The organism is Marinobacter xiaoshiensis, from assembly GCF_031631795.1.
Taxonomy (GTDB): Bacteria; Pseudomonadota; Gammaproteobacteria; order Pseudomonadales; family Oleiphilaceae; genus Marinobacter; species Marinobacter xiaoshiensis.
In genome coordinates this window covers 575,476-690,818 of record NZ_JAVMBO010000003.1, presented here as the reverse complement: position 1 = coordinate 690,818, position 115,343 = coordinate 575,476, and the positions used below count along the sequence as shown (strand labels likewise).

Annotated in this window: 88 protein-coding genes (2 of these 88 only partly in view); 17 read left to right on the top strand and 71 right to left on the bottom strand. The window is 53.2% G+C overall.

The window, feature by feature from the left end; all coding sequences use genetic code 11:
* From RKA07_RS03030 to RKA07_RS03020, 3 genes are all read right to left on the bottom strand, one after another.
* Positions 1–2,198 carry the 5' end (the start) of a putative Ig domain-containing protein gene (locus RKA07_RS03030; protein WP_310965518.1) on the bottom strand. It extends 5,587 nt beyond the left edge of the window, so 2,198 of the gene's 7,785 nt are visible here — the first part of the coding sequence; its start codon is at positions 2,196–2,198; its stop codon lies beyond the left edge, outside the window.
* A gap of 83 nt (positions 2,199–2,281) precedes the next feature.
* Positions 2,282–2,992, bottom strand: a complete 711-nt coding sequence (locus RKA07_RS03025; protein ID WP_310965517.1) for a PEP-CTERM sorting domain-containing protein — start codon at positions 2,990–2,992, stop codon at positions 2,282–2,284.
* Positions 2,993–3,306: 314 nt separating this feature from the next.
* The gene (locus RKA07_RS03020; RefSeq protein WP_310965516.1) at positions 3,307–4,881 is read right to left on the bottom strand and encodes a hypothetical protein; all 1,575 of its coding nucleotides are present in this window, start codon (positions 4,879–4,881) and stop codon (positions 3,307–3,309) included.
* A gap of 841 nt (positions 4,882–5,722) precedes the next feature.
* Between RKA07_RS03020 and RKA07_RS03015 the strand changes: the two genes are divergently transcribed.
* The 3 genes from RKA07_RS03015 (at position 5,723) to RKA07_RS03005 (ending at position 9,241) form a co-directional block, all read left to right on the top strand.
* Positions 5,723–6,589: a BrxR family transcriptional regulator gene (locus RKA07_RS03015; RefSeq protein ID WP_310965515.1), complete on the top strand. Its 867-nt coding sequence runs from the start codon at positions 5,723–5,725 to the stop codon at positions 6,587–6,589.
* A 224-nt stretch (positions 6,590–6,813) separates the two neighbouring features.
* Complete coding sequence (locus RKA07_RS03010; RefSeq protein ID WP_310965514.1) at positions 6,814–7,038, top strand: hypothetical protein; 225 nt, start codon at positions 6,814–6,816, stop codon at positions 7,036–7,038.
* 1,120 nt (positions 7,039–8,158) lie between these two features.
* Positions 8,159–9,241, top strand: coding sequence for an IS630 family transposase (locus RKA07_RS03005; protein WP_208006341.1), 1,083 nt, complete (start codon positions 8,159–8,161; stop codon positions 9,239–9,241).
* Positions 9,242–9,540: 299 nt separating this feature from the next.
* On the opposite strand, the gene RKA07_RS03000 is transcribed toward RKA07_RS03005, so the two are convergent.
* The 16 genes from RKA07_RS03000 to RKA07_RS02925 all read right to left on the bottom strand — a co-directional run bounded on the left by RKA07_RS03000 (position 9,541) and on the right by RKA07_RS02925 (position 27,937).
* A complete protein-coding gene (locus RKA07_RS03000; protein ID WP_208006342.1) occupies positions 9,541–10,734 on the bottom strand; it encodes an MFS transporter in 1,194 nt (397 codons plus the stop codon).
* A 120-nt stretch (positions 10,735–10,854) separates the two neighbouring features.
* Complete coding sequence (locus RKA07_RS02995; RefSeq protein WP_208006343.1) at positions 10,855–11,844, bottom strand: aldo/keto reductase; 990 nt, start codon at positions 11,842–11,844, stop codon at positions 10,855–10,857.
* Between the two features lie 45 nt (positions 11,845–11,889).
* Positions 11,890–13,020 carry an alkene reductase gene (locus RKA07_RS02990; RefSeq protein WP_208006344.1) on the bottom strand — a complete coding sequence of 377 codons (1,131 nt, stop codon included), beginning with the start codon at positions 13,018–13,020 and terminating at the stop codon, positions 11,890–11,892.
* A gap of 139 nt (positions 13,021–13,159) precedes the next feature.
* On the bottom strand, positions 13,160–13,837 hold the full coding sequence (locus tag RKA07_RS02985; RefSeq protein WP_208006345.1) for a type 1 glutamine amidotransferase domain-containing protein: 678 nt from the start codon (positions 13,835–13,837) through the stop codon (positions 13,160–13,162).
* Positions 13,838–13,846: 9 nt separating this feature from the next.
* Entirely contained in the window at positions 13,847–14,443 is a 597-nt protein-coding gene (locus RKA07_RS02980) for an SDR family oxidoreductase (RefSeq protein ID WP_208006346.1), read from the bottom strand.
* 176 nt (positions 14,444–14,619) lie between these two features.
* Positions 14,620–15,654, bottom strand: coding sequence for an NADPH-dependent curcumin/dihydrocurcumin reductase (gene curA / locus RKA07_RS02975; RefSeq protein ID WP_208006347.1), 1,035 nt, complete (start codon positions 15,652–15,654; stop codon positions 14,620–14,622).
* A gap of 12 nt (positions 15,655–15,666) precedes the next feature.
* Positions 15,667–16,824 carry an iron-containing alcohol dehydrogenase gene (locus tag RKA07_RS02970; protein ID WP_208006348.1) on the bottom strand — a complete coding sequence of 386 codons (1,158 nt, stop codon included), beginning with the start codon at positions 16,822–16,824 and terminating at the stop codon, positions 15,667–15,669.
* Between the two features lies 1 nt (position 16,825).
* A complete protein-coding gene (locus tag RKA07_RS02965; protein WP_208006349.1) occupies positions 16,826–17,242 on the bottom strand; it encodes an organic hydroperoxide resistance protein in 417 nt (138 codons plus the stop codon).
* A gap of 84 nt (positions 17,243–17,326) precedes the next feature.
* Positions 17,327–18,718: an NAD-dependent succinate-semialdehyde dehydrogenase gene (locus RKA07_RS02960; protein WP_208006350.1), complete on the bottom strand. Its 1,392-nt coding sequence runs from the start codon at positions 18,716–18,718 to the stop codon at positions 17,327–17,329.
* A gap of 219 nt (positions 18,719–18,937) precedes the next feature.
* Complete coding sequence (locus RKA07_RS02955) at positions 18,938–20,065, bottom strand: XdhC family protein (protein ID WP_208006351.1); 1,128 nt, start codon at positions 20,063–20,065, stop codon at positions 18,938–18,940.
* Between the two features lie 21 nt (positions 20,066–20,086).
* Positions 20,087–21,313 (bottom strand): c-type cytochrome, encoded by a 1,227-nt coding sequence (locus tag RKA07_RS02950; protein WP_208006352.1) that lies wholly within the window; start codon positions 21,311–21,313, stop codon positions 20,087–20,089.
* A gap of 10 nt (positions 21,314–21,323) precedes the next feature.
* Entirely contained in the window at positions 21,324–23,522 is a 2,199-nt protein-coding gene (locus tag RKA07_RS02945) for a xanthine dehydrogenase family protein molybdopterin-binding subunit (RefSeq protein ID WP_100639308.1), read from the bottom strand.
* The gene (locus RKA07_RS02940) at positions 23,519–23,989 is read right to left on the bottom strand and encodes a (2Fe-2S)-binding protein (RefSeq protein WP_310965511.1); all 471 of its coding nucleotides are present in this window, start codon (positions 23,987–23,989) and stop codon (positions 23,519–23,521) included. Before RKA07_RS02940 ends, RKA07_RS02945 begins: the two co-directional genes overlap by 4 nt.
* A 237-nt stretch (positions 23,990–24,226) precedes the next feature.
* Positions 24,227–24,982 carry an RIO1 family regulatory kinase/ATPase domain-containing protein gene (locus RKA07_RS02935; protein ID WP_208006353.1) on the bottom strand — a complete coding sequence of 252 codons (756 nt, stop codon included), beginning with the start codon at positions 24,980–24,982 and terminating at the stop codon, positions 24,227–24,229.
* Positions 24,983–25,211: 229 nt separating this feature from the next.
* The gene (locus tag RKA07_RS02930; protein WP_208006354.1) at positions 25,212–26,378 is read right to left on the bottom strand and encodes an alkene reductase; all 1,167 of its coding nucleotides are present in this window, start codon (positions 26,376–26,378) and stop codon (positions 25,212–25,214) included.
* 56 nt (positions 26,379–26,434) lie between these two features.
* Positions 26,435–27,937 carry an aldehyde dehydrogenase family protein gene (locus tag RKA07_RS02925; RefSeq protein ID WP_208006355.1) on the bottom strand — a complete coding sequence of 501 codons (1,503 nt, stop codon included), beginning with the start codon at positions 27,935–27,937 and terminating at the stop codon, positions 26,435–26,437.
* Positions 27,938–28,096: 159 nt separating this feature from the next.
* On the opposite strand from RKA07_RS02925, the gene RKA07_RS02920 reads away from it, so the two are divergent.
* Positions 28,097–29,008 (top strand): LysR family transcriptional regulator, encoded by a 912-nt coding sequence (locus RKA07_RS02920; protein WP_100638809.1) that lies wholly within the window; start codon positions 28,097–28,099, stop codon positions 29,006–29,008.
* Between the two features lie 13 nt (positions 29,009–29,021).
* Here RKA07_RS02920 and RKA07_RS02915 read toward each other — a convergent pair whose 3' ends face one another.
* Both RKA07_RS02915 and RKA07_RS02910 read right to left on the bottom strand, forming a co-directional pair.
* Positions 29,022–30,035 (bottom strand): zinc-dependent alcohol dehydrogenase family protein, encoded by a 1,014-nt coding sequence (locus tag RKA07_RS02915; RefSeq protein ID WP_100638810.1) that lies wholly within the window; start codon positions 30,033–30,035, stop codon positions 29,022–29,024.
* Between the two features lie 68 nt (positions 30,036–30,103).
* Entirely contained in the window at positions 30,104–30,700 is a 597-nt protein-coding gene (locus RKA07_RS02910) for a TetR/AcrR family transcriptional regulator (RefSeq protein ID WP_100638811.1), read from the bottom strand.
* A gap of 252 nt (positions 30,701–30,952) precedes the next feature.
* Between RKA07_RS02910 and RKA07_RS02905 the strand changes: the two genes are divergently transcribed.
* Positions 30,953–31,579 carry a glutathione S-transferase family protein gene (locus RKA07_RS02905; RefSeq protein ID WP_100638812.1) on the top strand — a complete coding sequence of 209 codons (627 nt, stop codon included), beginning with the start codon at positions 30,953–30,955 and terminating at the stop codon, positions 31,577–31,579.
* A 131-nt stretch (positions 31,580–31,710) separates the two neighbouring features.
* Here RKA07_RS02905 and RKA07_RS02900 read toward each other — a convergent pair whose 3' ends face one another.
* The 4 genes from RKA07_RS02900 to trxA all read right to left on the bottom strand — a co-directional run bounded on the left by RKA07_RS02900 (position 31,711) and on the right by trxA (position 37,587).
* Positions 31,711–34,872, bottom strand: a complete 3,162-nt coding sequence (locus RKA07_RS02900) for an efflux RND transporter permease subunit (RefSeq protein ID WP_100639309.1) — start codon at positions 34,870–34,872, stop codon at positions 31,711–31,713.
* 10 nt (positions 34,873–34,882) lie between these two features.
* Entirely contained in the window at positions 34,883–36,034 is a 1,152-nt protein-coding gene (locus RKA07_RS02895) for an efflux RND transporter periplasmic adaptor subunit (protein WP_310965509.1), read from the bottom strand.
* Between the two features lie 239 nt (positions 36,035–36,273).
* A complete protein-coding gene (locus RKA07_RS02890; RefSeq protein ID WP_310965508.1) occupies positions 36,274–37,200 on the bottom strand; it encodes a LysR family transcriptional regulator in 927 nt (308 codons plus the stop codon).
* A 63-nt stretch (positions 37,201–37,263) separates the two neighbouring features.
* Positions 37,264–37,587: a thioredoxin TrxA gene (gene trxA, locus RKA07_RS02885; RefSeq protein WP_310965507.1), complete on the bottom strand. Its 324-nt coding sequence runs from the start codon at positions 37,585–37,587 to the stop codon at positions 37,264–37,266.
* A gap of 421 nt (positions 37,588–38,008) precedes the next feature.
* Between trxA and RKA07_RS02880 the strand changes: the two genes are divergently transcribed.
* Positions 38,009–38,185 carry a hypothetical protein gene (locus RKA07_RS02880; protein ID WP_310965506.1) on the top strand — a complete coding sequence of 59 codons (177 nt, stop codon included), beginning with the start codon at positions 38,009–38,011 and terminating at the stop codon, positions 38,183–38,185.
* A gap of 292 nt (positions 38,186–38,477) precedes the next feature.
* Here RKA07_RS02880 and RKA07_RS02875 read toward each other — a convergent pair whose 3' ends face one another.
* Genes RKA07_RS02875 through RKA07_RS02865 form a run of 3 tightly spaced genes read right to left on the bottom strand, consistent with a single transcriptional unit; the run spans position 38,478 to position 42,988 of the window.
* Positions 38,478–40,088 (bottom strand): Tn7-like element transposition protein TnsE, encoded by a 1,611-nt coding sequence (locus RKA07_RS02875; RefSeq protein WP_310965505.1) that lies wholly within the window; start codon positions 40,086–40,088, stop codon positions 38,478–38,480.
* Positions 40,042–41,580 (bottom strand): TnsD family Tn7-like transposition protein, encoded by a 1,539-nt coding sequence (locus RKA07_RS02870; protein ID WP_310965504.1) that lies wholly within the window; start codon positions 41,578–41,580, stop codon positions 40,042–40,044. The genes RKA07_RS02875 and RKA07_RS02870 overlap by 47 nt, the downstream gene beginning before the upstream one ends.
* A 13-nt stretch (positions 41,581–41,593) precedes the next feature.
* Entirely contained in the window at positions 41,594–42,988 is a 1,395-nt protein-coding gene (locus tag RKA07_RS02865; RefSeq protein ID WP_310965502.1) for an AAA family ATPase, read from the bottom strand.
* 75 nt (positions 42,989–43,063) lie between these two features.
* On the opposite strand from RKA07_RS02865, the gene RKA07_RS02860 reads away from it, so the two are divergent.
* Positions 43,064–43,237 (top strand): hypothetical protein, encoded by a 174-nt coding sequence (locus RKA07_RS02860; RefSeq protein WP_310965501.1) that lies wholly within the window; start codon positions 43,064–43,066, stop codon positions 43,235–43,237.
* An 8-nt stretch (positions 43,238–43,245) separates the two neighbouring features.
* Here RKA07_RS02860 and RKA07_RS02855 read toward each other — a convergent pair whose 3' ends face one another.
* From RKA07_RS02855 to RKA07_RS02755, 21 genes are all read right to left on the bottom strand, one after another.
* On the bottom strand, positions 43,246–45,318 hold the full coding sequence (locus RKA07_RS02855) for a TnsB C-terminal domain-containing protein (RefSeq protein ID WP_310965499.1): 2,073 nt from the start codon (positions 45,316–45,318) through the stop codon (positions 43,246–43,248).
* Entirely contained in the window at positions 45,302–46,123 is an 822-nt protein-coding gene (locus RKA07_RS02850) for a TnsA endonuclease N-terminal domain-containing protein (RefSeq protein ID WP_248231521.1), read from the bottom strand. Before RKA07_RS02850 ends, RKA07_RS02855 begins: the two co-directional genes overlap by 17 nt.
* 139 nt (positions 46,124–46,262) lie before the next feature.
* Entirely contained in the window at positions 46,263–48,095 is a 1,833-nt protein-coding gene (gene glmS, locus RKA07_RS02845) for a glutamine--fructose-6-phosphate transaminase (isomerizing) (protein ID WP_200201639.1), read from the bottom strand.
* Positions 48,096–48,151: 56 nt separating this feature from the next.
* The gene (gene glmU / locus RKA07_RS02840; RefSeq protein ID WP_200370878.1) at positions 48,152–49,516 is read right to left on the bottom strand and encodes a bifunctional UDP-N-acetylglucosamine diphosphorylase/glucosamine-1-phosphate N-acetyltransferase GlmU; all 1,365 of its coding nucleotides are present in this window, start codon (positions 49,514–49,516) and stop codon (positions 48,152–48,154) included.
* A 119-nt stretch (positions 49,517–49,635) separates the two neighbouring features.
* A complete protein-coding gene (locus RKA07_RS02835) occupies positions 49,636–50,058 on the bottom strand; it encodes a F0F1 ATP synthase subunit epsilon (RefSeq protein ID WP_100687617.1) in 423 nt (140 codons plus the stop codon).
* Positions 50,059–50,094: 36 nt separating this feature from the next.
* Positions 50,095–51,489: a F0F1 ATP synthase subunit beta gene (atpD, locus tag RKA07_RS02830; protein WP_200370876.1), complete on the bottom strand. Its 1,395-nt coding sequence runs from the start codon at positions 51,487–51,489 to the stop codon at positions 50,095–50,097.
* A gap of 53 nt (positions 51,490–51,542) precedes the next feature.
* Positions 51,543–52,403 (bottom strand): F0F1 ATP synthase subunit gamma, encoded by an 861-nt coding sequence (gene atpG / locus RKA07_RS02825; RefSeq protein WP_200201636.1) that lies wholly within the window; start codon positions 52,401–52,403, stop codon positions 51,543–51,545.
* A gap of 67 nt (positions 52,404–52,470) precedes the next feature.
* A complete protein-coding gene (atpA, locus tag RKA07_RS02820; protein ID WP_200201635.1) occupies positions 52,471–54,015 on the bottom strand; it encodes a F0F1 ATP synthase subunit alpha in 1,545 nt (514 codons plus the stop codon).
* Positions 54,016–54,043: 28 nt separating this feature from the next.
* Positions 54,044–54,580, bottom strand: a complete 537-nt coding sequence (locus tag RKA07_RS02815; RefSeq protein WP_200201634.1) for a F0F1 ATP synthase subunit delta — start codon at positions 54,578–54,580, stop codon at positions 54,044–54,046.
* An 11-nt stretch (positions 54,581–54,591) separates the two neighbouring features.
* Positions 54,592–55,062, bottom strand: a complete 471-nt coding sequence (locus RKA07_RS02810) for a F0F1 ATP synthase subunit B (RefSeq protein ID WP_200201633.1) — start codon at positions 55,060–55,062, stop codon at positions 54,592–54,594.
* A gap of 95 nt (positions 55,063–55,157) precedes the next feature.
* On the bottom strand, positions 55,158–55,385 hold the full coding sequence (atpE, locus tag RKA07_RS02805; RefSeq protein WP_200201632.1) for a F0F1 ATP synthase subunit C: 228 nt from the start codon (positions 55,383–55,385) through the stop codon (positions 55,158–55,160).
* Between the two features lie 53 nt (positions 55,386–55,438).
* Entirely contained in the window at positions 55,439–56,290 is an 852-nt protein-coding gene (gene atpB / locus RKA07_RS02800) for a F0F1 ATP synthase subunit A (RefSeq protein WP_310965495.1), read from the bottom strand.
* Between the two features lie 15 nt (positions 56,291–56,305).
* Positions 56,306–56,698, bottom strand: coding sequence for an ATP synthase subunit I (locus RKA07_RS02795; protein ID WP_310965494.1), 393 nt, complete (start codon positions 56,696–56,698; stop codon positions 56,306–56,308).
* Positions 56,699–56,901: 203 nt separating this feature from the next.
* Positions 56,902–57,777 carry a ParB/RepB/Spo0J family partition protein gene (locus RKA07_RS02790; RefSeq protein WP_310965549.1) on the bottom strand — a complete coding sequence of 292 codons (876 nt, stop codon included), beginning with the start codon at positions 57,775–57,777 and terminating at the stop codon, positions 56,902–56,904.
* 65 nt (positions 57,778–57,842) lie between these two features.
* Positions 57,843–58,637: a ParA family protein gene (locus tag RKA07_RS02785; RefSeq protein WP_200201629.1), complete on the bottom strand. Its 795-nt coding sequence runs from the start codon at positions 58,635–58,637 to the stop codon at positions 57,843–57,845.
* Positions 58,638–58,701: 64 nt separating this feature from the next.
* Positions 58,702–59,343 carry a 16S rRNA (guanine(527)-N(7))-methyltransferase RsmG gene (gene rsmG, locus RKA07_RS02780; RefSeq protein ID WP_200201628.1) on the bottom strand — a complete coding sequence of 214 codons (642 nt, stop codon included), beginning with the start codon at positions 59,341–59,343 and terminating at the stop codon, positions 58,702–58,704.
* An 8-nt stretch (positions 59,344–59,351) separates the two neighbouring features.
* Positions 59,352–61,238 (bottom strand): tRNA uridine-5-carboxymethylaminomethyl(34) synthesis enzyme MnmG, encoded by a 1,887-nt coding sequence (gene mnmG, locus RKA07_RS02775; RefSeq protein ID WP_200370873.1) that lies wholly within the window; start codon positions 61,236–61,238, stop codon positions 59,352–59,354.
* Positions 61,239–61,582: 344 nt separating this feature from the next.
* Complete coding sequence (locus tag RKA07_RS02770; RefSeq protein WP_310965493.1) at positions 61,583–62,863, bottom strand: MFS transporter; 1,281 nt, start codon at positions 62,861–62,863, stop codon at positions 61,583–61,585.
* A 38-nt stretch (positions 62,864–62,901) separates the two neighbouring features.
* Positions 62,902–66,015 (bottom strand): efflux RND transporter permease subunit, encoded by a 3,114-nt coding sequence (locus RKA07_RS02765; protein ID WP_310965492.1) that lies wholly within the window; start codon positions 66,013–66,015, stop codon positions 62,902–62,904.
* A gap of 3 nt (positions 66,016–66,018) precedes the next feature.
* Complete coding sequence (locus RKA07_RS02760) at positions 66,019–67,113, bottom strand: efflux RND transporter periplasmic adaptor subunit (protein ID WP_200201624.1); 1,095 nt, start codon at positions 67,111–67,113, stop codon at positions 66,019–66,021.
* A gap of 37 nt (positions 67,114–67,150) precedes the next feature.
* Positions 67,151–67,735, bottom strand: coding sequence for a DUF3833 domain-containing protein (locus RKA07_RS02755; protein WP_200201623.1), 585 nt, complete (start codon positions 67,733–67,735; stop codon positions 67,151–67,153).
* A 255-nt stretch (positions 67,736–67,990) separates the two neighbouring features.
* On the opposite strand from RKA07_RS02755, the gene RKA07_RS02750 reads away from it, so the two are divergent.
* Positions 67,991–69,811, top strand: coding sequence for an acyl-CoA dehydrogenase C-terminal domain-containing protein (locus RKA07_RS02750; RefSeq protein ID WP_200370868.1), 1,821 nt, complete (start codon positions 67,991–67,993; stop codon positions 69,809–69,811).
* 65 nt (positions 69,812–69,876) lie between these two features.
* Here the strand turns inward: RKA07_RS02750 and RKA07_RS02745 are convergent, their stop codons facing one another.
* From RKA07_RS02745 to clrA, 9 genes are all read right to left on the bottom strand, one after another.
* Positions 69,877–70,635, bottom strand: coding sequence for a substrate-binding periplasmic protein (locus tag RKA07_RS02745; protein WP_310965491.1), 759 nt, complete (start codon positions 70,633–70,635; stop codon positions 69,877–69,879).
* Positions 70,636–70,896: 261 nt separating this feature from the next.
* A complete protein-coding gene (locus RKA07_RS02740) occupies positions 70,897–71,952 on the bottom strand; it encodes a cytochrome-c peroxidase (RefSeq protein WP_310965490.1) in 1,056 nt (351 codons plus the stop codon).
* Positions 71,953–72,094: 142 nt separating this feature from the next.
* Positions 72,095–74,203 carry a TonB-dependent receptor domain-containing protein gene (locus RKA07_RS02735; protein ID WP_200201620.1) on the bottom strand — a complete coding sequence of 703 codons (2,109 nt, stop codon included), beginning with the start codon at positions 74,201–74,203 and terminating at the stop codon, positions 72,095–72,097.
* An 89-nt stretch (positions 74,204–74,292) separates the two neighbouring features.
* Positions 74,293–76,164, bottom strand: a complete 1,872-nt coding sequence (locus RKA07_RS02730) for a WD40/YVTN/BNR-like repeat-containing protein (RefSeq protein WP_310965489.1) — start codon at positions 76,162–76,164, stop codon at positions 74,293–74,295.
* Positions 76,165–76,189: 25 nt separating this feature from the next.
* The gene (locus RKA07_RS02725) at positions 76,190–77,281 is read right to left on the bottom strand and encodes a P-loop NTPase (RefSeq protein ID WP_310965488.1); all 1,092 of its coding nucleotides are present in this window, start codon (positions 77,279–77,281) and stop codon (positions 76,190–76,192) included.
* A gap of 10 nt (positions 77,282–77,291) precedes the next feature.
* Complete coding sequence (locus tag RKA07_RS02720; RefSeq protein WP_200370848.1) at positions 77,292–78,122, bottom strand: ethylbenzene dehydrogenase-related protein; 831 nt, start codon at positions 78,120–78,122, stop codon at positions 77,292–77,294.
* 30 nt (positions 78,123–78,152) lie between these two features.
* Positions 78,153–78,896 (bottom strand): molecular chaperone TorD family protein, encoded by a 744-nt coding sequence (locus RKA07_RS02715; protein ID WP_200201616.1) that lies wholly within the window; start codon positions 78,894–78,896, stop codon positions 78,153–78,155.
* Positions 78,897–78,912: 16 nt separating this feature from the next.
* Positions 78,913–79,893, bottom strand: coding sequence for a chlorate reductase subunit beta (gene clrB, locus RKA07_RS02710; protein ID WP_200201615.1), 981 nt, complete (start codon positions 79,891–79,893; stop codon positions 78,913–78,915).
* Between the two features lie 12 nt (positions 79,894–79,905).
* The gene (clrA, locus tag RKA07_RS02705) at positions 79,906–82,680 is read right to left on the bottom strand and encodes a chlorate reductase subunit alpha (RefSeq protein ID WP_435404605.1); all 2,775 of its coding nucleotides are present in this window, start codon (positions 82,678–82,680) and stop codon (positions 79,906–79,908) included.
* 390 nt (positions 82,681–83,070) lie between these two features.
* Here clrA and RKA07_RS02700 point away from each other — a divergent pair, with 390 nt between their 5' ends.
* The gene (locus RKA07_RS02700; protein ID WP_200370841.1) at positions 83,071–83,388 is read left to right on the top strand and encodes a c-type cytochrome; all 318 of its coding nucleotides are present in this window, start codon (positions 83,071–83,073) and stop codon (positions 83,386–83,388) included.
* A 108-nt stretch (positions 83,389–83,496) separates the two neighbouring features.
* Here the strand turns inward: RKA07_RS02700 and RKA07_RS02695 are convergent, their stop codons facing one another.
* Positions 83,497–83,700 (bottom strand): YgaP family membrane protein, encoded by a 204-nt coding sequence (locus tag RKA07_RS02695; RefSeq protein ID WP_310965486.1) that lies wholly within the window; start codon positions 83,698–83,700, stop codon positions 83,497–83,499.
* Between the two features lie 117 nt (positions 83,701–83,817).
* On the opposite strand from RKA07_RS02695, the gene RKA07_RS02690 reads away from it, so the two are divergent.
* The gene (locus RKA07_RS02690; RefSeq protein ID WP_200201612.1) at positions 83,818–84,276 is read left to right on the top strand and encodes a YchJ family protein; all 459 of its coding nucleotides are present in this window, start codon (positions 83,818–83,820) and stop codon (positions 84,274–84,276) included.
* A gap of 9 nt (positions 84,277–84,285) precedes the next feature.
* Here the strand turns inward: RKA07_RS02690 and RKA07_RS02685 are convergent, their stop codons facing one another.
* From RKA07_RS02685 to rpmH, 6 genes are all read right to left on the bottom strand, one after another.
* The gene (locus RKA07_RS02685; protein ID WP_310965485.1) at positions 84,286–86,748 is read right to left on the bottom strand and encodes a YCF48-related protein; all 2,463 of its coding nucleotides are present in this window, start codon (positions 86,746–86,748) and stop codon (positions 84,286–84,288) included.
* Between the two features lie 182 nt (positions 86,749–86,930).
* Positions 86,931–88,319: a tRNA uridine-5-carboxymethylaminomethyl(34) synthesis GTPase MnmE gene (gene mnmE / locus RKA07_RS02680; RefSeq protein ID WP_227715149.1), complete on the bottom strand. Its 1,389-nt coding sequence runs from the start codon at positions 88,317–88,319 to the stop codon at positions 86,931–86,933.
* 93 nt (positions 88,320–88,412) lie between these two features.
* Complete coding sequence (gene yidC / locus RKA07_RS02675; protein ID WP_310965484.1) at positions 88,413–90,134, bottom strand: membrane protein insertase YidC; 1,722 nt, start codon at positions 90,132–90,134, stop codon at positions 88,413–88,415.
* 4 nt (positions 90,135–90,138) lie between these two features.
* A complete protein-coding gene (gene yidD / locus RKA07_RS02670; protein ID WP_200201609.1) occupies positions 90,139–90,432 on the bottom strand; it encodes a membrane protein insertion efficiency factor YidD in 294 nt (97 codons plus the stop codon).
* Positions 90,432–90,839: a ribonuclease P protein component gene (rnpA, locus tag RKA07_RS02665; protein WP_200201608.1), complete on the bottom strand. Its 408-nt coding sequence runs from the start codon at positions 90,837–90,839 to the stop codon at positions 90,432–90,434. The genes yidD and rnpA overlap by 1 nt, the downstream gene beginning before the upstream one ends.
* A gap of 15 nt (positions 90,840–90,854) precedes the next feature.
* Complete coding sequence (rpmH, locus tag RKA07_RS02660; RefSeq protein ID WP_008172542.1) at positions 90,855–90,989, bottom strand: 50S ribosomal protein L34; 135 nt, start codon at positions 90,987–90,989, stop codon at positions 90,855–90,857.
* A 680-nt stretch (positions 90,990–91,669) separates the two neighbouring features.
* On the opposite strand from rpmH, the gene dnaA reads away from it, so the two are divergent.
* The 5 genes from dnaA (at position 91,670) to gyrB (ending at position 99,347) form a co-directional block, all read left to right on the top strand.
* Positions 91,670–93,136 carry a chromosomal replication initiator protein DnaA gene (gene dnaA, locus RKA07_RS02655; protein WP_200201607.1) on the top strand — a complete coding sequence of 489 codons (1,467 nt, stop codon included), beginning with the start codon at positions 91,670–91,672 and terminating at the stop codon, positions 93,134–93,136.
* A 74-nt stretch (positions 93,137–93,210) separates the two neighbouring features.
* The gene (gene dnaN, locus RKA07_RS02650) at positions 93,211–94,314 is read left to right on the top strand and encodes a DNA polymerase III subunit beta (protein ID WP_200201606.1); all 1,104 of its coding nucleotides are present in this window, start codon (positions 93,211–93,213) and stop codon (positions 94,312–94,314) included.
* Positions 94,315–94,324: 10 nt separating this feature from the next.
* Positions 94,325–95,596 (top strand): ABC1 kinase family protein, encoded by a 1,272-nt coding sequence (locus RKA07_RS02645; protein ID WP_200370829.1) that lies wholly within the window; start codon positions 94,325–94,327, stop codon positions 95,594–95,596.
* A gap of 124 nt (positions 95,597–95,720) precedes the next feature.
* Positions 95,721–96,854: a DNA replication/repair protein RecF gene (gene recF, locus RKA07_RS02640; protein ID WP_200370827.1), complete on the top strand. Its 1,134-nt coding sequence runs from the start codon at positions 95,721–95,723 to the stop codon at positions 96,852–96,854.
* 78 nt (positions 96,855–96,932) lie between these two features.
* Positions 96,933–99,347 carry a DNA topoisomerase (ATP-hydrolyzing) subunit B gene (gene gyrB / locus RKA07_RS02635; protein WP_200201603.1) on the top strand — a complete coding sequence of 805 codons (2,415 nt, stop codon included), beginning with the start codon at positions 96,933–96,935 and terminating at the stop codon, positions 99,345–99,347.
* Between the two features lie 110 nt (positions 99,348–99,457).
* Here the strand turns inward: gyrB and RKA07_RS02630 are convergent, their stop codons facing one another.
* The 3 genes from RKA07_RS02630 to RKA07_RS02620 all read right to left on the bottom strand — a co-directional run bounded on the left by RKA07_RS02630 (position 99,458) and on the right by RKA07_RS02620 (position 103,407).
* On the bottom strand, positions 99,458–100,192 hold the full coding sequence (locus RKA07_RS02630; RefSeq protein ID WP_310965480.1) for a VC0807 family protein: 735 nt from the start codon (positions 100,190–100,192) through the stop codon (positions 99,458–99,460).
* Between the two features lie 107 nt (positions 100,193–100,299).
* Positions 100,300–101,577: a 4-aminobutyrate--2-oxoglutarate transaminase gene (gene gabT / locus RKA07_RS02625; RefSeq protein ID WP_310965478.1), complete on the bottom strand. Its 1,278-nt coding sequence runs from the start codon at positions 101,575–101,577 to the stop codon at positions 100,300–100,302.
* A gap of 93 nt (positions 101,578–101,670) precedes the next feature.
* Complete coding sequence (locus tag RKA07_RS02620; protein WP_310965548.1) at positions 101,671–103,407, bottom strand: ABC transporter transmembrane domain-containing protein; 1,737 nt, start codon at positions 103,405–103,407, stop codon at positions 101,671–101,673.
* A gap of 108 nt (positions 103,408–103,515) precedes the next feature.
* On the opposite strand from RKA07_RS02620, the gene RKA07_RS02615 reads away from it, so the two are divergent.
* Positions 103,516–105,318 carry an ABCB family ABC transporter ATP-binding protein/permease gene (locus RKA07_RS02615; protein WP_310965477.1) on the top strand — a complete coding sequence of 601 codons (1,803 nt, stop codon included), beginning with the start codon at positions 103,516–103,518 and terminating at the stop codon, positions 105,316–105,318.
* 185 nt (positions 105,319–105,503) lie between these two features.
* Here the strand turns inward: RKA07_RS02615 and recD are convergent, their stop codons facing one another.
* Genes recD through recC form a run of 3 tightly spaced genes read right to left on the bottom strand, consistent with a single transcriptional unit; the run spans position 105,504 to position 115,023 of the window.
* The gene (gene recD, locus RKA07_RS02610; RefSeq protein ID WP_200370818.1) at positions 105,504–107,750 is read right to left on the bottom strand and encodes an exodeoxyribonuclease V subunit alpha; all 2,247 of its coding nucleotides are present in this window, start codon (positions 107,748–107,750) and stop codon (positions 105,504–105,506) included.
* The gene (gene recB / locus RKA07_RS02605; RefSeq protein WP_310965476.1) at positions 107,747–111,478 is read right to left on the bottom strand and encodes an exodeoxyribonuclease V subunit beta; all 3,732 of its coding nucleotides are present in this window, start codon (positions 111,476–111,478) and stop codon (positions 107,747–107,749) included. The genes recD and recB overlap by 4 nt, the downstream gene beginning before the upstream one ends.
* The gene (gene recC, locus RKA07_RS02600; protein ID WP_310965475.1) at positions 111,475–115,023 is read right to left on the bottom strand and encodes an exodeoxyribonuclease V subunit gamma; all 3,549 of its coding nucleotides are present in this window, start codon (positions 115,021–115,023) and stop codon (positions 111,475–111,477) included. The genes recB and recC overlap by 4 nt, the downstream gene beginning before the upstream one ends.
* A gap of 160 nt (positions 115,024–115,183) precedes the next feature.
* Here recC and RKA07_RS02595 point away from each other — a divergent pair, with 160 nt between their 5' ends.
* A protein-coding gene (locus RKA07_RS02595; protein ID WP_310965474.1) for a VRR-NUC domain-containing protein crosses the window boundary here: on the top strand, positions 115,184–115,343 show its start. 1,535 nt of this gene lie beyond the right edge of the window; the window shows 160 of its 1,695 coding nt (coding positions 1–160); it begins with the start codon at positions 115,184–115,186; the stop codon falls past the right edge of the window.

Sequence of the window (115,343 nt, the reverse complement as noted above, 5' to 3'; positions counted from 1 at the left end):
GAATCGATAATGGGCGGGTTCCCGCTAACAACAACCTCAACCTGGAAGGTCTGCGTATCTGACTGGCCAGCGGCGTCTTCCACCTTGACTTCAACTGCGCTTACGCCAATTTGACCCGATGTCGGTGTCCAGCTTAACTGGCCGCTATTCGCATCAACTGACATGCCCGACGGACCACTAATCAGCGCATAGCTGAGCGAATCACCGGCATCAGGATCATGAGCTTCAATCAGGTAGTTGTATTCAACCCCGGTGGCTGCATTAGCGATCGGTGTCGAGATGATTGTTGGAGCACGATTAACGGCAGTAACTTCAATGCTGAACGACTGTTCGTCTGATAGTCCTGAAGGATCTTCCACAGTTACAGACACAGGATTCTGGCCGGCCTGACTGTCTGCCGGTGTCCAGCTTATAACGCCCGTCGCCGAATCAATGAGCATTCCTGCAGGGGCGGTACCAAGAACATAAATCAGCGTATCGGTCGGATCCGGATCAGCTGCTTTTACGGCGTACTCATACGCTTGGCCAACACGGGCAAAACCCACGGGCGAAGAGGTGATCCTGGGAGCTTCATTGACTTTTGTTACCTGGACAGTCCACAGCTGCGTGGCCCTCAGGCCCAGTGGGTCTTCTACGCCGATGACGATTTGTTGATTGCCCACATCATCGCGACCAGGCGTCCATTCCACGAGACCTGTATTGCTATCAATCTGCACACCCACAGGCGCAGAATCGAGGTGATAACTCAGTGCATCTCCATCCGGATCCGAGGCCAGGATCTGATAAATATAGCCTACGCCCTGTGTAGCACTTTCAGACGGGGTACTGGAAATGACAGGAGCATGGTTCACTGGCTCGGGACGATCACGCATGTGCCGAGGAACTGCCGATACCACGCCAGACTCACAGACAGCGGCGCCAGCAGCATCCATTTCGGCAATGCGGTAGTAGTAGGTGTTGTTGTTCTGCACACCGGTATCAAGATAGGTTGAATAGCGGCTGGTGGTCGTCACCAGTTCTTCGAAAGGACCATCGGCAGCATCCGAACGCTGGACAGAGTAATGATGGGCGCCGGTATCCGACCACATGACCTGAACACGACCGGTCTTCGCCCGAGTGCGAACATCGCTGACGCACTCCCGGACGGTGACGCGATCACTGCCCGACACACCTGAAAGCCTCGGTGCGTAAGTTTCAAAATCGTAGGCACCCAGCACATGCCCGGTCACCGTCATATTGAACAGACGGGATTCCCCTGACGGAACATCCTCACAACCTTCAGCTGAAGCGCATTCGTAAGAAACCGCAATGCCGGATGTATCACCACGAGCCTGCAGCTCAAGATTAACGCGAGAGGTCACGGTGCCGACTGAACTGAGAATGGCATCAACCATGGCCGCATGGCTCTGAACGCCATTGACCAGCACACCACCCGTTGCGGTGACAATATCAGTTGCCTGGTTGCTCGAATCGATTCCCTGTCCCGAACCACGGGTGTTCACCGCGGCGACAGACACTCCGTTCACCTCAAGAGCGGATATGACCTCCTCCGCGCTGACGGTAGATGTGTGGGAATGGACATCCCCAAACCACACTATGATCTTCGCTGCACCATCACGCCATCCGGTGTCAGCGCCTGTTGAATAACCTCGGTCGGTAGAGCCCTCACCATCGGTGATGCCACCCGACGTTGCTACCTGATGGAGAGCAAAGAAATTCGCTTCTGCAGCGTCTCCGCCACCCCGGGCGTACCACTGATTGATCGCTGCCTGAACATCGTCTTTGTTTTCAGTAACCGGCTGGAGAAGCTGATAAGCACGGTCGGCCGCATTACCAGCAGACCCGAATTCTCGAGGATCACCCAGATATCGCCCAACCCCAAAGGCAACGTCTACCCCTTCGAATCGTTGGTCCCCTCCTGCAATCGCATCCAGAATTGCCCGTGCGTTATCCTTAACGGCTTTAACGGCTCCCCCCATACTGCCCGTGTTGTCAGCCAGGAAAACCACATCCACACGGTTAGCGGCAGGCCCGGATTCACTTAGTGTGATAGAGCGCTGCACCGTAACACTTTGCCCCTGCGCGATAGAGACGTTTATGGCATCAGGTGATAGCAATGCGGCATGTAGCAAGCCCATAGGAGCTGCCAGCAACATTGCAAATACAGCAAACGATCGGAAAGAAGTCAGGGTGAGCATTATTAACGTCCTTGTCATCAGGCGAATGCCAGCCAGGCGCAAAGGCGTCACCCGGCGGATTGCATTATCTTCTTGGTGTCATCTCAGGCAGGTGTGTAACGCAAGCGTCGTGTCGATACGGCTATCAGGCCCAGCGCCATCAATACCAGGGAACCAGGCTCAGGAACTGTAACAGGTACGTCTGCCCTGAAGATCTCCAGGGAACTCCAGAAGTACACCGATGCGGTGTCGTCGAAGCCCGGGCCAGTCTGGGGATCTACATGTTCAAGATAAAAGCCGGAGGTTGCCAGCATGTCGCTCAGCGTCAGTGTGATGAGTGCCGTTTCACCTTGTGCGAGGTCAAAGTTCCAGCCTAGAGCAAGAGACACATCATCCGGGCGGTCAGATGGCAGGTGGTTAGTGTTGTCCAGAGCGCCCGCAATCACGTTGTCATAGATAGTGCCAAACGCATAACCCGGCTCGTCAATCTGCCAGCTCTGACCACTAGCAACGGCCCCGTGAGCTAAGCCATATTCGTTAAGGTAGGTATTCAGGTGGGCATCAAAATCCAGATCCAGGAACCCGATCCATGAGTGATTTCCCGCGCCAGACAGCTCAAAGGACAAAGAACCCAGACCGGTCGAAGGGTCCAGGAAGCCATCTCCCGGCATCGCATCACCCAAGTATGCCTCGGAGACTACGCCATCAATATTGAATGCCCAATCTGTGAAATTGATAACAGCAGCATGGGCGGATAATGCAGGTACTAGAAGGCTGGCAGAAAGCACAGTCCTGGCAAGCAAATTTGAAAACATAGTCTGTTAACATTCCTTGTTCGTAGAAAAGTTAAATCCTGTTAACTCTACGCACATATTATTACATAATCTTACATAAGGGAATAAGAGCCGCTCTTTTACACACCGCCTTCTTCGAAACTCCACCAGAGGCCAAGCTTTAGTCGCCGAAGTGTGGTCTCATAATAAAGTTGGTAACAAAATACCCCTCTAACGCCCATTTTAATGGCCATTTTTCCTCACATAAAAAATAAAGTTGGTAACTGAACGATGCCATATTCATTTCCAACCTATTTCTCATGGTAATAAAGATGGTAACTTTAACGTGAAGGCCGTCAGGGCATACACTTCAAGCGGTGGGGTAACGAATGCAGGTATTCCTCCGTCAAATCTACCGTCCTGAGCCGATGGCTATAACAAATAGTGCACTCGTTGATCGGCTCAGGCAAATGATGCCGTTTGCAGCTCAAACAAAACAAAGCTGCCGTGAAACCGGCAGCAGCGATTGCGTTAGCATCATTCACCGAATATTCAAGCGGCTGTATAGCGATATCTCTGCGCGCTCTCCATTCTTGTTCCGCTTTTTTATTCTCCTCCTGCCCTGGGAACACATCACCGAGCAATGACTGCAGCGTCGCTTTTCCCTTATCTGCTCGAACCGCATTGATCCGGATCTTTCTTTGATCTTTTCTATGAGCCGCCCAGATGTCAGCCGCGGAAGCCAGAATACGAAATGTCTTGGCCCGTTTTTCCTCAGCAAGAACTCCCCGTTTACACAGTTCCTTTAGGTAAGACAGAACCACTGCATAGGGTGATCGGATGGCTCGATTTTCTGCGTGCGTCAGAAACCACACCCCACGCAGCTCATAGCTTTTGTCCTGGTTGTATGGTTTCTTAAGGTGCGACTGTTTGAGCTGACTCAACTTCAACGCCCATTCGCGAACACCCACGGCTTTTTCAGCATAGGCCAGAGCTTGGGCTACAGAGATGATTTGCCCCGGCTCGTTACTCAAAATCAGCGACTCAAACACCGCACTTTGCCACAACCGCCGATCTTCCTTGAACATCCAGTCCTGATGCACAGTGATATTCATGAACGCTGGCCACTTCCCCAGATCAAAGCGCAATCGCTGTGCAATGAGTTCTAGCTGGGGCTTTGCCCGCTTAGTTAGCCGGTCAGCCATAGTAAGCCAGCCCATAGACTCCATCTGTTCCAGATTTGTCAGCGCTTTCTCGAAGGGCTTTCGGGCTTCAGCTTTCTTCTTGAGTAGGTCCCGGCGGCGTTTCTCCTTCCGCTGTGCAGCGCGCTCCTTTTTGCGTTCAGCTGCCTCTTCCTGTTCACGCTTCCGCTTCAGGCGTTTGATTTCTTCTGGCACCCTGGCTTCCAGTGCCTTCCGTGTGGCCTGAACCTTCGGAAGCTCATCAATCAAAGAACATCGGTGCCACCAACGGGGCGCCAATTTTAGCACCTCAGTCTCGAGCGCCACCGGACCCAAAACGGTTTCTTCAGACAACAAGCTCAAGTCGATTTCCAACACGTTGTCGAGCATTTGACTTTTATCTGCGTCAACTGCGTGAGTGACGAGAATCTCAACATGCACCTCTGCATTGTTCCTTAGAAGCGCTGTCACATCCGGGATCAGGCCATTCTCCAGTCGTTTTTCAGAGACGACCGATACAAAGTGAACCTCTCTGGATTTAAAGTGCAATGTTTCGGTGAGCGTTTCATCGAACACCAAAGGAAGAGAGAGCAACACATCACGTTCAGGCAACCACACTCGACCAGCATCGATCAGGATCTGCTTGGCCATCTTGTGTAGGGCGGTTTCATATCCACCCGGACACTCCGCCCCGCGGTGATGAGCAAAATAGAATCGACCTGCGACACTGCACTTGGCAACTAATGACACTTTGCACTCTGGGCAGTAGCAGCCACATTTTAGCCCTCGATTCACGTTACTCGGACGGTACAAGCGGCCTTCTTTTTCACCGAAAGGTACCCGGAGCTTACTCAGGGACGAGCGATTGCTGGTTTCTAAACTCACGCGACAGACTGATTCCGCAATAATTGGATTTTCTCAGCTAAGTTTCTTCCTACTGGAACACTAGCTGAAACATGGGAATCTCTTCCGTGAGATCCCCATATCCTTCAAGCTGGCATTGAGCGCCAATGTGTTATGACGCTTTCCCAGCGTCCAAAGCGAAAACGACGGTAGTTGCTGACTCGTACAGTTTTCGGTTTAGCCATTTGCTCTCCTCCTGAAAAATAGTGACGAGGAGGGATTCCTTGAAAAGATCGATGCTACCGTCTAAGCTTCAACAGACTTTCGATGAGAGCTTTGTTGCAGGTAGGGCTCAGAACCTCCTCACATAAGGCCGACACCGCAGTTTGTGGCGAACTGGGTGTCCATCAATCCAAGCAGGCATTGATGTGGCGTCAGTGCCTACTTTTCCCGCCTAACCCCCTTGAACGGCTTACCGTCCTGTTTGACGTCCATTATCCGACCCGTATCGGTATCTCGTTTTGCCCAGTTCCCTGAGGGCGTACGAAACTGTGAACGGTCTCGAACAGCTCCCTGTCTGCGGTTATCTCCATACGGTCTGTTAGTTGCCATTACAAAATACCTCTGTTTGCGGTTTACAAAAGTACACGCTCAGCTAGTGTACTTTTTGAACATACATGATCAAAATGATTAGGTCAACAGATCATTTTTACCGTATAGTCTGAAAATGTAAAAAAAGGAGTTCGCAATGTCTAAAGCCGTTAAATCTCGCCTTGAGCACATAGACTTCGTGTTGCTGTTTCGCGGCTCCATCTCCCGGCAAGACTTGATGGAGGCTTTTGGGATAAGCGAGGCTGCTGCAACCAGAGACTTTCGTCAGTACAACGAAACTTGCCCTGGTAATATGAAGATGAACAACGTCAGCAAACGCTGGGAAATTGACATCGATTCTTTCAATCCCTGCTTTGAGCATCGGGTTCAATCGGTGCTATCGAAACTCAGAGGGCCAAAATATAGCGAGTTGCTGAATCTTAATTTCGTAACAGGTGCGCCAAGGCTCTCACTGCCCAACGTTGACGTTTTAGCCTCGGTTACTCGTGCAATTGCCAATCGAAAAGCAATTCGAGCGCATTACATGCATGCCTCAGGGAGCAGCAAATATATTGAACTCGTTCCCCACTCACTTGTGGACAATGGAATTCGTTGGCATTTACGTGCTTACGATCGTTCGCGAAAAGTGTTTTGGGATTTTGTGTTAGGGCGTTTTCATGATGCAGCGGTGCTGACTGGAACCATTGATGATCAGGAATCAATCAGTGCTGATCATCAATGGAACCGAATAGTTAAACTGGAACTGGCACCACATCCGAACCCTGAGAACTTAAAGAATCCGAAGGCAATTGAACTTGAATACGGCATGGAAAACGGCTTTATCGTTCAAGAGGTTCGTGCGGCTATAGCGGGATACTGGCTCCGTTTATGGAACGTTGACTGCTCTGAAAACCAATCCAATCGAGGCGGGCAATACCAGCTTTACTTAAGAAACCCCCCTGCTCTGTACGATGTAGAAAGTGCACAGATCGCTCCCGGATACGACGCTGAGTCCGCTCATTGAGATGAAATCATTTTGGACTAAAATGAGCCTGCTGCCATTTGGATCTAATAATCGGCATTTTGTTTTTCTGTCCAAGACCGACCCGTAAAACCCCATACCTGTGCAAGTTCTCAGAGGAGATATATCAGGCCGACAAAAGCGATCTTTCTCGATAGAGAATTGCTACGCTAATGCTATAGGAACACAATATTGGCGCTAGGTTGATTGGCACCGTGGGGGGCTGCATGAGCATAAAACGCATGACTGAAGAAGAACTTCTCGCGGATCTCGATGCCAACTCGGCCCATGCTGACGAATTAGCTAAGCCGTTGCCCAAAGAGCTTACTCCCTTGGAAAAGCTCAAAGGCTCTGTCAAACGATACGAAGGGCCGTTTGATGAGATGTGGTATGGAGAGGATTACAAAGGTGACGGGTCAAAAGACAAAGCTCAATCAGACCCAGAAACGTAGTCAATGTTTCAAAGCGCAGATGTTACGTTCTAAACACGCCACTGAGCGCTTTGAACGAACGCTAGTGGGCATATCACGTACCGGCTAACCGCTTTTGTAATATCGATGTGCAGAAAAAGGTGTCACGATACAACCACTTGGGACTATCCCGGTTCACACACGAACTAAGCGCACGGATAGGTTTGTTTCTACCCCGAGACTGTAAACCAAATTATGTAACTGCCCACGACTGAGTAATCTTTTCAAAAGGATACCATCATGGGTACACAAGTGGATCAAGAAAAACTTAAAGCCATGGCCGCCGATGGCTCTGATTGACTGTTTCCTCAATTCTTAGCCATTTTATCGGTCATGATCTCCGCATAAATCAACAGACCAAAAAGGTAGTATGCTTCAGGCTCTGGCGCGTGGTAAGCCTAATCAGACGGCGTTGGATAATGTCAACCCGTTCCCCAGCACTCGAAAAGCGCTGCCAGAGCTCAACTGCCTTCTTTCTCCAGTGCAGATTTTTCATGCTTGATCCTGGTAACATACCCGCTAATGGTTAATGTAGACACCACAACACGTGCCCCCTTTTATTCGCGGAAACAGCAATAGCTCCAACCCTCTTTTGACCTGCCCCCATTTGGCTTATCAATTTCCAAGCTAGAAATTGGGCTGTGCTTCGTGATCCTGAACCCAGGCCATAGGCTGCAGGAAAGATCATCAATCGATTTTAGAGAGCTCTCTCTGGCTGGACATGCATATCTATCGGCTGACAGAGAACGGTTCGATATTAAAAAGCCTGTGCCGTTCAATAGCCCGCCTAAGAACCAGAAAATCACCAGCATCGTTTCCGATGGACTGACCAGAACGCTCTCAGGATACTATACTGATTGGTACCGCACTGGAAAGCGACTAGAGCATATTGGGGGTCTGGAGGAAGTGACCTGATCATGAGCCGAGAAAATCTAGGTTTAAAATGTCTCGGGAACCAGCAGTGCTTCTCATAAGGCTAATTTGCACTTGAGCTGCTCGTCGACATGAGTATACGGGTACTATCTAGTGTTTCGTCCGGTTAATTCGCTGGCGCATGTTTGTTATAATAGGAATCGTCAAACAGCAATAAAAGGTTCCCATTGTGCCCAAACCCGCAGCGCCATTTAATCTGACTGTAAACGATCAATTGGAACTCGAAAGTTGGTGCCGAACCAATACGCTGAGCCAGCATCTGGCGCAACGCGCCAGGATACTTTTGTTACTGAATGAAGGTCAGACCCCAAAAGGAATCTCAGAGTCTCTTCAGGTTAGCACCCAAACGGTCTTCAAGTGGCGCAAACGCTACAGTGATCGAGGTCTTGAGGGGCTTCATGATGCGCCGCGACCTGGCCAGCCTCGAAAACTCGACGGTAAAACCGTCAAGAAAATTTTAGACGACACAGTCCATAAAGTTCCGAAAGAGGCCACACACTGGAGTATCAGTCTCATGGCAGAGCATGCCGGGGTAACGCGCTGGCAAGTGCACCAGATCTGGAAAGCAGCCGATTTGAAGCCGCACCGGCTCAGAACGTTCAAGATCAGCAACGATCCCCACTTCGCTGAAAAAGTGTGCGATGTTGTCGGGCTTTATATGAATCCTCCGGACAATGCACTGGTTCTGTCTGTTGACGAAAAAACCCAGATTCAGGCTCTTGACCGAACCCAGCCGAAATTACAGCTTCGCCCGGGACAAGTTGAGCGACAGACACATGATTACAAACGTCATGGCACAACCAGCCTGTACGCTGCATTCAATACGCTGACGGGTCAGGTGATCGGACGAATCACTCAGCGTCACCGAGCCAAGGAGTTTTTAGACTTCTTGCGACAGATCGACCGGGAAACTCCGAAGGGTCTGGATCTGCACTTGATCTTGGATAACAGCTCGACTCACAAGACGCCGGAAGTCAAAGCTTGGCTGGCCGAGCACCCTCGGTTCAAGCTGCACTTCACGCCCACGAGCGCTTCCTGGCTGAATGCGGTCGAGGGTTGGTTTGGCCAACTGGAACGACGAGCCCTATACCGCGGTATTTTCACCAGCGTCGGCGAATTAAAGTCTGCGATTAAAAAGTTCATCAAGGTTCACAACGAAAAACTGGCAAAGCCGTTCCGTTGGCATAAAAGCGCAGAATCGATTATGACGTCAGTGGCTCGGGCAAAGCTGAGTTTAATTGATAATAAATGAGCGAATTAACCGAACGTTACACTAGCGACAACGACAGTAAACTGGTTGCAACTAATCTGTTGAGCGTATTTTCTGCCATAAGGGAAAGGTGCCGACCAGCGGATAAGCTGAGTCCATTCCTTCGCCCATCTGCTCTCTGGTTACGGCAGAAGGGGGGGGGTAAGCTACGATAAAGTTATTAGTTTCGTTTTACTCAAAGTTCCCATGATTTCCAATCACGTTTATTGTGAAGGAATAGGCGTCAGATGCGCTTGGCTGCGTAGAGAAAAATCTCGATGACTTTGACTCCGAAAACAAGACTAAGAATGATAACGACCACTAGCCAAGCAGTGAGTCGAGCTTCCTGAACCCCGGTTTACAATTATCCGATGTCCCTCATATATCCCCAGAGCCAGAATCGTAAAACCGGCCGCGACCACGCTCAGATACTCGCTCCCAAACGCTTGAGATACATGCTTTCCAATAGACGCAGAAAGCGAAACCCCCAGATATATAGCTGAAGTATTCAGCCCCAGAACGATGGATGCGCTAGAGGGCGCCGCTTTCACTAACTGGTGCTGCAGTGGCACCAGACAGCTCCACGCAATCGCCCCCCAAACGGCAAGCGGCAAAACCGATATGAACGGAGAATAGGTAAGCACTGGAAACAGTAAGAAGTTGAGGCTCAAAACCGTGAGCCCGCCAACAATAATTGGCCTCGCACCCCATCGGTCGGTCAGCCTGCCCGCGGTAAAGGTTCCAATAGTAGCCGCAACGCCCCAAGCCGCCATTAAAAGCGCCAATGTCTCACCCCTTCCATTAGTAGCGGGCATAAGAATTACACTGGCATAGGTGTGAACGATGTAGGATCCGATCATTAAAAACAGTGTCGTTCCCAACACGCCGAATATCGCCGGTTTCGTCACAGAGGCCAACAAATCCCTGGATCTCTTCTTTGTATCCGGTCTTGGGATGGCCTCTAGTAAAGTACCAACCCCAATAGCCGCTGCACCGGCTAGTGCAGCGACAAGCCACATACCCAGCCGCCAGTCACCAAAACTCGTAGAGAGAGCAATTCCCACCGGCGCTCCAATTGCGGTTGACGCACTCAAGCCGGCTGTAATGATAGCCAATGAACGCCCCCAATGTTCCTGCGCGACTATCGCGGTCGCCGCTGCTCCGGCAATTGGCATAAACAGTGCCCCGCCCAAGCCTCCCAGCGCACGACCGGCAATCGCCACTTCCAGATTTGGCGCCAGCGCTGAAACCACATGGCCTGCGGCAAGAATGCTCATGCCCACCACCAGTATTGGCTTATAAGACAAGTTCACCATCAGAGTTGCTGCGATCGGTATCACCAGAGCATAAGCTACGGCGAACGCAGCGATCATACTCGCCGCGTCACCAACACTGATATTAAAACTGGCTGCCATCTCCGGCAGAAGGCCTGCCATAACGAAACTGGCCGTGCCAATGGAAAACATTCCTAAAGCCAGGATGAGTAATCTATTCATTGGTTCTTCAAACGCCTGTTACAAGATATCACTCCGCATTGCAGAGCCATTCGGTTAACGAGAAAGCCAGTTCAGTCTGCCGTGGCCTCTTCATGGCTGGTTTTGTTAGGTTTAGGACCATTAAATATCGACGTGCCGCATCCCTTCAATCGTATAACGCTCACCGCTTACCGCGCCTTTCGGAGCAAGGTTATCAAGGGCAGAAATGTCTTCCGCAGTCAAAGACAATGACCCCGCACCTATATTTTCATCGATATATCGCTCGGTACGTGTTCCAGGAATAGGGATGACATGATCGCCCTGCGCCAGAACCCACGCCAAAGCCAACTGTGCCGGTGTACAGCCTTTTGAATCCGCAAATCTGGTCAGTGCATCAACCACAGACAGATTCTTCTGCAAATTGTCTCCCTGGAACCGTGGTTGAGAGGTCCGCCTAAAATCGTCGACAGCCATGTCGTCAACCGATCTAATCTTACCCGTCAAAAACCCCCGACCAAGCGGGCTGTATGGAACAAAAGCTACACCGAGCTCCTTACAGGTCTGCAACATTCCGTCTTCTGGATCGCGCGTCCACAGGGAGTATTCCGATTGCACTGCAGCAATAGGGTGAATAGCATGGGCGCGGCGCAAAGTCTCAGGGGACACCTCGCTCAACCCCAAGCCCCGTACTTTGCCTTGCTTGACGAGTTCAGCCATCGAACCCACCGTATCTTCGACGGGTACACCCGGATTTAGACGGTGAGCATAGTAGAGATCGATTGTTTCTATACCCAGCCGCGTTAGCGAAGCCTCACAGGCGCTGGCCATGTAGGTCGCGGTATTGTCAATTCGGCGATCCGCAAGTGGGCCATCGCGCTTAATGCCGAACTTGGTCGCCAGAGTGATCTGCTCTCGGTGTCGGGCGAGAAAGCTGCTGAGAAGATTCTCATTACGGCCAAGGCCGTAGGTATCTGCAGTATCAAAAAACGTTACGCCTTTTTCGAATGCATACTCCAGCGTCGCGAGCGATTGCGCCCTATCAGCGGGCCCATAGAATTCAGACATTCCCATGCAGCCGAGGCCAATAGCAGAGACAGAGCCCAGTCCGGCGCCTAAATTACGAGATTTCATCGTCGTTCCCCTCTTTTTTCTTCCAGAAACCAGTCATAAATGCTTTCAACCAGGAGTATTCACTTCCAGGAAAGGGTAATCGATATATCCTTCGACTCCTCCGCCATAAGCCGTTGCGCTGTCAAGCGAATTGAGAGGCGCGTCTCGCTCAAGTCGAGTTACAAGATCAGGGTTGGCAATATAGGGGCGCCCAAAAGCAATCAGATCAGCGGTATTACTACGCCGCGCTGATAGAGCCAGGTTGCGGTCATAGCCATTGTTGGCCATGTACAACCCTTTGAAGCGCTGCCGCAAAACATTCAGGTCAAACCCGCCTTCAACGGTTCGCGACCCGCCTGTCACTCCTTCCACAACGTGAAGATAAGCCAGGTCAACATCATTCAGTTGGTCGACAAGCGCCGTGAAGACCGGCTCAGGGTTGCTGTCACTAAGGCCGTTGGCGGTACTGACCGGAGATATCCGCAGCCCCGTACGCCCTCCATCGCAGATTGCTGCAACAGCTTTGGTAACCTCAAGTGTCAGCCGAATACGATTCTCGACCGACCCACCATAGGCATCAGTGCGCTGATTGGCCCCATCCCTCATAAACTGATCAAGCAGGTAACCATTTGCGGCGTGAATTTCAACGCCATCAAATCCTGCGTCCAGAGCGTTGCGGGCAGCCTGCTCATAATCCGCCACAATTCCCGGCAGCTCGTCCATACGTAGTGCTCTTGGCGTCAGTGCCGGTTTCTTTCCCTCTGCCGTGAACGCTTCGACATTGGGGCGAACAGCAGATGGAGCAACTGGTAGCACGCCGCCAAGTTGCACGTCCGGGTGAGAAACCCTACCAACATGCCAAAGCTGAGCGAATATGCGTCCGCCTTTATCGTGAACAGCCGTTGTTACAGGGCGCCAGCTTTCGATCTGTTCAGTGGTCCAAAGGCCTGGGGTAAAGGCGTAACCCACTGCCTGCGGTGAAATGTTCAACGCCTCACTGATGATCAGTCCTGCCGATGCGCGCTGCGTGTAATACTCTTGCATCATCGATGTGGCGATACTTTCAGGCGAGCGCGCCCGCGTTAGCGGTGCCATAACAACGCGGTTTGTCAGAGCATAAGGCCCTATTTCAACCGGAGAAAAGAGGTCAGTTTCAGGAACGTTAGTCGTATTGACGCGCGAGTTACGAGTTTTCACATGTTTTCTCCCAAACAAGAATCGTATTTCATGCCAGCTGCATGACAGCTCAAGCACTCACGCCCCTCAGAATTACGACCTGTTCGGAAGAGAGAGAGGCTTCACAGCGGAGCTAGATTAATTCGGTCATCGTTTTCCGTTATTTCAGCAACGCAAGTAGCTCCTCTGCGGCGGCAGCTGATGAAGCCGGGTTCTGACCGGTGACGAGCTTGCCGTCCCGCAGCACAAAGCTGGCCCAATCAGCGCCTTTCTCATAAATGCCACCATTGGCTTTAAGCATATCCTCGACCAGGAAGGGCACAACGTTGACCAGGCCAACAACCTCTTCTTCTGTATTGGTGAAGCCTGTCACTCGTCGCCCTGAGACTAAGGGCTTACCATCTGTGCCTTGAGTGTGGCGGAATACGGCGGGGGCGTGGCAGACGGCCCCAACAGGCAAGTCAGCGGCGGCAAAGGCTTCGATCAGGCGTTTGCTGTCTGCATCCTCGGCGAGGTCCCACAAAGGGCCATGGCCACCAGGATAGAAGATTGCATCGAACCCGTCTTCTGTCATCTCGGAAAGTTTCACCGTAGTCGCAAGATGCTTTTGCGTCTCAACATCGCCCTTGAAACGACGGGTGTCGTCGGTTTGCGCTTCCAGACTATCGCTGGACGGATCAATGGGTGGTTGCCCACCCTTAGGCGTGGCCAGAGTAATATCCGCTCCGGCATCCTTGAAGACGTAATAGGGCGCGGCAAACTCCTCCAGCCAAAAGCCGGTCTTCCTGCCGCTATCGCCCATCTCATCGTGCGATGTCAGTACCATTAAAATTTTCATGTACTTTCCTTAAATTGACTGCATGGTTAGCGCTTTGTTATTCCACTTTTCATCATCCACTGCCTCGGCCAAAACTGCGGCGACATCGCCTCTCGCAGCGATTCCATCAACATCAACCGTGTCGCCAAAGCGCATGTTTCGGGTCCCATTTTCATCGGTCAACCGCACCGGTCGCACTATGGCATAGCTCAGGTCGGAGGCTTTCAGGTATTCGTCAGCGTCATGCTTGGCCTGTAGATAATGTGCGAGCTTGCTCTCAGGATCGGGATTGTCTGCGCCAACACTACTGAGCATGACGAAACGGGAGACCTTCGCTTTCGCCGCAATATCAACGAGACGCTGCGCCCCATCGCGGTCGACCTTGTCGGTCATATCGGCACCCGTGTGGCTGCCGGAACCTGCTGCAAAGATGACAGCGTCACAACCCTCACAGACATCCTCTTGCAAGTCGGTCAAATCGCCATAGCGTAGCTCAACATCAGAAGACAGTGTGGACGTGTCGGAACTTTCACGAACCAACGCAATCGGATAATGGCCACGAGATTTAAGCTCACCAATCAAGCGAAGCCCGGTTTTTCCGGTAGCTCCAGCGACAAGAACTTTCATTGTCTACTCCATTTGTTATGAGTTGAGGCCTAATGGCTTACCGCCGCGGCCAGAGTCTCGACGCTAACCTTCCAGGCCGGAAAATCGCAGGCATGGTTCCGCGTCAACGACACCGTAATGAATCAGCTACGAAAGCTGCTACGTCGGCACCATCAGAACGTACATTCGTTTTACTGTTAGTTTTGGCCAACCCGGATCACTCGCTTGCCAAAGTTCTCGCCGTTGAGCAGACCGAAGAAAGCTTCTGGGGCATTTTCCAGACCATCAATGACCTCTTCGCGATACTTGATTTTTCCACCTTCAACCCAAGTACCCATCTGCTTGGCGAAATCCGGGTAAAGGTGACCGAAACTGTCAAAGATGATAAAACCCTGCACCTTGATCTTGTTGCGCAGGATCTGCCCCATCAGCCAATTCATTCGATCCGGCCCACTGGGCAGTTCGGTGGCGTTATATTGCGATACCAGTCCACACACCGGCACACGCGCATGTGGGTTCAACAGCTGGATCACCGCATCAAGAACCTTGCCGCCCACATTTTCGAAATAGACATCAATGCCGTCAGGGTTGGCCTTGGTAAGCTGATCAGCAAAGTCTTCTGCCTTGTGATCAATGCATGCGTCGAAACCCAGCTCGTCAACCGCATAGGCGCATTTTTCTGGTCCGCCTGCGATGCCAACAACACGACAGCCCAGCAGTTTGCCGATTTGGCCCACGGTTGCGCCGACCGGACCAGTCGCAGCTGCCACCACAATGGTCTCGCCGGGTTTGGGCTCACCGATCTGTGTCAAGCCAGCCCAAGCGGTAAAACCGGGCATGCCCAGGATGCCGAGTGCCCAGGATGGATGCTCAGGCGAAGCACCAAGATTAGTAACCCCATCGCCATCTGACAGAGCGTAGTCCTGCCAGCCATTTTGGCTGAGTACCCAGTCACCCACTGCAAAGCCATCAAGCTTCGAAGTAACCACTTTGGCAACCGTGCCGCCAACCATCACATCACCAACCTCAACCGGTGCAGCATAAGAAGGCGCATCACTCATTCTGCCGCGCATATACGGGTCGAGTGACAAGTACTCGGTACGCAAAAGCATCTGATTGTCACCGACAGAAGGAATCGCCTCCTCTTCTAGCCTTAGAGTGTCCAGAGTCGGCTCGCCCTTAGGGCGCTCCGCCAACACGAGCTTGCGGTTTGCGGTGTCTGCTTGCTTCATGTTCGACTCCTCCTACAAAGCAGCTTCAAGAATGCGACGAGCATCATCGGGGCCGATAGCTTTATGTTCCCCAAGTGCAGTCATTCCGTGTTCCTTTAAGGCACTAACGATGTGATTAATTCCGTCAGCATCAACGTCATAGTCGCCTAACCGAGTCTTGATACCCATCTGTTCGAAGAAACCGCGCGTTGCTTCGATTACCGCGTCAATTCGTTCATCATCGGATCCTTCGCGGATATCCCAGACATTGTTGGCATACTGAAGAAGCTTCTCACGCTTAGGCTCGCGCTGATCATTCAACAATGAGGGCAGCACAACGGCTAGGGTACGGGCGTGATCGGTGTCCTTCAGTGCAGTAATCTCATGCCCGATCATATGAGTGGCCCAGTCTTGAGGTACACCTGCGCCAATAAGCCCATTCAAAGCCATTGTCGCGGTCCACATCAAATTGGAACGAATGTCGTAATCTTCGGGTGTCTCAAGCGCCTTGGGGCCAAGTTCGATCAATGTGCGCAGAAGGGTTTCGGCAAAACCATCCTGAACCGACGCGGCAGCTGGATAGGTTAGATATTGTTCGATCGTATGAACGAAGGCGTCCACTACACCGTTGGCAATCTGACGCGGTGGCAAGGTATAGGTCACCTCTGGATCTAACACCGAGAACACCGGGTAACAATGAATGCTGCTAAACGGCAGTTTTGCTTCTTTTTCAGGGTTGGTAATCACCCCGCCAGAGTTCATCTCAGACCCAGTGGCAGGTAGCGTCAACACAGAGCCAAACGGCACTGCTTGGGTAATGACTGATCCACGTGAGGTGAGAATATCCCAGGCATCACCATCATACTTTGCCGCCGCCGCAATAAATTTGGTGGCGTCGATGACCGACCCGCCGCCAACGGCAAGCAGGAAAGTGACGGCATTTTCGCGAATCATCTCAACTGCTTTTAGCGTTGTAGCATAGCGTGGGTTAGGTTCAATGCCTCCAAACTCAAGCATTGCCCGGCCAGTAAGAGCTTCGCGCACCTGGTCCAGCACACCCGTGCGTTCGGCACTGCCACCGCCATAGAGAATCAAAACTTTCGCATCAGCGGGAACCTGATCCTTCAGTTCTGCAATGCTGCCTTTGCCAAACAAAATTCGGGTAGGGTTGTGAAAGTTGAAATTTTTCATATCAGTTTCCTTCAGTTTCAATATGTAAGCGGACATCAATATTTCCGCGGGTAGCATTGGAGTAGGGGCAAAGCTGATGTGTCGCCTCGACCAGGCGTTGAGCGTCCTCGCGGGCCATGCCCGGCAAGTGAGCAGTGATGTCGAGGTCAAGCCCGTATCCGCCATCGGATCGTTGGCCGATACCCACTTCGATTGAAGTTTTTGCCCCCTTGGCATTCAGCTTGAGCTGTTTTGCGGTGATCTCCATCGCACTGTCGAAACAGGCGGCATAACCAAGTGCAAACAGTTGTTCAGGGTTTACGCCATCTTCATCGCTATCGGGCCGAACCATTTGGACCGAAAAGCTGCCGTCGTTCAGGGTTGAAGTTCCTGAGCGTCCGCCCGTTGCCGTCGCAGCGGTTTTGTAGAAAATCTTCATGATCTATCACTCCTTATTCGACCGGTCGACTATCGAATGGTTAAAAGCAAAATACCTCGAGGGCATCGTTTAACACGTCACCACCTAGAATGGCGCGTCAATATCAACTACTGCGATGAGCTTGTGATTGACGAACTCCCTGATTCCCAAGCCGATCAGTTCTCGGCCGTACCCCGACCGCCCGATACCACCGAAAGGCAAGTCTGCCTTGGCCATGGTCGGGTGATTGACAAAGACCATGCCGGTGGAAATCTGCTTCGCAACATCGGCACCATGCTTTGGATCGGCAGTAAACACAGACCCGCCAAGCCCGAATGGTGAGTCATTGGCAATGCGCACGGCATCCGCCTCATCCTTCGCGCGAAACAGCATTGAGACGGGGCCGAAGAACTCCCAATACCGAGCAGGGTTATCTTCTGAAATATTGGTCAGAATGGTCGGCTGAACGAATGCACCCGAACCGGGAACCTTTGGTCCAACTTCGGTTGCCGTGGCTCCGTAGGAAACCGCTTGGCGTATCTTGTTTTTAATCTCGTTTGCAGCTGCCTCAGAAGACAGGGGCGCTAACGTTGTGGTTGGGTCCGTCGGATCCCCTACCCTAAGTTTCGCAACGCCAGCGGTGTAACCCTCAAGAAATTCATCATAAACGTCATCAACGACGATCATTCGCTTGGAGGACACACAGACCTGGCCGCCATTCCAGTGCCGCCCAACGATCGCCCAGTTGATGGTTTTCTCCATATCCGCATCGGCCAACACCACAAACGCATCTGCACCGCCAAGTTCAAGCGTCGATTTCTTCAGTGCTTTACCGGCCTGCGCGGCAACTACCGAACCTGCGCCTTCCGATCCGGTCAGCGCGACGCCATGAACACGTGGGTCGTTAATGATGGTTTCGATCTGCGAGCGTGTTGCATACAGGTTTTTGAACGCCCCTTGGGGCAAACCAGCCTCCAGCATCAATTTTTCGAATGCGGCAGCAGCTTGTGGAACATTTGAAGCATGCTTGAGCAACATGGTATTGCCTGCGGACAATTGTGGCGCGGCGATACGGGCCACCTGGTAAAACGGAAAGTTCCACGGCTCAATTGCCAGCAATACCCCCAGCGGCTCTGCGGACAAAACGGCATCACCTTCATCAGGATTGGCTACGGGCAGCTTTTCAGGTGCCAGCAGGGCTTCTGCATTATTGGCATAATAGTCAAAAATATCCGCTGACAGGGCGATTTCGGCTTTAGCTTCAGAGACAAGCTTGCCCATTTCAGTCGTTAACAAATTTGCAAAGAAATCGACGTCACGACGCAATATGGTTGCAGCGGAGTGCATTACACGGGCACGTTCCGCAAACCCGATTTCCTTCCACAATAAAAATGCCGCATGAGCATTTTCAATCGCTTGATGGACTTCAGTATCGGTCGCGTCCGGGTATGTTTCCAAGAGCTCGCCGGTGTAAGGGTTTCGTGTTTCATAAGCCATAATTAAGGCCTTTCTCGTGGGACGTGGTTAGGTTGTAAAACTCGAGGTTACTCATAATTTGCCTACTCCTAGACCGGTCGTCTAGAGGCAGGGCAAATAAAAAAATGGAATCTACTTGCTTATCACGCTAATTTTTAGCTTAACGATGAATAGACCAGTCGTCTACAGTTTTTTTGGAATAACCATGTTTTTTTAAGAGTAACACCCTCCAAAAGGCCGCTACTCCGCCTCATGAATTCTCGCGGCTCTGTATTTCAACATGCCACCGTTTCGACCGTTTACCACCGCACTGATCTCTGAGAGGATCGCCATAGCAACGCTCTCTGAGGTGTCTCCCCCAAGATCAAGACCAACAGGGTAATAGAGCTTTTCACGAGCCTGAGCAGTTTGTGCATCATCACCAATGTCAGCCAACAGTCGCTCTGTTCGGTACCGAGGCCCCAACTGCCCAACATAGCAAGCACCGCTCCTCAGGGCTTTGTTCAACCACCGTGTATCCTGAGTCACGCTATGGGTCATCACGACAACAGCGGCGCCATCTAGCAAGGAACTCGTGGACAGCGGCTCGTCAACATTCATCACCCGAACATCATCAGCTTCAGGGAAGCGGTGTGCCATCGCGAAGTTTGCCCTTCCGTCTATAACGGTGACATGCCAGCCTAGAGTTTTCGCCAACCGGACCAGTGGTTGAGCATCATGCCCCGCGCCAAACAGCACAAGCTTTTGAGGTGGCGATACAACTTCCAGGAACACCTCAACCTCAGCCGCTTGGTCGCTGTATTGATTCAGCGCAGATTTCCCGCTTGCCATTACCTCACGTAAATCGTCGGCAAGCACTTGCTCCAATGAGCTATCCACCAAACTGCCGTCTAAACCTCCTTCAGGGGGAACTATCAGACGGTCTCCGACAACAAAGGCGGACTCGTCATCCGCCGAGATTACGGTAGCGATCGCTGCCTTTCGTTTTTCTTCATGAACCATTTTCAGGGTTCGGACAAGTGGAGACGCAGCGGCAGGCAAAATTCTCTCAAACAGCAGAAATATCTTGCCATCGCAACCGAGACTAAAGTGATAAGAGGATTCGCTTTCTTCACCATCTTCAGCCGTACTATAGCTGCGAACCACCGGGCCATCGGAGGTCAGCCACCAAGCCTTTTTGATGACATCCTGCTCCAGGCAGCCTCCACTGACCGTTCCTTCAGATTGTCCAAGCGCGGAAATCAACATTCTGGCCCCGGGGCGGCGATAGGCCGAGCCTTCGACTTTAACAACCGTTGCGAGGACAAATCCCTCGCCCAGGCGCTCCTGCTCGTCGATCGTCTTTATCAACGACACTAATCCCGACATACCTCAACACCCCGTTCACCTTCAGTGCAATGACAACGACCGACGCTCGCCGACCTGCTCCGGCTCTATTGCAGTATCAAGCCTGCCAAAATGGCTCAGTACAAACGTCGCCAAGGCCGCCAGCTCCTGGTCATTATAGATAGCGCCGAAATCGGGCATTCTATGATTCACCGGCAACGACGATGCAGGGTTCCCCTCCAGCAATATGCCTAGCAGATTAGAAGCACGAGGGTCGCTTACTGTCTTCAGACCCGACAGTGTAGCTGTGGGGCTCTGATTACCTCGCCCATCCCACTGGTGGCAACTAACACAGGCATCGGCGAAGATTTTACTGCCCAGATCTTCATTCAACGGTGCTCCCGCTAGTTTCGGCTTCACGGCGGGCCTCGGTACCCCAACAGCTTTGGGGTCGGTTGCTTTTAGATAAGTAGCTATGGCCCTGAGATCACTCTCACTCAGGTGTCTCAGGCTATATTCAACCACCTCGGCCATTGGTCCCCCAGCTACGCCATGACCTTCTGCATACCCCTCCCTGAAATAGGATACCAACTGATCTTCTGACCACTGGCCAATTCCGTGCGAATCACTTGAGGTAATGTTATAGGCTCGCCAGCCCCCAATATCGGCACCAGCAAACAGCTCGCTGGACTGCGTCGCCTGAAAAATATTTCTCGGGGTATGACATTCGCCGCAATGCCCGGGCCCATTCACCAGGTAGGCACCGCGATTCCAGGCCTCGCTTTGATCAAGGTCAGGCTGGAAGCGCTTGTCATCCAAGAAGACAAAATTCCAAAGGTACATTCCCCAGCGCTGATTGAAAGGAAAGCCAATATCGTTCTCCCTCGCTGGTTGGTGCACCGGTTCCAGACTGAACAAATACGCCTTGATTGCAAGAATATCTTCCCTTGGCATTTTGGTGTACGAGGTATATGGGAAAGCGGGGTAGTAATGCTCACCCTCTCGGCTTATCCCCTCCTGCAACGCCCTGACGAACTCGTCATCTGTCCAGTCTCCAATACCCGTTTCAGCATCTGGCGTAATGTTCGGGGTGTAGAGCGTCCCGAACGGCAATTCAAAAGCAAGCCCTCCGGCGAACGGCTTTTCACCCGGAGCCGTGTGGCAAGCCACACAATCCGCAGCGGTTGCCAGGTATTCGCCTTCGGCGACTAACGCCTTGTCGCTGCTAACTGCCATAACATCAACACACACCAGAAGGTACGCGAGCAGGCCAAAAATAATCTTTCTCACAACGCCCTCCTTATGCAATAAAATAGCCCGAACGAACAAGCGGTAGACGGCGAACCCGATCTCCGAATGTCGCGTTGACCGCGTTAAGCAAAGCAGGCCCTATTAGCGCGGTACCAGCTTCTCCCACCCCTCCCGGCGCTTCAGCGCTGGGTACTATATGCACTTCTACAGGCGGTGCCTCGCTGATGCGCAACTGGCGGTATGCATGGAAGTTTTCTTGCTGCACCTGACCGCCTTTAATATCAATTTCATTAAACAGCGCTGCTGACAACCCAAACAAGGTGCCGCCCTCCATTTGTGCTTTCACCGAGGTCGGATTCGTCACCAGTCCGCAATCAACGACGGTGACCAAACGCTCGATTCTGACGCCCTTTTCTCCAATGGCGGATAGCTCAACCATCGTAACCACAATGCTGCCGAACACTTCCCCGACAGCCAGCCCTCGACCGCGACCACGGGGCACCGGGCTATCCCACGCAACCTTGCTGGCCAGCAGATCCAATGCCGTCAGCACCCTGGGCTTGTGGGCCAACAAGGTTTTTCGGTAGCTCAGTGGATCTTTTCCGGCGTTATGAGCTAACTCATCAACAAAACACTCAATGGCAAAAGTGCTGCGCAGAACACCAACACCTCGCCACCAGGAAACGGGCACCACTTCAGGCTCTTCACGAATGAAGTGGACCTTCAGGCTGTCCAGTTTGTAGATGGGGTCAACGGCCACTTCTACGGCGTCAGGGTCGACACCGCTGGCCGGGAGGCTCCCCACATAACGGGCAAATATAGATCCCCCTGCAATGCGGTGCTGCCAACCAACCGGAAACCCTTCGCCGTTAACAGCAGCGGTCATCCGATCGGCATACTGTGGGCGGTAGAGGTCGTGGGTCATGTCCTCTTCCCGGCTCCAGGTCAGCTTGACTGGATAGCTAACTTTGCTCGCGATCCGCACCGCCTGGGTAATAAAGTCAAAATCCAGGCGCCGCCCAAAAGCTCCCCCGATCCATTGGTTATGCACTTTGACTTGCTCGGGTTTCAAGCCTGTTACTGCTGCTGCGGTTTGCTGCGCAAATCCAGGCACTTGCGTTCCTACCCAGAGATCGCATCCGTCATCCCGCACATGCACCACACAACTCATTGGCTCTAACGGTGAGCGGGACAGAAAAGGCTGTTCATAAACGGCCTCAAACTTCGAGCTCGCCGCTTGAAGCGATGCGTCTATAGCCCCTTTCTCAGTGGCAACTACACCATCCCGCTGAATTGCATCCTGAAGTTTCTGATCGACCACAGCGGAGTCGATCTTGCTGTTGGCTCCATAGTCCCATTCAATATTCAATGCCTTGAGGCCCTGAAAGCAGGCCCAGGTGTTGGTCGCTGTTACCGCAACCACATCCTCGAGGATCACAATATCTCTCACTCCAGGCACACGTCGGGCGGCTTTGTCATCGACCTGCCGCACCTTCCCACCATAAACGGGACAGGCCCGTGCCGACGTTATCAACATGCCCGGCATATCCAGATCGATGGTGAATTTTGCCTGACCATTCACTTTGGTCGGTGTATCCAGACGTGTGGCCGGGGTGCCGATCAGATGAAAATCTTCCGGTCGCTTCAAGATCACATCGTCGGGTAAAGCGTAGGTCGCGGCGAGATCAACCAGGTCGCCATAGCTGATTTTCTGCCCAGTCGGGCCAAAAACCTTGCCGTCCCGTGCATGACACAGGTTGGAATCCGTTTCCCAAACCGAGGCTGCTGCTCGAACCAACAGCATTCGAGCAGTAGCACCGGCCCGTCGCAACGGTTCCCATGTGTAACGCGTTGACGTAGAACCACCGGTCGCCTGGAACTGAAGCAAAGCGTCGGTGTACAGTTCCGCGTTGGGTGGAGCTTCCTGTATGTCTATCTGATCCAGACCGACTTCCAGCTCTTCTGCCACCATCATGGCAATGCCCGTCTGGATGCCTTGCCCCATCTCGGCCTTGGGCGAAATCAACGCGACGCGACCGTCATGCCCAACACGGACAAAAGCGCCGAATCCATCGGCCAAAGAATCCCCGAGCGAAGCCTTTCCCTGTGCAACCGCCTCTGCCGCGGCACTTTTAGGCGCCATTGGCGGTAACCAGGCGCCAACCACCAACCCGCCCAAAGCTGCACTAATACCTTTCAGAAAACGTCTCCGGGAAGCCATCTCAAGTTTCACCTGCTGATCCTTCATGGCTGCCATACTCCCACGCTTTCACTCACATCTTTGATTGCTTCCCGAATACGCGTATACGTTGCACATCGGCAGAGGTTGCCTGCCATCGCAAGATCGATCGCATGATCATTGATTGATGTCTGGTCGTTCAGCAAAGCCAAAGCCGACATGATCTGGCCTGACTGGCAATACCCGCACTGCGCCACCTCATGGTCCAACCAAGCGCACTGCACCTTTCGAGCCAAGGGCTTTTCAGAAATACCTTCAATCGTTGTTATTTCTTGCCCTGCAACACTTTGAACCGGCAACACACAAGAGCGGACAGGTTTCCCGTCCATATGAACCGTGCACGCGCCACACTGGGCGATACCACATCCGAACTTAGTGCCAGTGAGCTTCAAAATATCCCGTATTACCCAGAGCAGCGGCATGTCCCCGGGCACATCCACCTGATGCGTTGTACCATTTACATTCAATGTCAACATTGTGGCCGTCTCCTCGCCCGTATTCCCTTCACTGGCACGCTCTCCTTTCTAACGTTGAACTCATCCGGCCTGGCAGTCCGGAGCAAAAATTGAATATCGAGCATTCCGCGAAATACTCGAGCTAAATAGCGATATCGTTAAACTGTTGTCATGCTAACAGAAATTAGACCGGTCGTATATTAGAGAACGGTACGTTCACAGTACGTTCGATGTTGTCGTCGCCAAGAGCAGACAGACCTATAGCAATGACAAGAGCATCAGCAAGCCAAAGAACAACGCGAGAATACCGATAATCGGGCTAAAGCTCTGAATCTCTTGTTGCTGGCTGAAAAGGCTTCGCTTGAGGGCCTTATAGAAGCGCTTAGGTGTGTAAAGGTTTTTCTTGTAATGCGTTCGATAGTAATTCCGCAATCCTCCCGGCATTCTCTTGCGGTCAAACCGATACCAAAGCTTTAACACACCGAGCAGGTCTTTTTTACGAGCCCAATTCTTTGACATTATCGGGAGGTGCTTGAGCAAAACAGCTGAGCCAAAATCAATAATCTTCGGCTCCCCTGACGGAGTCATCAAAATGTTGCCGGAATTACCAAGATCAAGGTGGACCATTCCAGTTTGATGAAGTTGCTGCACTGCAGCGTAAAGCTTTACAAAAAATTCCTTTGGAATCTCGCCGTTTTCCTGGAGCTCCTTCAATGAAAAACCTTTGAGGTACTGATAACAAACTCCACCACCACCGTTGGCGTTCCAACGTACCTGATTTGGCGTAAATACTAACTCCTCAGCCTTTTTGAGCATTTTATATTCATGACGGGCCAACAATCGAAAACAATAACTGAGCGGGAAAAACAACAAGGGATAGGTTTTCATAATCCTTTTCTCACCGCACTGGTCTACGGTGACTACGGTAGCCGGCTTGTGCCAGCGCTTTGAGCCAGAAGTACCGTGAGCATGCACATCCAGACAATCCAATGAGTTGCCTTTATCAAAGCTCATTGCTTGATCCTTACCAATCATTTTATATCACCCCGTCATCTCGATGACTCCGAGCAGAAATTATTGCGAGGAATTGAGAGCCTGAATAATTCTGTAGCGATATTCGCGATATCACTATGAATGATGGGGTCCAGCGAAAAGACCAAAGTTATCGCGCAGCCGGGATAATGTTCCCGAAATACTAAAAGTGAGCCCCCTATCAAGGAGGCTCCTCTCATCCAGCAGCTCCTTAGCCTGTCACCCTCTCTGGTGTTCTGGGCTCCGAGGCAGCCTGCGAGTCGTAGGTGGGATAATCGATATATCCCTTGTCAGTTCCACCGTACATGGTTGTGGGATCAACCTCGTTCCAGGGCAGCCCTTGCCGTATCCGATACGGCAAATCCGGGTTGGCAATAAACGGCTTTCCAAAAGCGAAAAGGTCGCCGTATCCTGCATCAAGCATACGAAGTGCTTTTTCCGGAGTGTAGCGGCCCGCATAAATCAAAATGCCACTAAAGGATTCCCTGAGTGCACTGCAGAAGCTTTCCGGCAGTCTTGGCGCATCATCCCAATCGGCCTCAGCAATTGAAATGTAGGCAACACCCATCCGATCCAACACCCTTGCGGCCTCCAGATAGGTTTCGTGAGGGTCCGATTCAACCAGCCCAAGATAGACGCGCTCCTCTTCCGTGCTCTCAAACAAGGGAGCAAATCTCACTCCCAGGCGCTCGGCCCCCACCTCCTCTGAGATTGCGGCCACAACTTCCTCCAGGAAACGCAACCGGTTCCGCAAACTGCCGCCGTATTGATCGGTCCGGTGGTTGGTATGCTCTGAAATGAACTGATTCACCAGGTAGCCATTCGCGCTGTGTATTTCTACGCCATCAAACCCGGCATCAATGGCATTACGAGCGGCGCGAGCGTATAGCTTTACAAGCTGCTGAACTTCCTCGGTTGTAAGTGCTCGAGGCTCATCGGGATCAGCTAGCGCACCTTCCCCGGGCGCTGTTTCTACGAACACTTTCACACCTTCAGCACGAATGGCGGAGGGCGCCACCGGCGCCTGCCCGTCTGGCTGAAGAGAACGGTGAGAAACTCGCCCTACATGCCACAACTGACAAAAGATCTTGCCACCTTCCCGATGAACCGCATCGGTTACTTTTCTCCAACCTTCAATCTGTTCTGCCGTGAAAATTCCTGGCGTCCACGCGTAACCCTGACCTCTAGGCTCTATCTGCGTGCCTTCTGTGACCATAAAGCCAGCTGAAGCCCGCTGCGCATAGTAGTCAGCCATCAGTTCGTTCGGAATATTTCCTGGCTGAGAGCTTCTTGAGCGCGTGAGAGGTGGCAGGACAATACGGTTTTTCAGTTCAAGCGAACCCAGACTCAAGGGCTCAAAAAGAGGACTTACATTCATAACGCTATTTCCTTTAAATAAAGTTTTCATACCGGAGCAAGCAGTGCTCCGTTGCATTAAAAGAGGCCCGGACCGGACTCATTCAGGCTGATAATGATATTTTTCTTCTCGGTGTAACTATCCAGCACCATTTTGTGGGTCTCCCGACCAATACCGGATTTTTTGTATCCACCAAAAGGCGCATGTGCAGGCAGTTCGTGATAGGTATTCACCCATACCCGTCCTGTTTTGATAGCGCGAGCAATGTTGAGAGCGCGATTGATATCCTGCGTCCAAACTGCGCCTGCCAAGCCGTACTCAGACTCATTGGCCAGCTCAATCACCTCGTCATCATCTTCGAACGACATAACCACCAAGACAGGACCGAAAATTTCCTCTTGTGCCACCCGCATTTTGTTGCTGGCATCAACGATAATCGTCGGAGAGATAAAGCAACCACGTTCCAGATTCGCACCAACCAGTCGCTCCCCCCCAGTAACAATCCGTGCGCCTTCCTGGGTAGCCAGATCGATATAGCCGAGGATCCTTTCCATCTGTTGCTGGCTGACCTGGCTTCCCATTTGGGTGTTAAGATCCAATGGATCTCCAACTTTTATCCCCTCAAACCGCTCCTTAAGCGCATTAACAAATTCGTCGAAGATAGACCGATGGACGAACAGTCGAGCGCCGGACTCACACACTTCCCCCTGATTGAGAAGAATCGATGTGACAGCCCCTTCCAAAGCCTTCTCGATATTTGCATCAGGAAACACAATGTTGGCTGATTTCCCACCCAGCTCTAAAGTCGCCGGTATCAGCTTTTCAGCCGCGGCCTTAGCTACGCGGTATCCAACCGCTGTAGACCCGGTAAAGGCCAACTTATCAACCCCCGGATGATCAAGCAGTGCTTGCCCGGCTTCCGGGCCGTTGCCAGTTACGATGTTGACGGTTCCTTGGGGTAAAACTTCGTTAAGGATTTCCCCCAAAGTAAGCAGAGTAATTGAGGTCATCTCTGATGGCTTAATAACAATCGTGTTGCCAGCTGCCAGGGCCGGAGCCAACTTCCACGCAGCCATCAAAAGAGGGAAATTCCAAGGAATAACCTGTCCAACAACGCCAACAGGCTCGCTCAACACTATACTCAGAGTCTGGTTATCAAGTTGTGCGGCCTCGTCGCTATGAGAACGAATAACACCTGCGAAATAACGAAAATGGTCAACGGCCAGCGGAATATCGATTTGACTGGATTCCCGCAACGGCTTGCCATTATCCAGAGTTTCCAAGTACGCAAACTCTTGTGCTCGAGCCTCAAGTAAATCAGCTATCGAGAGCAACGCGCGCTGACGCTCCACAGGGGAAGTGCCGCTCCAGCGGGGAAAAGCCTCACGTGCGGCCTTTACTGCCAAATCCACGTCTTCACTATTTGCTAACTGCAGATTAGAGAGAACTGCTCCTGTTGCTGGGCTAACCGTTTGGACCGTCCTGCCAGACCGGCTTTCCACCCATTGACCGCCAATCAGCATGCTATAGTTCGGCTTGATAAATTCCTGAACGTTTTCTTTCGTTAAACTATGACTCATTCTCTGCTCCTACCTTTGTCGAAACATCGTTGTGGACACAATCCATAGCAAACCCGCATTCGAGCTCGCGCGTTCACCTGGTATCGAGTCATGACAAAAGCGATCTTACGGTGGCATACTTACAAGCAGAAACAGTAATTATTGGTTACAACTACAAATATGAATGGTATTAGTCGGATCGACTTAAAACAGCTAAGGGTTTTTAAAGCACTCTTAAAAGAGCGAAACGTGACACGTGCCGCCGCCCAGATGGGCCTCACCCAGCAAGCTGTAAGTGCTCAACTGAGCAAGCTTAGGGATACGTTTCAAGATCACTTGTTCCTGCGCTCCGCACAGGGCCTCATTCCCACGCCGCTGGCTGAACAGCTTGAGCCAAGAGTGAATGCAGTGTTCGAGAGTCTTGCGGCACTATCACCACCCGACAGGTTTGACCCTGCCGAAGTGCATACGACCTTTGTGATATCTGCGACGGATTATGCTGTAGCGGTTATATTGCCAAGATTGATGGCGAAGGTAAGAGCCCAAGCTCCGGGGTTAAAACTGATCATCAGGGACTTTGAAAGCGATCGACTGTATCCGCTTCTGACATCGGGAGACCTCGATCTTGCATTAACTTTTCCTGCGTTCGTCCCCGATGGTTGTCAAACGAAATGGTTGTTCTCCGAACACCACATCTGCGTAACAAGGAGTGATTCTCCGATGCAAAGCCGGCAATTCACCATTGGTGACATTGCCGATTTGCCCCAGATTATTGTCTCCCCGACAAGAGCAAACCTGATCGGTTCAGCGGATGACTGGTTTGCAAGCAAGGGCTACAGCCGAAACATTGTTATGTCGGTACCGAGCTTCGCCGCTGCGCCGGCCTGTATCGCCTCAACTGACTGCATAGCTTTCTTGCCCTCACGCATTCTTCCGAACCCACTTGTTCGTCCGATCCAGCTTGATGATTCACCGCCCTGCTTCGATGTCATTGCCGCATGGCACCCTCGCTCAAGCCAGGACCCGCTGCACAAGTGGATACTTTCACTTCTCCAACAGGAATTCCCGGCGCAACAGAGCGCTAACCAATAGGGGCGCCCGACGGTTACCACTCAACAACGATTTTGCCAAAGTGACTGCCGCTTTCCTGGAATTTGAACGCGTCTGACAAACGTTCCAGAGGGTAGCTGCAGTCGATCACGGGGCGAAGATTATTCTGTTCCAGTGCTGCAACGTATTCCTGCTGCTGGCGGCGACTGCCAACCACCAACCCTTGCAGGCGAGCCTGCTTCGCCATCAACAACGAAGTGGGCACCTCGCCACCGCGCCCTGTCAATACGCCAATCAATGCTACATTTCCACCGACGCGAACAGCCTGCAATGACTGCCCAAGCGTTCCGGGCCCACCAACCTCAACAACATGATCAACACCCCGCCCTTTGGTTAATGCGAGCACCTCGGCACCCCAATTCGGACTTGTCCGATAGTTAATAACATCGGTTGCACCAAGGGCCCGAGCCCGTTCAAGCTTCTTGTCAGAAGACGAGGTAATAATGACTCGCGCCCCCATGGCTCTGGCAATCTGCAAGGCCGCAATGGATACGCCCCCGGTGCCGAGCAACAGCACGCTATCCCCTGCCTTGATTCCGCCCTCAACCACTAACGCCCGCCACGCTGTGAGGCCCGCTGTGGTGATCGTTGCCGCTTCGGAATGCCCCCAGCACGCAGGTGCATGGGTAAAATAGTGTGCTGGCCGCACCACATACTCAGTTGCGTAGCCGTCTATTCCATCACCTGGAGTTCCCCGGAAATTGCCTACATCATCAAATGCCCGACCGTCCTGCCATTGAGGGAAAAACCCAGACACAACGCTTTCGCCAACAGCGAATTCAGTCACGCCTTCACCAACAGCCTCGACCACTCCCGCACCGTCGGACATCAGAATCCGCCCATCGGCGGTTGGGATACTGCCATTAGCGACCAGTAAATCGTGGAAATTCAGGGAGGTTGCATGTATTGCCACACGTATTTGTCCCGGTCCGGGTTGGCCAGGGTCGGGCAGATCACTCAGCTCCAATTGATTCAGCCCACCCGGGGCCCGAAGAATAACCGCTCTCATAAGGATTCCTCTATTTTCATAAATAGACCGGTCGTCTATAGTTAGATTAAATTTTTTCCGGCTAGCTCTTAATTCAACCCCAGCAACCCTTGTGTTGCCTCAAACGCAGACTCCAAGGGCTCACGGTTGCGTGTGATTTTCGCTCGCAGGCTTGCACCCAACCATAATTGATAGAGAGTTGACGCTGTCGTTTTTGCATCCAGGTGAGCAGGTAACGAGCCATCAGCAATGCCGTCCTCAACTGCCCGGGCAAGTCTTGCGATAACTCGGTCCGTTCCCTGTTGCAACACAATGCGCATGGTTTCGGATAAGTCGCTAACTTCGGCTGCAAGTTTTACTGCCAAACACTTACCTTTCGGGTCGCAGGCCGACTGAGTTTCCAGCCAAACTTTCCAATAACCGATCAATCGCTCTGCTCCGGACAAGCCCGGGCGCGAGAGTAGTGCCTCAAGAGAGACTTGGTAGTCCGAAAAATAGCTCTTGAGTAACTCCTCACCAAAGGCTTCTTTGGACCCAAAATAATGATAAAAAGACCCTTTGGGCACACCAGCAGTCTGCAGAATTTCACTCAATCCGACAGCACTGAACCCTTTGCCACTGATAATACACTGGCCGGTTTCCAGGATATGACTACGTACATCGTGAACATTAGCTTTTGATTCCATAAACAGATTCTAAGCCGGACTAGACCAATTGTCTAGACGAGAGACTCTGGTTGTGCGCGGAGACCTATGGAAAACAAACACTCGACCAGCTGCTTTTATTACGCTTGGCTGCCATATCGCAAGACGGCGATGCATTATGATTAGACCGGTCGTATATGATGTGAGATAGTAATAATCTCACGTTTGAGTGGGTAGCCACCCGGCAAAACCGCCTCTTCACTCATCTCGCACAAATCTTCCGGAGTTATACATATGATCCTCGTTCATCACTTAAACGATTCGCGCTCACAGCGTATTCTCTGGTTGCTCGAAGAACTGGGCCTTGAGTACGACATTAAACGCTATGAGCGTGATTCGGTTACACATCTGGCGCCACCAGAGCTGTTGCGCATTCACCCACTGGGTAAGTCGCCGGTCATTGAAGACGGCAGTTTCATCATCCATGAATCCGGGGCAATTATTGATTATCTCATCAGAAAGTATGCTGGAGACCTCCTGCACCCTACTCCTGAAAGCCGGGCGTATGAGCAATATGTGCAGTGGCTTCACTACGCTGAGGGATCGGCAATGCTTCCTCTGCTGTTAAAGGTTTATGTTGATCCTCTGGGAGATGGAGGTGCAGCTCTGCAGCCGCGCATAAACAGTGAACTCAATAATCATTTGGGTTTTGTAGAGGCTTCGCTGGAGGGTAAAACCTTTCTGCTAGACGAACTGTTCAGTGCCGCAGATATCCAGATGAGCTTTGTTGGGGAGATTGCAGGCTCGTTTGGCCTATTACACCAACGTCCTAACCTGACAGCTTGGATCAAGCGGCTCCAAGCCCGCCCAGCATACCAATCTGCCTTAACAAGAGGTGGCACCTACCGTTTAGCCGACTAGTATAAAACCTGTAGGCTCGATTGAGGTGTTTAGTGTGAATGGCAGATCCATTAAACACCTCAATCAACGCCTTCCTCGTTATTCAGGATAACCCTGCAGTCAGCCTTACCGACATTATTCCCAGTGCTTTATTAATTCACCGTCTCCGGATAGTCATCCACGGCAGGGACCTTCGCTCGCTGAATAACGGCATAAAATACCGGCGTAAAGAGCAGCCCGAAAACCGTCACACCAATCATTCCGGAAAACACTGCAATACCCATGGCGTGACGCATCTCTGCTCCGGCGCCCGTGCTCAAAACAAGTGGAACCACACCGGCAGTGAAGGCAATTGACGTCATCAAAATGGGCCGTAACCGCAAACGACACGCCTCCACAATTGCCTCATAATGCCTTTTCCCCTGAAGATTCAGATCTCTAGCAAACTCCACCATAAGTATTGCGTTTTTACTTGCCAAACCAACAAGAACGATCAGGCCAACCTGCGTAAAGATATTATTGTCACCCGACACCAACCAAACTCCAGCAAGTGCAGAGAGCAACGTCATCGGCACAATCAAAATGATGGCGAAAGGCAATCTCAAACTTTCGTACTGGGCTGCCAACACGATGAATACCAAAAGAATCACCAGCGGGAATACGTACACCATCGTGTTACCTGCCAATACTTGCTGATACGTCACGTCCGTCCACTCGAACGCTATACCCTCAGGCAGGCTTCGCGCCAACACATCCTCAATGGCAGTCTGCGCTTGGTCAGAACTATATCCGGGGGCAGGTGAACCGTTTAATTCAGCCGTCGGATAGCCATTGTAGCGCATTACCCGATCAGGCCCTGTCGTGGCGTTTACAGTCATAACAGCAGACAACGGAATCATCTGCCCCTGCCGATTACGCACCTTCAAGTTCAATATATGCTCGGGGTCTAAACGTTTCTCGGCTTCTGCCTGGGCAATAACCTGATAGGTACTGCCGAACAAGTTCACATCATTCACATAGACCGATCCAAGATAGACCTGCAGCGTATCGAACAATGACTCAACCGGAATCCCCAGCAGCATCGCTTGCTCACGATCAACCTCAAGATCAAACTGAGGCACTTGCACTCTAAAACTTGAATACAATCCCATCAGCGCAGGGTGCTTCCGCGCCTCATTCAAACTACTTTCAAGCGCGGCGAATAACGCTTCAAAGCCCTTATTCGCTCTATCTTCAATCTGCAGTTTGAAGCCACCCGTGGTGCCGAGACCGAGAATGGGTGGTGGCGGGAAAACAGCGACGAAGCCCTCATCAATGCCCGCAAAAGCCGCATTCAGTTTCCCGGCAATTGCGCCGGCACTCAGTTTAGCCGTTTGACGCTCACTGAAGGCATCCAGCGGCAAGAAGACTATTCCGCTATTCGAGCTGTTGGTGAAACCGTTGATGGACAAACCCGGGAACGCGATGGTGTTAGCGACACCCTCAGTTTCCAAAGCAATCCTTTCCATCTCGCTCACTACCGCGGTAGTGCGATTCAGACTCGAGGCGTCCGGTAGTTGTGCTACCGCAACCAGATACTGCTTGTCTTGCTGAGGAATGAATCCGCCCGGCACAATGTTGAACAAATGACCGGATACCGCCGTCAACCCCACATAAAGCACGCCCACCAACACCGTGTATCGGATCAACTTTTTGATCAAAGCTTCATAAGCCTGCCCGGTTCGCTCAAAGAAACGGTTAAACGGTACGAAGATAAAACGCCCGAACAACCAGTTAATCCCCTTGGTCAGACGGTCCGGAGCGTCTTCATGGGACTTAAGCAGAAGCGCGGATAACGCCGGTGACAATGTGAGCGAATTAAGCGCAGAGATAACAGTCGAAATAGTAATCGTCAGAGCAAACTGCTTGTAGAACTGCCCCGACAGCCCGGTAATAAACGCTGTCGGAATGAACACCGCGCAGAGCACCAAGCCTATGGCGATAATCGGGCCTGTCACCTCGGTCATCGCCACCTTTGTGGCCTCCTTCGGCGACAGTCCTTTGGCAATGTTCCGCTCAACGTTTTCGACCACGACAATCGCATCATCCACGACGATGCCTATCGCCAGGACCAACCCAAACAGCGACAAGGTATTGATGGAAACACCAAACCACTGCATGACCGCAAAGGTACCCACTAACGACACCGGCACGGTCACCAGAGGAATGATGGATGCCCTCCAGGATTGGAGGAAAAGCACCACCACAACCACAACCAGAAGAATCGCTTCCATTAATGTGGTAATGACCGCGTCAATCGAGCCCCTGACAAACACGGTCGGGTCGTACGCTATCTCATAGGCAATGCCCTTGGGAAACGTCTTAGACAAACGCTCCATGGTTGCGCGCACACTGTCAGACAGCTCAATAGCGTTCGAGCCCGGACGCTGGAAGATAGGCATTGCAACCGCTGGCCTACCATCAAGCATCGCCTGAAGTGCGTAAGTGTTCTGGCCGAGCTCAACCCGGGCAACATCCGACAAGCGGCTAATGGCACCGTTGTCACCCACCTTCAGCACAATATCCCGGAATTCTTCCAAAGACGTCAGCCGCCCCCGAATATTCAGCAGCAACTGAAACTGGCTATCATCCGGCGCCGGTTCGGCGCCCAGTTGCCCCGCAGCTACCTGTCGGTTCTGCGCACGCACGGCCGCCACTACATCAGGTGCCGTTAAGCCGCGTGCTGCCAATTCATCAGGGCGCAGCCAAAGCCGCACCGCGTACTCTCCGCCGCCGAACACCCTTACGTCACCTACTCCGTCTAGCCGGGCAATCTGATCCTTTAGGTTCAACTCTGTAAAGTTCGCCAGGTAGGTTGTGTCACGATCGTCGTCGGGCGAATAAATGTGAACCACCATCGAAAGGTTCGGTGATGACTTTTCCGTCACCACACCTAGCCGCTGTACCTCCTCCGGCAAACGGGGCAGCGTGCTGCTAACGCGGTTCTGGACTTGTACTTGCGCCTTATCCAAATCGGTACCGAGCGCAAACGTTACTGTCAGCGTCATACGGCCATCCGCGGTTGCCTGTGAAGACATGTACAGCATGTTTTCCACGCCATTAATCTCTTCTTCCAGGGGCGAGGCTACGGTTTCAGAAATAACTTTAGGGTTTGCGCCTGGATAATTGGTCGTAACAACTACGGTTGGCGGAACCACCTCCGGGTATTCGCTGATGGGTAGCAGGAAAAGAGACAGCCCGCCGCCGATCAAAATGATCAACGACAGCATGCTTGCGAATATCGGGCGATCAATAAAAAAGTGGGGAAATTTCATAATGATGACCTCACGATCCAACGCTTGAGTGCTGTGCTGTAGCCTGCAACTGAGCCTCGTCCAGCAATACCGGGGTGATGGTCATATCAGGGCCCACTTTGGCGACACCGTTTGCAACCAAGGTATCCCCTGGCGAAAGCCCTTGTTCTATCACCCGAAGAGCGCCCAAACGCTCGCCTGTTTTCACCGGCGTGTACCGTGTTTCGCCGCTGTCGCTCACGGTCAGCACGAAACGACTGTTCAGATCGGTCGCTACTGCACGATCAGGAACAACAATTTTCTGCTCTGCCTCAGCTATAGAGACCTGAAGCCGCGCAAAAGCACCCGGCACAAGCGCCTCTCCAGAGCCTGCTATCAACGCCCTGAGACGAATCGTTCCGGTATCTATATTGATTGAGTTGTCTACAAAATCGATCTGGCCGACGTGCGGGAAGCTACCCTCCCCTGTCAATTGAAGCCGAACAACAGAACCCAGCGCGCGTTCCCGAACACTAAAAAACCGGTACCACGTACGCTCATCCATATCGAAATACGCATACCTGTCCTGATTCGATGTGATACTTGTGAGAACACTCTGGTTGGCAGAAACCGTATTGCCGGCCGTAATATTGGCGCGTGAGACAACCCCATCTATGGGCGACCGGATGATGGTATAGCTGAAATTTAACTCAGCTTCCCTGAGCTGCGCCCGTATGGATGAAACGATTGCTCGTGCCTGCTGACGCTCGGACTCTCTGACCTCCGCCAGCTCCTCCGAGATGGCTTTGCGAACCAGCAAGCGAGATGCCCGCCGTGATTCGTTTTCGGCCTGACCAAGCGCAGCCTTTGCGCGCGCGAGTTCAGACTGGAGCTGGCTTACCCTAGCTTCCAGCTGACGACCATCCAATTGAAAAAGTACATCGCCTTTAGCGACCTCCTCTCCCTCAACAAAAAGAACTCGATCAATAACGCCGAAAATGCGGGGGCGTAAGATCACGTTTTCTGTGGCCTCAATACGGGTGGTGTACGTTTTTTGAGGTTTAACCAACGTCTGAACAGCAGTGACAACTTCGACGGAAGGTGGCTGTGGTTCACCCAGCGTATCTTGGCTTGAGCTGGCACTCTCACAGCCAGACAGAATAAAACCCGCTAAAACCAGCACCGTAGATAGCCTTAAATTCATTGACTCATTCCTTTTGTCTTTACTTTCGATAGGCGAGGCTATGGGACCAACCGAACTAACGATGACGCGTCAGCCTGTGGCGACCCAATAATGTGCGGGGATTATGTTGAGAGGGAGGGGGAAGTAATAATTACTAGCCGATATTCAAGTTATCACCTTGAGTGATAATTGCTTCGTTAGAAGGGAGAGGCCTCATCAACCGGCCATGAAGTACGGCCAGTTGATAGACGCCGAGGACATCAGCACTTCGGGGATGCCATGATTTCGTGCCAACGCTGTTGAAGGAGCCGCTCGATGTGCCCCCTCATCCAAATCACGCCAGGATCACGATCATGACGTGCGTGCCAAATCAGATAGAGGCTTGTGGGATCGACCTCAAATGGCAACTCACCCATCCATAAGCCGTTTACAAAGCCACAATCCTGGCTGATGAGTTCAGGCACGGCTGCAATCAGATTCGCTTCCCTGAGGACCTGGGGAACGATTGAAAAGTGGTTGACCGTTGTAGCAATCCGTCTACTCAGACCTTTCTGGTCGAGATAGCTGTCTACGAAGCCGTGCGCATCCCCAGACATGGTCACCAAAAGGTGGCGCGCTTCGAGAAACTCCTCCATAGTGATTTTTTTCCCCGCGAGCGGGTGATCTTCACGCATAGCCAGTACATAGCCTCCCTGGAATAGCCAGGTACTGCGAAGACTGTGATCATGCTGGTTCAGCATACCGACGGCAAGATCAACATTGGCTTCACGCAAATTCTCATGGGTGCCGTCGGGGGTATATGGGACGGCATGAACATCAACGCCCGGCGCTTCTTCCTCCAGCAACTTGATTAGCGGGCGCCAGATCATCTCGACAATCATGTCCGTTACCGCCAGACGAAATTTTCTTTTCGACGTGCCGGGGTCAAACTGAGTGGCGCTAACGGCGTTCGTTAATGCAAACATAGGCCCACCGACTTGATCCCAGAGGCTCAATGCATATGATGTGGGCTCAATATTTCTACCTTTACGCACAAAAACCGGGTCGTTCCAGATATGGCGCATTCTGGAAATCGCATTTGACACAGCAGGCTGGGTCATGGCCAGCCGCTCGGCTGCCCGGGTAACCGAGCGCTCTGTCATTATGGCATCAAAAATGTAGAGCAGTTGGAGCTCTTGAGTTTTCATCAAAACATACCTGAGTAGATGTGCTACCGCTCGCTAGCCGGTTGGGGCTCGCTTCTATCACCGTTACAGATGGCCTTTCACGAACGTGCGAAGCTGACTCAGACTGCTCGCCCCTGTTTGCTGGGCAATAACACCACCATCTTGAAAGAGTGCCAACGTCGGAATGCCCCGGATTCCCAGTTTCGCGGTAATTTCCGGGCTATCATCAACGTTTACTTTGGCAACGGTCAACTGCCCATCAAACTCGTCAGCAATTTCTTCAAGAAGTGGGGCGACGGTTTTACAGGGGCCACACCAAGGTGCCCAGAAATCAACCAATACCGCCTGATCGCTCTTTAAGACGGCTTCGTCAAAACTAGCGTCAGTTACATGAATGATATCAGTCATCTTAAATCCTCCAGTAATGTCATAACATCGCTCTACTATGTGACCAACTTACCGGGGAAACCAATTTCACGAACGTATAAGTTGTATTCGCCTGCATGATACCGGCGCAATTTCTAATGAACGATCGCTTCAATCAATACTTCGAATGAGGGCGGAGAGTGCATTGTCAATAAAGGCTTCCGAACCAACGAGAAGGTTATCGCCAGCCCTGCGATATAGTCCTTGTCTGTTTGGGTCGGGGGGAAGCTGTCGTTATCAGTAGAGATTGCACGCACCTGACATAACCTCAGGTGATATATCGCATACTGATTCCGAATTATTCACTCAGACTCCCCAACCGCATACTTCCCTCCATCTGGTCTCGAGTCATTTATGACATCGGGATGAACATTTATTCATGTAAAGATCGGAGAAGAGAATCATGCGCAAGACTGCCCTGCTCACTATTGCATCCCTTGTGGCAATCACAGCCCTGCCTGTACAGGCATCTCTGGCAGACCGGAAATCAGACGAGGCAAGAGTAGAGCCAGCCGAACCGGCTCCATACAGCGGCCAAACTGTGATTCGAGGTGAAATACACACTGAAAGGCATCGTTAAATAAGAAGCGTTTGATTTTTTGCGAGGCACCAAGGACGGTGCGTTTTAAAAGCCCCGCCAACTTGTCATGTTCAGTTCCTACAGAACAAAGATCAATCAATGAAGGGGTTCAGATTCGGGCACTGGCTGGAGCTTTGCCCATCCAGTGATCAGGGGACCTAGCACAAAGAGAACACTGGCGGCGCTGACCGCACCGGTGGCTTCTCCATAACCCGCGACAATCAAAAACACTACAGAAATGAGCGGTATCCCCCCTCCCGAAAAACCCTCTTAAAATGGGGGGTATTACCCCTCATGCCATCGCCGCAAGTACCCTATCTACCCAATGTTGCAGTGAATCAGGCTCTAAAAGTCCTTTGTTTTCTGAAGACGTTCTGGGATGCGGAATTCGCTTGTGACGGTCAGGAAATACCAACTTTAGGTGAGAGGTTGGCCAATTCAATGATTTTTTTAATAAATACTGCTCTAAGGTAATTATCTCAGCCTGCCAATCGAAACGCGGAGAAGGTTGCTTTAAAAGCAACGTCGACAGACGGTTTTTATTATCCGATGTATCAACCTCCAAGAGAGCATAGCTCTGGCCATGTTTAGTCAATAGGTGAAATGCTATGCACCGTGGATTACCATCCTCCAGCAAGTGTTTCGAGTAACCTGCAAGTGCTGGCAGTTTTCTGATACCCCCAGACACCTGTCGACACCCCTTTGTTCTGAGCAGTTCAACCATGGCAGAAAACGCCTCAAATTTACGAGCGTACAGATGCGTGTCATCACTTTGGTCGTCAATGGCATCAAACTCGGCAGCCGGTAACTGACCCCGGATTGTCGGCTCGTCTGTACTGACGTCTGTTTGGTCGTCACCTGTCTCGCTCTCTGTTTCCTCACTTTTTTCCGCACCAGAACGACGACGGCCATTATAGGCTTTGCGAGTCGTCATAACCGGCTGGGAGAATGAAAGTTTGACCGGTGGAACATCAAGAATGTATTCCTCCGAATCCAGCGAAGGCAGCTCATCGTCATCAATCAGTGGCTCAGTTACAGGCGCTGAGGCTCCCTGAGCAGCCGCGCCCTTACTTGCCTGCTGTTCTGCAAACCTGGGATCAAAAAACTCAACCGTTGTAGAACTCTGAACGGTCAAGTTCTCAACACTGTCGATCTCATAAACAAAGAATGTCCGCGATTCCTTTTGAAACTGCCCCCGCATCGTGAGCTCCACGTTTGCCAATGCCGGAGGATCAAATCGAAACTTCCAACGTCTATGGCCATTTGACTCTTCACCCTCTTTTAATTGGTTTTGGGCGATGCTGCTGAAGGAATTTCGAGTTTCTTCATCCAGCAGGATCCAGGCCAACACTCTGCGCTGTTCGTGATCCCCTCGCGCTTTCAACGGGAGTGTGCTGGTAGGCAGGATATGAATTTCTGTTGTGTCTGGCTCATCGCCCGACTGGATATCGAATTCTTCGCTCAATCCATTGGGAAGCATCGCGAGTCGGGTCATGTAGGCGCTGTGAAAAAAGAGCACACGGGCCAGCTCTATTTGGGGCAAGAAAAACTCGATACCTTCGGATTCAAAACTGAAACACCACTGATCCTGATCTTCCTGCTCACTGACGTTCTTGATCGGACATTCACTTATTCTGCGATGCGACCACGTAGTTGCATCGTCTACATGTGCCGTTGCTGGATACCCGGCTGGCTTGAAATGCTCCGTCGCATTCAAAACCCGTCGCCTGGCCAGCACCGTCAGCTGCGAAATAGCGAAATTCTTTTTGTGCTGGCCTGGGTCCAGACTGATATTGATACGCCAGTCTGAGCCACCCACACGTCGATACATTAAACCGATTTCTTTAATCCGACTGTTATCCCTGATTCTCTTGATACGCAGTGGAGCTTTTTTCGAGGCCATTTAGATAGTCCCGTGCTTCATTGGTAAGTCGTTCTTCACTGAGTCCGGCGCAACGCAACAATCGCCAACGTGGCGGGTGGTCAAAATTCTGCTGGATTTCGTACCACGCGTTCTGCAACCGACGCACCTGATATTGAGCAACGCTCTCAGAATAACGCAACAGAAGCCGCCTGGTTCGCGGTAACAGGTGGAGTCTCTTTTCCAGGGTAGAGCTCTTCCCCAACCGTTGCAGGAGGTAGGTTCGGGACTGCCGGGGCCCAGACGTACCTGCTCGTATAAACCGGAGTACTTCTCGCAATTTTACCAAGTAATGCTGATCCCGCTGTTCCCAGTCGACTCGCGGCTTTCTGCTTACTGTTCTTGCTCGTCGTTGGTCACGATTTACCTGTTTCAGCCAAAGTAGTTCGGATCGGTACAGCCTTGCATAGAGCGCCGGCTTGGCAGCCCTCGCTGCTTTCGGTGGCCACTCCTCCAGTGCTTTCAACCACTCCTGCTGATCTTCTGTTAAATCAGGTGTGGCTTCAACATTTGCTCTTGCAGGTATCGCCACCGCTGATTGCACAGGTAAATTCCTAACACAGTCAATAACATCACCAATACGCCAGTACTCCGGCAACAGCGCTTCGTGAACAATGATGTGCTGGAGGTAACTAAAAGATTTCCTGTGTTTTCGGAATATGGCCTGCAGCCACAAATTGCCTGCTTGACCTTCTATTCCCAATCCATACCGTCTAAAAAATTTTGACGACCATTTAACTGACACGGCCTCAAGGATAGCGCTATGGTCAATTTGGGAATGCCCGCGGATAAAGCCATACTGTCGAGCCAGGCAACGGTAATGAGCTGTCCACTGCTCAAAGCTCGGAGAAATAGTCGGCCTTTGCAACAGTAGCTGTCGGATTTGATCCAGAATCCTCACTGATTCGTCACAAACTGGCTTTTGGGGAAACAACGGGCATGCGTCAGGCGACGCTGCATGGTAACGGTGGCGATCTTTCAGAGGTCTGATAAAAGCAGTATTCAGCAACGCTCCATGCCTTTCACAGCACTCCACCCCGGCCACTTGCCAATCACGTTGCCAGAAATATTCGCCAACAGAGTGTTTTTGCTCTTTGAGACACCCTGGGCAGTACCGAATGTGGCCCGGCGCCTTCACAATTGAAGCTGCCACGCCCATCGCGAGGTGGACTGCACCCTGAGATTCGCCAGATATCCATTTCAGACAACGTTTGCGGCGCTCTTCGGGGATGAACGGGGCATACAAGGGGAACAGGGTGTGCCGGTACGCTATGGTTTCCAGGTCATAGCCCTGTGGCAACCAGCGCACAACCTTTTCCAGCTGATTGGGTAGATCCAAAGTTGCTATAACTTTGCGGTTGCCATAGATTTCGTCCAACAACTGCTTGGGGCTAAGAATCCCATGCCGAATACCTGCCCTGGCTAATGTGCTATATAGCAATTCTTCGGGGTAGGGATTCGGAAAATTCAGCATACGGACTTATCGCCTACTCGCCAGAAGTTAGCCACCGATCAGTCTTAAACACCAAGCCGGATTGCTGAACAGCCTCCAACATCTGCTCCTCGTTGGCGGCCTGAGAGTGCATAAACCGAAGATCATCTGAGTCGAGTGTATGCCAGTCTTTTGCCTTGATCGATTTGGGCTTCCGTTGCTTTTTCGCCTGTGACGACTGCTCTGAAAACTGATACCAGCTCAGGATGAGGGGCATCAGATCTTTTATTTGTAATTCAGGGTGTTGCTCAAACGCTCTCTCAATCAGGGGTTCCAATAAATCCGACTCGTAGCCCATATCAACCAGCATATTGTGCAGCCTGATTGCCTGGTCGTTGCCACCGTAACGAACTGATTTTCGAATATGGCCTTTGCTGGATTCCAATAGATTACTGAGCTCCAGGATCTTCTTATCAATATCAGGAATCGTGAGATCAGAATAGCGGGCAATTTTGCTGGGGTCGCCGGATCGCAACGCTTCCATCATTGGATGAATTGGTTTTAGCTCGTCTTGATAGACCGCTTTCAGAATGTTGGCTGTAATCCGTTCCGTACCCGTCACCACCGCACGTATTTGTGAAAGCACAAACAACTTGATCACAACGTCCATGATGCCTTGAGAAAGATCAAACCACAGATCTCTTATTTCGTCGTCGATCTCCTCACTGGCCTTAGTCAGCCACTGGTATTTCCAGAGCTTGCTCGTGAACGCGCCCCATTCGGTACGCAGTATATTTCCGCCAACTGCTGGCTTTCCCAGTGGCTCCCATAATATAGAGCCAAACCCGGCGCCACGACGTGCAGAGCGCAGGTCCATTTCAAATATTGGTCTGGCTTTTGGTGTGCCGACCATTACAACCGGGATAGAGATTTCATTCACCAAGGTCACGAAAAAATTTAACATTTTTTCAGCACCACCTGATGCCCGAATACTCAAATGTTGAATCTCATCAATCACCAACAGCCCGATAGCGTGGGTATTTGCCAAATGCGACATCACGGCAATCAGTGTTTCTACACCATGACGCTTTTCAGCGTAGCGCTTGACGTAGTTTGTGGCTAAAACGGAATCAATTTCCCGGAAAAAATTGTGGCACAGGCTCTTGAGGGAGCCATCGTGCGGGCAGTCAATTTTCAAAAATACGATTTGTGTGAAGTTATGCTCTGGGTGGTGTATCAACTGCGGGTAGGTTGCTAAAATTCGATTAAGTGAACTGGTCTTTCCAGAACCAGAACACCCGATAAACGCCAGGCTTTTCGCTGTCGATTCAACATGGTCAAACCGGAATGCTGACAAATTTCCCTGCATGATGCGCTCGTACCCATTCTGGATGTGGGTCGAGAGATCTCCGGTGGCCAGGTTTCTTCCAACATAACCCTGACGCAGCATGATCGAGATCTTGGATTCCAGTTCTACGTGTCGCGCTAACGGCTGAAAGAAGCCATCCAGAAGATGAGAGATAATATGTATTCTGGTCTCGCCATCGAGATAGATGTCAGCCGGTCGGAGTTCTATGCTTCCGCCAAGCCCGTCTCTAAGCTGCTTGCGCTCAAGGATAGGTGGCAACGCCTCGATGAACGGGTTTCCCTGGTAGCTCGGAACGCCCGTTTCCTGGTAAACAGCACTCACCATGCCTGAGGGTAGGGTCATTCGTCGTCTCCAAACAGCTCGTCGATAAAGTCAGGGAAAGCGCCGTCATCCGGCTTACCCTGTAGGTAGGTTACCTCAGACTTTGGTTTGGTCTTGTCAGGCTGCCGTGCTTTCGTTTGTTCGATCCTCTGAGCATCCCGCTCCTGCTTTCGACTGTCGCGTATACCCCTGACTGTCTCTGCTTTGGATTGTTTAAAGACCGTAGGACGTGAACGTTCAGCGTCCTTGATTGTTTGGCTGATCAGATTTTCAAGGTTTCGCTTGCTTGTAGTTTCAGCAACCTTTGCGGTGCTGGCAGCTTGCCGCTGCTGTTCCTGACTGGCCCACAGTTCCCACATCGACTTATCTCGATACTGGCGCGAACGATCTGTCAGAGAGCACACCCAGTATTCCGAGCTGCCGTCTTCGGGGAAAAGATAGATATTGTCAGCGACTGCTGGATCATAGGCGGCATATAAGTTGGTTACCCTGCGTTCTCCGTTGCGATGCAGCCAACCGGATGCCAATAACTCCTTGGATGTGTAGTAAGCACCAAAACAGCTCACACCCAAATCGGACAAATAGGCCTTTTGCCTCGGCAGCAAAGCAATTCGTAGAGCTTCTTCAGAAGCAGTCCTCAATCGCCCAGTCCGATTTTGTATTCCCCAATTCCAAATGTTGAGGGGTGTTAATGCCATATCATTGGGCATATCCGCATCACGATCATACTTCGGCAGCACTGCGTACTGATTCCGGTGCAGAATGGAGGCCAACATGATCCGGGTAAAGTCATCCAGGGTCAGCGTTGCATCCAAACGATAGTCTTTACCGCCACGTTTTCGGACTCTGGTACCGGTAACTACACCCGGTGCAAACGGTTTAAATTCGGCTTGCAACGTGCGGAAATAACGTTCGACTATCCCTTTTGCATCACCACGGTATGGCGGCGTATTTTCGATCCGGACGCCGAAAGCCTTTTCCAGTGACTCTATTTGATGGCCAAGCAACTCCCCACGATCTGCCAGGATTGCATCGGGTATCCCGACGGTGGGCCACTGGTCAGCAATAATCTCCAGTCCGTATCGACCACACAGCTGGGTCTTGTCAGACATGGAGGTCGTCAGCGCACTCATCGCCGTCACATAGGATGGGTTTTCCAGCCCCACATAAAAACCAGCCACCATACGGCTGAATACATCGACCACCACGTATAACGTCGGGCGGCCAATCACACTTTGGCGGTCTGCGGATAGCAGGTAAATATCGGCAATCGTCGCGTCGATCTCATACCGAGACCCTGGTCCAAGAACACCCGCTGTGGCGGTACCTGTCAGAGGGCGAATGTCTTTCTGGTAGGAAATTCTGTTGGCTCGCAAGCGAATCCGATCCGCTTTTTTGTACTCGCGTTCGTAGAAGTACCGAAGTTGAACAACCGTTGGATAATCTTCTTGACGCACTTCGGGATTTGCCGTCTCGAACATATCTGTAAATCGTCTGTGGACGTAGGGCATCGTGTGCCCCTTATCGTTAACGTAGTGTCGATCAATCACGATTCGGAACATCCGCTCAATGGCCGAATCAACGGTTGTTCCGGTCCCCGGGGAGGTTTTTCGAGGGCGACCCAGTTTCTTGCTGGAATTTTTCTTCTGGCCTTTAGCGCCGGACTTGCTGTAATCAGGGAGCAGAGCGTTGGGTATCGATCCTCGCTGCCAGTACTGTCGCAGATGCCTATAAAGCGTTTTTCTCGGCGTGCTGGTTTGCTCACTTCGGGTTTGAACCAACGGACCTCTGCCATTGCGATAATAGATGTCCTCGTTGACAAGCAATGGCGCAATCAGTTGGTATCTGTTGTCGCGTATTTTCTGCGCTTTTGTCCCTTGCTGAACTACAATAGACGCGAGATACGAAAAAGGATCTTCTACCCGCTTGAGAGATTCATCAAACGCCCACTGTTCAATGTTGGCTAACGTAACCATTTCTGGAAAGGCTTTGGCTGAATCGATGTTGATCCAAGTGAAAAAGCTGCCAGAGATTGTCAGCACCCGGTATCGTTCTTCACCTACCTGAGCCACATCATTGATTCGCAGCATGACTTGCCCTCAATAATGCTATGTCTTCAACAACCTGAAGATCTGCAGCCACCAATTGACTCCAGGGAATTGAAATATCGAACGTCAATGCCCTTAAAGCCATCAAGGCTCGCAGTCGCGAAAGAGTAGCGCCCGGCTCCAGAGAATAGGACTGATCAACTAACATCGCTATTTCTGGGAGTTTGGTATTGGGATGAGCACCTAGGAAGTTCAGATATACAGGGAGACCATTGAAGAGTGAATCCAGACTGTCAATTTGTACTCTGGCGGCATAGAGCGTTTCCAGGTTCTTCACCACGGTTCCCGGGATCTGCTTTTCCGTTACCAGGCACCAAGAGATGCCTTTCTGCTGCCAGTACCGGCGCTCAAGCTCCAGCTTCTCGATGGTTCTTGAATCTTTTAGATCGGATGAGCTTTTAACCTGAATGGCCATTCGCCGTGCCCCGGAGGAGGCCGAGAAATCAACAACGAAATCGGTGGACATGACTTGTGTATATCCACCGATTTCCGGGTGCCGTATGTTGGCTTCTTCAGCTAGGCGGAGTGTGTCTTCTACGTGGAGGGGAAATTGCTCCCGGATGTCACTGACCGTTGAGTTCCATTCAAGCAACAAGAAAGTCGCCAGCTCCAGGTCAGAGAGAAAGTGATGGGTACGTTGAGTCAGATGGCCCATTACTCGATGTGAACGGCCTTGGGAGGGTAAATCTCTGACAGTGAGCCAGGGGCGGTAGTCCTTACCACTTCCCTTGCCTCGCCCTTCTTTGATCCACTTCTTGGCACGGTTGTCGAGCTTATAGTCGGTCATTCCCTAGATTCCTGAGAAGAATGACCCGACTTTGCCACAACGCTCGGTAGTTACCAACTTTATTACGAAGTTACCGACTTTATTATTAAGTTACCAACTATATTATGATCCCACACGAAGAAGGCCGTGTGCTGCAGATTTATTCCACCGTCACGCTCTTTGCGAGGTTTCTGGGCTGGTCCACATCTGTGCCTTTAAGCACGGCAACGTGATACGACAGCAACTGTAACGGCACGGTATACACAATCGGTGCGGTGATTTCGTGTACTTCCGGAAGCTGAATCACGTGGATATTATCTTCCGGCTTTATGTTCGCCGCACGATCCGCAAACACGAATAGCTCGCCGCCTCTGGCACGCACTTCTTCCAGGTTCGATTTCAGCTTCTCGGCCATGTGATTGTTGGGGGCAACCGTGACTACGGGCATTTCGCTGTCCACCAGTGCCAGAGGACCATGCTTTAGCTCGCCTGCGGGATAGGCTTCTGCATGAATATACGAAATCTCTTTCAGCTTCAGCGCGCCTTCCATCGCCACCGGGTACTGAGAACCACGGCCCAGGAACAGGGCATGGTTTTTGTCCATGAAGCGCATGGACATTTCAGCGATTTCACCATCCAGCGCCAGCACGTCGTTCACCTGGCCCGGCACCAAATGTAGCGCTTTGACGATCTCGGCTTCCCGCTCTTCACTCAGACCATTTTTACGCGCCAGTGCCAAAGTAAATAACAGCAGGGCCGTTAGCTGGGTAGTAAAGGCTTTGGTGGAGGCAACGCCAATTTCGGGGCCGGCCTGGGTCATGATAACCAGGTCTGATTCCCGCACCAGGGTGCTGCCCGGTACGTTGCAGATCGCCAGGGCGGCGCGAAAACCGGCCTTTTTTGCCTGGCGCAGTGCGGCCAGCGTATCGGCGGTTTCACCAGACTGTGAGATACACAAAAACAGGGTGTCTTTCTGGATTACGTGGTTGCGATAGCGAAACTCGGAGGCTACTTCCACGGAGCAAGGCACACCTGCCAGATCTTCAATCCAGTAGCGAGCCACCATGCCAGCGTGGTAGCTGGTACCACAGGCAATGATCTGTACATGGCGAACGTCCTGCAGCAGGTTGCCAGCTTCGGTCCCCAGAGCCTGTTCCAGTACCTTGGTGGCGGTGACTCGTCCTTCCATGGTGGCCTTGATGACTCTTGGCTGCTCATGAATCTCTTTGAGCATGTAGTGGCGATACTCACCTTTGTCGGCGGAGTCTGCACTGTGCTCAAAACGGTTGGTGGCGCGCTCAACAAGTGCACCGCTGCGGTCGTGAATTTCAATACGGTCGCGACGGATATCCGCAAGGTCGCCTTCTTCCAGAAAAATGAAGCGGTCGGTTACGGGGAGCAGCGCAAGCTGGTCAGACGCAATGAAGTTTTCACCGATCCCCACGCCGACAACCAGCGGGCTACCTTCACGGCAAACCACCATGTGGTCAGGCTCATCGGCATGCACCACTGCCAGCGCATAGGCACCGCGCAGGCGGGTTACAGAGATCTTCACCGCCTCGTACAGTTTGCCCAGTTCGCGGTAGTTCTTTTCTATCAAGTGCACAACAACTTCTGTGTCCGTCTCAGACGTAAACTTGAAGCCGTCGGCCTTCAGTTCCTCGCGCAGTTCCTGGTAGTTCTCGATGATACCGTTGTGCACGATTGCGAGGCGGTCGCCAGACATGTGTGGGTGAGCATTAAGCTGTGATGGCTCTCCGTGGGTTGCCCAACGGGTGTGAGCAATACCCAGATAACCTGTGAGTGGGTTGGCTTCAATGGCAGCCGCAAGCGAGGCTACCTTGCCCACTTCCCGAGCGCGCTGAACGGCACTCTTGCCATCCAGAACGGCCATACCGGCAGAATCATATCCCCGGTATTCCAAGCGGCGCAGGCCCTCAAGAAGAATGCCCTGAACGTCCCGTTCCGAAACTGCACCTACAATGCCACACATGCTGTCTGTCCTGTTCGTGATAAAAAATCGTGGTAATTACCGGGAGAAAATTACGGTCAGTGTTTTTCCGGTTTTTGCCAGCCGGAGATGTTGCGCTGGCGACCCCGGGCTACGGCCAGTTGCTGCTCAGGCACATCCTTGGTAATCGTAGAGCCAGCACCAACTGTGGCACCTGCAGCAATCGTAACCGGCGCCACAAGCGCGCTGTTGGAGCCTACAAACACACCGTCGCCCAACACGGTTTTGTACTTGTTCACGCCATCATAGTTGCAGGTAATAGTGCCTGCACCTACGTTTACGTTAGCGCCCAGCGTAGCATCACCCACGTAACTCAGGTGGTTAATTTTGCTGCCCTCGCCAACGATGGTGTTTTTTGTTTCAACAAAATTCCCTACCTTGCTGTTAGCTGCCAGTTGCGTGCCTGGCCGCAGGCGAGCAAAGGGCCCAACGTTGGCATTGGGGCCCACATTGCTTTGCTCAATGACGCTGTTGGCATGTATATGGACGCCATCGGCGATGTTGCTATCGGTGATGACACAACCGGGACCGATGGATACATGGCTGCCCAGTGTCACCTTGCCATTAAAGACCACGTTCACATCGATCAGAATGTCGTTGCCGATGGTGAGTTCACCGCGCACATCCACTCGCGATGGGTCAGCCAGGGTGGCGCCTTCAGTCATCAGGCGCTCTGCTTCCCGGCTTTGATACCAGCGCTCAAGCTCGGCCAGTTGCAGGCGATTGTTCACGCCCTGTACTTCAAACGGGTTGCCCGGCTGAGCCACGTTTACCGTCATGCCAGCCTGAACCGCCATGGCGATAATATCAGTGAGATAATATTCGCCCTGGGCGTTGCTGCTTGATAGCTGGGGAAGCCAGGCTTTCAAGTGGCGCGCACTTACGGCAAGAATGCCTGTGTTGACTTCATTAACAGCCAGCTGTTCCGGGCTGGCGTCTTTTTGTTCAACGATGGCGGTAACCTGCCCCGCTTGGTCGCGCAAAATACGGCCATAGCCCTGGGGGTTGTCCAGAGTCACCGTTAACAACCCAAGGGTGGTTTCGTCCAGACCCTGCACCAAACCCTGCAGGGTTTGTGCTGTGGTCAGAGGCACATCACCATAAAGCACCAGAACCCTGGCATCGTCAGGCAGCTCAGGCAGTGTTTGAGCGACAGCGTGGCCTGTTCCCAGCTGCTGTTCCTGCATCACCCAGCTTACGCTGTAAGCCTTTGAAGCCTCTCGTACCTGATCAGCCCCGTGGCCAATCACGCCATGTACTTTTTCGGCGCCCAATGTCTGGGCAGTCTCGATCACGTGATGGAGCATCGACCGCCCTGCCACTTTATGCAGTACCTTCGGCAGCGATGATTTCATCCTTGATCCCTGGCCGGCAGCCAGGATAACAACGTGCAACGGTGACATGGGGCAACAACTCCCTTACGTGGTCGGGGTTCTATATCAATGGTAGTTCACACAACAAAAAAGCCGCACCTCGGAATGGAAGGATGCGGCTTCTTCGATGCAAGCTCTCGCAATCTGTTCTATCGAACGTTTTTGCGCAGCTTTTGCAGGGTGCGTAGCTGAGCAGCCGCTTCGGCTAACTCTGCAGCCGCACGATAGTACTCAAACTCACCCGTCTTGTTCGCCAATGCTGCTTCGGCGTCTTTTTGAGCCTGCACTGCGGCAGCCTCATCAACGTCTTTCGCCCGCACCGCTGTATCGGCCATCAATGTTACAAGATTTGGCTGCACTTCCAGGTATCCCCCGGAAACGTAGAGGATTTCCTCTTCGCCACCTTGTTTGATGATCCGGACTGCCCCCGGCTTAAGCGCGGACAGCAACGGAGCATGGCCAAACTGAATGCCCAACTCACCCTCGGTGCCGGTAGCGATAAGCATCTCTACCAGACCGGAGTAAATCTTCTTCTCAGCGCTTACGACGTCACAATGTACAGTCATAGCCATATCTCTAAGCCTCTTGGGTCAGAAATTGAAAGAGGATTACTTAGCTTCTTTCGCTTTCATGGCCTTCGCTTTTTCGATGGCTTCGTCCATGCCGCCAACCATGTAGAACGCCTGCTCAGGCATATCATCATAGTCACCGGCAAGGATGCCTTCAAAGCTGCTGATGGTCTCTTTCAGAGACACGTACTTGCCAGGTGAACCGGTAAATACTTCAGCAACGTGGAACGGCTGAGACAGGAAACGCTCAATCTTACGAGCACGGGAAACGATCTGCTTGTCTTCTTCAGACAGTTCGTCCATGCCCAGAATGGCGATGATGTCTTTCAGTTCCTTGTAGCGCTGCAGTACGTTCTGCACACCACGGGCAACCGTGTAATGCTGCTCACCAATGATCAGCGGATCCAGCTGACGGGAGGTGGAGTCCAGCGGATCGATCGCAGGGTAGATACCCTTGGAAGCGATGTCACGGCTCAGTACCACAGTCGCATCAAGGTGCGAGAAAGTGGTAGCTGGTGACGGGTCAGTCAAGTCATCCGCCGGTACGTATACCGCCTGAATGGACGTGATAGAACCAGTCTTGGTGGAGGTAATACGCTCCTGCAACTCACCCATTTCCTGGGCCAGAGTCGGCTGATAACCTACCGCTGAGGGCATACGACCCAGCAGTGCCGATACTTCGGTACCGGCCAGGGTGTAACGGTAGATGTTGTCGATAAACAACAGTACGTCACGACCTTCGTCACGGAACTTCTCAGCCATGGTGAGACCGGTCAGGGCAACACGCAAACGGTTTCCTGGGGGCTCGTTCATCTGGCCGTAGACCATCGCTACTTTATCAAGAACGTTAGAGTCCTTCATTTCGTAGTAGAAGTCGTTACCTTCACGAGTCCGCTCACCAACACCTGCGAATACGGAGAGTCCGGAGTGCTCTTTCGCGATGTTGTTGATCAGTTCCATCATGTTAACAGTCTTGCCCACACCGGCGCCGCCGAACAGGCCAACTTTACCACCCTTGGCGAACGGGCAGATCAGGTCGATAACCTTGATGCCTGTTTCCAGCAGGTCGGCAGAAGCTGACTGATCTGCATAGCTGGGTGCTTTGCGGTGGATAGCCCAACGCTCTTCTTCACCGATAGGGCCGGCTTCGTCGATAGGACGACCCAAAACGTCCATGATGCGACCCAGAGTCTGGGTGCCCACAGGTACCGAAATCGGCTTGTGTGTGTTTTCTGCTTTCAGGCCACGCTTCAGGCCTTCAGTGCTGCCCATCGCGATGGTGCGAACAACGCCGTCGCCCAGCTGCTGCTGAACTTCCAGTGTAGTTTCGCCACCTTCAAGCAGCAGTGCGTCGTAAATGCCTGGAACGGCGTCACGTGGGAATTCCACGTCGATAACCGCGCCAATGATCTGAACGATGTGTCCGCTACTCATGCTCGGTTCCTCGTTATCTTCATAGTCAATAATACCAGTAGGATTGTGGCGAATCAGACCGATGCTGCGCCGCTCACAATTTCCGAAATCTCTTGCGTAATGGCTGCCTGACGAGCTTTGTTGTATACCAACTGCAGGTCTTTGATAATGTCACCGGCGTTATCGGTAGCACTCTTCATGGCAATCATTCGGGAGGCCTGTTCGCAAGCCAGGTTCTCTACCACGCCCTGATACACTTGGGACTCAATATAGCGTGGCAGTAGCCCGTCGAGAATCGGACGTGCATCCGGCTCGTAAATGTAATCCCACTGGGTACCGATATCTTCTTCGATGCCTTCCGGCAGCGGCAGTAGCTGCTCTGATTTCGGCAGTTGCGTCATGGTGTTGACGAATTCGTTGCTCACCAGATACAGGCGGTCAATCTTGCCCTCACTGAAAGCATCGAGCATCACCTTGACGTTACCGATCAGAACTTCCGCGCTGGGATCGTCACCGATGTGTGTCAGTGCCGCGACCACGTTGCCACCGTAGCTGCGGAAAAATGAAGCGCCTTTCTGCCCGATAGCGCAGAGGTCAATCGCAACATTCTTGTCTTTCCATTCACGCATTTCGCGCACGAGCAATTTGAACGCATTGGAGTTCAAACCACCGCACAATCCGCGGTCGGAGGAGATAACGATGTAGCCTACACGTTTCACCTCACGCTCAATCATGAACGGATGACGGTAATCCTTATTGGACTTGGCAATGTGTCCAATTACCTGGCGCATCTTCTCCGCATAAGGCCGCGTAGCCCGCATGCGTTCCTGAGCTTTACGCATTTTACTCGCCGCAACCATTTCCATGGCGCTGGTGATTTTTTGCGTGCTCTTGATGCTGCCGATCTGGTTACGTATTTCTTTTCCGATGGCCATAGATCACTGCCCTTTCAAGTTAGACACTCATTTGGACCTGCAAGCCCGCCGCAGCGGGCCAGCGGTGTTACCAGGTTTGAGTGGTCTTGAATTTCTCCAGCGCAGCTTTAAGACCTGCGGCAACGTCATCGTTGTAGTTGCCTTCGGCACCGATCTTCTCAAGCAGTTCTTTTTGCTCTGAACGCAACCAATCCAACAACTGGGCTTCAAACTGAACAACTTTGGCGACGTCTACGTCATCAAGGAAGCCTTCGTTAGCTGCGAACAGAACACTACCCATTTCAGCCACAGTCATTGGGCTGTACTGGTTCTGCTTCATCAGTTCAGTAACACGCTGACCGTGCTCGAGCTGCTTACGTGTCGCGTCATCCAGATCCGAAGCAAACTGCGCAAACGCTGCCAGCTCGCGATACTGAGCCAGCGCCAGACGGATGTTACCGCCCAGTTTCTTCATGATCTTGGTCTGAGCTGCACCACCTACCCGAGATACCGAAATACCAGCGTTCATCGCCGGACGGATGCCGGAGTTGAACAGGTTGGTCTCAAGGAAGATCTGACCGTCGGTAATGGAGATTACGTTGGTCGGTACGAAAGCCGAAACGTCACCAGCCTGGGTTTCGATGATTGGCAGTGCGGTCAAAGAACCGGTCTTGCCTTTCACTTCACCGTTAGTGAACTTTTCAACGTAGTCCGCGTTTACGCGGGATGCACGCTCCAGAAGACGGGAGTGCAGATAGAAAACGTCACCAGGATAAGCTTCACGACCTGGTGGACGACGCAGCAGAAGGGAGATCTGGCGGTAAGCAACAGCCTGCTTTGACAGGTCATCGTATACAATCAGGGCATCTTCACCGCGGTCACGGAAGTATTCACCCATGGTGGTACCGGAGTACGGTGCCAGGAACTGCATCGCGGCCGGGTCTGCGGCGCCAGCGGCAATCACAATGGTGTGATCCATCGCACCATGCTCTTCAAGCTTGCGCACAACCGCAGCAATCGAAGACTGCTTCTGGCCAATGGCAACATAGATACACTTGATGCCGGAGTTCTTCTGGTTGATGATCGCGTCGATGGCGACAGCTGTCTTACCAATCTGACGGTCACCAATGATCAGCTCACGCTGGCCGCGGCCAACCGGAACCATGGTATCGATCGCTTTCATACCAGTCTGGATCGGCTGATCAACAGACTGACGCTCGATAACACCCGGTGCTACCTTCTCAACGGGATCGGTCAGGGTAGTACCCAGCTCGCCTTTGCCGTCGATCGGGTTACCCAGACCGTCAACAACGCGACCAAGCAATTCCGGACCAACAGGCACTTCAAGAATACGGCCGGTACAACGAACTTTCTGGCCTTCAGCCAGACCTTCATAGTCGCCCAGTACTACGGCACCGACAGAGTCGCGCTCAAGGTTCAGCGCCATGCCGTATGTGCCGTTAGCAAATTCGATCATTTCGCCGGACATTACGTCGGCAAGGCCGTGGATCAGCACAATACCATCTGCAACAGACAGGATAGTGCCTTCGTTTTTTGCTTCAGAAGAGATATCGAGCTTTTCGATTCTCTTTTTAATGATGTCACTGATCTCGGATGGATTCAGTTGCTGCATGCCTTTGTCCTCAAACCTTTTGCTGAAATCAGGAGCCCAGAGCTTTAGCCATTTTGGCCAGCTTGCCACGGACTGAAGCGTCAATAACCAAATCGCCGGTATTTACCACCACGCCGCCAATCAACGAACGATCAACAGCGGTTTCCAGGGCGACTTTACGCTCCAGTTTCCTGGACAATGCTTCTGCCAGCTTTTGCTGCTCTTCCGGAGTCATTTCAAACGCAGTACTTACCTTCATGTTTACCGTGCGCTCAAGTTCTGCGCGGTAGAAGGTGAACAGGGTTGAAATTTCCGGCAGCAACGCCAGGCGCTTGTTTTCAGCAAGAATCAACAGGAAGTTTCTGAGCGCTTCGGGCATCTGTTCTTCAGCAGTATCGAAAAACAGCTCTGCCTTGCGTTGCTCAGACAGGCCAGGATTGGCCAGAATTTTCTTCACAGCGCCGTCCGCTGCCAGCATACCAACAAGAGCAAGAGCCTGATCCCAAGATCCAACGGCGTCTCGCTCTTTCGCGGCTTCAAAAACGGCTTTTGCGTAGGGCCGGGCTAACGTAGTCAGTTCTGCCATGGGACCCTCGCTTAGAGTTGTGCTGCCAGCTTGTCCAGCATCTCGCTGTGAGCTTTGGCATCGACAGAGGTTTCCAGAATCTTCTCGGCACCGGCAATGGCAAGCAATGCCACTTCAGTTCTTAGTGCGTCGCGAGCCTGAACACGCTCCTGTTGAATTTCCGCTCGGGCTTGCTCTATGAGCTTTTCGCCTTCTTTGCGGGCATCGTCTTTGGACGCTTCCACAATCTGAGCGGCACGCTTGTTGGCCTGATCAATCAGAACGGAAGCTTCTTCTTTGGCTTGCTGCATTTGCTGGGCGGCTTTTTCCTGAGCTAGCTCAAGATCCAGTGAAGCCCGGTCAGCAGCGGAAAGACCATCAGCAATCTTCTTCTGGCGCGCTTGCATAGCAGCCGTAATCGGCGGCCAAACATATTTCACGCAGAACCAGACGAAAATAGCGAAGGCAATCGATTGCCCTATCAACGTAAGGTTTATATTCACGGCAATATACCTCTTGCTATTCGTTGCGTGCTGGAGACCAAAATACCGGGCGCCGAGCTCTGATTACCAGAACAGCGCCCGCATTATTGGGCTGATTAGCCAGCAACAACGAAGATCAGGTACATCGCGATACCAACACCGATCATTGGAACGGCGTCCAGCAGACCAGCCATGATGAAGGTTTTAACCTGCAGCTGGTTAGCCATTTCTGGCTGACGGGCTGTAGCTTCAAGCAGTTTGCCGCCCAGAATACCGAAGCCAATACCGGTGGCCAGTGCGCCCATACCGATGATGATCGCTGCTGCAATATATACCATTTCCATTGAGAACTCCTCAGTTTTTCAGATAGTTAAGGGTTTGCTTTTTAACGGGTAAATCAGTGATCTTCGTGCGCCGCTGCAAGATAAACTATTGTCAGCATTGTGAAAATAAATGCCTGCAGCGGAATTACCAGAATATGGAAAATTGCCCAGGGCAGGTTCAGTGTCCACTGTGCCCAGAACGGCAACAGTGCGATCAGGATAAACACTACTTCGCCAGCATACATGTTACCGAACAGACGCAGTGCCAGACTGATGGGCTTCACTACCAGAACCAGAACTTCCAATACCAGGTTTACAGGAATCAGAGCCCAGTGATTAAAAGGCTGCATGCTCAGCTCTTTGGCGAAACCGGTAATACCTTTCACTTTCAGGCTGTAGAAGATGATTAGCAGGAAAACGCCTATGGAAATACCAAAGGTGGCGTTGGGATCGGTTGTCGGGACAATCTTGAAGTACTCAAGACCCATAGCCGAAGCCAGCATGGGCACGTAGTCTACCGGGATGAACTTGAGCATGTTCATCAGCAAAATCCACACAAAAATGGTCAGCGCCAGTGGTGCAATCATCGGGTTACGGGCATGGAAGCCATCGCGCACCAGGTTTTCGATAAATTCTACAGTGACTTCCACCAGATTCTGCAAAGCGCCCGGCACACCTGTAGTGACACGCGTTGCGACATAGCGGAAAAGTCCCAGAAACAGGAGACCCATTGCAATGGACCAGCCCAAAGTGTCCACATGGACAGCCATGAACCCCATATCGGAGGCTTCCTGCGCGGTGCGGGCGAAGGTCCATGCGGACTCGCTCATCAAGCTGCCGTCAAATCGCTCATAGCCAGCCTCAAGCTTGCCATAGGTCAGATTCTGGAGGTGGTGCTTTATATACTCTACTGGGGTATCAGCCATTCTGCTCTCGTCCAGTCATCGCCGTGGTTGAGGCCGTATCAGCCAGCGCAATGCGCCGCCTGCCAGGACCATCACAGCAAAAGTGAATAACAGAGCCGGTACATGTACCGGCTCCATTAAAGTGAAAACGGCCGCGAAAAAAACTGCGGTAAGGGCGATTTTAGTGGATTCCGCCCGGAACAAATTCCCCACCATCAGGTGCGCATTACGGGCGCCCTGGTAACGATAAACCCGGTGTACAAACCAGGCATTTGGCACTATAAATATAAGACCGCCGATAAACGCGGAATAACTGGCCAAAGGACTGTGAAGCCACCACAACAGGCTGAAAATGCTCAACCCGGTAAACTCAATGATCAGCCAACGGGCCAAAGGAACCTGGGTGATTCGAGATTGCCGAGGTTTCATATCACCGCCATAATTCCAATCGCGCGAAATTATATGTTTTAAGCACTTGTTGTTCAACCAGACTCTGCACTAAACCTGGCTGTTTTTTCGTCATATCGGGATTGTGAACCGCCATTTATCACACAGCTAGTGGGTAGCCGCCTTTGCGGTCACGACATCTGGTGGTTGCTGGACTTCGGCCTGAATGTCGAATTTATTTTCAATTAGCGGATATGGCCCAGAATACCGTCCAACTCATCCAGCGAACTGTACTCAATAACCAATTTGCCTTTGCCGCGCTGACCATGGGCAATGGATACTTTTGCCCCCAGGCGCTCAGCAAGATCATCTTGCAGGGCACGTATATTGGGATCAATGGCGCCCGACTTTGTGGGTTTCCCAGCAACGGTTTCCTGCTGCATCCGGCGGACAAGGGCTTCTGTCTGGCGTACTGACAAGGATTTGGCGACAACCTGCTTCGCCACCTGCATCTGCTGCTCCGGCGTGAGCGTCAGCATGGCTCGGCCATGGCCCATCTCCAGATCGCCATGCTCCAGCATCAAGCGCACATCTTCGGTTAGCCCAATCAGTCGCAGAAGATTGGTGATGGTGGAGCGGGATTTACCCACAGCTTCCGCCACCTGGGCCTGAGTCAGGCCGAACTCGTCCTGCAAACGCTGGAGCGCGAAGGCCTCTTCTATAGGATTGAGGTTTTCACGCTGAATGTTCTCGATGAGCGCCATGGCAATGGCGGCTTCGTCGGGAACATCCCGGATGATGGCAGGGATGCTGTCGAGCTCCGCCATTTGGGTAGCCCGCCAGCGGCGCTCACCGGCAATCAGCTCGTAGCGGCCTTCCGCAATGGGACGAATAACAACGGGCTGCATCACCCCTTGCTGGCGAATGGAGTCTGCCAGCTCCTGCAGAGCGGCTGGGTCCATGTCACGGCGTGGCTGAAAACGGCCGCGCTGGATCAGATCGATAGGAACCTGCCGCAACTCACCGTCATGGTTTTTCAGTTCCTGATCCAGGTTCACCCTGGAGCCGGCCAGCAGGGCTCCCAGCCCGCGCTCGCCCAATCCTCGTTTCTTCGCCGCCATGGTGTCAGTCATTCTTCCCGTTGATAGTCGTTGTGCTTCTTTATTAAGAGAGACCAGCCACTATGTTACACCGCAACCGGAGCCGATGTCTTTTTCACCCCGTGGCGACGCACCATTTCACCGGCCAGCGCCAGGTAAGCAATCGCACCCTTGGAGGTTTTGTCATACTTTAATGCGGGCATGCCATAGCTGGGCGCCTCCGCAAGACGCACGTTACGGGGAATTACCGCACGGTACACCTTGTCTCCGAAATACTCTGTAAGCTGGCCAGACACATCCAGCGTGAGACTATTCCGGGGGTCGTACATGGTCCTGAGGATGCCCTCGATCTCCAGATTCGGGTTAACCGTCTCCTTGATCTGCTCCACGGTATTCATCAGTGCAGCCAGACCTTCCAGAGCGTAGTACTCACACTGCATGGGAATAAGTACTGAATCAGCGGCAGACAGAGCGTTCACCGTTAACAGGCTGAGTGAGGGCGGGCAATCGATCAGAATGTAATCGTAGTTGTCTCGAACGCCATTGATGGCAAGCCTGAGCCGATGCTCCCGGCCAATCTCGTTCATCAGCTCAACTTCAGCGGCGGTCAGATCGCCATTGGACGGCATGATGTCATAGCCGGAGGCCTCTGCAGGAATAATCACCTCGGCAGCGGTCGCACGCTTGGTAAGCAAGTCGTAACCCGATAGTTCCAGGGAGCTTTTGTCAACACCACTGCCCATGGTGGCGTTGCCCTGGGGGTCCATATCCACCAGCAGAACCCGGCGCCTGGTGGCGGCCAGTGAGGCTGCAAGATTGACGCAGGTAGTGGTTTTGCCCACACCACCTTTTTGATTGGTCACTGCAATCACGCGCGCCATGTCTCGCCTCCTTGTTAATGAATACCGCTGCCGAATACTGTTGCGAGTACTGGGTTTTTTCTGGTTAGAGTTGCTCTGACCGACCCAGGACCAGCAGGTGTCTCTCGCCGCCAGCGCCGGGAACGCCAAGAGTATGCGTGGATGATACCTGCCAACCCGCTGGAAGGGCAGCCACCTCATCATCCGGATACTGGCCTTTCATGGCAAGGAAGCTGCCATTGTGCGCCAGCAGGTCGCCACACCAGGCCACCAGGTTATCCAAGGCGGTAAACGCACGGCTGCTGATCTGGCTATATGGCTGCTCCGGCTTGCAGTCTTCGGCACGGCCATGGATAACATCCACGTTTTTGAGGCCCAGCTCCAGTACACACTGATTCAGAAAGCGGGTTTTCTTGCCGTTGCTGTCCAGCAGGGTGAAGCGCGTTTCCGGCATCACAATAGCCAACGGAATTCCCGGCAGGCCACCGCCGGCACCCACATCGAGAAGATGTTCCGTGGTTACCCAAGGCAGAATACTGAGGCTGTCGAGCAACTGGCGGGAAACCATCTCCCCCTCGTTGCGCACAGCCGTGAGGTTGTATGCCTTGTTCCACTTGTTAAGCAGAGCAAGAAATGCCAACAGCTGTTGTTGCTTGTGGTCATCGAGGGAGAGCTGCATGTGCCCCAGCCCTTCCCGGAGTTGGCGCTGCCAGAGAGTTTGAGTCATGGCAGCATTCAGGCGCTCTGCTTGCGCAATAACTCGCGCTTTTTCAGGTTTACCAGAATCTGCGAGATCGCAGCCGGCGTTACACCCTGGATTCGCGATGCCTGGGCAACGGTTTCCGGTCGAACCTCTTTCAGTTTCTGCTTGATCTCATTCGACAGCCCGCCGATGACATCGTAATCAAGGTCGATAGGCAGCGCCGTGTTCTCATTCCGGCGTAAACGCTCGATTTCATCGGTCTGGCGCGAAATGTAGCCTTCGTACTTGATCTCGATTTCCACCTGTTCCGCCACAACCGGGTCTTCCGATTGCGCGGCCCCAATCTCCGCTACGTGGCTGTAGGCAATTTCCGGGCGGCGAAGCAACTCAGCCAGGGTGTGGTCCCGGGTCATGGGTTGCTTGAGAAAGTTATTGGCACGTTCACCCGCTTCAGTTGCAGGGTGTATCCTGGTGGTCTCCAGACGCTTGCGCTCTGTCGCAATGGCCTCAAACTTGGCATTGAATTTTTGCCAACGCTCGTCGTTCACCAGGCCCAGCTTGCGGCCAGTTTCGGTGAGACGCAGATCAGCATTGTCTTCACGGAGGATAAGCCGGTATTCCGCGCGGCTGGTGAACATGCGGTAAGGCTCTTTGGTCCCCATGGTGATCAGGTCGTCCACCAGCACCCCGAGATAGGCTTCATCGCGGCGCGGATACCATTCGCTCTTTTCCTGCGCCCGCAGGGCGGCGTTGATACCCGCCAGCAAACCCTGGGCACCGGCTTCTTCATAGCCGGTGGTACCGTTGATCTGGCCAGCGAAATAGAGGCCCTGGATAAACTTGGTTTCCAGAGTGTGGCGCAGATCCTGGGGGTTCAGATAGTCGTATTCAATGGCATAACCGGGTCGCGTGATATGGGCGTTTTCGAAACCCGGAATGGAACGCACTGCCGCCAGCTGAATATCAAATGGCAAGCTGGTGGATATGCCATTCGGGTATAGTTCGTTGGTGGTCAGGCCTTCTGGCTCTACAAAAATCTGATGCGAGTCCTTGTCGGCAAAGCGGTTAACCTTGTCTTCAATCGACGGGCAATAGCGCGGCCCGACACCTTCAATGTTGCCGGCAAACATGGGCGAGCGATCAAAGCCGCTGCGAATAATATCGTGGGTCTGCTCGGTGGTGCGGGTAACGTAGCAGCACACCTGCTCAGGATGCTGGTCCCGGTTGCCAATAAACGACATCACTGGTGCTGGGTTGTCGCCCCACTGCTCCTGCATAACCGAAAAATCAACACTGCGAGCATCAATACGCGGTGGTGTGCCGGTTTTCAGGCGGCCCACGTTAAACGGCAATTCCCGCAACCGCTGAGCCAGCGCGTTGGCTGGAGCATCGCCGGCACGGCCGCCGGAATGCTGCTGCATGCCAATGTGGATAACGCCGCCGAGAAAGGTGCCGGTTGTCAGCACAACGGTTTTGGCGTTAAACCGGATGCCTGTCTGGGTCACCACGCCGGTTACCTGATCGTTTTCCACAATCAGGTCATCTGCAGCCTGCTGAAACAAGGTGAGGTTTGGCTCGCTTTCGAGAACCTGGCGAATGGCTGCCTTATACAGAACCCGGTCAGCCTGAGCACGGGTAGCCCGTACAGCCGGGCCTTTGCGGCTATTGAGTACCCGGAACTGTATGCCCGCCAGATCCGTGGCCTGTGCCATAGCGCCGCCAAGGGCATCAATTTCCTTCACCAGATGGCTTTTGCCAATGCCACCGATGGCCGGGTTACAGGACATCTGCCCGAGTGTTTCAATGTTGTGGGTCAGCAGCAGGGTTTGCGAGCCCATGCGCGCGGCCGCAAGCGCAGCTTCGGTACCGGCATGGCCACCACCAATGACAATTACATCGAAACGGGTCGGAAAATCCACAGCTCACCTCGGAAATCGGGGGATAAAAACAGGGCCAGGAGTATAACGTTTCACCCGGAAAAATGCAGTCAGAATGTGCAAATTTTAACCAGAAGCACCTACAGATGGCAGCCAACACCCGAAAAATAACTGTTCAGCTACCCTTCCAATGAAGTGGAAAACCGAAATCATCAGGTTTTCATAGGCTTGGGCAGCTCTCCTCAAATAGTTTTCAATAAAGTTATCCACAAATCTGTTGCTTATCAAGAGCCTTGTATTGACAAGCAACCCGTTGTTTTAAAAGGTATTAATAAAAACTATCCAAAGCTTGTCCGCAGCTTATCCAATTAATTATCCACAGGCTCTTATCCTGTCCGCCGTCTCAACCGCCACACCGCGATAAGCACCAGCCCATTAGCCGATGACAACAGCAAGAAGAAGCCCGGAATGCTTACATCCAGAACCCCGAGAACAAGGATACCTGTGAGCGCGCTCGCAACCATGAACAGCGCATTGATTACATTGAGAGCCGCAATGATTTGCGCCCGTTTATTTTGAGGGGTTTCATGCTGGATAAATGCGTAAAGGGGCACAATGAACAACCCGCCACAAACCCCGATGCCCACCAGATCGAGCAATACCCGGATGTAAGCCGGGTCGGTCACCAGAGTCCACCAGGTAGAAGGCTCCGGGCTTGCCGGTACTGCAAAGAACAGATCTATCCCTAACAGAGTCAGGCCAAGTGCGCCCCAGGGAACAGGGGCAAGAGTGATGCGATGTCGCGTAAGGCGCTCACACATCATCGATCCGATCGATATGCCCACAATAAACATGGATAGCAGAAGTGTGACCACAGTTTCATCACCCCGCAGATTACTCAGGGCAAAATTGGGAAACTGGGTGAGATAGGCTGCACCAAGAAACCAGAACCAGGAAATGGCGAGAATCGCCCAGAGTACCGGCTTGCGCTCGGCGGCCACACTCATGAGGTTCCAGGTTTCCAAAACAGGGCGGAAGCGAACTGCCTGCCCGTTGCTGACAACTCCGGTGTCTGGCACTTGTCTTGCGGCAATATAGCCCAGAACCGCCATCACCAGTACGCTTGTGGCCGTCAGCTTTGCGGCCCCCTCAAGCCCCATAAGCAAACCGGCTGCTATGGTGCCGAGCAAAATCGCCACGAAGGTGCCCATGCTCACAAGGCCATTGCCGCCCACCAGTTCATCATCCCCAAGCACCTGGGGCAAAATGGCGTACTTCACCGGCCCGAAAAACGTAGATTGGGCCCCCATCAGGAACAGCAACACCAGGAGCCCTTCGTACCAACCAATCCAGAGTGCCAGGGTGGCCAGTACCATAATGGCTATCTCAGCCAGTTTTACCTTGCGGATTATGGCGGCTTTTTCATAGCTATCCGCCATCTGCCCGGCAATGCCGGAAAACAGAAAGAACGGCAAAATAAACAGAAACGCAGCCAGATTGATTACCGTGTTCACAGATAGCCCCATCAAGCCCGTGGTCTTGTAGGCAATCAGCAACAGGAGTGCGTTTTTATAGAGGTTGTCGTTAAACGCCCCGGAAAACTGAGTGAGGTAAAACGGCAAAAATCGACGCTGTCCCAGTAGGCGGAACTGGCTGGATATGGCCATGAAAACATCCGGATTGTAGGGTCATGCCAGCCCGCTCATTAATCGATCGAACTGGCTTGGGATAAAGATGCCTGACGCTCCAGCTCATGTTCAATCGCATTGGCGGATTTCGCAAAGCCGGCCAGCAGATTGTATAGCACCGGAATGATAAACAACGTAAGCGTGGTCGCAAAAATCAGCCCACCCAGAATCACCATACCAATTGCTGCACGGCTTTCTGCGCCTGCGCCCGTGGCAACCACCAGAGGCACTGCACCGAAGACTGTGGATATAGTGGTCATCAATACCGGGCGGAAGCGCAAGGATGCTCCCGCCAGAATTGCCTCTTTAACCGCGTAGCCTTCATCTCGCAGCTGGTTGGCAAACTCCACAATCAATATGCCGTTCTTCGACATCAGCCCCAGCAGCATAATGATCCCGATCTGGCTATATATGTTCAGGCTGATGCCGCTCCACCACAATGCCAGCAGCGCGCCGGTTACTGCCAATGGCACAGGGAGCATGATGATCAGCGGATGAATCCAGCTTTCAAACTGGGCCGCCAGCACGAGGAACACGATAATGAAGGCCAAACCAAAGGTGACATAAATCGCTGAAGAGGATTCCTGAAACTCCCGGCTCAACCCCTGGTAGCTCAACCTGGCCTCTGAAGGCAGGCTGTCTACCGCCAAGGTGTTCAGATAGGTCAGTGCGGAGCCAAGATCGTAGCCATCTGCCAGAGATCCGCTGATAACCACGGCAGGCAGGCGATCTATGCGCCGAAGATCGGGGTTAGCCCCTTTCTCGGTGATTGAAACCAGTGCCTGCAGTGGAATCAGGTCGCCACCTTCTCTGGGGCGCAAGAATATCTGGCCCAGATCCGATGGGGTGGCACGGCTGGCATCATCTGCCTGCATTATGACATCGTACTCGCGGCCACGTTCCAGATAGGTGGTTACCTTCCGTGACGCCAACATGGTTTGCAGTGTAAGGCCCACATCTTCAATGGTAATGTCCAGATCTGCTGCTCGTTCGCGATCAATGGCAACACTGAGCTCCGGCCGGGTGAGTTCAAAATCGGTTTGCAGGTTCAACAGGTTGGGGTTTTCCTTGGCCCGCTCTACCAGTTCGTCACTCCAGGCTTGTACGGATTCATAGTCCGGCCCGGCAACCACGAACTCTACCGGTTGGCTAAAGCCACGCTGCCCCAGCCCTGGCGGATTAATGGCCACCATGCGAATACCGGAAATATCATCAAACTTTTTTCGAATCTCGCTGGTAACCTGCTGCTGCTTGACCTCCCGCTCGTCCCAAGGGGCCAACCCCATAATAATAAACGCGCTGTCTTCCCGCTCGCGGAAGCCGACAATGGACAACATGCGGCTGGCCGGTCCATCTTCCAGAAAAGGCATCAGCTTTTCTTCTGCCTGCTTTACATAGTGATCGGTGTACTGAACGGTAGCACCCCGAGGCGCATTGGCGGGCATAATAATCGTGCCCCTGTCCTCAATAGGTGCCAGTTCCTGAGGCAGTTTCGGAAATATCACAACTGCCACAACCAAACCCACCAGACCAATGCCCAGCACCAGGCCCGCTTGATTGAGTGAAAACTTCAGCAGCCGCTCATATCCACTGGTGAGTCCGTTAAGCACCTTCTCGATGATGGCCCAAAAACCACGCCCTTCCCCACTTTCCGGGCTGGGCTTTAACCATTTGGAGCAAAGCATGGGTGCCAGAGTCAGTGCCACCAAACTGGACACAACAACTGCCGCCGCAAGAGTGAAACCAAACTCCGCAAACAGCCGGCCTATGTTGCCGCCCATAAACGAAATGGGTACAAACACGGCAACCAGAGTCAGTGTGGTGGCAATTACCGCAAAGGCTACTTGCCTGGCACCGCGATAGGCCGCCAGCAGTGGTGGCTCGCCTTTATCAATTCGGCGCTGGATGTTTTCAAGCATTACTATGGCGTCGTCCACCACCAGGCCAATGGCGAGTATAACTGCCAGCAAGGTGAGCACGTTGATGGAGAAGCCCAAAAAGCCGAGGCCGATAAAGGCACCGATTACCGCTACCGGAATAGTTACTGCCGGAATCAGCGTAGCGCGCCAGGAGCGCAGGAACAGGAATATCACCAGGATGACCAACGACACGGCAATCGCCAGGGTGATCATTACCTCGCGAATGGAGGCGCGAATAAAAACAGATTCGTCGTAGCTTTCAGTGATGCTTATTTCCGGTGGCAGGGTTTCCCGTATTTTATCCAGCTCGCCCCGGACAGCATCTGATACTGCCACGGTATTGGCCTTGGACTGACGAATAATACCCATGCCAATGGCTGTTTGGCCGTTGGCCCGCAAGCGCCCGATATCGGATTCTACACCCATAACCACATCGGCGACCTCTCCGAGGCGCAGCAGTTGATTGCCATCTCGCCGAACCACTAATTCGCGGAATTCTTCAACCGTCGCCAGCCTGCCTTCAGCCCGCACGGTAAAGTTACGTGTGGAGGAATCTACCGAACCGGCGGGTAGTTCTACGTTGTTAGCGCGCAAGGCACGCTCTACCTCGGCCACAGTGATATCGCGAGCCGCCAGGCGTTCCCGGTCGAGCCACACGCGAATGGCATAACGGCGCTCACCACCAATTCGCACATCGGCAACGCCATCGACCACGGCCAACCGGTCTGCCAGAACCCGGTCGGCGTAATCACTCATCTGGGCTGAATCCCAAACATCGCTGCGCAGGGTCACCCACATCATGGGTCGGGCATCGGAATCCGCTTTGCGCACCACGGGTGGATCTGCTTCATCCGGCAACTGGTTGTTTACTCGCGAAATTGCATCGCGCACATCGTTGGCGGCAATGTCCACATCCCGGCTGGGGGAAAACTCAATAGTGGTATAAGACCCACCCTGGCGGGTGGACGACTGGATAGAACGAATTCCTTCTATACCGCTGATGGCACCTTCGATGATCTGAGTAATCTGGGTATCAACCACCTCAGCGGCCGCACCCGTATAGTTGGTCGAAACGGATACCACGGGTGGGTCAATGTCGGGGTATTCACGCACGGGCAGGCCAAACAAAGCGGCCAAACCAAACACGACAATCAACAGGCTGAGAACCGTGGCAAATACCGGGCGTTTGATGGAAATATCTGAAAGAATCACCGCTTACGACCCCACAGCACTGGTAAACCGGTTGTCTGGAATCGCGTTTTCATCATCTGTCACCCGGATGCGCTCACCACTGCTCAGACGGTCCTGGCCGGTCACCACTACCTGATCTTCTGCTGTCAGTCCTTTCGCAATTTCCACGCGCCCGGGCATGCGTGAGCCAACCGTTACGGGCACACGCCGTGCAATACCGTCTTCTGCCACAAATACATATTGTTCAGCACCACGAACCATCACCGCCTGCTCCGGAATAACCAGAGCCTGGCGTTCACGCAAGGTCAGGCTAACGGACATGAACTGGCCAGGGCGCAATCGCCCCTCAGTGTTATCAATCAGGGCCCGAACCGGCAAGGAGCGGCTAAGCTCGTCAATGCGGGAACCCAATTCAACGAGTTCGCCAATAAATGCCTGATCAGGGTAAGCCGGGGAGCTGCCCTGCACCTTCTGGCCCGGATTGATCTGGCCAAGAAAGCGCTCGGGAATGGAGAAATTCAGCTCCATGGGGGATGTAGCGTCCAAAGTGGTTATTGTGGTGCCTGCGGTAATATAAGCGCCGATACTGATATCGCTCAGGCCCGCCACGCCGGAGAACGGCGCTTCAATGCGATGGTTTTCAAGCCGAACCTGGGCCGCAGTGCGCTGAGCTTCGGACACCTCTACAGCGGTTCTCAGCTCATCTACGAAAGATTGGGAGATACTGTTGTTGTCACGCAGGCTTCTGGCGCGTTCGTACTGACGCCGGGCATCTGCCAACTGCGCTTCAATCACACCCAGATCTGCCCTTGCCTGCCGATCATCAAGCCGCAACAACAGGTCGCCCTGTTTTACCGGGCGACCGGATTTCAGGTTGATACCTACCACGCGGCCGCTGGTTTCTGTGGTCAGCTTAACGGCACTTACGGCTTTCAGGCTGCCAACTGCCCTGACCTGATCCTGCACCGTGTCGATTATGGGAAGTACTGTATTTACTGCACTGGGGGGGCGCTCAGAATCATCCTGGGCTTGAGACGAGTCATCCAGGCCCTGATAAATAAACGCAGCACCCAGTGCCAATACGACCAGCAGCAAACCGATCAGCCATTGTTTCAACATAGAGTCTCTCAGCAGACAGACCGGCCACTGCCGGGCATTATTTTTTCTGTATCACAAGCACAAGTTCACCGACATCAACCCCCCATTTGCTCATGGTGGTCTGGTTAATCAATGTGTCGGGCGTTACCAGATACATCCAGTCGTCCATTCGTACATCCAGGGTTCCATCGCCATAGGCTATCCGAAGCACGTAATTCATGTTTATGCTGTTACCGCTCCAGCGCATGGTTCCGGGCTCCGTCACATCGCCCGCTTCGGCATGAAAGCTGTCGCCGGTTGCCGATGGTGTTAACGTCCAGATCCTGGTTTGCACTTCGCCATCATCAAAACGGAATTCTTCATCCAGGGTACCCACACCAGATTGGTCCCAGGATGCGGAGATATCCGCATCGAACGTGCGAATCACTTCACCGGACATGTCCTTGACCACGCCACGGGCGCTTAGTTCACCGTTAAAGAAATCTTCAGGAACGAGCTTGGGCTCACGTTCTGAATAATCCGTCAGCGCCGGACCAGAGCAGCCCCCCAAAAGCGCCAAAATGGCGGTTAACACGAGTATAGAGCGCCGCCCGATTTTGGGTATCACAGAACACAGGTTTTGCACTTTTTTTACACTCTTCATAAACCTCTCCAACGGGTATTTCCATTCAGTCTTGCGATCAGGATTAACGCCTCATTGCCTGATACCTGAAATACGCCCCGGGAGAGCTCTTCGATCAGCGGATGGCCTGTGGAAAAATCAAGGACTGTCTTTGCTGACACCGCCATGAGCGCTTTTCGTCAATGGAATCCCCCACACTATGCCGTAAAACTGCACGCAACCTGGCGGTGAATAATCCCCGCTCGTAGATTTTCAGACCAGTACAGAGGATTGATTATGCCGGTATACAAGGCGCCTTTGCGTGACATGAAGTTTCTGCTGAATGAAGTGTTTGATTACCCAAAGCACTACGCCACATTGGCCAGCGGAGAGAACGCAACTCCGGATATCGTGGACGCTATCCTCGCCGAATGCGCTCGCTTCAGTGAGGAGCAGCTAAGCCCCCTATACCAGCCAGGTGATGAAGAAGGCTGTACGCTGAAAGATGGCGAGGTAACCACCCCGAAAGGCTACAAAGAAGCTTACGATCAATATGTGATGGGTGGCTGGCAGGGGCTTTCTGCCCCGGAGGAATACGGCGGCCAAGGTCTGCCCGCTTCCATGGGCCTGCTGAAGCAGGAAATGATGGGTACAGCGAACTGGTCGTTCTCCATGTATCCGGGCTTGTCCATGGGTGCCATGAACACCATCTATTTGCACGGTTCTGACGACCAGAAAGCCACCTACCTGCTGCCTATGACAGAAGGCCGCTGGGCCGGCACCATGTGCCTCACCGAACCCCAGTGCGGGACGGACCTGGGCCAGGTAAAAACCAAAGCCGAGCCGCAGGCTGATGGTACTTACAAAGTAACGGGTACCAAAATCTTTATCTCCTCCGGTGATCACGATCTTACCGAGAACATTATCCATATTGTTCTGGCTCGTCTGCCGGGCGCACCCAAGGGCACCCGTGGCATCAGCCTGTTTATCGTGCCGAAGTTTGTACCCACAGCCGAAGGTGGCGCAGGTGAGCGCAACGCCGTAGTTTGTGGCAGCCTCGAGAAGAAAATGGGCATAAAGGCCTCTGCTACCTGCGTTATGAACTTTGATGGCGCAACCGGCTACCTGATCGGTCCTGAGAACGAAGGCCTGGAGTGCATGTTCACTTTTATGAACACGGCTCGTATCGGTACCGCCATTCAAGGTGTCGGGCCCGCTGAGTTGTCATACCAATGGGCTCTGGACTACGCCAAAGAGCGCCGCTCCATGCGTGCGCTTTCCGGTAAGAAAGACCCCGAACATGTCGCTGACAGCCTGATTCACCACGCCGATGTTCGCCGCATGCTACTGACCCAGAAAGCTATCGCTGAAGGTGGCCGCGCCATGCTCTATGACGCCGCCCGCCTGGCCGATCATATGGTTGAAGGCTACGCCGCCGGTGATGATGAAAAGGCAGCAAAATACGATGACAAACTGGGCTTTCTGACCCCGATTCTTAAAGGTTTCCTGACGGAACTTGGGAACGAGGCAGCAAACCTTGGTATGCAGGTATTTGGTGGCCACGGTTACATTCGTGAACACGGCATGGAACAGATTGCCCGGGATACCCGGATTGCCACCTTGTATGAAGGCACCACCGGTATTCAGGCACTGGATCTGCTGGGCCGTAAGGTACTGCTAACCACCAAAGGCGGCGCAGTTCGTGAATTCACCGCCCGGATTGCAAACTTTGCCCGTAAGCATTTGACCGACAGCCGTGTGCGCCCATTTGCAGTGGAGCTGCTGAAGCTTACGGCACAATGGAATTTGCTTACCGTGCGGATCATGCTTGCCGCGCGAAAGGATCGCGATGTGGTTAGCTCTGCATCCTACGACTTTCTTATGTACAGCGGTTACGTATCCATGGCTTACATGTGGGCACGACAGGCGGTAGCAGCGGTAGATCGCCTGGATAACGGCGGCGATGACTCTGAGGCTTTCTATGCCACCAAACTGGCAACTGCAGAATTCTATTACGAGCGACTGCTTCCCAGATCCCAGGCTCACGCAAGTAGCATGCTGAGCCCCAGCAAAAACCTGATGCAGATAGGTGCGGAAGATATGGCCTTCACCGGATAGATCAACCGGTGATACTTTATCCCGGGTAGGAACCTACCCGGGTTTTTTTGCATAACTTTCTGTGCTTAAAGTCCGTACTTGGTCTCTATAGCCTCGTACATGCCATTGCTCCTGATCTTTCTGAGACCTTCCTGCAGTTTTTGCATGATTTTTTCAGAAGTATCCAGGTTCATGGCCAGGTACAATTCAGTCTCGTTAAACGAAAAGACCGGTTCAAGCCCTTCTACATCCTGCTGGGATGCGAAGTAAGGACCAGCCAGCCGGTCAGCAATCCACAGATCTACCTGACCGAGCTCAAGACGTTTCGGGTTGATGTCGTCACTCTCCATAGCAGACACCTTGTAACCGCGATCCAGCAAATACGTGGTCATGACGTCATTGCGGTATCCCGCATAAAGCATGCCTTTGGTATCTTCCAGCTTATCAATCTTCAGGTTAGTCCCGCTGCCGGCGAAGATTGTCCAAAGGTTTTTGGTCAGTGGGCCTACCCACTTAAACAGGTTCTCACGCTCTTCAGTGAAGGTTGTGCAGAAAATACCATGATTCTGCTTATCCAGGGCTCGATTGTAGCCATAATCCCAGTTACGTAATTTGATCACGTAATCCAGATCGGTGTTTTGCAGAATGGCTTTCACCATTTCAGTGCAAATACCGTCGATACTATTTCCATTGTGCTCAAAAGCCCGCCCGGAGGAACTCATGTTATAAGGCGGAAAGTTCTCCGTATAAAGAAACAGCTTATCCGATGCATAACCCTGCCCCGACGCCATGCTTCCTATCATTGCCACCATTAGTAGCACTATGTGACGAACGCTCTTCCTCACAGAAACTCTCCTTTTATCTTCAATAGGTTCGACCCAAGCACTACCTTGCAACGGGCTCAAACGAGTACTCAAGCCTGAGTACTGCTAGCTTACCGCAATGATAATGACTATTTCAGAAGTAAAATGTGTGTTTTCGTAAAACCCACATGAGTTAAAGGCGGCCAAAAAACACCCGCAGCCTTCAGGAAAGGACGTTAAATACCTGTGGCTCTGTTACCCCGAAAATCACATGAGGGAGTAACAGGGCCAAGGACTTGCAGATTACTGAGCCAGCACCATTGATTCTGGTTTCGGGGTGCTGTCTGTGCTTGGCGGCAACTCCGGGTAGCGCACTTCCGGTATTTTGCCGGTCAGGGTTTTCAGGAAAGCGGTGATAGATTTTACTTCATCATCATTCAGCTCTGCTCCCAACTGAGCGGTACCCATAACTGCAACCGCCTCTTCCAGGCTCCAAACGGCGCCTGAGTGAAAATAAGGGGCTGTGAGCTCAATATTTCGCAAGGGTGAAGCACGGAATACGTACTCATCCGAGGCCGTCTCGGTAACCGCAAACCGGCCTTTGTCACCGGTGGGCAGAATATCGGCACCAGGCTTGGTTACCAGGCCAAACGGATAGTATTCCTGGCCGCCAAGGTTAACGCCCGCATGGCAGGCCACACAGCCCTTATCCATGAACAGTGCCAAACCTTCTTGCTCCTGCTCGTTCAAGGCTGTTTTATCGCCGCGCAGGAACTTGTCAAAATCGGCATCTGGCGTAATCAGCGTGGCTTCATACGCTTCGATCGCAATCGCCATGTTGTTAAAGGTTACCGGATCATCCTCACCGGGAAAGGCTTGACCAAACTTCTCAACATAGGCTGGCATGCTGGTCAATGTCTTCACAACGCGCTCTGGCGTGCTGCTCATCTCAACGCCCGCCTGAACCGGCCCTTTAGCCTGCTCCGCGAGGTCCGCCGCGCGGCCATCCCAGAACTGGGCGGCGTTGAAGACAGCATTAAAGACTGTAGGCGAGTTGCGTGGCCCTTTCTGCCAACCGTGGCCAATAGAGACAGGAAGGTAATCGTGTCCACCCATACCCACGTTGTGGCAGGTATTGCAGCTGATCAGATGGCTTGCGGACAGACGGGGCTCAAAAAACAACATCTTGCCAAGCTCAACTTTCGCTTCCGTCAGTTCGTTGCCATCGATAACCGGTGGGTACTGGGGTATCGCCGAAAACATGTCCCGCGCACGCTCCTGCAAGTCGGCAGCCATGGCTGCTCCTGCGGTAAGGCCAAGGCTGACAGCGATAGCAAGCTTCAGTGTTTGCCGTTTCATCTTTCTGCTCTCTCATTAACAGGATTTACTGTTACCAAGCTAGCAGAAGGTTAATTTTTGTAAATAATTTGAAAGCTGCCGGCACAATTACCGGCAGCAAAATTGACGACCGTCAAATTCTCATATCGGCGATTGATGTGTCTCAGAATGAGTAGGTTGCAGACACCCACAAACGCCGACCTTCTTCCGAGTTGGCGTAGAGGTTTCCGTATTGGGCGCCGTTGTCATAGGCCTGATACTCGATAAAGTCTTCATCCAGAAGGTTATATATGGTGGCACTGAAACCCAGGTTTTCTGAAGCCTGATACTGGCCACCCAGGTGCACAAGGGTAACGGATTTGAAATCACCCAGGTCTGCATACGAAGCAGCCCCTCTGATCCTGTCCCGCGCACGGTAACGCTCGCTTTCGTACTGGGCCTTCACAAAGGCTGACCAGCGAACGGAAGGCACCCAGCGCAAGGAAATATTCGCCATATGCTCCGGTGTATCAGTAAGCGGCTCGCCTTTATTCTCTCCGGATTTTTGCTCGCTGTCGGTGTATGTGTAGTTTGCACCCAGACGCCAATCCTGCGCGAACGGCACTGAGCCATGCAGCTCCACGCCCTGGGTAATGGCTTCATCAATGTTCAGGTCCTGGCCAAACACATCCGCCAGAGGCCAGTTACCCCTATCAACACAGCCGGGTCGGTTTGGATCTTGTGCATAACTGCAGTTCAGCAGGTCGGGGCCTTCTGCAATTTTGTCAGTGAACTCGTTGTAGAACACCGTTGCACCCACCCGGTAGCCCGCCGGCTTTTCGTAGATCACTGCCAGTTCCGTTGATGTTGATTTCTCGGGTTTCAAATCCGGGTTCCCGAACAGTGGGATGGTGCCCTGCCCGGTAAAACCGATAACGCCGGGGGCCAACTGCTCAAGGCCTGGTGTTTTGTAACCTCGGCTTACGCCACCTTTAACCGTTAGCTCGGGTGTAGAGTTCCACACAAGATAGGCTCGTGGGCTGAACTGGCCACCAAACGAATCATGGTGGTCATACCGGCCACCCAGAGTCAGGGCGAGATCCTCGGCCAGGAACCACTCGTCTTCTACGAACAGGGCTTGGGTTTTCTGCTTGAATTCGTCCGTTGCGACGCCATCGATCATCCGTGCATCAAGCCACTGACCGCCGACTGTCACCACGTGATTGGCTAATGGCATTACCAACTTACTGTCGATTACACGGTTTTCCGTTTTCAGTTCCCGGTCAGACCCCGGCGTCTTCCCGGGCACACCTTCGGGAATAACCCGGCCGATGGTTTCCGTCACATTTCTCATGATGCTGGTTTCCAGCGTGCCGATATCGAACCGACCAGTGTGGCCCACAGCAAACTGGTCACGATCGAACTCCAGCTCCGGTTTGTAACCTTTTACGCCCAAGGTACCCAATTGCCCTTCTGAGTTATCGTAATCCTGTTTGCTGCTTTCGATATCCAACCAAAGGTCATTCGACTCTCCGGGCGTTACAGTAAAGCGACCACCAACCGTATACTGTTCAGACTCAACCGGGCTCGGCCCTCGGGTGCTGACTTCAATCGGATCGCCGTTCAAGTCCAGATATTCCAGTTTGGACTCATCCCTCTCAAACCAGCGACCACGCAGCTGAAAGCCAATCAGGTCGTCCACCAGCGGTCCATTGGTATAGGCGCTATAGGCTCGGCTGTTACCAAAATCACTGTCCTGGTTGAGTGTCGTTTCTGCTGTGAGGGTAGATGCCCATTCCGGGCCAACTTTGCGGGTGATGATGTTGATAACACCACCCATGGCGTCAGATCCGTAAAGGGTCGACATGGGACCACGTACAACTTCAATGCGTTCAATTGCGGAAGGGGGCGGCAGGAAGCTTGTTGCGGTCTGGCCAAAACCATTAGGGGTTACGCTGCCAGCGGTGTTCTGCCTGCGACCATCAATCAGAATCAAGGTGTATTCTGAGGGCATGCCACGCATGCGTATATCGAAACCGCCAGTTTTACCGGCAGAGCCACTGACATCCAGGCCTTCCACGTCATCCAGAATATCCGTAAGACTGAACGCTTGTTTGCTACGGATCTCTTCACCGGAAATAACAGTAATACTGGCAGGCGCAGCAGACTGGCTTTGTTCAAAGCCGGAGGCGGTTACCACCAGCTCATTCAGCTCCGCAGGTTGCGCTTGTGCCGCCGTATTGAAAACAAGCGCGCTGCAGGCCGCACCCATGGCTATCCGATAAAACAACATACCATTCCTCCTTTTGACGATGTCATAAAGGTGAGAATGATATTACTTCTCATTTACAAATAGCAATAATACTTATGTGAATAAATCCCTTAATGCCCCGTTTTTCCGTTGCGGCACAACACAGTTCCCCGATCACCTACTGCATAAACTGCTCCACTGCGGGTAGCACAAACCGCCCGTAAACCGGCATCGCTGCCACTTACCTCTGTTACCCACTGATCACGATCGAGTCGCAGGACACAGCCCCGGGTACCCACAGCGAAAGCCCCTGCGGCATCTGAACCGGATATCGCCAGCAGGTCTTCCCGCAGGCGCGTAGCCATTTGCTGCCAACGCTGGCCATTGAAATGTGCCAGGGTGCCCGACAGCCCAACGGCGTAGATATTGCTCAAGCTGTCGCCCCAGATTCCATAAAGGAAATTCTCGGTGCCCACATTGAACTCACTCCAGTCTTTGCCGTTGTGTCTCAACACCAGCCCGAAGTCGCCGGGGGCCAGCATGTGCTCGTCATCCATGGCCCATAGACTGTACAGGGCAGACTGAGTGCCACTGGGCATCCGCTGCCAGCGCAAGCCGTCGAAATGCAGAATCAGACCTTCATCGCCCACGGCATAAAGAGATTCAGGGCTGCTGCCCCACATGCCAAGAATGGTGAGATCCAGATTCAGATCATAGTGCAATGCCCACTGCTGGCCATCGAAGCGATAGATACGCCCCAGTTGTCCGGCGGCAAACAGCCCTGCCCCGGTATCCCACAAACAATGCACCGCCAATTCGCTGGGGGCCGGTAACAACTCCCAGCTGCCACCTCGCAGGCGTATCACTGTGCCGGCTTCGCCACAGGCATAACAGGTGCCGTCCGGGCCTTCGGTAATGCCCCAGAGTTGGTTTTCGGTGGGCACAACCATGGTTTGCCAGGGGCTGGCCGCGGCGGCCATGGGCGGCGGTGCCAGTGCCTGGGTGAAATCTTCGGCAGCCGTCATGATGGTGCCGAAATCACCGACCACCAGTGCCTCGCCTGTAGACAGCAGGATAATATCCATCAGATCGTGATGGCTGTTGCTCTCCAGCTTGTCGAGGCGCAAATCCTTGAAGTAGTACAAATGACCCTGGTCGCCAACAATCAGCACACCGCCTTTATAGGCTTTGAGCGATCTCAGGCGCGGCATGGGCTCATCAAATTTGAGAGCCTGAAACTGGCCGTTCTGATAACGCACCAGTTCTCCACGAAAGCCGCCCTGATTAACAAAATACCGACCACCGCCTAACAGCAAGCTACCATCGTCCATTACCAGCAAGGCATGAAATCCGGAACCCAAGGGGCAATCGAGTTTTGTCCACAACCCTTCGCTGTCACGGTGGAGCACAGTGCCTTCGCCACCAGCGGCGTAAACGGTGTTATTGGGTCCACAGGCGACTGCCCGCAGATTAACCTGGGTTGGACTCTGCTCGGACTGCCAGTTGGCACCGTCAAAATGCAGAATTACGCCATCGTCACCCACGGCCCAAGCCATGCCCTGATCGTTACCGTCGATGGCAAACAGGGGCGTGTTTTCTTTACAGGCAGCAAATCGGCCACCCTTTTCATCTATCACCCCACCCCGCAGCAGCTGCCATTGTGCGCCATCGAAGTGCAACAGAGCGCCCATCCAGCCCACGGCATAAAGATTATTAGCCGCAGGCCCCCAAATACCGTGCAACGGCAGGCGCGTTGGCACTGCCATGTGCTGCCATTGCGCGCCGCCGGCATCGGCGCTGCTGGTATAGCGCAATACCATGCCTTCATCGCCCACAACAAACAGCTCGCCATTGCCGGTCCAGCCCGACCAGAGCACGTCGCCATCGCCGGCACCGACTTCCGGTACCCGGTGCCAGGGAGCGCGGCCGGGTTGACTGGCATTATCTGTGCCTAAAAGCTGGCGAAAAAAACGACGGCGTTCCGGCGCGCGAGTGTCAGTCATGGCAATTCTCTCGAATATGAGTGGGTCAGGAAGGCTCGTTACTGTTACCCAGCAAGGATTCCAGTTGTTGGCGCAGGGCGTCTCGTTGTTCTGGTGGAACGGCTCCCAGCGCCTGCTCAAGTTCGTCGCTTTCCAGGCTGGCCTGTGCAAGCCCATGCAGGGATTGCTTTGCGGCGTCAGCAAAACCCGCCTTGGCGTGTGCTACACAAGCGTCGACGGCCGGTGCGAATGCTTGTGCTTCCGGGCCTTCAGGTTCTGAAAGCACAATTGGTATTCCGGTATCAGAGCCACTGGACAATGCCAGCGACAAGGGGATTTGTGCCACAGATGCCACATCGGCTGCTGCCAGAGCATCCGCCAGATGAGAGCGGGGGAATACATGAAAATGCCCACTGCAGTGGGGGCAGGTTACGCCCGCCATATTTTCCACCACGCCAATCATTGGCATGCCACGCTCCTGGCAAAAACGCACGGCTTTGAGGCTGTCCATCAACGCCACTTCCTGGGGTGTCGTGGCCAGTAATGCGGCTACATCATGGCCTTCAAGCATATCTGCCAGGGTAATCAGTTCGTTGCCTGTGCCCGGCGGCATGTCGATTACCAGAAAATCCAGCGGTCCCCAATCGAATGAGCCAATCAGGTGGTGCATGAAGTCGTGCTTGTAAGCATCCCGCCAGACAATGGGGGTGTCGTCCCTTTCCATCATAAAGGCCAAAGAACCAACCTTTACCGGGTGCTCCAGACCAAAAAACTCAAAATCCTTTGGTGGCAAACCCTGTTTGCCCAGGCGCACGCGCTGGCCCACAAAACCGAAAAACCGGCTTTGGTTGGGGCCATGGATGTCGGCATCCGCCACTCCTACCCGGTATCCTTGAGCTGCAAGCCCTGCAGCTACGTTGGCCGACACGGTGCTTTTACCCACGCCGCCTTTGTTGGCCATGACCATAATGATCTGGCCAATCTGCGCAAGGCGTGATTCAATCAGACGTTTTTCGTGCTGCCCCTTGTCCAGCTTGCACTGCTCTTCTTCTGGGCAGAACTGGCAGGCATGGCCACGGCCGCAATCTTCCGGTACCAGAGCCAGTGGGTCACGACCGGGAAAATGGGAAACCGCCATCTAAGGCTCCTTAGTTCTTGGTACTGCCATTCAGGCTTGTGTCCAGCAGGATCCAGGTGTGGGTTACGCGTTTGTTGCCATCGCGTTCGCTGTCGTTACCCTGCCATACAGCAAAGCCCATAGGTATGGTTTCACGATCAAAATCCACATCGTACTCGCCATCAGATTTGAACGGCCGCGACATCACCACTTGCCACTCCCTCTTTTGCGGAACGTCGCTGGTCACGTAGGCGCTGGCGCCTTTCACGCTCTGTTGGGGCAAGGTGGTGGTGCTGCCATAGCCACCCGCGGCCAGATTCTCCACTTTGTCCGTATCGGCGCGCCAATACCAGATGTTTACAGGGTTCTCGTGATCAGTCCCCATCATGTATGAGGTATCCACATCCTTCAGTGCAAACTGCACCGCCACACCATCACTAAATGTGTCTACGGTGGTGGCTCGGTCTTCGCTGGCATCTTTCCAATGCAGGCGAATGTATAAACGCTCATCCGAACGGGCTATCTGGAAATACACATGCTTGCCACGTGTGGAGCCTTCGTCGAAACGCAGGCCAACCGACTGATGTACCGGGGGTGCCGGTAACAGGTTGGTTCGATACTTTGGTAAGCGATCCCAAATCAGGTCGTCCGGGTCGTTTTGGGTGCGCAAGTAAATGCCATCAGGAATGCGAGAAACTTTCACCGTATCCCAGGCTTTTACCTCACTCACGTTCGGGTTCCTATCGGTGTGATCAGCCAGTAGGTTGCTGCTTGCCAGGATGCAGGCCGCCAGGGTTAGCGTGCCGGTTAGCCGGCCAATACTCTTTGCCAGGCGACCGTTTTCGATGTTTTTCGATGTCATGGCATGGTTCCTCATGCTAATCGGTTGGGTTCAGTCCCACATGGGCTGGCTGGTGGTTTCGGGGCCTGCTTTTCGTGCCCCTTCTTCGGGGCATGGCCCTACCTGATTTTCCAGCGCCAGCTGTTGGGTGCGGGTCCAGTCCGGGAGCACCTTCACCAAATGAGCCAGATTGGCATCCAGACCGTGCTGATTTTCATGGGCGTATTTTGCGCGAATGGTTTGCAGGAGGGGCCTGAGGTATCGCACCAGAAAATCCCGTTGAGCACGACGGTAAGGCGCAGCATCCCGCTGGTTTTCCAGTGCCTGAACCTCCAGATGGCACAGCAGTGCGCAGAACTCCAGCATCGCTATAAGGTGATCAGGCTGATCTTTGTGACCTTCGTCGTCCACTGCCGCTGTTAGCCCAAAGTGGGTATAAAATGCCTGAACATTCAGTAGATAGGCGCCAGGTGTCAGACCGCCTACCAGGCTGTCGTAGGCACTGGCCACCAATGGCACTCTGGGTTTACCCCGCTTACCGTGCACAAACGTGGCCATGTAACCCACTTGCAGATCTTGCGAAGTCGGGCTTGATTCAAACCTGGGCCAGGGTTCGCCACCCAGCGTTTGCCAGGCTTCGTTGAGCGCCTCTTGCAGGCGTCCATCGGTGAGAGCTTCCCAGGTTTCTTCCATGGGATAGCTCAGGGCCACGGCGGCAAGCCGATAGATAGCCCCGCGCGCCTCGGCGAACTCCCGTTCATGCTGCCGGACAGCGGGCGCTGCTAATTGCGTCATTGCATGCCTCCCGGCGTCAGCTCAGTTTGAACATTTCAGCGTGTTTGTAGCCAATCAGGATATCCATGAGTTCGCTGTCTTCCCCATCGGCTTTGGCCTGACGCGCATCTTGCAGCGTGTCCAGAACCTCTCCAGTGCGAGGCCCAAACAGGCTTTCCAGATACGACAGGGGTATACGGGACTCATCCAGTTGCTCGCCATTTTCGCCAAACTTGGGCGGCGACAGAGGGGGCACGTAAAACACGTTGGGCTCAGTGCCCCACTCCGCGTGCAGCGGCAAGGCCACTTTGTATTTCTCCACCAGCTTGTGAATCGGGCCGTCTTCATCGTCGCGATAACCTATCCAGCGGATGCGCCCTACACACTGTTGTGCACAGGCGGTGGGCAGGCCTTTTTCAATCCGCGGGTAACAGAAAATGCACTTCTCGGATTTGGAAATCTCCTCGTTGAAGTAGATCTTCTTGTACGGGCAGGCATTTACACAGTAGCGATAGCCACGGCAGCGTTCCTGATCCACCAGCACAATGCCGTCTTCCTGGCGCTTGTAGATGGCGTTGCGGGTACAGGCCGCCAGGCACGCCGGGTTGGCGCAGTGGTTGCACAGGCGCGGCAGGTAGAAATAGTAACTGTTGGGGTAATCACCCAAACCTTCGTCTTCGTCCCAGTTGGCACCCCAGGTAGGCTTCACGTTGGGGCGCAGCCAGGGGTCAGTGCCGGTCATCAGGGCGTCTTCGTAGTTGTACTCCCACGGAATACCATAGTCTTCCTGGCTGGGCTGGCGGCCCAGACGCAACGCGCCGTCGGCATCAAAACCGCCGCCCATGTTTTCGTAATCCCGCGGGTAGCCTTTACCCGGCTGGGATTCCACGTTGTTCCAGTACATGAACTCACGGCCGTTGCGGTTGGTCCACATAAGTTTGCAGGCTGCGGTGCAGGTCTGGCAGCCGATGCATTTGTTCAGATCCAGGACCATGCTGAGTTGGCGTTTAACAGTCATGATTATCTCCTCTTAAACGGCTCGTGGGTCGGTGATGTCTTCGTGCTTTGCCAGCTCAATGTCGTAGCAGCTCTCATGGATATGCTGGTTAGCGTTCCATTTGGCGTAAATAAACTGCAGATGACCCCAGCCGCCCGCCAATTCCAGCGGCTGCAGGAACACGGCATTGGACATGTTCATGTTCTTGCGCTGGATGTACTGATGCGGTTCCCAGCCGTGCTCCATCATGATGGAGTTCACCGGAATGCTCGGGTAGAACTTGGCCTGGGCGTAAAAGTCGCCGTTGGCATTGAACAGCCGCACCGTGTCGCCGTCCTTGATGCCCCGCTGCTCAGCCAGCTGCGGATTGATGTAGATGTTCGGTTCGCCCCGCTGCAAACGCAGAAGGTACTTGTTACTGCGCCAGTTGGAGTGAATACCCCAGCGGGCGTGAGGCGAATAGAATTCCAATGGGTAGTTGGACGCCTTGGGCCCCGCATGCAAACGCGCAGTGGGTACAGTGGAGTTCAACTTCTTGAACCAGGGGTGGTCACAGAAAAAGGTGATACGACCGGTCAGGGTTTCATAGGGCTTCTTGCCATCGGTTTGCGCGGTGAAGGGGTTATAGCCTTCATCCGGCTTCAGGGGCTGGTTCAGGCCGGCGTGCTCATTCATCACGATGAAGCCCTTCTCGGCGGCTTCTTCAATGGTGACGCCACCAAATTCCGGGGAGTCTTCAATGATGTGTTTGAGCACATCGTAGTCGGTGTTCAGTGTGCCCTGGCGGGTAAAGTCGTCGTGAATGGTGTGCAGATCACGGGTTACATCACCATCCTGGATCGGGCCAATACCGCGGGCGATGGCGCGTTCCTGAATCTTCTTGGTGAGCAGCGCCATGATTTCCCAGTCGGGCTTGGACTCGCCCACCGGCTCAACCGAACGGGTAAAGATGTTGGCAAAGCGGTGATAACCCTGGGTACGGATATCCCAGGCTTCATAGTGGCTGGCTGCTGGCAGCACATAGTCGGCCCACTCGGCGGTGGAGTCCATGCGCACGTTGATATTCACATACAGCTCTTCCGCCTGGCGCAGGTGTTCTTCGCGGTACTTTTTACTCATCTTGTTGCGGCGGAAGGTGTTGTCGGCAATGGAAATCATGCCTTTGATTTCACCGTAATACGGCATCCAGCCCTTTTCCATGGACTCGTTCATCATCTCTTCCATCTCATCGAGATCGAAGCCAACGCGTTTTTTCAGCTTTTTGTTGTCAAAGTGCTTGCGAGCACCTTCCATCATGCCGCCACGCAGGAATTCACCCAAACCACCGGCTTCCAGACGGGCTGATTTTTTGCCTTCAAAGCCTGCCAGTTCGCTCCAGCGGGGATGATTCCACACAACCCATGAGGTATCCAGGCCACCGGTACGACCACCATGGCCGGTTAAGGCCAGCGTGAGGGCGTAGCCCCAGCAGGTGTAGAGGCAGTTGGAGTAGCTGGAGGTGATGTAGCCCAGCATGATGATGGCTTTTTTTGACTTGGCCAGCAGGCGTGCTTCCTGGCGCACGATATCCGGGTGAATGCCAGTATGTTCCCGGGTCTTTTCCGGTGTGAACTTCGCCGCTTCCTGCTTGACCTGCTCAAATACCGTGGTGACCTTGAGGCCTTGCTCTACCGTAAAGGTGCCTTCAAGGGCCGGGTCCACATTGTCGAGCTTCAGGGTTTTGTCATCGTCACCCATGGAGCCTTTGGCTTTTACGGCCTTGTTAGTGTTCAGATCCCAGTGGTAAAACACTTCATCGGAACCCCCTTCCACCAGATCTGATTCCCGCAACAGATTGCCGGTATCCCGGCGCACCAGCATGGGCAGGTCGGTCTGCTCTTTAATGAAGTCAGATTTATACAGCCCCTCTTCCAGGATCACGTTAACAAAGGACATGGCCAGGAAGGGATCGGAACCTTGCTCAATGGGCATCCACAAGTCGGTGTGAATGGCACTGGGGTTGTAATCCGGTGAGGTACTGGTGATGCGTGCGCCGTTGTACTTGGCTTCCCATATATAGTGGGCATCCGGAATACGGGTGGCATTGGGGTTGATCATGCCGAGCATAATGTAATCGGCGTCAAACCAGGCATCCGAGGTGAAACTCTCCAGCGGGTTGCCGTAGGCGAGGTGCGCACCAGTCAACAGATCGCCCACCACGGTAAAGCCGTCGAGCTGGATACCACCCACCAGAGCTGCGAAACGCGCGGGGCCAGACTGGCGAACCATGGTCTGGTTGCCGGAACCCTGGTGAGTCTTGAGTTTGCCGGGGCCGTGTTTCACAAAAATATCGATAATCTTGTCCGCCACTTCTTCCGTGGCTTGATCCCAGGAAATACGCTGCCATTTACCCTCGCCGCGCTCACCGGCACGCTTCAACGGATAGCGCAGGCGGTCCGCTTCGTACATGGAGGTGGAGTGAATCGCGCCTTTCTGGCAACCGCGGGGGTTGGCATCGGGGATGTTCTCGTGAACCTGTGGGTATTTGGCGATCTGCTCTTCGCGGATAACGATGCCGTCTTTAACGTACACGTCCCAGGCGCAGTTACCCATACAGTTAATGCAGTGTGCCGCGTGGCCAACGCTGTCCCATGTCCACTCATTGCGGTACAGGTCTTCCCAGTCACGGTACGGGTATTCTGTGGCCAGGGTGTCTTCTATTGGCTGTAGCCGGTTCAACGCCCAAACATTGCCACTGAGCATGACCCCAGTACCCGTTGCGCCCAAACCCTTGAGGAAATCGCGGCGCTTAAGCTTCCACATTCCCATGACTCTCTCCTCATCGACAATTGCCGCTTTGTGCCGATCAGGGCCGGCCGCAGCTTGTTTATGACCTGTTCGTCACGCTTAAAATTAATGGGTTGCCCGATGTGCAGTCTTGCGAAGGAAAGCAGCGTTAATGACATTAATTATCATATAAGAAACAATGTTATAAACTATCAGTGCGCTTTCTTCATCGGCAACTCCTTTAAAATTATCATAGGTTATTTTTTCGAAGTTGTCGTAATATACCTATTACTGAGAATCTCCTGGTAAATCTTGATACACGTCAAATATGAGCAAGCACATACTCAGCACTTCCTTGCAAAAAGGCATGTCCTAACGCTTACTTTTACAAACATGAAAGCCTGTGGAATGGTTCAGACTCTGGAGATCGATATGAAAACGGTACTGAGAAAGCACGCGCTGACTGGCATTATCCTTGGCACCTTTGCTCTGCCGGCAATCGCAGCAGATGCTGAAGCAATTACAAAAAAAATCACCACGTGTGTTGCCTGCCACGGTGTTGACGGCCAATCCACAGCCCCGATCTACCCCAACCTTGCTGGCCAGGCACCGGCATATCTTGAGATGGCCCTTAAGGCTTATCGTGCCGGCGAACGCAACGGAGGAATGTCGGCGGTTATGACACCGCAGGCGAGGAATCTGACCGATGAAGATATTGCGGACATGGCTGCTTATTACAGCAAGCAATAATAAAATATATCTAAATTACTTTAAATTTTTAAATGCCGGATTATACAGCCAAGTTATAACCCGGCATTGAAATGCATGTTCAATTCAGCTCTGTTACCAACAACCTCTTCAATTAAAGGCAGTTCCTGACTGCTTACCCAGCGCCTTCAAAATCTTCGCCAGAGGGCAGAACCCGGTAAAAGCTGCCTGCAGCATATTTGCGCCCACAAATGCGGTGAACCAAAGCCAATAAACAGAATGCAATTGCGACAAAACAACACTGAGGAGAACGAACGCTCCTGCAATGGCAAACACAAGACGCTCAATAGACATAGTCATCACCTCTAAATTGATACTGCCCAGGCACTCAACCAAAAAAGCTGAAATCAGCCTCCAGATCGGGCTGGTATACTTGCCTGCATAAGCCCTAAGCACAATGGTTATAACCTTATGCCTGATCAAACCAATATCTCATATTGTCCCTGTGGCAGCCAGCGTAACTATGCGGACTGCTGTCAGCGCTACCATGATGGAGACATTGCCCCAACCCCTGAAGCGCTCATGCGCTCACGCTTCACCGGTTTTGCTCTGAAGCTGGAAGATTATTTGCGATCCAGTTGGCACCAAAGCACGCGACCAACCAGGCTGAATCTGGACGATTCACCAGACTGGGTATCGCTACGAATTATGGATAGTGGAAAAACAGGCGATACAGGCCATGTGCACTTTCAGGCTATTTATCGCATGGGGTCGGGCTGGGGATATTTGCAGGAGAATTCCGTGTTTGTGCGGGAAGATGGGCGCTGGTACTACCTCAAAGGCCAACCGGATGAAGGTATTCTGAAACCCGGGCGCAATGAACCCTGCCCTTGTGGTAGCGGCAGGAAGTTCAAGGTGTGTTGTTTGTAGAGGGTTCGTTTATTCCCCTCCGGTCGTTGTGCGCAAGATAACCCCATCATCACCAACTGCAAGGCCTAACGAGTCGTTATAGTAACTGAGCATGTTGATCCGGCCACCCACTGGCGATGCAAGTTTGCTCCAGCTGCTGCCATCCACACTCTTCAGCATGTTGCCCGACTCGGTGTAGGCGATAGATAAAGTGCCGGATGGGTTACTTCCTACCCCTCTGAAGATTTCGGTAGTCACTCCGGTAGCCTCAATCCACGTTGCTCCTTGATCAGATGATCTGTACACGGTGCCATTAGAGACAACAACAACCCCACGATTACCCGAGAATGCAGCACCTGCAAGGCGCTTCAGGGAGCGTTGGACTTCGGACCAGCTTGCTCCCCCGTTTACGGTGCGATAAATGCCTCTAATGTTCACCATCACACCAACCTGGTTGGTATAAAAATGGATTCCGACGATGGGGTTTCTTCCACCAAACACATAAGTCCAGGTAAGACCCCCATCTATTGTTTTAACAGTTGCCCCGTCACCATAGGCGTAACCAATCATGGAGTTGAAAAAGTAAAAATTGGTGAAAAGATCGGAACCAGACGGCACAGCAAGAACGCGGCTCCAGTTAAGTCCCCCATCGTCCGATTGGAAGATACTTTGACTGCCCCCCGCAGTAAACAGTCCCGCATTGGTTGAAGCCATCGCTCTCTGCCCGCTAGGTAGCGATGAATCCTCAACCCATGTGAGCCCGCTATCGGTTGACTTATAGCTTGTGCTGCCCAGAATGTAAGCCGTACTGGCATTTTTGTAATACACGTTATAGAAGTCCTGTGGCACACGTTCAGGGAAGATACTGGTCCAGCTTGTTCCCCCATTGGTGGTGCGGTAGATCTGACCTTCACCCCCCACTGCCACTGCCATGGCGGAACCCGTACCGAACGCGACGCCGAAAGTGGTGGTTTCCAACCTGCTACCGCCCGCCGGGAATTTGGTCCAGGTTATCCCTCCATCCGTGGAACGTGTAACAGAACCGCAGGTGGATACAGCCAGGGCATTGGTACCTGAAAATCTGATATCTTCCAATCTGCAATCGGCACTCCCTCCTGCAGCATTAATTCCCGGCACCTTCGTCCAGGTTTGGCCGGCATCGTCAGTGCGCATCAATGAGTTCGATATATCACCAACGGCAAAACCGGTGGTGGCGCTGGTGAAAGTGACGCTTATCAGAGTGCAGGTCTGACAGCCAGCCGGTGTATCAATCCGGTTCCAGCTGGCGCCACCGTCGACAGAACGCAGGCGGGCACCGCCTGAACCCACAATTATGGCAACATCGGCATCAGCAAAACTCACTCCAAAAGCGTGTCCGAACGCCGGCACTGTGATCGGTGTCCAGGTGCCGCCACCGTCTGTGGTATGAAGAATAGTCCCGGAGTCGCCAACGGCGAGGCCCAGGTTCGCGTCAAAGAAGTGTACTTCGTGCAGTGTGGTTTCTACGGTGCTTATCTGAGGCAACCAGGTCTGCCCGCCATCATCAGTACGAGCGATAAAACCCCTATCACCCACTACATATCCTAAGGTGCTGCTGACAAAATGCATGGCGTTAACACTGCTACCGATGGCAAAACTGGTGCTCCATGTGGCACCGCCGTCAGTGGAGCGCATGAATACGCCACCGCCACCGGCCGCCACGAACACATCTGCGCCCAGATATTCAACATCTCGGAGGGTATTGCCATGGGGTTTGGGTTCTATCCAGCACCAGCCAGCTTGCGCACCGCCCGAACAGGCCAAAAGTGTTTGGGTAACTGTAATTACGGCATCGCTGCTGGTAACGCTATTCACCGGGTTGGTCACAATCACTCTGTAAACAGCGCCGTCGTCCGCTGCGAGGGTGAGCACGGGAGTGGTATAGCTGGCGGCGTTGGCACCTGCAATATCTATATTGTCCCGTTGCCACTGATAGCTTAATGGAGCAGTGCCCCCTGCAGTCACTGTGAAAGTGGCCTTTTGGCCTTGTTCAACTGACTGCGCCAAAGGCTGGGTTGTAATTGTCGGCGCAGCCAATGCGGCATTTACCGTCAAGATGGCCGCAGCGCTATCAACAGATCCGTTGTCATCGGACACCCGCACCGTAAAGCTGGCACCCGTGTCTGCCAATGCTGCAGTCGCCAAGGTGTAGCTGCTCCCTTGCGCGCCGGCAATATCACTGCCGTTTCGACGCCACTGGTAGCTTAGTGTCCCGGTCCCTTTAGCCGCTACGGAAAACAGGGCAGCCGAACCTTCTGTTACAGTTTGACTGGTTGGCTGGGAGCTAATCGAGAGCGCCGCGGGAGCTGTATTATTACTGTTATCGTTGTCCCCGCCACAGGACGCCAGTAACGGCACCATGATCAGCGTTAGCCAAAGAAATACTCTTGGAAAGGCGCCACTCGGGCGAATAGATGGGCTAAAAAAGACGTTTCTGCTATTAAAAATATCCATGGCTGAGACACCCCCGTGGGTGGAGTTTTCCGTTCAGCCGAACCAATATCCAGCGGATACGGTTACTGTATCCATATAGGCAGGGGGTTGGGATCTGTCAAATAAGCTCACCAGGAAACACTTATCAAAACCACTCATCTCTGATGGGTGTTCCATACAGTCCACTGGTGTGGTTGATATTTCTACTTCCCAATGCAAAACGAACCAAAAATCTTTCCAAGCAAATCATCCGGCGTAATCTGCCCTGTGATTTCTCCCAAGGCATCCTGGGCTGCCCGTAAATCTTCAGCCAACAACTCACCAGCACCATAGCCTTCCAGCTGCGCCTGGCCTTGTACAAGAAAGTCCTTTGCACGCTCCAGCGCATCCAGATGCCGGCGACGGGCCAGAAAGCCACCTTCGGTGGTGCTGGCAAAGCCCATGCATTGCTTAAGATGGTCCCTGAGCACGTCCAGACCATCGGTGGACTTGGCTGCCAGTCGAATCACTGGTGTACCGTCGCCAGATACCTCTGAAAGCCCTACGCTTTCGCCACTCAGATCAACTTTATTCCGGATTACTGTAACCGGTGCAGCCGCGGGTAGCTGGTCGATAAAATCTGGCCAGATTTCATGGGGTGCGGTTTTCTCAGTGGTGGTCGCATCCACCATTAACAGAATTCGATCTGCCTGACGTATTTCATCCCAGGCACGAGCAATACCTATTTGCTCCACTTCATCCGGGCTGTCCCGCAGACCAGCGGTATCGACAATATGTAGAGGCATACCATCAATGTGGATGTGTTCCCTCAGCACATCCCGTGTAGTGCCTTCAATGGCAGTTACAATAGCCGCTTCGCGACCGGCCAGGGCATTGAGCAGGCTGGATTTTCCGGCGTTGGGGCGCCCTGCAATTACAACCTTCATGCCATCACGCAGAATGGTGCCTTGCTGGGCTTCGCCCAGAATATCCTCGAGTTGTGCAAGCAACGCCTGCAGATCAGTGGCTACCTTGCCATCGGCCAAAAAATCGATTTCTTCTTCCGGAAAGTCGATGGCAGCTTCTACATAAATCCGCAGGTGTGTAACAGCCTCAACCAATGTTTCGATCCGCCGTGAAAACACTCCTTGCATGGATCTTACTGCACAGCGAGCCGCCTGCTCTGAACTGCTTTCAATGAGATCGGCAATGGCTTCGGCCTGGGCAAGATCCAGTTTGTCGTTAAGGAATGCACGCTCGGAGAACTCCCCAGGGCGAGCCAGCCTGGCCCCGAGTCGACGGACTTCCCGCAAAAGAAGATCCAGAATGATGGTGCCACCATGGCCCTGCAACTCAAAAACGTCTTCCCCGGTAAACGAGTGCGGATTCGGGAAAAACAACCCGATGCCTTCATCTATCAACTCGCTGTTCTTATCCAGAAAAGGCCCGTAATGGGCGTATCTGGGCTTTGGCGAATACCCCAGCATTGCGGTGGCAATGTCCTTTGCCAGTGGCCCAGATACTCGAACAATTCCTACGCCAGCCTGGCCAGGTGCTGTGGCTATGGCTGTTATGGTGTCGGGCGTATTGGAGATTCCAGGGTTCTGGTTCATGGGTAATGCCTCTTCCACAGCAATTTTGTGCATTCCTGAAACAGTAAAGGCCCCTTTGCGGAGCCTCTACTGAACAATCAAACGGTCACAGGATCAGTGCTTTTTTGTGGCCATTTCTGCTTCGATTTTGCGAGTAATGTACCACTGCTGGCTGATCGAAAGAATGTTGTTTACCAACCAGTAGAGTACCAGACCTGCCGGGAACCACAGGAAGAAGATGGTAAATACTACTGGCATCAGCTTCATGATCTTCGCCTGCATGGGATCGGGAGGCGTCGGGTTCAGGCTCATCTGTAACATCATGCTGGCGCCCATAAGGATCGGCAGAATGAAGTAAGGGTCCATTACCGAAAGGTCGTGGATCCAGAGCATAAATGGCGCATGGCGCAGTTGTACGCTTTCGAACAGTACCCAGTACAGGGAGATAAACACTGGCATCTGCACCAGAATTGGCAGGCAGCCACCCAGCGGATTGATCTTTTCTTTCTTGTACAGCGCCATCATTTCCTGAGACATGCGCTGGCGGTCATCGCCGTACAGTTCTTTCAGACGGGTAAGCTGTGGTGCAACTGCCCGCATACGCCCCATTGAACGATAGCTGGTTGCTGATAGTTTGAAGAACACAGCTTTAACCAGAACGGTCAGCAAAATAATGGATACACCCCAGTTTCCTACCCAGCTGTGAAACCATTCCATGATGATGAACAGCGGCAAGGAGATGAAGAACAGCCAACCGAAATCGACAGTACGGTCGAGGCTGGGCGCAACGGCTTCAAGGCGATCGATAATCTTCGGCCCTACATAGGCACTGGCGCCAATTTCTGTTGTTTCACCAGGTGCGACTGTTGTTGCCGGGTATACAAAACCCATTACATGCAGGGGACCACGGCGAGTGGTCTGGAATTGTGCGGGTTGGTCCCGATCAGGGACCCAGGCAGCAAGGAAGTAGTGCTGCAAAAATGCCATCCAGCCGTTAGTGACTGTTTCGTTAATGCGCTTGTCTTCCAGATCACCAAAGTCATATTTTTCGTAAGGGTCTTCAGGTGAACTGGTCACCAGTCCCAGAAACGCCTTGATACCCATGCTGGGGCCAGACGTAGGATCTGGTGACTGGTCACGAACAATCTTGCCGGTAAAGTTACCCTGCCAGTTCTCACTGGAACGGTTATCAATCAGATAACGAACGCGAATCTCATAGCTGTCACGGGCGAACTGATAGAGCTTGGTGATTTGAACACCGTTATCCATGGTGTGAACGAGATTAACGGTCAGTTCGTTTTCGCCTTCCGCAAGTTCATAGCTGGTGGCATCTGTGGTGTATACGGGAGCTTGTCCGTTCTTGGCACTATCCGGGCCATTTTGGCCAATCAAACCGCTTTCAAGCACATAAAAACGGTTTTCAGTGTTGTTGAGAAGCGTGAGAGGTTCTTCACTATTCAGCGACTTGTTATAGCTAAGTAGAGAGCTTTTGACGAGGTTGCCACTAACACGATCAACAACCAGATCCAGTACATCGGTGCGGATTGTGATGTATTGATCACTTACGCTTACACCGGAAGAAGCAGGACTGGATACGGATTGGCCAGTTTCCGGTGTTGTAAATTCTTCGTTTGCACGATTTGCGGTTGTGCTCCCCTGGGAGACCTCGCCTGGAAGTACCATGGCATCAGCCGAACTGTTATCGGACTGGATACGCCCGGATTCTGCAACCTGCTCAGTAGGAACCGGCTGGTGATAATCTTCGTTCCAGGCAAGTACCATCAGATAACTGACAATAGCCAGGCCGGCAAATAATACGATGCGTTGAATATCCATAGAGTTACTGTCTGGTCTGGGTTGTTATTGGGGAATGGTCAGCCCGAGGGCAACAGGAGGTCGTTTCTTCTGGAGCAGAGTTTACAGTGCCAGGTACTGGATCGTAACCGCCTTCGGCCCAAGGGTGGCATCTCAGCAGGCGTTTAACTGACAGATAGAGACCTTTCAGTGAACCGTGATGAGAAATAGCTTCCACAGCATATTGTGAGCAGGTTGGATAATGGCGGCAATGGCTGGCCATTAGCGGGCTGATGGCATACTGGTAGAAGCGGATGGGAAAAAGAAGCAACTTTCGCATTAACCTGTTCCCTCACCGGCAGAAGTGGTTTCTGCTGGCCGAGATGGCGGTAGCTGATAGTATTTTTTCGATAACCGATGCCAGAGACCATCGAGAGAAGCACGGACGGCGTGATTGTCCATTGCTGCTAGCCCTTGGCGTCCAAGAACGATGATATCCATTCCGGGAAGTTCAGGCTGGTTACGAAAGGTTTCCCGTACCTGGCGCTTGATCCGGTTTCGCTGAACAGACAGTTTCAGGTTCTTTTTCGCAAATACAAGACCGATCCTGGCATGTCCGAGATTATTCGGAGTAGCCAGGATCAGAAAATTCCTGTGCGGAACCTTCAGCTGTACGTCGTTGAAGACTTTGCCGTAATCAGCTGGCCGTAGCAGGCGATGTGATTTCGGAAAATTCAAAGCCTTCATGAGGCGAACGACAGATTACGCAGACAGACGTGCACGGCCTTTGGCACGACGACGGGAAATTACCTTGCGGCCGTTGGCAGTTGCCATACGGGCACGGAATCCGTGAACGCGCTTACGCTTCAGTACGCTTGGTTGAAACGTTCTTTTCATGGTGACTATCTCACAATTCGTGTGTTGGACATTCAGGAAATGGCTTAAAAAATTAATAGCCAAAACAGGAGCGGCATTCTATGCAAATTCTGCTGAGGGTTCAATGTTTATTGGTAGGGGCTTATGCCGATGCCGGATTGTATGTTCGGGGAGGTTGGAAAACAAACCAGCCACCTGGAGGTGATCAGCAGAATAATAGTAGTTATAGGTCTTTTTAATATTCTTTAAAGAATTCTATTATTACTGTTATTACAGGGGCTGTTTTCTGTGGAGAACTGAAATTATACTAATAAAATCATATAATTGGATCATTGATAAAGGATCGTAAAAGTGGCCCTAAGCCCTGTGGATGAGTTCATAACGGATTGTGGACAAGTAGGGATGAGGGAAGAGGTTTTAGTTATCCACCGAAAGACAAGGTGATTGTGCACAGAGCTGAGGATCGGTTGTACACACAGGGTTGTGTGTAACTATTCAGTCAGGAATTTTCTGTACACAAGGTTGTACACAAGTCTGTAAAATATTGATAAATCGGTAGATAAATTTCCACAGGGTGTTCATGAAGAGCCTTTTGCTCTTTCACTGAAGGGTCTGGCGGGTTAGAATCCGTGGTCATCTTTCGGGATCGGACAGTTGTTGTCAGGTCCGAGAAAATTATGGGTTATCGGGAGCTGGCTGTCGTGCCGAACAGACTGTGGCATCAATGTCTTGAAGTACTCCGGGATGAGTTTCCCGCACAACAGTTCAATACCTGGCTCAGGCCTCTTCAGTCTGATCATCGGGAAGGGCAACTGATGTTGTTTGCCCCTAACCGTTTTGTGATGGACTGGGTCCATGAGAAGTACCTCCGTCGTATAGAAGAAGTGCTGAAGGATTTAAACGGTGGCCAGGCTCCACGAGTAGGAATGAAAGTAGGCTCAGCTCCCCGGGAAAGTGAGCCGGTTGTGCGCTCCGAGCTGGTTAAGCAGGATACCGGCAAGCGGATTCAGGAAGAGTCCGGTGGCAGGGTGACTGAAGAAGAAAAGGTTGTTGCAGCAACTTCAGGCGGTAATCGGCAAGCACAGCTTAATGAGTACACATCCAACGGTGGGCGCAGGCCGGTTCAGGTAGAGGGTGATATCAAGCACCAGAGCTTTCTGAACGAGGGCTTTACGTTTGACACTTTTGTAGAGGGCAAGTCGAACCAACTCGCACGAGCCGCCTCCATGCAGGTTGCCGAGAACCCCGGTGGTGCATACAACCCGCTGTTCTTATATGGCGGTGTGGGTTTGGGTAAGACCCACCTTATGCACGCAATCGGGAACGACATTGTTCGCCGCAACCCTAACGCAAAGGTTGCTTACTTGCGGTCTGAGCGATTTGTTGCCGATATGGTCAAGGCATTGCAGCTGAACGCCATCAATGAATTCAAGCGGTATTACCGGTCAGTCGATGCCTTGCTGATTGATGATATCCAGTTTTTTGCCCGTAAAGAGCGCTCACAAGAAGAGTTCTTTCATACCTTTAATGCGTTGCTGGAAGGTGGGCAGCAGGTCATCGTAACCTGTGACCGGTTTCCGAAAGAAATCGTGGATATGGAAGAGCGTCTAAAGTCCCGCTTTGGCTGGGGGCTTACAGTGATGGTTGAGCCCCCTGAGCTGGAAACGCGGGTTGCGATTCTGATGAAAAAGGCTGAGCAAACCAATGTTAAATTAAGCAGCGAAGCCGCTTTTTTTATCGCCCAGAAAATACGATCAAACGTGCGAGAGCTCGAAGGCGCGCTTCGTTTGGTGATAGCGAATGCTCACTTCACCGGCTCGGAAATTACGCCGCCGTTTATTCGGGAAAGCCTGAAAGACTTGCTTGCCCTGCATGAGAAGCAAGTAAGCATAGATAACATTCAGCGTACGGTGGCTGAGTACTATAAAATCAAAGTTGCGGATCTTCATTCCAAGCGGCGCACTCGTGTGATAACCCGGCCCCGCCAAGTCGCCATGGCGTTGTCCAAAGAGCTGACGAATCACAGCTTGCCGGAAATTGGCGATGCGTTTGGTGGTCGAGATCACACCACCGTTTTGCATGCGTGCAAGAAAATTGTGGAGCTTCAGGAAACAGATCCTGGTATCCGCGAGGACTATCAGAACTTTATGAGATTGCTGACCACCTGACTTCTGTGCAGAAGATGTGTGAAGCCTCAAGCAAAAATTACATTCATCCTTCCAACAATAGAAAGCTGAGTGACATGAAACTGACGATCAGCCGTGAATCCCTGCTCATACCTTTGCAAAGCATTGCCGGTGTTGTTGAAAAAAAGCAGACCATGCCGGTACTGTCCAACGTATTGCTGGTAGCCGAAGACAACACCCTGGTTCTGACCGGGACAAATATGGAAGTTGAGCTGGTCGGCCGGGTAACACCTGTCCATGTTGACCATCCAGGGCGTATCACCGTCCCTGCCCGCAAGCTTTCAGATATCTGTCGGTCTCTAGGAGACGAAGCGCCAATCGAGCTTGTGCTTGAAGGCGATCGTTTGCATGTACGATGTGGTGCAAGTCATTTTACCCTGTCTACCCTGCCTGCTGAGCATTTTCCCAATGTGGAAGATGAGCCTGAGAGTTTCCGGCTGGAGCTGCCGCAGAAAGAACTGAGGCGTATGTTCGACGCAACTGCCTTCGCTATGGCCCAGCAGGATGTGCGTTACTATCTCAACGGTTTATTGCTTGAAGTAGATAAGGACCACGTGCGCACGGTTGCTACCGATGGTCACCGGTTGGCTATGGCCCACGTTCAGTTGAACACCGGTTGTGCCGAACCTCGGCAGGTAATTGTGCCTCGTAAAGGCGTGCTTGAGTTGTCGCGCCTGCTGGATGATGTAGAAACACCCGTTACTCTGGTTATTGGTGATAACCATCTGCGAGCTACGGTTGGGTCGTACACGTTTACCTCCAAGCTGATTGAAGGCAAGTTCCCGGACTATAACCGGGTAATTCCCCGCGGCGGCGACAAGATTGTCCTGGCAGATCGTGGCACGCTTAAAAACACCCTTCAGCGCGCCGGAATATTGTCCCATGAGAATATTCGCGGTGTTCGGCTGAACCTGGCCACAAACGAATTGCAGGTGTTTGCAAACAATCCGGATCAGGAACAGGCCGAAGACGCGCTGCCAGTGGATTATCAGGGCGAATCACTACAGATCGGTTTTAATGTAGGCTACCTGATAGATGTAATGAATGCGCTGGATGATGAGCAGGTAAAGATCACCCTGTCGAATCCCAACAGCAGTGCATTGATCGAATCGCAAACTGATAACCGCTGCCTTTATGTGGTTATGCCGATGAGGCTATAGGAGATAAGAAATGGGCACCGTAACGAACGGAATCAAAGGCGTATTCAGAATAGGGCAAACACTTTCTGTACTCGGCCGAACCGGTGTCAATTGGGTCAGGGGGGAGCGCCCCCCTGCTCCGCGTATGCTGCGCCAGACTTTCGAATCACTGGGCGCAACCTACATTAAACTCGGGCAGTTCATCGCCAGTTCACCGACCTTCTTCCCGAAAGAGTATGTGGAGGAATTTCAGTACTGTCTTGATCGTACGCCTAATTTGCCGTTCGGTGTTATAAAAGGAATTATCAGTAAAGAGCTGAATCGGCCGATTGATCAAGTGTTCTCCGAGATTGATCCGGTAGCTCTGGCCTCCGCCTCCATTGCCCAGGTGCATGCGGCGCGCCTGGTGACCGGCGAAGACGTGGTCATCAAAGTCCAAAAGCCAGGTGTTGAAAATATCCTGCTGACCGACCTGAACTTCCTGTACCTATCGGCACGTATCCTGGAAACCCTCGCACCCAAGCTCTCCTGGACGTCTCTCTCAGGTATCGTTGAAGAAATTCAACGCACTATGATGGAGGAGTGTGACTTCATTAAAGAGGCGAACAACCTCAAGGTTTTCCGGAAGTTCCTTCATGATACCCATAATGAAGATGCAACAGTCCCAGCGGTATATGAGCATGCTAGTACTCGCCGGATCCTGACGATGGAGCGGTTCCACGGTGTACCCTTAACGGACCTGGAAAGCATCCGCGGTTATGCAAAGGATCCGGAACGAACGCTGATCACGGCCATGAACACCTGGTTTGCCAGCCTTACGAAGTGCGAGTTTTTCCATGCGGATGTCCACGCAGGCAATTTGATGGTGTTGAAGGATGGGCGCGTAGGGTTTATTGATTTTGGTATTGTTGGACGTATTCGCCCAGACACCTGGGAAGCGGTCAGTGATTTTATATCGGCAGTGATGGTTGGGAATTTCGAGGGCATGGCAGATGCCATGATCCGTATCGGGATTACCAAGCATACCGTGAAGGTACACGATCTTGCTGCAGATTTGCGCAAACTTTACCAGCAAATGGATAAAATGGTGCCCGATCATGTCCCTTATCAGGCGGACCAGGCTGAGGACGACGTGAATAGCATCCTTATGGATATGGTGAAGGTCGGTGAAAGCCACGGCCTGCACTTTCCGAGGGAGTTCGCTCTGCTTCTGAAACAATTCCTGTATTTTGATCGATACGTACATATTCTCGCGCCGGAAATGGATGTGTTTATGGACGACCGCCTGAATATGCTTCACTGAAGGCAGTCGCCTTCGCAAGCCTGGTTTTGTACACTAAGGCAGCAATTCGTGTGATTCGCGAGTTGCTGCCTTTTTTCGTGGATTCGTTCCATTCCTCTTGCTGCCGCGACGAGCTTTGCTTCCTATGGCGCTGGTTAAACTTCATACCGAGTTTTTTCGCAACCTGTCTTCTACTGAACCTGTTTCCTTCTCACCGTCTTTCAACTTTCTTCACGGTGCGAACGGTAGTGGCAAAACCAGCGTGCTCGAAGCAATTGGTTATCTGGGTTTGGGCCGATCCTTCCGGGTGAGTAGACATCAGGCAGTTGTGCAGCATGGCCAGCAGCGTTTCACCGTGTTTGGTGGCCTGGACCATGGGTTTGACAGCCATCGTAATAATCCTGGTGAAGGGGCTCTTGCCCATCGCCTGGGGATCTCCCGGGATGTTGCGCAAAAAGAAACGACGTTGCGGGTCGATGGAGAAAGTGTACGCAGCTTATCTTCGCTCGCGATGCATTTGCCAGTTTCGGTAATCGATCCGGGCGTGTTTGACATTGTCGCGGGAGGTCCCGGAAAACGTCGGCAATTTCTCGATTGGGCAGTGTTCCACGTGGAACCTTCTTTCGCTTCAAGCTGGCAACAGTGCCAGAGAGTCACATCACAGCGGAATCAAACGCTGAGAAATGGTAGACTAGACGAATCCATGTTGCGTATCTGGGATACCCAGTACGTGGCACTGAGCGAACGAATAAGCGATGCCCGAAAGACCGCCTTTGATCAGTTCAAAAGGGCGTTCGACAGCCTGGTTCACGAAGTGGATGTGAGTTGGACAGACGGGCTGAAACTTGAATTCTACCCTGGATGGGACACGAGTCAGTCTCTGGCTGATGTGTTGGTACGTCACAGGGAGCAGGAAGCCCGCATGGGGCATACCCTTTATGGGCCAAACCGTGCAGACATCCGCATCAGGTTTCAGGGACGACCGGTGGCGGAAACCTTTTCTCGCGGCCAGCAAAAGACCCTCGTCATTCTGATGAAGATTGCCCAGAGCATGGTGTTAAACGATCTTGGAAAGCAGGTAAGCTTTTTGGTTGACGATATTAACGCCGAGCTGGATGAGAGCCACAGAACCATGCTGGCTCGGAAGTTACAGCAGTTACGTTGCCAGGTATTTATTACCGCCATTGAACATCCTGATCCGGAGTCGTTGTGGCAGAATAACCAAATACCTGATTACCGAATGTTCCACGTGGAACATGGCAAATTGAAGGAAGAATAAAACCGGCCTACCGACCTTTTAGCCGCACAAAATGCTGCTTCAGGATTGCGCCGGCCCTTAAGCTTCAGGAGTTTCCTAATGAGTGAATCGAGCTACAGTTCCGCCAATATCAAAGTCCTGAAGGGGCTGGATGCGGTACGAAAACGGCCAGGGATGTATATTGGCGATACCGATGATGGAACCGGCCTGCATCATATGGTCTTTGAACTGGTGGATAACTCCATCGATGAAGCTTTGGCAGGACACTGCTCCGAGATAGGCATCATTATTCACCCGGATGAGTCGGTAAGCGTTCAGGATAATGGCCGGGGAATTCCTGTGGATATCCACGAGGAAGAAGGCGTATCCGCTGCCGAAGTTATCATGACGGTGCTGCATGCCGGGGGTAAGTTTGATGATAATTCCTACAAGGTTTCTGGTGGCCTTCATGGTGTAGGCGTTTCGGTTGTAAATGCGTTGTCCTCTACCCTCACCCTGACTATCCGTCGCGATGGCAAGGTGTATGAACAGGTGTACACACACGGTGTGCCCGTTGCGCCCCTGGCACCTGTTGGCGATACGGAAGCTTCTGGTACCCGGGTACATTTCATACCGTCTCCGGAAACCTTTTCTACTATTGAGTTCCACTACGAAATTCTGGCAAAACGCATCAGGGAACTGGCGTTTCTGAACAGTGGCGTTCGCATTCGTCTGACGGATGAGCGCAGTGGAAAGGAAGAAATTTTTGAGTACGAAGGCGGATTGAGAGCGTTTGTTGAGCATCTCAATACCAATAAAACGCCTATAAACCGGGTTTTCCATTTTACCCGGGAACGGGAAGACGGCATCGTGGTTGAAGTTGCCATGCAATGGAATGATGCCTTCCAGGAAAACATCTACTGCTTCACTAACAATATTCCCCAGCGGGATGGTGGTACTCACCTGGCAGGTTTCCGTTCAGCACTTACCCGCTCCCTGAACAACTACATTGAACAGGAAGGTCTGGGTAAAAAGGCAAAGGTAAGCACCTCCGGTGACGACGCCCGCGAAGGTCTGACGGCTATCATCAGTGTGAAAGTTCCTGATCCCAAGTTCTCTTCGCAAACAAAAGACAAACTGGTTTCTTCGGAAGTAAAAACGGCCGTTGAGCAGGAGCTCTACCAGAGCTTTGCCGAATACCTGCAAGAGCAGCCTAACGAAGCCAAACTGATCGTTAACAAGATGATTGAAGCAGCGCGTGCCCGTGAAGCAGCGCGTAAAGCTCGGGACATGACCCGTCGCAAAGGTGCTCTGGATATCGCCGGCCTACCCGGCAAGCTGGCAGACTGCCAGGAGAAAGACCCCGCTCTATCCGAACTGTTCATAGTGGAGGGTGACTCGGCCGGCGGTAGCGCCAAACAGGGCCGAGACCGCAAAACCCAGGCTATCCTGCCGCTGAAAGGTAAGATCCTGAACGTGGAGAAAGCACGTTTTGACAAGATGCTGTCCTCTGCTGAAGTGGGTACTCTCATTACGGCTTTGGGGTGTGGCATTGGTCGGGAAGAGTTCAACCCTGACAAGCTTCGCTATCACTCCATCATTATCATGACGGACGCCGATGTGGATGGTTCTCACATCCGCACGCTGCTACTCACGTTCCTATTCCGCCAAATGCGCGAAATTATCGAACGTGGCCACGTATTTATTGCTATGCCTCCCTTATATAAGGTCAAGCGTGGCAAGCAGGAGCAGTACCTGAAGGATGAGAAGGCAATGGAGGCCTACCTCACCCAGACATCTCTGGAAGGTGCACAACTGTATGTGAACCCGGAAGCGCCACCTATCAAGGACTCTGCCCTTGAGACCATGGTGAAGGATTATCAGGCGGTTATGGCGATGATTGAGCGCCTGTCCCGCGCGTATCCTGCGATGGTGCTGGAGCAAATGCTGCACAACGATACTCTGAAAGCAGAGGATCTGAAGGATGAGCAAGCAGTAGCTGCTTGGGCAAGTCGTCTGGGTGATGGTCTGGAATTGGACACCCGCACCGGAACCAAATTTACCTTCTCCGTCAAAAAGGATTCTGAGCGGGGCCTGTTCCTGCCCATGGTAACCATTCATGTACACGGTATTCCTACGGAGTACGTGTTTAACCATGACTTCTTCGACTCACCGTCCTACGCTTCAATTGCACGCCTTGGCGAGACCCTGAATGGCCTTGTTGAAGACGGAGCCTACATACAGCGTGGTGAGCGTAAGCAGGCTGTGTTGTCGTTTGAGGGCGCACTGAATTGGTTGATGAAGGAAGCGCAGCGTGGCCTGACCATTCAGCGCTATAAGGGTTTGGGCGAGATGAACCCGGATCAGCTCTGGGAAACCACCATGGACCCCGATAGCCGCCGCATGATGAAAGTGAAGATTGATGATGCTGTTGCAGCAGACCAGATCTTTACAACATTGATGGGTGATGATGTAGAGCCCCGTCGTGACTTTATCCAGGCTCACGCTTTGGAAGTGCACAACCTCGACATTTAATGGGGTTTTAAGCAGGTACAAAAAAGCGGCCCACTGTGGCCGCTTTTTTTATACCTGAAAACCGGGTGCCTCACTGGATTACTGCATTATCTTCCGTCATACGAAGCTGATTACCTGGCTTTTTCCTTCTCCGCCAAATGAGGCGCCATGACTTCTTCCAGAGTGTAGCCCGTAAGCCTGCGGATGGTTCTCCAAAGATAATAGAAAATGAGCATCATCATCACCATAGAGGGGATGGCAATCATCGGATAGCTCACCAGAGTCATCCTTCCAAGCTCTTCATTGAACGCTTGGGTACCGGACGGGCTGACGACAATCCAGCGGGCGAGAACGTAGTTCATGATGGAAGAAAACAGAAAGGTGCCGGCAAAAAAGTAGCTGGCATTGAGCAGGCGCCCTTCGAATTCTTCTACCTGGTCCTTTTCTTCCAGGGTCTTCTGAATTTTATCGACATCGAGCACATTAGGATTGTAGAGGAGCGTGCGAACCAGGGGGTATTTCGTGCGTGTTGAGGCAAGCACCGCTAGACCAATGATTGCGGGAATAGCTGCTTCCTTTATGGCGAGCCAGCCGGCATCCAGTTCCAGCAAGCCGATACCACCTGTTAGACCCACGCTTACCAGGCCCAGCAAGGCTATAAAGTTCTTTTTGTTGTAACGAATCAGCTCGAAAAGGCCCCACCCTAGTGGAAAGGCCAGGCCCAGGATCAGGGCGTTGACACTGCCAAGATGCTGGTCGCCACTGAACTTCATCAGGATAACGGATGGAATGATAATGCTGACCAGAAGATCGACCCAAGGTCTGGGTTTGTGGTCGGGCACGGCGGTAGTATTTGATGCGGTCATGGCTCTGCCTGATTAGTGAAACTGCTCGGGCCAGTATACGACGAACGCCATAAAAAAACCGAACCCGGAGGTTCGGCTTGTTTCACAAATGGATCAAACAAAAGGTATCAAGCGCCGACTTCTTTCAGGCACTCTTCAACGATCGCCAAGCCTTCTTCAAGGATACTGTCCTCGATCGTTACCGGCATGAGGAAACGCAGGGTATTCCCAAACATGCCACAGCTAAGAAGGATCAGTCCCTTCTCTTGGGCTTTCTTGGTAATTGCTGCAGCCATTTCGGGCATTGGTTTACGGCTTTCCTTGCTTTCAACCATTTCGAATGCGGCCATGGGCCCCAGCCCACGTACGTTGTCCACATGGGTAAACTGCTCCTGCCACTGGGTAAAGCGCTGATTCAGCTTTTCGCCAAGGCGTATGCTCTTGCCCAGGATATCCTCTTCCTTGAATACCTCGAATACAGCAAGGGCAGCCGCGCAGGCAGTCGGGCTGCCGGTATAGGTGCCGCCCAACGAGTTGGGCCCGGACGAGTCCATGACTTTGTCGGTACCAACAATTGCTGAGATTGGCATACCGTCAGCCATACTTTTCGCCATGGTAATGATGTCAGCTTCAACACCACTGTGCTCAAGCGCAAACATCTTGCCGGTACGGCCAAAGCCACTCTGAACTTCGTCCACAATCAGCAGGATGCCGTTATCGTCACAAATTTTCCGTAGTGCTTTAAGGAAACTGGTGGGCGCTGCGTAAAAGCCACCCTCGCCCAGTACCGGTTCGAGCACGATGGCAGCAGTCTGGTTTGCCGGAGAGTCGGCTTTCATAGTCATCTGCAGGCCACGCAGTGCTTCTTCCTCTGTAACCCCGTGATACGGAACAGGATAAGGTGCGCGGAATACGCTTCCTGGCATGGGGCCAAAGTCGGTCTGGTAAGGTGCTGCCTTGCCATTCATTGCCATGGTCATAAAGGTGCGGCCGTGATAACCGCCGTTGAAGCAGATGACGTTGGTGCGACCAGTGGCCGCTCGGGCAATCTTGAGGGCGTTTTCCAGTGCTTCCGCACCGGAGTTGGCCAGCATTACTTTGGCATGGCCTTTAACCGGAGTGACTTCGCTCAGCTTCTGCGCCAGGCGCACATAGCCCTCATAGGGCATAACCGTTTGGCAGGCATGCATCAGCTTATCGAGTTGGGCTTTGATCGCTGCCACTACTTTCGGGTGGCGGTGGCCGATGTTGAGAACACCAATACCACCGGCAAAATCGATCATACGTTTGCCGTCAGCGTCCCACAGTTCTGCGTTGGTTGCGTGGTCAGCAAATTGCTCATTTGGGCTCGCAACGCCTGCTGCAACATAGCGTTCTTTGAGTGCCTGAAGTTCTTTGTTGCTCACTTTGCCATTCTCCCTGTGTCTCTGATAGTAACAATCTCGTTCCTCAGTGTAGGGAGTAGAACGGAATGACACAAACTGACAGCAAGGAATAAATTAATCCACCGGTTGCTCCCGGAACTGCAAATCGGCCAGACGCCGGTAAAGTTCATTCCCTTGCATCAACTCATCATGGGTGCCGACGGCTAGAAGGCGCCCCTGTTCCAGTACGGCAATACGGTCAGCATCACGCACGGTGGCAAGCCTGTGGGCAATCACCAGTGTAGTTCTTCCGGATGTCAGGGCCGGCATGGCTTGCTGAATCAGGCTCTCGCTCTCAGCATCAAGCGCGCTCGTCGCTTCATCAAGCAGCAGTATTGGGGCATCAGCAAGCAGCGCACGGGCAATAGCCAGCCGTTGCTTTTGGCCACCAGATAGCCCTAGCCCTGCATCGCCCAGTTGCGTGCTGTAGCCTTCAGGCAGCTTCTCGATGAATTCATGGGCGTGGGCAATGCGTGCAGCCTTTTCAACGTCCGCCTGGCTGGCATCCGGGCGTGCGTAGCGGATGTTGTCGGCCACGGTGCCATGGAACAGTGCGGGGTTCTGGGGTACCAGCGAAAAGCAGCTGCGTAGCGCTTCAAGGGAAACTGTGGCGCTGTCTGTTCCGTCAATGTGAATGGTACCGCTGTCGGGCTGATAGAAGTGCAACAGCAGATCAAACAAGGTGGACTTTCCTGCACCGGAAGGCCCAACCAGCGCCAGGGTTTCACCGGCACGAACGTGCAGACAGATATCGGTCAGTGCCGGGTGTTCGCTCCGGCCGGGGTAGCTGAAATTAAGGCCCTCGATGGAAATTTCGCCGGTAATGGCCCCGGGGAACTCGTTTGCTTGTTCTGCCGGCCGGATGAATGCCGGTTTTGTCTGGAGCAGTTCAAACAAACGTGCAGCGGAGCCTGCAGCCCGTTGCAGCTCACCAATGACTTCGCTGATTGCGCCTGCCGCTACGCCCACCAACAAACTGTAAAACAGAAATGCGGCCAACTCTCCCGGGGTAATGCGGCCGTGGATAACATCCAGACCGCCAATCCAGATGACAACACCGACAGCGCCCATCACCAGAGAAATGGCCAAGGTGGTTAACCAGGCACGCTGTTTTATGCGGGCGCGGGCGATGTCGAAAGCCCGTTCGGAAACCTCGGAAAAAAACTGTCGGTCATGGGGTTGGTGGTTGAAGGCCTGAACGGTTTTGATCTGCGTGAGGTTTTCACCCACGTAGCTGCCCACATCTGCAACTCTGTCCTGACTTAGCCGCGACAACTGCCGAACGCGTCGACCGAAAAACAGGATAGGCGCGATAATCAGAGGAAACCCCAGCAGGATAATCCCGGCCAGCTTGGCATTGGTGATGAACAGCAAAACCAGGCCGCCCACCAGCATGAGAGCATTGCGCAGGGCAATGGAGACGGTTGAGCCGATGACCGATTGCAGCACTGTGGTGTCGGCGGTAAATCGTGACTGTATTTCCAGAGCACGGTTCTGCTCAAAAAACCCGGGGTGCAGATCAATCAGATGATTGAATACCTGCTTGCGGATATCCGCCACCACCCTTTCGCCAATCCAGGAAACCAGATAAAAGCGCGCGAAAGAACCAAAGGCTAACCCCAACACCAGCATAAAAAACAGACCAACAGCCCGGGCCAGGTTAGCCGGGGATTCCGTAGCCAGGCCTTGATCCACCAGAATCTTGAGGCCCTGCCCCAAACCGAGCGTGATACCTGCAGTAATGACCAGTGCCACCAAAGCGCCGGCAACCGCTTTGCGATAGGGAAGAATAAAGCCGATTATCAGTTTCAGGGCCTGCCGATGACGTGTGTTAATGATGTGACTCCTGAAGTTGAGGTGCAGTAATATCCACAAGCCCTATCATACGCTTGTCCTCTCCGTAAAAATGAAGGAAGTCCCGTGCGCGCTTATGCTGACAGTGATTACCCCGCCAACCATAAACCGAACTGGAAAGTGATTGCCGGGCTTTGGCCCTATCTTGCCGAGTTCCGTGGGAGAGTAGCGCTGTCTGTCGCCTTCCTGATTTTGGCAAAACTGGCAACGGTGGCAACACCTGTGGCCTTGAAATACATTGTGGATTATCTGGATCAGGGCCGCGAGGCTGAGCTGTTGCTGTGGATTCCCATCGTGCTGGTGGTTGCCTACGGAACCTTGAGGTTTAGCAGCACGCTGTTCGGTGAGCTTCGGGATGCTGTGTTTGCGCGGGTTGCTGAGCGCGCCATGCGGCGGGTGTCGCTGCGGGTGTTCCGTCATCTGCACGACCGGGAATTGGCATTCCATCTCGATCGCAAAACCGGAGGGCTGGCCCGAGACATAGAGCGAGGCACTACGGGTATCAGCTTCCTGCTACGTTTTACCCTGTTCAATATAGTGCCTACCCTGCTGGAAATTCTGATGGTGGCAGGCATTTTGTTTGTGGCGTTCAACGCCAGCTATGTGTTTGCCATCCTCATCGCAGTAGTGGTGTATGTGGTTTTCTCTATCAGAGTCACCGAGTGGCGAACCAAGTTCGTTCGTGAGGCCAACGCCCGGGATAATCAGTCCAACTCCCGCGCCATCGACAGCCTGCTCAACTACGAAACCGTTAAATACTTTAATAACGAAAAATTCGAAGCCGAGCTTTACGACGAGAATCTGGAAGGCTGGGAGAAAGCACGCCTGAAAAACCGCCTGTCCCTGGCTGCACTCAATTCCGGCCAGGCGCTCATTATTGGTTTGGCCATGATAGCCATGATGGTGATGGCCGTAAGGGAAGTCGCCAGCGGTGTGATTACCCTTGGTGATTTCACCATGATCAACGCCTACCTGCTCCAACTGTTTATTCCGCTGAATGCCTTGGGTTTTGTCTATCGGGAAATTCGTCAGTCTTTGGTAAATGTGGAGCGGCTGTTTGGCTTGCTCGGCGAGGCACCGGCCATTGAAAATGCCCCAGGGGCTCCCGCGCTCACAGTTGATAAAGGCGAGGTAGGCTTTCATCACGTGCATTTTGCCTACCGTTCAGATCGACAGATTCTGCAGGATGTGAACTTCACTATACCAGCCGGACACACACTGGCAGTTGTGGGCGCCAGCGGAGCAGGTAAATCCACCCTCGCCCGCCTGCTGTTCCGATTCTTTGACGTGGATAAGGGCAGCATCACCATTGATGGCCAGGACATTCGCGAGGTTAGCCAGGACAGCCTGCGCTCAGCAATCGGAGTGGTTCCGCAAGACACCGTTCTGTTCAACGACACCCTGTACAGTAACCTCGCATACGGCAGGCCGGAGGCTACCGAAGCGGAGGTACACCATGCTGCAAAGCAGGCGCGCCTGGAAGACTTCATCCGCAGCCTGCCAGAAGGATACGACACCAAAGTGGGCGAGCGCGGCCTGAAACTCTCCGGCGGCGAAAAGCAGCGCGTTGCCATTGCCCGCGTGCTGTTGAAAAACCCGCCGTTGTTGATTCTCGACGAAGCCACCTCATCACTGGATTCCATCTCCGAACAGGCAATCCTGGATGCCCTCAACGAAGTCAGCCGTCAGCGCACTACGCTGGTCATCGCCCACCGCCTTTCCACAGTGCGTGATGCCGATACCATTCTCGTAATGGATCATGGCCAGATTGTGGAGAGCGGAGGGCACAGCGAGTTGCTGGCACAGAATGGCTACTACGCCAGATTGTGGCTGCAACAACAGCACAGTGAGGATGATAATCCCACGTGAGACTGATTTTCCCTGGGATCAGATTTGGTGCAAGCCAGCCTCTGGAAGCGACCTACGAAAAACGCCCGTAAATACGTCCCTGTAGGGCTCCGTCGCGCCATCCCTGGCGCTCCAGGTTTTCGTAGGTCGCTTCCGGAGGCTCGCCCGAACAAATGTGTTACATCATGATTTTTCGAAACAGGAAATCACCGAGACAAAACCGAAGCCAACCCCGAAGCCCGAACCACCCGCTGCTCCACACTTTCCGAGAACACGCTGGCATCACCGGTTATCAGGCTGAACCAATTTCTTGCACGGGTGATGCCGGTATACACCAACTCCCGCGTGAGCACGGGGCTTAGGCGGTCGGGAAGCACCAGGCAGGTGTGATTGAATTCTGAGCCCTGGGATTTGTGAACCGTCATGGCGTACACGGTTTCCAGTTGCTGCAGTCGGCTGGGTGATATCCAGCGGATATCGCCGCTGCCATCGCTGCTTGGAAAGGCCACGCGCAATACTGGCTGAGGTTGTGCGTCATTGTTCTGATCGTCGGTGCCCCAGGGCAGGCTGAAGGTAATGCCTACATCGCCGTTCATCAGGCCCAAGTTGTAATCGTTGCCGGTAATCAGCACCGGACGCCCGGCGTACCAACCTTCGGCGCGGGGAATGAGCCTTTGTTTGAGCAGGTGGTCGGCGATCAGCTCGTTGAGCCCTTCCACGCCCCAAGGGCCGCGGCGCAGGGCGCAGAGCACCTGGAAATCGCTGAAGGCCTGTAATACCGATCTTGCCAGTTCATCCCACTTCGCAGTTGTGCTGTTGCTGTCCAGGCAGTGATCCTGCATTAGCGACAAGTAGTGACGATAGCCTACTGGTGGTGGCAGGGGCTGGCTGTTGCCATCGATTCGCCCTTCCCCGTTATTGTGGAAAGCTTCTGGGCTACCACTGACCGCATGGCGGCAGATGAGCACCTGAGCGTCTTCCAGAGAGGGTTTGTTGGTACCGCCATTCAGCCACACCACATCCTCAAAACCGGCGCTGCGGGCCTGCTGAAGCATGCTGTCGTTCAAGGTGTTGGTGTTGACCGCTTCGGCCAGTTGGCGAATGCCACTGCCTTCGGCAAAGCGGTAACTCTTGCGCAACATGGCCACGGCCTGATCCAGCGGCTGGCCTTCAGAGTTTTGTAGGCTTGCCGGGATGTCGGTGCCGGTTATGGCTTTCAGCCACTGCACAGTTTCTGGCAGATAGTGTCCGTCTGGCGCGCGCTGGCACAATTCACCCAACACAGCGCCGGCGTCTACCGAGGCCAGTTGGTCTTTATCGCCCAGCAGAATGAGTTGGGCGTTAGCGGGCAGGGCGTCGAACACCGACGCCATCATGTCCAGATCCACCATGGAGGCTTCATCAATCACCAGAATGTCCACCAGCAGCGGGTTGTCGCGGTTGTGGCGGAATTTGCGGGTGTCCGGGCGACTACCTAACAGTCTATGGAGCGTGGTTACTTTGGTGGGAATGTCCGCCAGAGAGACCTGCCCCGGTAACTGCGCCAGGGGCAGACGGCTGACGGCACCGCCGATGGATTCGTTGAGCCGGGCCGCGGCTTTGCCTGTGGGTGCTGCCAGGCGAATACGGTATTTGCGCCCCTCGCGCTCGGCAGATTCACCTGCGACGGACTGCAGGGCGGCCAGTAAATTTACTACTGTGGTGGTTTTTCCGGTGCCGGGGCCACCAGTAATAACAGCAAACCGATTACGGGCCGCCAGGGCACAGGCGAGCTTTTGATAGTCAACCGAATAGCCCGCAGAACCCTGTGGTTTGAACAGAACGTTCAAGGCATTGCTAAGTGTTTTTGCAGCCAGTGAAGACGGGTCAGTCAGGGTAGATGGCTGCGCCAGACGCTGCAGAATACCGGCGGCAATTTTCTGTTCGTAACGCCAGAATCGGCGCAAGTAGAGGCGAGTACCACTCAATACAAGGGGTGTGGTGTGTGAGCCATCACTTACCGCCAGCGCCATACCCAGAGCGTCCAGGCATTGTTCCGTGGATACGCGAGCCAGTACTTCTTCGGGGCCATTGAGGTTGCTATCCGCGTTTTCTTGCTCCTCCGTTGGGAGGGAGAGAGTACTGTTCGCATCAGCTATCAGGTCGGCCAGATCCACACATACATGGCCCCGGCCAACCTGATGGGATGTCAGTGCGGCGAGTAGCAAAACCAGCGGTTGCGGTGCTTCACCCTGCTCTTCTGAAAGATCCTGAATCACTCGGGCAAAGCGCACGTCCAGCGGGCGAATCCAGCCAGCTTGCTGCCAGCTATCCAGAAGCTCCAGAACATTTTCGGTTTGGTCTAAAGCAAGGCGAGTGTCCTTGCTGGGAGATGTTGGCGGTGTCTTAACCGCATCAATGGCTCCATCCAGATCAAAGGCAAATTGATTATCGGTATTCCGAGTTTTGCTCATGCCGCCACCTCCCCGGGGACTGCCTTGCCGTCGAACATGGCATCCAGTTGTTCAATCAACTCTCTGGGTGGTTTGTCGGTAAACGCCCCAGCCCCGGGCGCGTTCACGCCGCGCAAAAACAGATACACCGCGCCACCTAAGTGCTGGTCGTAGTCGTAATCCGGCAGGCGGGCTTTCAGCAAACGGTGCAGGGCCAGCAGATAGAGGATGTATTGCAGGTCGTAGCGCTTCTCCAGAATCGCCTCGCCCATGGCCTGATCTGTGTAGGCGCTGTCGTTATCGCCAAGATAGTTGGATTTGTAGTCCAGCACGTAATATTGCCCGTTGTGTTCAAACACCAGATCAATAAAGCCTTTCAACATGCCGTTGAAGCGCCCGTCGTCCACTCGCGGTCGGTCCGCGCCGTTGAGGGTGTGTTGGGTCACCAGTTTGTCCATGGCCCGGGTGCTTACGTTACGGCTCTCAAACCAGAACTCCAGTTCCGGGCGCAGGGTGCCCAGGCTCGCCAGACTGACGCTTTCACCACCGCTGCGGTTCAACAGCAGTGGCTGGCGAATGAGCGCAAGTATCCAGTGTTCAAGCGTATCTACCCAATCAGTCCAGCCTCGCGTGCTGCAACGGCGGGTGAGCTGCTCACGCAAGTGTTCGGGGTTATCCACAATGTGTTGCAGGCCCTGTTGTACGCACCACTCCAGTAGATCGTGCAGAAAGGTTCCGGGGCCTGCGCCTTTCGGGAAGCTGTGCAGGCTGTGGCTGAGTGAAATGCTTGCGTCCTCATCCTCAGGGTTGTGGGCGCCCTCTTCCAGCAGGTTCTGGGTTTCGGCGTCTTCTACCTCACCGGCGAAGGCTATACCTGTGCCGGAAAGCCCGGTGTATTCCAGTGAGGAGTAGCTGGCAATCCACCAGTCTTCCCGGGCTTCGCGGGTTGAGATCAGCGCTGGCCCGAGTGCTGCGGGCGCTTCTTCTGCATAACGTAACCCGGTAGCTTCTGGCAGAGCCTCTGTACATAACTCTGTGTGGCCATCAACCAGATGCTTCAGCGCGTCACTCAGCGGGTGTTGCACAGCAGGCTCTCCACCCAGCAGATAACCCAGACCGCTGAGATGCCAGTTATCAATCTCGGCGACGCCGACCCAAGTAGCGAAACGGGCGCGAGTAAGGGCCACGTAGAGTTTGCGGATATCCTCGCCCAACCGCTCCTGATCTGCTCGGGCAACGTCTTCCGGTGTGGGGTCGAACACAGTGATCAGCTTTGCGTTGTCATCGTGATAACGAACAAAGGATTGTCTTTCACTTTGAGCGCGGAAGGCTGTGCCAAAGGGCAGGAACACCAGGGGGTATTCCAGACCTTTGGATTTGTGCACGGTAATCACCTTCACCAGGCCGGCATCGCTTTCGAGGCGCAGGGTGCGGTGTTCGTCTTCTTCGTCCGCCGCCCGCAGAATCTGGGTGTAGTGGTGTACCAGGGCGTGTTCGCCATCCAGTTGCAGGCTGTCTTGTTGCAAGAGTTCGGCAATGTGCAGAATGTCGGTGAGACGGCGTTCGCCTTCCGGGCGCTGTAGCAGACGGCCGGGTACATCAAAGTCCATCAGGAAGCTGCGCAGCATGGGCAGTACACCCTGGCTTTGCCATTGCCTCTGATAGCCCATAAAGCGATCAATCTCCCGCTCCAGCGCCATCTCGTCGGTCAACAGTTGGTCGAGATAGCGCCAGGGTAAGCCGAGCGTGGGCGTGGCCAGCGCCGCGCGGGCGTAGGCCAGTTGCCGCGGCTCGGCAAAAGCTTTGAGCCAGCACAGCACTTCTTTTGCCTCTTGCGAGGTAAGCACCGAATCCCGGTCAGACAGGTACACACTTTTAATGCGCCTTTGGCCCAGCGCATCTCGCACAGCAGCGGCTTCGTTGCGGTTATTCACCAGAATGGCTATGTCTTTGGGTTCAACCGGCTCCAGGTCGCCTTTGTTCTCTTCCAGAGCAAATCCTGCCAGCCCTTGTTGGCCAAGTGTCAGCAGTCGGGCGATTTCGCTGGCGCAGGTTTCGGCCATATCCGTTGTGGTGGCGCCTTTCGCGAGACCTTTACGATTGCCATTTTTGTCTACCTGATCGCTTTCCAGTGACCACAGGGTGAGGCTGGGCTGTACCTCGCCATTCACCGACCACAGGCGCTTGGTGCCGTTGGCGTCTACCCCCTGAAATGGCAGGGGTGAGGTATCGCCTTTGCCGAAGAGGAAGGCACCTTCCGGGCTGTTGAGGTCGCCATGTTCAAACACCCGGTTGACCGCTTTCACCATGGGTTTGGACGAACGGAAGTTGCGGCGCAGTGTCCAGGTGCGGTCGCGGGCGCCGGTGCGGGCGTCCAGATAGGTGTAGATGTCGGCGCCGCGGAAGCCGTAAATGGCCTGCTTCGGATCGCCAATCATCAGCAGGCAGGTATCCGGGTGATTCTCTGCAACCCGGTAAATGCGGTTGAAAATGCGGTATTGCCCCGGATCTGTGTCCTGAAATTCGTCGATCAGCGCCACCGGGAATTGGCGACGAATGGTGGCTGCCAGTTGATCGCCACGGGGGCCATGCAGGGCGTCGTCCAGCCGTGTGAGCAGGTCGTCAAAGCCCATTTCCGAGCGCTTTTGCTTTTCCGATTCCAGCCGCGCTGCAATCCAGCGGCTGGCATGCCGGAGAATGTCGGCCTCGGCGCTGGGCAGGTTCAGGCTGAATTCGATCAGCTCTTCAATGGCATCAAAGGCGGGGTGATGGGGTACATCGCCCTCACCTTTGAGTTTTGTCGGGAGTATGTCCGGTGTTTGGTTCTGGAAGCCGGCTTTGTCCAGACCCTCCGGGTAAAGCTCATCGGAAGCGACCCAATCCAGCAGTTTGTCCCAAGCGGCAATCATCGGCTTCATGCTGCCACCGTGTAGACGTTTGCTCTTGTTGAGGGCAATCAGCATGTCGGTGACTTCAGGCTTCCAGTCTGCCCAAGGGTATTCTTTCAAAGCCTGAGCCAGTTCCATGCGCTTTTGCACAGTGGCTTCGATGGCCTGCTTTACATCGTCGGTGGCAACTTCAAAGGAATCGGCATCGCCGAGCAGGTTATGCACAGAGGCGCGCAGGTTGTCCGGGGTTTTCCAGTGGCTCAGTACTTCGTCCATCAGTACCGGCGACAGCGGGTAGATAAAGGTACGCCAGTAGTCCCGTGCGACTTCATCGAGCAGTTCACTCTGATCGGTTTCCAGAGAAAGGCGGAACAGGCTGCCGCTGTCGAACGCATGCTCAGTGAGCATCCGGTTACACCAAGCGTGAATGGTGGACACCGCAGCTTCGTCCATCCACTCGGCGGCCAGCAGGAGTTTTTTGCGGCAGTCCGGCCAGGTTGCCGGGTCTGGGTAGCTGTCATCCCGGAGCTGATGGATCAGTGCGGTTTCCGGCGTGGACTGAATGCTCCCCCCGTTGCTGGAAAATACCTCGGCGGCCTGCGTAAGCCGGGTACGAATGCGATCACGCAGTTCCTTGGTGGCGGCGTCGGTGAAGGTGACCACCAGCAGGTTGGGCGGCAGCATGCCAGCAGCCAGAGGGCTGCTCTCGGGTTGTCCGTGGCCGAGCACAAAACGCACGTAAAGAATGGCGATGGTAAAGGTTTTTCCAGTGCCGGCACTAGCTTCGATCAGGCTGCTGCCGTTCAGGGACAGCGCCAGTGGATCGAGGTTCGGGTTTTTTGTCACGGTTGTAGCCGTCATAGCTTGCCCTCAATCTGACCAGCGGCGGATTTATCCTGTTCGGCCTCCCAAAGGGGCACATAAAGCGCGTGCAGCATGGCTTCAAATTCGCCGCTTTCCATCAGGGCTTCAGGATTTTCAAAGGCACCGCGCAGATAGCCTGTGTCGCGCTCCAGGGCTGTGGTGTAGGCCTGTTGGGCATCGCTGATGGCGCGTTCGTGATCACCGAGAAATTTCTTGCTCTGGTAGAAGCTGTAAATCCAGGCGAAACCGGCTTCACAGTGCAGCGGCAAGGCGCGGGTGCTGGCTTCTATCCAATGGGCCAGTATGGCGTCCAGATGATCGGCGGCGATTTCCTTGGGCAGGGGTGCAAAGCGGACTTTGCGGCCTTCTTCCTTGCCCAGAATCAGGGTTTCAAACGGTTGTGCGGTCAGTTGCCCTGCCAAGTGAATTACCCAGTCCCGCATCAGATTGGCGTAGCGGAGCTTCTTGCTGCTACCGCTGCCGGTGAGCAGGCTGGAACCGGCGATAACCAGGCGGCAGGTTTTGCCTTCGTGGTTGCGGCGCAGGTTGTTGATCAAATCCAGCACCTCTACGGAGCCGGTGCTGTTGGCCAGCCTGTGCTCAAACGGTAGTGGCTCGTTGATCGTCTCGGGCCACTCGGCCAGAGCGCTCTGATAGCGCTGGAACAGATCTGGCAAACGGCCGGAGAGGTCGCTACGCAATCTGTGTTCGGTGACGCCCATACCCAGGTCGCCACGTCGCGCCATGCGATCCAGTGTGCTTTCCAAGCGTTCGTGCAGGTCTTCTTCGTTACCGGCTTTCAGCAGGCCCTGCTCAATCAGCTCTGTATCCAGACGCCAGCGGTCGAGACCGTTCAGATCAAAGTTTTCGTTATCTGTGTCGTCGTCTTCCACATCCTCGAAGCGCACCTGCAAACGGCGCTGATAAAATGTATCCACAGGCTTTTTCAGGAAACCGGCCAAATCGTTGAGGGTGATGGGTTCCTCGGGCTGTTGATACGGCAGGGCGGTTTGCTGCTCACGATTTTCTTCCGCCTCGTTCCCATGGGCACCGCGCCATTCGTGTTCGTAGGTGAACAGGCTGCGGGCGTGTTGGGCCTCGGGAAAATAGTCGCGGCTGAACGGTTGCAGCGGGTGGCTGGTGGTCAGTGCGGCGGTTACGGTTATCTCCGGCTGACCTGGCACCTGCCACAGGCTATTCAGGTGATCCTGAAGCTGGCCCACAAGCACAGACGGTGGCCGTTCCGAATCGTCCTTGATGCTGCGCCCTACCCAACTGATATAAAGCTGTTCGCGAGCGGAGAGCATGGCTTCGAGAAACAGGTACCGGTCGTCTTCCCGGCGGGAGCGGTCGCCCGGGCGGTAATCCTGAGCCATCAGATCAAAATCCACCGGTGGCCGTGAGCGGGGGTAGTCGCCGTCGTTCATGCCCAGCAGGCACACCTTGCGAAAGGGAATCGCTCGCATGGGCATGAGTGTGGCGAAATTTACCTTGCCAGCCAGGAAACGCTGGTTCAGACCGCCTTCGTCCAGGCCTTCCAGCAATACGTCCTTCACTATATTCAGCGGTAACGATTGCTCGTCCAGCCCTGCGGCATGCGTGTCTTCCAGCCACTGTTCCAGTTGCCGACGAAAGCGGTTCAGCAGCAACAGGTCATGCCCTTCCACCTTGTGGAAAAACTGCTCCAGCATGGACGAGAAGAGTTCTTCCCATTGCTGAGGTGCACGGCTTGCCTGCAGTTCTTGCCACAGGGTTTCCAGACGATACACAAACTCGCCAAGACGCCCTGCCAGGCTGGCTTGCAGCCCGCCGATTTCCCCGTAGGGCTGAACTCCTGCCCAGGGTTCATCGTCACCCATGCCGTATCCCAGCAGCATGGAGCGCAGGCCAGCCTGCCAGGTGTTGCGATCCAGACCGGCTGGGAGCTCCAGACTTTCCCGGTGGGCACCGTGCAGACCCCAGCGAATGTTGGCGCCTTCAACCCAGCGCCGCGCCAACGGAATTTCCTCTTCTGCAATCTCAAAGCGATCGCGAATTCCCGGCACTTCCAGCAGGCTGATAATCCCACTCACCCCGAAACGGCTGCGGGGCAACGACATGAGCGTTTCCAGGGCAATCAGCACCGGCTCGTGGTGGCGTTGGCCCTGATCGGAAATGGTGAAGGGAATGTGGCGCTTGAGGCCTGATGTGTAGCGACCAAACACCGCTTGGATATGGGGCGCGTAGATGTTGATGTCCGGCACCATCACCATCACATCCCGGGGCCGCAGCGTGGCATCTGCATTGAAGGCAGCCAGCAGCTGATCGTGCAGAATCTCCACTTCCCTTTGCGGGCTATGGGCATCGTGGAAGGCGATGGAGTGGTCGTGGGCCAGATCGAGTTGGCGCTGTTCGTCCCGGATTTCCTGAAGCGGCGTCAGGTTGTAGATGTCGTTCTGGAGCTGATGCAGCAAACATGGCGCCTGCGCAGAGCCATGCTCGGAGAAGATATCGATCTTCTGATCCGGGGTCTGGAAACTGGCGCGGTACTCGTCGGGATTGTCGAATTCATCCAGCAAACGAATGTAATCCCGGCCCTGTTTACCCCAGGCGGCCAGCAGCGGATTGGCGTGCTGGTGCAGCTGGTCAGCATCTTCAATCTTCGACAGAGTTTGGTGAACCTTGCCCCGCTTGCGCTCCGCTTTCAGTAGCTCGCGGTCGCTGACAATATCCGCCCAGTAGAACTGCGACGGGTTGTGTACGCACAGCACCACCTGGCTGAAACGACTAAGCACGTAGAGAGCTTCCAGTGCCTGACGCGGCAGCGAGGATACCCCGAATACCACAATGCGTTTGGGCAAGCGGCTTGGGTGAGCGGGCGCAGTGATACGCTGGCCTTCGGTCATAAACCGCGTGTGAATCTGCGAACGGCTGGTGTGGGCTTCAGCGCCTGTATCCTCCACCAGCTTACGCCAGAGCATCGGCTGCCAAAGAGTGTCTTCCTCAACCGGCTTTTCTTCGCTGCGGGCAGTGATCACCACATTCCGACCCTGCTCCCAGGCGGCCAGCCAATCGGCACGGAACACCTGATACTGGTCGAACAAATCCGCTACCTTCTCGGCCAACTGGAATGCTCGTAAATCCGGATCACTGCCTTCCAGAAAGCGCGCCAGCGGATTAAACACTTCATCGGTATGAACCAGTTCAGGCAGTAGCCGGTACAGCCGCCACACCAATCGACGTTTATCAAAGGGAGATTGCTCCGGCACTTCGCCATCCGGCAGCACAGCTCGATAGGCCTGCCAGATAAATCGTGCCGGGAACAGAAAATCCATACCAGCAGCGATTCCGAGCCCACCTTCACTGCCATCTTCCGAACGCTTCTCCGCCAGTGCCAGCTTCAACCACTGGGCAATACCATTACTCTGCACCAGAAAGGTCTCGCTCTGTAGCGGCGGCAGCGGGTTCTGCTGGCAGATAAACACCACAGCCCGGCGCAGGTCTTCCAGATGGTTGGCGTGAACGGCGTGAAAGCCGGGGGTGATGGCAGAATGTTCGGGCATGCTTTTCCTTATCGGATTATCGTATCAACCGTGATCAGGGCATTGTGCTGGCGCTAACTAGTAAAGAGTACCGCAACTGGTATAAGAATCAGACCAGGTGCAGTGGACAATATAATAGAGGGTAGCGACAGGTTGTGTCGTTCTAATAGGCTTTGGTTTTATGAGTAAGCATCTTCGGCCTGCCGCCGCCGATCTGGAAAACCCCCTGTACTACCTGCAAAACATGGAAACGGTAGTCGCCTGGGTGGCAAACCATCACTCGGATCTGCTGCTGGAGCCGGAGCGAGGCTGTTTGCGCGATTTTTTTGAGTTGTCTCGCG

Bases quoted from the DNA above. Each gene is read 5' to 3' on its own strand.
- RKA07_RS03025 (WP_310965517.1), bottom strand. From the start codon at position 2,992: ATGTTTTCAAATTTGCTTGCCAGGACTGTGCTTTCTGCCAGCCTTCTA.
- RKA07_RS03015 (WP_310965515.1), top strand. From the start codon at position 5,723: ATGTCTAAAGCCGTTAAATCTCGCCTTGAGCACATAGACTTCGTGTTG.
- RKA07_RS03010 (WP_310965514.1), top strand. From the start codon at position 6,814: ATGAGCATAAAACGCATGACTGAAGAAGAACTTCTCGCGGATCTCGAT.
- RKA07_RS03000 (WP_208006342.1), bottom strand. From the start codon at position 10,734: ATGAATAGATTACTCATCCTGGCTTTAGGAATGTTTTCCATTGGCACG.
- RKA07_RS02995 (WP_208006343.1), bottom strand. From the start codon at position 11,844: ATGAAATCTCGTAATTTAGGCGCCGGACTGGGCTCTGTCTCTGCTATT.
- RKA07_RS02985 (WP_208006345.1), bottom strand. From the start codon at position 13,837: ATGAAAATTTTAATGGTACTGACATCGCACGATGAGATGGGCGATAGC.
- RKA07_RS02980 (WP_208006346.1), bottom strand. From the start codon at position 14,443: ATGAAAGTTCTTGTCGCTGGAGCTACCGGAAAAACCGGGCTTCGCTTG.
- curA (WP_208006347.1), bottom strand. From the start codon at position 15,654: ATGAAGCAAGCAGACACCGCAAACCGCAAGCTCGTGTTGGCGGAGCGC.
- RKA07_RS02970 (WP_208006348.1), bottom strand. From the start codon at position 16,824: ATGAAAAATTTCAACTTTCACAACCCTACCCGAATTTTGTTTGGCAAA.
- RKA07_RS02965 (WP_208006349.1), bottom strand. From the start codon at position 17,242: ATGAAGATTTTCTACAAAACCGCTGCGACGGCAACGGGCGGACGCTCA.
- RKA07_RS02960 (WP_208006350.1), bottom strand. From the start codon at position 18,718: ATGGCTTATGAAACACGAAACCCTTACACCGGCGAGCTCTTGGAAACA.
- RKA07_RS02955 (WP_208006351.1), bottom strand. From the start codon at position 20,065: ATGTCGGGATTAGTGTCGTTGATAAAGACGATCGACGAGCAGGAGCGC.
- RKA07_RS02945 (WP_100639308.1), bottom strand. From the start codon at position 23,522: ATGAAGGATCAGCAGGTGAAACTTGAGATGGCTTCCCGGAGACGTTTT.
- RKA07_RS02940 (WP_310965511.1), bottom strand. From the start codon at position 23,989: ATGTTGACATTGAATGTAAATGGTACAACGCATCAGGTGGATGTGCCC.
- RKA07_RS02935 (WP_208006353.1), bottom strand. From the start codon at position 24,982: ATGAGCTTTGATAAAGGCAACTCATTGGATTGTCTGGATGTGCATGCT.
- RKA07_RS02930 (WP_208006354.1), bottom strand. From the start codon at position 26,378: ATGAATGTAAGTCCTCTTTTTGAGCCCTTGAGTCTGGGTTCGCTTGAA.
- RKA07_RS02925 (WP_208006355.1), bottom strand. From the start codon at position 27,937: ATGAGTCATAGTTTAACGAAAGAAAACGTTCAGGAATTTATCAAGCCG.
- RKA07_RS02920 (WP_100638809.1), top strand. From the start codon at position 28,097: ATGAATGGTATTAGTCGGATCGACTTAAAACAGCTAAGGGTTTTTAAA.
- RKA07_RS02915 (WP_100638810.1), bottom strand. From the start codon at position 30,035: ATGAGAGCGGTTATTCTTCGGGCCCCGGGTGGGCTGAATCAATTGGAG.
- RKA07_RS02910 (WP_100638811.1), bottom strand. From the start codon at position 30,700: ATGGAATCAAAAGCTAATGTTCACGATGTACGTAGTCATATCCTGGAA.
- RKA07_RS02905 (WP_100638812.1), top strand. From the start codon at position 30,953: ATGATCCTCGTTCATCACTTAAACGATTCGCGCTCACAGCGTATTCTC.
- RKA07_RS02900 (WP_100639309.1), bottom strand. From the start codon at position 34,872: ATGAAATTTCCCCACTTTTTTATTGATCGCCCGATATTCGCAAGCATG.
- RKA07_RS02895 (WP_310965509.1), bottom strand. From the start codon at position 36,034: ATGAATTTAAGGCTATCTACGGTGCTGGTTTTAGCGGGTTTTATTCTG.
- RKA07_RS02890 (WP_310965508.1), bottom strand. From the start codon at position 37,200: ATGAAAACTCAAGAGCTCCAACTGCTCTACATTTTTGATGCCATAATG.
- trxA (WP_310965507.1), bottom strand. From the start codon at position 37,587: ATGACTGATATCATTCATGTAACTGACGCTAGTTTTGACGAAGCCGTC.
- RKA07_RS02880 (WP_310965506.1), top strand. From the start codon at position 38,009: ATGCGCAAGACTGCCCTGCTCACTATTGCATCCCTTGTGGCAATCACA.
- RKA07_RS02875 (WP_310965505.1), bottom strand. From the start codon at position 40,088: ATGGCCTCGAAAAAAGCTCCACTGCGTATCAAGAGAATCAGGGATAAC.
- RKA07_RS02870 (WP_310965504.1), bottom strand. From the start codon at position 41,580: ATGCTGAATTTTCCGAATCCCTACCCCGAAGAATTGCTATATAGCACA.
- RKA07_RS02865 (WP_310965502.1), bottom strand. From the start codon at position 42,988: ATGCTGCGTCAGGGTTATGTTGGAAGAAACCTGGCCACCGGAGATCTC.
- RKA07_RS02860 (WP_310965501.1), top strand. From the start codon at position 43,064: ATGTATTCTGGTCTCGCCATCGAGATAGATGTCAGCCGGTCGGAGTTC.
- RKA07_RS02855 (WP_310965499.1), bottom strand. From the start codon at position 45,318: ATGCTGCGAATCAATGATGTGGCTCAGGTAGGTGAAGAACGATACCGG.
- RKA07_RS02850 (WP_248231521.1), bottom strand. From the start codon at position 46,123: ATGACCGACTATAAGCTCGACAACCGTGCCAAGAAGTGGATCAAAGAA.
- glmS (WP_200201639.1), bottom strand. From the start codon at position 48,095: ATGTGTGGCATTGTAGGTGCAGTTTCGGAACGGGACGTTCAGGGCATT.
- glmU (WP_200370878.1), bottom strand. From the start codon at position 49,516: ATGTCACCGTTGCACGTTGTTATCCTGGCTGCCGGCCAGGGATCAAGG.
- RKA07_RS02835 (WP_100687617.1), bottom strand. From the start codon at position 50,058: ATGGCTATGACTGTACATTGTGACGTCGTAAGCGCTGAGAAGAAGATT.
- atpD (WP_200370876.1), bottom strand. From the start codon at position 51,489: ATGAGTAGCGGACACATCGTTCAGATCATTGGCGCGGTTATCGACGTG.
- atpG (WP_200201636.1), bottom strand. From the start codon at position 52,403: ATGGCCATCGGAAAAGAAATACGTAACCAGATCGGCAGCATCAAGAGC.
- atpA (WP_200201635.1), bottom strand. From the start codon at position 54,015: ATGCAGCAACTGAATCCATCCGAGATCAGTGACATCATTAAAAAGAGA.
- RKA07_RS02815 (WP_200201634.1), bottom strand. From the start codon at position 54,580: ATGGCAGAACTGACTACGTTAGCCCGGCCCTACGCAAAAGCCGTTTTT.
- atpE (WP_200201632.1), bottom strand. From the start codon at position 55,385: ATGGAAATGGTATATATTGCAGCAGCGATCATCATCGGTATGGGCGCA.
- atpB (WP_310965495.1), bottom strand. From the start codon at position 56,290: ATGGCTGATACCCCAGTAGAGTATATAAAGCACCACCTCCAGAATCTG.
- RKA07_RS02795 (WP_310965494.1), bottom strand. From the start codon at position 56,698: ATGAAACCTCGGCAATCTCGAATCACCCAGGTTCCTTTGGCCCGTTGG.
- RKA07_RS02790 (WP_310965549.1), bottom strand. From the start codon at position 57,777: ATGGCGGCGAAGAAACGAGGATTGGGCGAGCGCGGGCTGGGAGCCCTG.
- RKA07_RS02785 (WP_200201629.1), bottom strand. From the start codon at position 58,637: ATGGCGCGCGTGATTGCAGTGACCAATCAAAAAGGTGGTGTGGGCAAA.
- rsmG (WP_200201628.1), bottom strand. From the start codon at position 59,343: ATGACTCAAACTCTCTGGCAGCGCCAACTCCGGGAAGGGCTGGGGCAC.
- RKA07_RS02770 (WP_310965493.1), bottom strand. From the start codon at position 62,863: ATGGCCATATCCAGCCAGTTCCGCCTACTGGGACAGCGTCGATTTTTG.
- RKA07_RS02760 (WP_200201624.1), bottom strand. From the start codon at position 67,113: ATGTTGAAACAATGGCTGATCGGTTTGCTGCTGGTCGTATTGGCACTG.
- RKA07_RS02755 (WP_200201623.1), bottom strand. From the start codon at position 67,735: ATGAAGAGTGTAAAAAAAGTGCAAAACCTGTGTTCTGTGATACCCAAA.
- RKA07_RS02750 (WP_200370868.1), top strand. From the start codon at position 67,991: ATGCCGGTATACAAGGCGCCTTTGCGTGACATGAAGTTTCTGCTGAAT.
- RKA07_RS02740 (WP_310965490.1), bottom strand. From the start codon at position 71,952: ATGAAACGGCAAACACTGAAGCTTGCTATCGCTGTCAGCCTTGGCCTT.
- RKA07_RS02735 (WP_200201620.1), bottom strand. From the start codon at position 74,203: ATGTTGTTTTATCGGATAGCCATGGGTGCGGCCTGCAGCGCGCTTGTT.
- RKA07_RS02730 (WP_310965489.1), bottom strand. From the start codon at position 76,164: ATGACTGACACTCGCGCGCCGGAACGCCGTCGTTTTTTTCGCCAGCTT.
- RKA07_RS02725 (WP_310965488.1), bottom strand. From the start codon at position 77,281: ATGGCGGTTTCCCATTTTCCCGGTCGTGACCCACTGGCTCTGGTACCG.
- RKA07_RS02720 (WP_200370848.1), bottom strand. From the start codon at position 78,122: ATGACATCGAAAAACATCGAAAACGGTCGCCTGGCAAAGAGTATTGGC.
- RKA07_RS02715 (WP_200201616.1), bottom strand. From the start codon at position 78,896: ATGACGCAATTAGCAGCGCCCGCTGTCCGGCAGCATGAACGGGAGTTC.
- clrB (WP_200201615.1), bottom strand. From the start codon at position 79,893: ATGACTGTTAAACGCCAACTCAGCATGGTCCTGGATCTGAACAAATGC.
- clrA (WP_435404605.1), bottom strand. From the start codon at position 82,680: ATGGGAATGTGGAAGCTTAAGCGCCGCGATTTCCTCAAGGGTTTGGGC.
- RKA07_RS02700 (WP_200370841.1), top strand. From the start codon at position 83,071: ATGAAAACGGTACTGAGAAAGCACGCGCTGACTGGCATTATCCTTGGC.
- RKA07_RS02695 (WP_310965486.1), bottom strand. From the start codon at position 83,700: ATGTCTATTGAGCGTCTTGTGTTTGCCATTGCAGGAGCGTTCGTTCTC.
- RKA07_RS02690 (WP_200201612.1), top strand. From the start codon at position 83,818: ATGCCTGATCAAACCAATATCTCATATTGTCCCTGTGGCAGCCAGCGT.
- RKA07_RS02685 (WP_310965485.1), bottom strand. From the start codon at position 86,748: ATGGATATTTTTAATAGCAGAAACGTCTTTTTTAGCCCATCTATTCGC.
- mnmE (WP_227715149.1), bottom strand. From the start codon at position 88,319: ATGAACCAGAACCCTGGAATCTCCAATACGCCCGACACCATAACAGCC.
- yidC (WP_310965484.1), bottom strand. From the start codon at position 90,134: ATGGATATTCAACGCATCGTATTATTTGCCGGCCTGGCTATTGTCAGT.
- yidD (WP_200201609.1), bottom strand. From the start codon at position 90,432: ATGCGAAAGTTGCTTCTTTTTCCCATCCGCTTCTACCAGTATGCCATC.
- rnpA (WP_200201608.1), bottom strand. From the start codon at position 90,839: ATGAAGGCTTTGAATTTTCCGAAATCACATCGCCTGCTACGGCCAGCT.
- rpmH (WP_008172542.1), bottom strand. From the start codon at position 90,989: ATGAAAAGAACGTTTCAACCAAGCGTACTGAAGCGTAAGCGCGTTCAC.
- dnaN (WP_200201606.1), top strand. From the start codon at position 93,211: ATGAAACTGACGATCAGCCGTGAATCCCTGCTCATACCTTTGCAAAGC.
- RKA07_RS02645 (WP_200370829.1), top strand. From the start codon at position 94,325: ATGGGCACCGTAACGAACGGAATCAAAGGCGTATTCAGAATAGGGCAA.
- recF (WP_200370827.1), top strand. From the start codon at position 95,721: ATGGCGCTGGTTAAACTTCATACCGAGTTTTTTCGCAACCTGTCTTCT.
- gyrB (WP_200201603.1), top strand. From the start codon at position 96,933: ATGAGTGAATCGAGCTACAGTTCCGCCAATATCAAAGTCCTGAAGGGG.
- RKA07_RS02630 (WP_310965480.1), bottom strand. From the start codon at position 100,192: ATGACCGCATCAAATACTACCGCCGTGCCCGACCACAAACCCAGACCT.
- recD (WP_200370818.1), bottom strand. From the start codon at position 107,750: ATGAGCAAAACTCGGAATACCGATAATCAATTTGCCTTTGATCTGGAT.
- recB (WP_310965476.1), bottom strand. From the start codon at position 111,478: ATGACGGCTACAACCGTGACAAAAAACCCGAACCTCGATCCACTGGCG.
- recC (WP_310965475.1), bottom strand. From the start codon at position 115,023: ATGCCCGAACATTCTGCCATCACCCCCGGCTTTCACGCCGTTCACGCC.